105 protein-coding genes and 1 tRNA gene (2 of these 106 running past the window's edge) are annotated in these 115,343 nt (G+C 61.8%); 63 read left to right on the top strand and 43 right to left on the bottom strand.

Annotated features, from left to right (window positions below):
* A protein-coding gene (locus BM079_RS03855) for a tetratricopeptide repeat protein (protein WP_090131020.1) crosses the window boundary here: on the top strand, positions 1–74 show its 3' end. It extends 448 nt beyond the left edge of the window; the window shows 74 of its 522 coding nt (coding positions 449–522); the start codon falls outside the window, past its left edge; the stop codon is at positions 72–74.
* A gap of 87 nt (positions 75–161) precedes the next feature.
* Here the strand turns inward: BM079_RS03855 and BM079_RS03860 are convergent, their stop codons facing one another.
* From BM079_RS03860 to BM079_RS03870, 3 genes are read right to left on the bottom strand one after another with little or no spacing between them, the layout of a single operon-like run.
* Positions 162–1,130, bottom strand: a complete 969-nt coding sequence (locus tag BM079_RS03860) for an NAD(P)H-quinone oxidoreductase (protein WP_090131022.1) — start codon at positions 1,128–1,130, stop codon at positions 162–164.
* A gap of 30 nt (positions 1,131–1,160) precedes the next feature.
* A complete protein-coding gene (locus tag BM079_RS03865; RefSeq protein WP_245742811.1) occupies positions 1,161–1,724 on the bottom strand; it encodes an LOG family protein in 564 nt (187 codons plus the stop codon).
* A 47-nt stretch (positions 1,725–1,771) separates the two neighbouring features.
* Positions 1,772–2,296, bottom strand: a complete 525-nt coding sequence (locus BM079_RS03870) for a DUF501 domain-containing protein (RefSeq protein ID WP_090131953.1) — start codon at positions 2,294–2,296, stop codon at positions 1,772–1,774.
* Between the two features lie 187 nt (positions 2,297–2,483).
* Between BM079_RS03870 and BM079_RS03875 the strand changes: the two genes are divergently transcribed.
* The gene (locus BM079_RS03875) at positions 2,484–2,819 is read left to right on the top strand and encodes a hypothetical protein (RefSeq protein WP_090131024.1); all 336 of its coding nucleotides are present in this window, start codon (positions 2,484–2,486) and stop codon (positions 2,817–2,819) included.
* 16 nt (positions 2,820–2,835) lie between these two features.
* Here the strand turns inward: BM079_RS03875 and BM079_RS03880 are convergent, their stop codons facing one another.
* A complete protein-coding gene (locus BM079_RS03880) occupies positions 2,836–3,273 on the bottom strand; it encodes a hypothetical protein (RefSeq protein WP_090131026.1) in 438 nt (145 codons plus the stop codon).
* A gap of 120 nt (positions 3,274–3,393) precedes the next feature.
* Between BM079_RS03880 and BM079_RS03885 the strand changes: the two genes are divergently transcribed.
* The gene (locus BM079_RS03885; RefSeq protein WP_090131028.1) at positions 3,394–4,566 is read left to right on the top strand and encodes a MalY/PatB family protein; all 1,173 of its coding nucleotides are present in this window, start codon (positions 3,394–3,396) and stop codon (positions 4,564–4,566) included.
* Between the two features lie 70 nt (positions 4,567–4,636).
* On the opposite strand, the gene BM079_RS03890 is transcribed toward BM079_RS03885, so the two are convergent.
* Positions 4,637–5,572: a tetratricopeptide repeat protein gene (locus tag BM079_RS03890; RefSeq protein ID WP_090131030.1), complete on the bottom strand. Its 936-nt coding sequence runs from the start codon at positions 5,570–5,572 to the stop codon at positions 4,637–4,639.
* Between the two features lie 169 nt (positions 5,573–5,741).
* Here BM079_RS03890 and BM079_RS03895 point away from each other — a divergent pair, with 169 nt between their 5' ends.
* Positions 5,742–6,521 carry a DUF3750 domain-containing protein gene (locus tag BM079_RS03895; RefSeq protein ID WP_090131032.1) on the top strand — a complete coding sequence of 260 codons (780 nt, stop codon included), beginning with the start codon at positions 5,742–5,744 and terminating at the stop codon, positions 6,519–6,521.
* Between the two features lie 133 nt (positions 6,522–6,654).
* On the opposite strand, the gene BM079_RS03900 is transcribed toward BM079_RS03895, so the two are convergent.
* Positions 6,655–6,731: transfer RNA gene (locus BM079_RS03900), tRNA-Met, on the bottom strand.
* Positions 6,732–6,769: 38 nt separating this feature from the next.
* Positions 6,770–9,541 carry a DUF349 domain-containing protein gene (locus tag BM079_RS03905; protein ID WP_139215251.1) on the bottom strand — a complete coding sequence of 924 codons (2,772 nt, stop codon included), beginning with the start codon at positions 9,539–9,541 and terminating at the stop codon, positions 6,770–6,772.
* 226 nt (positions 9,542–9,767) lie between these two features.
* Here BM079_RS03905 and minC point away from each other — a divergent pair, with 226 nt between their 5' ends.
* From minC to sbcB, 4 genes are all read left to right on the top strand, one after another.
* On the top strand, positions 9,768–10,493 hold the full coding sequence (minC, locus tag BM079_RS03910) for a septum site-determining protein MinC (RefSeq protein WP_090131036.1): 726 nt from the start codon (positions 9,768–9,770) through the stop codon (positions 10,491–10,493).
* A gap of 43 nt (positions 10,494–10,536) precedes the next feature.
* The gene (minD, locus tag BM079_RS03915; RefSeq protein ID WP_090131038.1) at positions 10,537–11,355 is read left to right on the top strand and encodes a septum site-determining protein MinD; all 819 of its coding nucleotides are present in this window, start codon (positions 10,537–10,539) and stop codon (positions 11,353–11,355) included.
* Entirely contained in the window at positions 11,352–11,606 is a 255-nt protein-coding gene (minE, locus tag BM079_RS03920) for a cell division topological specificity factor MinE (protein ID WP_086900848.1), read from the top strand. The genes minD and minE overlap by 4 nt, the downstream gene beginning before the upstream one ends.
* Before the next feature lie 92 nt (positions 11,607–11,698).
* Positions 11,699–13,165: an exodeoxyribonuclease I gene (sbcB, locus tag BM079_RS03925; RefSeq protein WP_380059416.1), complete on the top strand. Its 1,467-nt coding sequence runs from the start codon at positions 11,699–11,701 to the stop codon at positions 13,163–13,165.
* Between the two features lie 15 nt (positions 13,166–13,180).
* On the opposite strand, the gene BM079_RS03930 is transcribed toward sbcB, so the two are convergent.
* Positions 13,181–15,940 carry an insulinase family protein gene (locus BM079_RS03930; RefSeq protein ID WP_090131042.1) on the bottom strand — a complete coding sequence of 920 codons (2,760 nt, stop codon included), beginning with the start codon at positions 15,938–15,940 and terminating at the stop codon, positions 13,181–13,183.
* A 76-nt stretch (positions 15,941–16,016) separates the two neighbouring features.
* Positions 16,017–16,715 carry an SOS response-associated peptidase gene (locus BM079_RS03935; protein WP_090131044.1) on the bottom strand — a complete coding sequence of 233 codons (699 nt, stop codon included), beginning with the start codon at positions 16,713–16,715 and terminating at the stop codon, positions 16,017–16,019.
* A gap of 201 nt (positions 16,716–16,916) precedes the next feature.
* Here BM079_RS03935 and BM079_RS03940 point away from each other — a divergent pair, with 201 nt between their 5' ends.
* Both BM079_RS03940 and BM079_RS03945 read left to right on the top strand, forming a co-directional pair.
* Positions 16,917–17,531 (top strand): TetR/AcrR family transcriptional regulator, encoded by a 615-nt coding sequence (locus BM079_RS03940; RefSeq protein WP_090131046.1) that lies wholly within the window; start codon positions 16,917–16,919, stop codon positions 17,529–17,531.
* Positions 17,528–19,480: an MFS transporter gene (locus BM079_RS03945; RefSeq protein WP_245742812.1), complete on the top strand. Its 1,953-nt coding sequence runs from the start codon at positions 17,528–17,530 to the stop codon at positions 19,478–19,480. Before BM079_RS03940 ends, BM079_RS03945 begins: the two co-directional genes overlap by 4 nt.
* A gap of 18 nt (positions 19,481–19,498) precedes the next feature.
* Here BM079_RS03945 and BM079_RS03950 read toward each other — a convergent pair whose 3' ends face one another.
* From BM079_RS03950 to BM079_RS03970, 5 genes are all read right to left on the bottom strand, one after another.
* Positions 19,499–20,815, bottom strand: a complete 1,317-nt coding sequence (locus BM079_RS03950; protein WP_090131048.1) for a sensor histidine kinase — start codon at positions 20,813–20,815, stop codon at positions 19,499–19,501.
* Positions 20,815–21,495 carry a response regulator transcription factor gene (locus BM079_RS03955; protein WP_090131050.1) on the bottom strand — a complete coding sequence of 227 codons (681 nt, stop codon included), beginning with the start codon at positions 21,493–21,495 and terminating at the stop codon, positions 20,815–20,817. Before BM079_RS03955 ends, BM079_RS03950 begins: the two co-directional genes overlap by 1 nt.
* The gene (locus BM079_RS16565; protein WP_139215252.1) at positions 21,476–21,841 is read right to left on the bottom strand and encodes a PepSY domain-containing protein; all 366 of its coding nucleotides are present in this window, start codon (positions 21,839–21,841) and stop codon (positions 21,476–21,478) included. The genes BM079_RS03955 and BM079_RS16565 overlap by 20 nt, the downstream gene beginning before the upstream one ends.
* A 143-nt stretch (positions 21,842–21,984) precedes the next feature.
* On the bottom strand, positions 21,985–23,280 hold the full coding sequence (locus tag BM079_RS03965) for an HlyC/CorC family transporter (protein WP_090131055.1): 1,296 nt from the start codon (positions 23,278–23,280) through the stop codon (positions 21,985–21,987).
* Positions 23,281–23,380: 100 nt separating this feature from the next.
* Positions 23,381–24,142, bottom strand: coding sequence for a cytochrome C assembly family protein (locus BM079_RS03970; RefSeq protein WP_245742813.1), 762 nt, complete (start codon positions 24,140–24,142; stop codon positions 23,381–23,383).
* A 321-nt stretch (positions 24,143–24,463) separates the two neighbouring features.
* Here BM079_RS03970 and ffh point away from each other — a divergent pair, with 321 nt between their 5' ends.
* From ffh to BM079_RS04025, 11 genes are all read left to right on the top strand, one after another.
* Positions 24,464–25,894, top strand: a complete 1,431-nt coding sequence (ffh, locus tag BM079_RS03975; protein WP_090131060.1) for a signal recognition particle protein — start codon at positions 24,464–24,466, stop codon at positions 25,892–25,894.
* Positions 25,895–26,111: 217 nt separating this feature from the next.
* On the top strand, positions 26,112–26,372 hold the full coding sequence (gene rpsP, locus BM079_RS03980; RefSeq protein WP_090131062.1) for a 30S ribosomal protein S16: 261 nt from the start codon (positions 26,112–26,114) through the stop codon (positions 26,370–26,372).
* Positions 26,373–26,389: 17 nt separating this feature from the next.
* Positions 26,390–26,905: a ribosome maturation factor RimM gene (rimM, locus tag BM079_RS03985; RefSeq protein ID WP_090131064.1), complete on the top strand. Its 516-nt coding sequence runs from the start codon at positions 26,390–26,392 to the stop codon at positions 26,903–26,905.
* 32 nt (positions 26,906–26,937) lie between these two features.
* Positions 26,938–27,732, top strand: a complete 795-nt coding sequence (gene trmD, locus BM079_RS03990; protein WP_090131066.1) for a tRNA (guanosine(37)-N1)-methyltransferase TrmD — start codon at positions 26,938–26,940, stop codon at positions 27,730–27,732.
* Positions 27,733–27,855: 123 nt separating this feature from the next.
* Positions 27,856–28,221, top strand: a complete 366-nt coding sequence (gene rplS / locus BM079_RS03995) for a 50S ribosomal protein L19 (protein WP_090131068.1) — start codon at positions 27,856–27,858, stop codon at positions 28,219–28,221.
* 176 nt (positions 28,222–28,397) lie between these two features.
* The gene (gene xerD / locus BM079_RS04000) at positions 28,398–29,285 is read left to right on the top strand and encodes a site-specific tyrosine recombinase XerD (RefSeq protein ID WP_090131070.1); all 888 of its coding nucleotides are present in this window, start codon (positions 28,398–28,400) and stop codon (positions 29,283–29,285) included.
* Positions 29,286–29,292: 7 nt separating this feature from the next.
* Entirely contained in the window at positions 29,293–30,054 is a 762-nt protein-coding gene (locus BM079_RS04005; protein ID WP_245742814.1) for a DsbC family protein, read from the top strand.
* A gap of 117 nt (positions 30,055–30,171) precedes the next feature.
* The gene (locus BM079_RS04010; RefSeq protein WP_090131076.1) at positions 30,172–31,488 is read left to right on the top strand and encodes a homoserine dehydrogenase; all 1,317 of its coding nucleotides are present in this window, start codon (positions 30,172–30,174) and stop codon (positions 31,486–31,488) included.
* 17 nt (positions 31,489–31,505) lie between these two features.
* The gene (thrC, locus tag BM079_RS04015; RefSeq protein ID WP_090131078.1) at positions 31,506–32,903 is read left to right on the top strand and encodes a threonine synthase; all 1,398 of its coding nucleotides are present in this window, start codon (positions 31,506–31,508) and stop codon (positions 32,901–32,903) included.
* Positions 32,904–33,144: 241 nt separating this feature from the next.
* Positions 33,145–34,947: a single-stranded-DNA-specific exonuclease RecJ gene (locus BM079_RS04020; protein WP_245742815.1), complete on the top strand. Its 1,803-nt coding sequence runs from the start codon at positions 33,145–33,147 to the stop codon at positions 34,945–34,947.
* Between the two features lie 118 nt (positions 34,948–35,065).
* Complete coding sequence (locus BM079_RS04025; protein WP_090131080.1) at positions 35,066–35,680, top strand: YitT family protein; 615 nt, start codon at positions 35,066–35,068, stop codon at positions 35,678–35,680.
* A 17-nt stretch (positions 35,681–35,697) separates the two neighbouring features.
* On the opposite strand, the gene BM079_RS04030 is transcribed toward BM079_RS04025, so the two are convergent.
* The 10 genes from BM079_RS04030 to BM079_RS04075 all read right to left on the bottom strand — a co-directional run bounded on the left by BM079_RS04030 (position 35,698) and on the right by BM079_RS04075 (position 50,064).
* Complete coding sequence (locus BM079_RS04030) at positions 35,698–36,129, bottom strand: VOC family protein (protein WP_090131081.1); 432 nt, start codon at positions 36,127–36,129, stop codon at positions 35,698–35,700.
* 140 nt (positions 36,130–36,269) lie between these two features.
* Complete coding sequence (locus BM079_RS04035; RefSeq protein ID WP_245742816.1) at positions 36,270–39,077, bottom strand: heavy metal translocating P-type ATPase; 2,808 nt, start codon at positions 39,075–39,077, stop codon at positions 36,270–36,272.
* Positions 39,067–39,525 (bottom strand): MerR family transcriptional regulator, encoded by a 459-nt coding sequence (locus tag BM079_RS04040; protein ID WP_090131083.1) that lies wholly within the window; start codon positions 39,523–39,525, stop codon positions 39,067–39,069. The genes BM079_RS04035 and BM079_RS04040 overlap by 11 nt, the downstream gene beginning before the upstream one ends.
* Before the next feature lie 234 nt (positions 39,526–39,759).
* The gene (locus BM079_RS04045) at positions 39,760–41,358 is read right to left on the bottom strand and encodes an ABC transporter ATP-binding protein (RefSeq protein WP_090131085.1); all 1,599 of its coding nucleotides are present in this window, start codon (positions 41,356–41,358) and stop codon (positions 39,760–39,762) included.
* Positions 41,359–41,368: 10 nt separating this feature from the next.
* Positions 41,369–42,334: an ABC transporter permease gene (locus BM079_RS04050; RefSeq protein WP_245742817.1), complete on the bottom strand. Its 966-nt coding sequence runs from the start codon at positions 42,332–42,334 to the stop codon at positions 41,369–41,371.
* A gap of 12 nt (positions 42,335–42,346) precedes the next feature.
* A complete protein-coding gene (gene oppB / locus BM079_RS04055; protein ID WP_090131087.1) occupies positions 42,347–43,273 on the bottom strand; it encodes an oligopeptide ABC transporter permease OppB in 927 nt (308 codons plus the stop codon).
* A gap of 42 nt (positions 43,274–43,315) precedes the next feature.
* Complete coding sequence (locus BM079_RS04060; protein ID WP_090131089.1) at positions 43,316–44,935, bottom strand: peptide ABC transporter substrate-binding protein; 1,620 nt, start codon at positions 44,933–44,935, stop codon at positions 43,316–43,318.
* A 61-nt stretch (positions 44,936–44,996) separates the two neighbouring features.
* Positions 44,997–46,589 (bottom strand): peptide ABC transporter substrate-binding protein, encoded by a 1,593-nt coding sequence (locus tag BM079_RS04065; RefSeq protein ID WP_090131091.1) that lies wholly within the window; start codon positions 46,587–46,589, stop codon positions 44,997–44,999.
* Between the two features lie 62 nt (positions 46,590–46,651).
* The gene (locus tag BM079_RS04070) at positions 46,652–48,235 is read right to left on the bottom strand and encodes a peptide ABC transporter substrate-binding protein (RefSeq protein WP_090131093.1); all 1,584 of its coding nucleotides are present in this window, start codon (positions 48,233–48,235) and stop codon (positions 46,652–46,654) included.
* Between the two features lie 245 nt (positions 48,236–48,480).
* On the bottom strand, positions 48,481–50,064 hold the full coding sequence (locus BM079_RS04075; protein WP_090131095.1) for a peptide ABC transporter substrate-binding protein: 1,584 nt from the start codon (positions 50,062–50,064) through the stop codon (positions 48,481–48,483).
* Positions 50,065–50,313: 249 nt separating this feature from the next.
* Between BM079_RS04075 and prfB the strand changes: the two genes are divergently transcribed.
* From prfB to BM079_RS04110, 7 genes are all read left to right on the top strand, one after another.
* Positions 50,314–51,412, top strand: a protein-coding gene (prfB, locus tag BM079_RS04080; protein WP_139215253.1) for a peptide chain release factor 2 whose coding sequence is annotated in 2 segments (ribosomal slippage) — positions 50,314–50,388 and positions 50,390–51,412 — 1,098 coding nt in all. Because the reading frame shifts where the segments join, the coding sequence is not laid out codon by codon here.
* Between the two features lie 149 nt (positions 51,413–51,561).
* Positions 51,562–53,079 carry a lysine--tRNA ligase gene (gene lysS, locus BM079_RS04085; RefSeq protein WP_090131097.1) on the top strand — a complete coding sequence of 506 codons (1,518 nt, stop codon included), beginning with the start codon at positions 51,562–51,564 and terminating at the stop codon, positions 53,077–53,079.
* Between the two features lie 124 nt (positions 53,080–53,203).
* Complete coding sequence (locus BM079_RS04090) at positions 53,204–53,587, top strand: hypothetical protein (RefSeq protein ID WP_090131099.1); 384 nt, start codon at positions 53,204–53,206, stop codon at positions 53,585–53,587.
* A 115-nt stretch (positions 53,588–53,702) separates the two neighbouring features.
* Complete coding sequence (locus tag BM079_RS04095) at positions 53,703–55,109, top strand: DHA2 family efflux MFS transporter permease subunit (protein WP_090131101.1); 1,407 nt, start codon at positions 53,703–53,705, stop codon at positions 55,107–55,109.
* 69 nt (positions 55,110–55,178) lie between these two features.
* Positions 55,179–55,520: a BolA family protein gene (locus BM079_RS04100; protein ID WP_090131103.1), complete on the top strand. Its 342-nt coding sequence runs from the start codon at positions 55,179–55,181 to the stop codon at positions 55,518–55,520.
* 90 nt (positions 55,521–55,610) lie between these two features.
* Positions 55,611–56,510, top strand: a complete 900-nt coding sequence (locus BM079_RS04105) for a hypothetical protein (RefSeq protein WP_139215254.1) — start codon at positions 55,611–55,613, stop codon at positions 56,508–56,510.
* Positions 56,500–56,952, top strand: a complete 453-nt coding sequence (locus tag BM079_RS04110) for a GNAT family N-acetyltransferase (protein WP_090131107.1) — start codon at positions 56,500–56,502, stop codon at positions 56,950–56,952. The genes BM079_RS04105 and BM079_RS04110 overlap by 11 nt, the downstream gene beginning before the upstream one ends.
* A 22-nt stretch (positions 56,953–56,974) precedes the next feature.
* Here the strand turns inward: BM079_RS04110 and BM079_RS04115 are convergent, their stop codons facing one another.
* Positions 56,975–57,220 carry a cell division protein ZapB gene (locus BM079_RS04115; RefSeq protein ID WP_090131109.1) on the bottom strand — a complete coding sequence of 82 codons (246 nt, stop codon included), beginning with the start codon at positions 57,218–57,220 and terminating at the stop codon, positions 56,975–56,977.
* Positions 57,221–57,341: 121 nt separating this feature from the next.
* The gene (gene rsmD, locus BM079_RS04120; RefSeq protein WP_090131111.1) at positions 57,342–57,953 is read right to left on the bottom strand and encodes a 16S rRNA (guanine(966)-N(2))-methyltransferase RsmD; all 612 of its coding nucleotides are present in this window, start codon (positions 57,951–57,953) and stop codon (positions 57,342–57,344) included.
* Between the two features lie 221 nt (positions 57,954–58,174).
* Between rsmD and ftsY the strand changes: the two genes are divergently transcribed.
* The 5 genes from ftsY (at position 58,175) to BM079_RS04145 (ending at position 64,167) form a co-directional block, all read left to right on the top strand.
* The gene (ftsY, locus tag BM079_RS04125; RefSeq protein WP_090131113.1) at positions 58,175–59,797 is read left to right on the top strand and encodes a signal recognition particle-docking protein FtsY; all 1,623 of its coding nucleotides are present in this window, start codon (positions 58,175–58,177) and stop codon (positions 59,795–59,797) included.
* A 12-nt stretch (positions 59,798–59,809) separates the two neighbouring features.
* Positions 59,810–60,478, top strand: coding sequence for a cell division ATP-binding protein FtsE (gene ftsE / locus BM079_RS04130; RefSeq protein WP_090131964.1), 669 nt, complete (start codon positions 59,810–59,812; stop codon positions 60,476–60,478).
* Entirely contained in the window at positions 60,475–61,470 is a 996-nt protein-coding gene (gene ftsX / locus BM079_RS04135) for a permease-like cell division protein FtsX (RefSeq protein ID WP_090131115.1), read from the top strand. Before ftsE ends, ftsX begins: the two co-directional genes overlap by 4 nt.
* A 111-nt stretch (positions 61,471–61,581) precedes the next feature.
* On the top strand, positions 61,582–62,454 hold the full coding sequence (gene rpoH, locus BM079_RS04140; RefSeq protein ID WP_090131117.1) for an RNA polymerase sigma factor RpoH: 873 nt from the start codon (positions 61,582–61,584) through the stop codon (positions 62,452–62,454).
* A gap of 186 nt (positions 62,455–62,640) precedes the next feature.
* Positions 62,641–64,167 (top strand): sensor domain-containing protein, encoded by a 1,527-nt coding sequence (locus BM079_RS04145; protein ID WP_090131119.1) that lies wholly within the window; start codon positions 62,641–62,643, stop codon positions 64,165–64,167.
* On the opposite strand, the gene slmA is transcribed toward BM079_RS04145, so the two are convergent.
* From slmA to BM079_RS04170, 5 genes are all read right to left on the bottom strand, one after another.
* Entirely contained in the window at positions 64,091–64,747 is a 657-nt protein-coding gene (slmA, locus tag BM079_RS04150) for a nucleoid occlusion factor SlmA (protein WP_090131966.1), read from the bottom strand. The two genes, BM079_RS04145 and slmA, sit on opposite strands and share 77 nt — an antisense overlap.
* An 84-nt stretch (positions 64,748–64,831) precedes the next feature.
* Positions 64,832–65,746: an acetylglutamate kinase gene (gene argB / locus BM079_RS04155; RefSeq protein WP_090131121.1), complete on the bottom strand. Its 915-nt coding sequence runs from the start codon at positions 65,744–65,746 to the stop codon at positions 64,832–64,834.
* 111 nt (positions 65,747–65,857) lie between these two features.
* Complete coding sequence (locus BM079_RS04160) at positions 65,858–67,240, bottom strand: phosphomannomutase/phosphoglucomutase (RefSeq protein ID WP_090131123.1); 1,383 nt, start codon at positions 67,238–67,240, stop codon at positions 65,858–65,860.
* A gap of 27 nt (positions 67,241–67,267) precedes the next feature.
* Positions 67,268–67,753 (bottom strand): dUTP diphosphatase, encoded by a 486-nt coding sequence (gene dut / locus BM079_RS04165; RefSeq protein ID WP_090131125.1) that lies wholly within the window; start codon positions 67,751–67,753, stop codon positions 67,268–67,270.
* Positions 67,750–69,108, bottom strand: coding sequence for a bifunctional phosphopantothenoylcysteine decarboxylase/phosphopantothenate synthase (locus BM079_RS04170; RefSeq protein WP_090131127.1), 1,359 nt, complete (start codon positions 69,106–69,108; stop codon positions 67,750–67,752). Before BM079_RS04170 ends, dut begins: the two co-directional genes overlap by 4 nt.
* A 116-nt stretch (positions 69,109–69,224) precedes the next feature.
* Here BM079_RS04170 and BM079_RS04175 point away from each other — a divergent pair, with 116 nt between their 5' ends.
* Positions 69,225–70,106, top strand: a complete 882-nt coding sequence (locus BM079_RS04175; protein WP_090131129.1) for a 5'-nucleotidase, lipoprotein e(P4) family — start codon at positions 69,225–69,227, stop codon at positions 70,104–70,106.
* Positions 70,107–70,150: 44 nt separating this feature from the next.
* Here the strand turns inward: BM079_RS04175 and BM079_RS04180 are convergent, their stop codons facing one another.
* Together BM079_RS04180 and BM079_RS04185 are read right to left on the bottom strand one after the other, a co-directional pair.
* Positions 70,151–71,239, bottom strand: a complete 1,089-nt coding sequence (locus BM079_RS04180) for an SMP-30/gluconolactonase/LRE family protein (protein WP_090131130.1) — start codon at positions 71,237–71,239, stop codon at positions 70,151–70,153.
* 148 nt (positions 71,240–71,387) lie between these two features.
* On the bottom strand, positions 71,388–72,404 hold the full coding sequence (locus tag BM079_RS04185; protein WP_217639639.1) for a zinc-dependent alcohol dehydrogenase family protein: 1,017 nt from the start codon (positions 72,402–72,404) through the stop codon (positions 71,388–71,390).
* Positions 72,405–72,539: 135 nt separating this feature from the next.
* Here BM079_RS04185 and radC point away from each other — a divergent pair, with 135 nt between their 5' ends.
* From radC to trpS, 7 genes are all read left to right on the top strand, one after another.
* Positions 72,540–73,214, top strand: coding sequence for a RadC family protein (gene radC / locus BM079_RS04190; protein ID WP_090131133.1), 675 nt, complete (start codon positions 72,540–72,542; stop codon positions 73,212–73,214).
* A gap of 203 nt (positions 73,215–73,417) precedes the next feature.
* A complete protein-coding gene (rpmB, locus tag BM079_RS04195) occupies positions 73,418–73,654 on the top strand; it encodes a 50S ribosomal protein L28 (RefSeq protein ID WP_086620665.1) in 237 nt (78 codons plus the stop codon).
* Between the two features lie 64 nt (positions 73,655–73,718).
* A complete protein-coding gene (rpmG, locus tag BM079_RS04200; RefSeq protein WP_019950674.1) occupies positions 73,719–73,874 on the top strand; it encodes a 50S ribosomal protein L33 in 156 nt (51 codons plus the stop codon).
* A gap of 127 nt (positions 73,875–74,001) precedes the next feature.
* The gene (gene mutM, locus BM079_RS04205) at positions 74,002–74,817 is read left to right on the top strand and encodes a bifunctional DNA-formamidopyrimidine glycosylase/DNA-(apurinic or apyrimidinic site) lyase (protein ID WP_090131135.1); all 816 of its coding nucleotides are present in this window, start codon (positions 74,002–74,004) and stop codon (positions 74,815–74,817) included.
* A gap of 93 nt (positions 74,818–74,910) precedes the next feature.
* Positions 74,911–76,101 (top strand): class I SAM-dependent rRNA methyltransferase, encoded by a 1,191-nt coding sequence (locus tag BM079_RS04210; protein WP_090131137.1) that lies wholly within the window; start codon positions 74,911–74,913, stop codon positions 76,099–76,101.
* 7 nt (positions 76,102–76,108) lie between these two features.
* On the top strand, positions 76,109–76,453 hold the full coding sequence (locus BM079_RS04215) for a putative signal transducing protein (RefSeq protein WP_090131139.1): 345 nt from the start codon (positions 76,109–76,111) through the stop codon (positions 76,451–76,453).
* 107 nt (positions 76,454–76,560) lie between these two features.
* Positions 76,561–77,574 (top strand): tryptophan--tRNA ligase, encoded by a 1,014-nt coding sequence (gene trpS, locus BM079_RS04220; RefSeq protein WP_090131141.1) that lies wholly within the window; start codon positions 76,561–76,563, stop codon positions 77,572–77,574.
* A 79-nt stretch (positions 77,575–77,653) separates the two neighbouring features.
* Here the strand turns inward: trpS and BM079_RS04225 are convergent, their stop codons facing one another.
* A complete protein-coding gene (locus BM079_RS04225; protein WP_090131143.1) occupies positions 77,654–79,678 on the bottom strand; it encodes a S9 family peptidase in 2,025 nt (674 codons plus the stop codon).
* A gap of 405 nt (positions 79,679–80,083) precedes the next feature.
* On the opposite strand from BM079_RS04225, the gene BM079_RS04230 reads away from it, so the two are divergent.
* The gene (locus BM079_RS04230) at positions 80,084–80,731 is read left to right on the top strand and encodes a hypothetical protein (protein WP_090131145.1); all 648 of its coding nucleotides are present in this window, start codon (positions 80,084–80,086) and stop codon (positions 80,729–80,731) included.
* 93 nt (positions 80,732–80,824) lie between these two features.
* Here BM079_RS04230 and acnA read toward each other — a convergent pair whose 3' ends face one another.
* Complete coding sequence (gene acnA / locus BM079_RS04235) at positions 80,825–83,563, bottom strand: aconitate hydratase AcnA (protein ID WP_090131147.1); 2,739 nt, start codon at positions 83,561–83,563, stop codon at positions 80,825–80,827.
* Positions 83,564–83,834: 271 nt separating this feature from the next.
* Between acnA and BM079_RS04240 the strand changes: the two genes are divergently transcribed.
* Positions 83,835–84,023, top strand: coding sequence for a CPXCG motif-containing cysteine-rich protein (locus BM079_RS04240; protein ID WP_322787931.1), 189 nt, complete (start codon positions 83,835–83,837; stop codon positions 84,021–84,023).
* A 167-nt stretch (positions 84,024–84,190) separates the two neighbouring features.
* Positions 84,191–85,168 (top strand): thioredoxin-disulfide reductase, encoded by a 978-nt coding sequence (gene trxB / locus BM079_RS04245; RefSeq protein ID WP_090131149.1) that lies wholly within the window; start codon positions 84,191–84,193, stop codon positions 85,166–85,168.
* A 103-nt stretch (positions 85,169–85,271) separates the two neighbouring features.
* Here trxB and BM079_RS04250 read toward each other — a convergent pair whose 3' ends face one another.
* Positions 85,272–85,511 (bottom strand): SlyX family protein, encoded by a 240-nt coding sequence (locus BM079_RS04250; RefSeq protein WP_175489594.1) that lies wholly within the window; start codon positions 85,509–85,511, stop codon positions 85,272–85,274.
* Between the two features lie 176 nt (positions 85,512–85,687).
* On the opposite strand from BM079_RS04250, the gene BM079_RS16925 reads away from it, so the two are divergent.
* Positions 85,688–86,143, top strand: coding sequence for a cold-shock protein (locus BM079_RS16925; RefSeq protein WP_090131970.1), 456 nt, complete (start codon positions 85,688–85,690; stop codon positions 86,141–86,143).
* An 86-nt stretch (positions 86,144–86,229) separates the two neighbouring features.
* Here the strand turns inward: BM079_RS16925 and BM079_RS04260 are convergent, their stop codons facing one another.
* The 6 genes from BM079_RS04260 to map form a co-directional block, all read right to left on the bottom strand.
* The gene (locus BM079_RS04260; protein ID WP_090131153.1) at positions 86,230–86,634 is read right to left on the bottom strand and encodes a hypothetical protein; all 405 of its coding nucleotides are present in this window, start codon (positions 86,632–86,634) and stop codon (positions 86,230–86,232) included.
* Positions 86,635–86,637: 3 nt separating this feature from the next.
* Positions 86,638–87,810 carry a succinyl-diaminopimelate desuccinylase gene (dapE, locus tag BM079_RS04265; RefSeq protein ID WP_090131155.1) on the bottom strand — a complete coding sequence of 391 codons (1,173 nt, stop codon included), beginning with the start codon at positions 87,808–87,810 and terminating at the stop codon, positions 86,638–86,640.
* An 87-nt stretch (positions 87,811–87,897) separates the two neighbouring features.
* Positions 87,898–88,923, bottom strand: a complete 1,026-nt coding sequence (gene dapD, locus BM079_RS04270) for a 2,3,4,5-tetrahydropyridine-2,6-dicarboxylate N-succinyltransferase (protein ID WP_090131158.1) — start codon at positions 88,921–88,923, stop codon at positions 87,898–87,900.
* 29 nt (positions 88,924–88,952) lie between these two features.
* Positions 88,953–89,297 carry an ArsC/Spx/MgsR family protein gene (locus BM079_RS04275; protein ID WP_090131160.1) on the bottom strand — a complete coding sequence of 115 codons (345 nt, stop codon included), beginning with the start codon at positions 89,295–89,297 and terminating at the stop codon, positions 88,953–88,955.
* Positions 89,298–89,390: 93 nt separating this feature from the next.
* Entirely contained in the window at positions 89,391–92,090 is a 2,700-nt protein-coding gene (locus tag BM079_RS04280; RefSeq protein ID WP_090131162.1) for a [protein-PII] uridylyltransferase, read from the bottom strand.
* A gap of 90 nt (positions 92,091–92,180) precedes the next feature.
* The gene (gene map, locus BM079_RS04285; protein WP_090131164.1) at positions 92,181–92,969 is read right to left on the bottom strand and encodes a type I methionyl aminopeptidase; all 789 of its coding nucleotides are present in this window, start codon (positions 92,967–92,969) and stop codon (positions 92,181–92,183) included.
* Between the two features lie 301 nt (positions 92,970–93,270).
* Between map and rpsB the strand changes: the two genes are divergently transcribed.
* The 18 genes from rpsB to tilS all read left to right on the top strand — a co-directional run bounded on the left by rpsB (position 93,271) and on the right by tilS (position 114,501).
* Positions 93,271–94,014 carry a 30S ribosomal protein S2 gene (rpsB, locus tag BM079_RS04290; RefSeq protein ID WP_090131166.1) on the top strand — a complete coding sequence of 248 codons (744 nt, stop codon included), beginning with the start codon at positions 93,271–93,273 and terminating at the stop codon, positions 94,012–94,014.
* Between the two features lie 203 nt (positions 94,015–94,217).
* Positions 94,218–95,087, top strand: coding sequence for a translation elongation factor Ts (tsf, locus tag BM079_RS04295; RefSeq protein ID WP_090131168.1), 870 nt, complete (start codon positions 94,218–94,220; stop codon positions 95,085–95,087).
* A gap of 160 nt (positions 95,088–95,247) precedes the next feature.
* Positions 95,248–95,988, top strand: coding sequence for a UMP kinase (gene pyrH, locus BM079_RS04300; protein WP_090131170.1), 741 nt, complete (start codon positions 95,248–95,250; stop codon positions 95,986–95,988).
* A 27-nt stretch (positions 95,989–96,015) separates the two neighbouring features.
* Positions 96,016–96,573 (top strand): ribosome recycling factor, encoded by a 558-nt coding sequence (frr, locus tag BM079_RS04305; protein ID WP_090131172.1) that lies wholly within the window; start codon positions 96,016–96,018, stop codon positions 96,571–96,573.
* A gap of 62 nt (positions 96,574–96,635) precedes the next feature.
* Positions 96,636–97,379 (top strand): polyprenyl diphosphate synthase, encoded by a 744-nt coding sequence (gene uppS / locus BM079_RS04310; protein WP_090131174.1) that lies wholly within the window; start codon positions 96,636–96,638, stop codon positions 97,377–97,379.
* On the top strand, positions 97,372–98,169 hold the full coding sequence (locus BM079_RS04315) for a phosphatidate cytidylyltransferase (protein WP_090131176.1): 798 nt from the start codon (positions 97,372–97,374) through the stop codon (positions 98,167–98,169). Before uppS ends, BM079_RS04315 begins: the two co-directional genes overlap by 8 nt.
* A 115-nt stretch (positions 98,170–98,284) precedes the next feature.
* Entirely contained in the window at positions 98,285–99,475 is a 1,191-nt protein-coding gene (ispC, locus tag BM079_RS04320) for a 1-deoxy-D-xylulose-5-phosphate reductoisomerase (protein WP_090131178.1), read from the top strand.
* Positions 99,476–99,477: 2 nt separating this feature from the next.
* Entirely contained in the window at positions 99,478–100,827 is a 1,350-nt protein-coding gene (rseP, locus tag BM079_RS04325) for a sigma E protease regulator RseP (protein ID WP_090131180.1), read from the top strand.
* A 305-nt stretch (positions 100,828–101,132) separates the two neighbouring features.
* Positions 101,133–103,466, top strand: coding sequence for an outer membrane protein assembly factor BamA (gene bamA, locus BM079_RS04330; protein ID WP_090131183.1), 2,334 nt, complete (start codon positions 101,133–101,135; stop codon positions 103,464–103,466).
* Between the two features lie 46 nt (positions 103,467–103,512).
* Positions 103,513–104,019, top strand: coding sequence for an OmpH family outer membrane protein (locus BM079_RS04335; RefSeq protein ID WP_090131185.1), 507 nt, complete (start codon positions 103,513–103,515; stop codon positions 104,017–104,019).
* Positions 104,020–104,041: 22 nt separating this feature from the next.
* Positions 104,042–105,082 carry a UDP-3-O-(3-hydroxymyristoyl)glucosamine N-acyltransferase gene (gene lpxD, locus BM079_RS04340; protein WP_090131188.1) on the top strand — a complete coding sequence of 347 codons (1,041 nt, stop codon included), beginning with the start codon at positions 104,042–104,044 and terminating at the stop codon, positions 105,080–105,082.
* Positions 105,083–105,217: 135 nt separating this feature from the next.
* A complete protein-coding gene (gene fabZ, locus BM079_RS04345) occupies positions 105,218–105,661 on the top strand; it encodes a 3-hydroxyacyl-ACP dehydratase FabZ (RefSeq protein ID WP_090131190.1) in 444 nt (147 codons plus the stop codon).
* Positions 105,658–106,428 carry an acyl-ACP--UDP-N-acetylglucosamine O-acyltransferase gene (lpxA, locus tag BM079_RS04350; protein WP_090131193.1) on the top strand — a complete coding sequence of 257 codons (771 nt, stop codon included), beginning with the start codon at positions 105,658–105,660 and terminating at the stop codon, positions 106,426–106,428. The genes fabZ and lpxA overlap by 4 nt, the downstream gene beginning before the upstream one ends.
* A gap of 31 nt (positions 106,429–106,459) precedes the next feature.
* Entirely contained in the window at positions 106,460–107,614 is a 1,155-nt protein-coding gene (gene lpxB / locus BM079_RS04355; protein WP_090131194.1) for a lipid-A-disaccharide synthase, read from the top strand.
* Positions 107,611–108,243 (top strand): ribonuclease HII, encoded by a 633-nt coding sequence (gene rnhB / locus BM079_RS04360; protein WP_090131196.1) that lies wholly within the window; start codon positions 107,611–107,613, stop codon positions 108,241–108,243. The genes lpxB and rnhB overlap by 4 nt, the downstream gene beginning before the upstream one ends.
* A 142-nt stretch (positions 108,244–108,385) precedes the next feature.
* Positions 108,386–111,895 carry a DNA polymerase III subunit alpha gene (dnaE, locus tag BM079_RS04365; protein ID WP_090131198.1) on the top strand — a complete coding sequence of 1,170 codons (3,510 nt, stop codon included), beginning with the start codon at positions 108,386–108,388 and terminating at the stop codon, positions 111,893–111,895.
* Positions 111,896–112,094: 199 nt separating this feature from the next.
* Positions 112,095–113,048 carry an acetyl-CoA carboxylase carboxyl transferase subunit alpha gene (gene accA, locus BM079_RS04370; protein WP_090131200.1) on the top strand — a complete coding sequence of 318 codons (954 nt, stop codon included), beginning with the start codon at positions 112,095–112,097 and terminating at the stop codon, positions 113,046–113,048.
* 130 nt (positions 113,049–113,178) lie between these two features.
* Entirely contained in the window at positions 113,179–114,501 is a 1,323-nt protein-coding gene (gene tilS / locus BM079_RS04375) for a tRNA lysidine(34) synthetase TilS (protein ID WP_090131202.1), read from the top strand.
* Here the strand turns inward: tilS and BM079_RS04380 are convergent.
* Positions 114,475–115,343 carry the 3' portion of a Ppx/GppA phosphatase family protein gene (locus BM079_RS04380; protein ID WP_090131204.1) on the bottom strand. It continues 646 nt past the right edge of the window, so only the last 869 of its 1,515 coding nucleotides appear in the window; its start codon lies beyond the right edge, outside the window — the gene reads right to left on this strand; its stop codon occupies positions 114,475–114,477. The two genes, tilS and BM079_RS04380, sit on opposite strands and share 27 nt — an antisense overlap.

A 115,343-nucleotide genomic window follows, 5' to 3' on the forward strand; every position in this document is an offset into this window, starting at 1 on the left:
AGACCGAGGGTGACACGGCGGCGGTTGCCCGCCAGATGACTTCGGTGCCTGCGCGTTCTCCTGCCCTGCAGTAACAGCGTCGCCAACCGTCCTGCGTCAGTTCGTGACATGAAAAGGCCCGAGTCCTGTGGATTCGGGCCTTTTGTGGTTCAAAGTCGTGATCAGGCGCCGGAAACGCCCATCAACACCTTGCCGGTACTGGTGTTCTCTTCCAGATAGCGCATGGCTTCGTCCGCCTCCTGAATCGAGAAGGTGCGATCGATCAGCGGCTTGATGCGACCGTTTTCCAGCAGCGGCCAGACATGGGCGTAAAGGGCATCCATGACGCTGCCCTTGCCGGCCGGCGAGCGCGAGCGCAGCGTCGAGCCGATCAGGCGCTGGCGCTTCATCAGCATGCGTGCGAGATCAACGCTGGTTTCCCGACCGCCCATGAAGCCGATCAGGATAATACGACCGTCCAGATTGAGCACCTGCTGGTTCCATTCGATATATTCGCCGGCGACCGGATCAAGCACGACATCGACCCCACCCCAGTTCTGTACGGCCTCGACAAAGCTGCCGTCGTGACGGTTCCAGCCGCCGTCGGCCCCCAGCGATTGACAGGCCTCGATCTTGTCCTGACTGCCCACGGTGACAAAACAGGGGTTGTTGAAGGCCCGGCAGAGCTGGATGGCAGCCGTTCCCACGCCGCTGGCGCCGGCATGCAGCAGTACCCGCTCGCCTTCACGCAGGTCTGCCTCCATGAACAGATTGAGCCAGGCGGTAGCGAACACTTCCGGCAGGGCAGCCGCATCGCGCAGGGTCATGCCCTGGGGAATACGCAGCGCTTGGGCTTCATTGACCAGAACCTGCTCGGCGTAGCCACCGCCTGCGAGCAGTGCACAGACCTGATCGCCGACGCGAAAGCGTTCCACTGCCGGGCCAATGCTTGCCACCACGCCGCTGACCTCGAGCCCGAGAATCTCCGAGGCACCCTTCGGCGGTGGGTAGCCCCCGTCACGCTGCAGGACGTCAGCGCGGTTCATGCCCGCCCAGGCCACATCGATGAGAATTTCGCTGCCGCCGGGAGAGGGCAGGTCGTTGTGCTCGCACCAATGGAGATGCGAATCCTTGACGGCAATGGCATACATGCGGTGCTACTCCAGTCCAATAAGGCAAAATCAGTCGAAGAGGGCGTCCAGAAGCTCGTCCGGCGTGTCGGCGCTGATCAGCGTGGCGCGCGTATCGGCGTTGAGAAAGCCCGCCTCGACCGTGTTGTCCAGAAACTGTAGCAGGGGATCAAAGAAGCCGGCGTGATTGAGCAGCCCGATGGGTTTGCGGTGCAGCCCCAGATAGCGCCACGTCCAGGTTTCAAAAAACTCCTCGAAGGTCCCGATGCCCCCCGGCAGGGTGACAAAGCCGTCGCTGCGGGCGGCCATCTGTGCCTTTCGGGTATGCATGTCCGGCACCCTGAGCAGCTCGGTCAGTCCCGTGTGGGCCACTTCGCGCTCGACCAGGTGGTCGGGAATGATGCCAACGACCTCACCGCCGGCCGCCAGCGCGGCGCTGGCACAGGCGCCCATCAGACCGGTATGGCCGCCACCGTAGACCAGACGCCAGCCGCGTCGCGCAATGCCTTCGCCGACCGCCTCGGCGAGCTGCTGCCAGTGGGGGGCATGGCCGCTGCGAGAGCCCATGTAAACGCAGACGCTGCGGCTGTCCGTGGACCGGATATGAGTGTTCATGACGATACCTGCTGCTGTTGAATCAGACGAAAAAGGCCTTTCGGCGCTCAGCCAATGCTTTCGGCGACCTGCGGATAGTGCTCATCCACCCAGGCGCCGATCGCGTTGTGATCGCTGATGTGATGGGCATATTGCGTATGCAGGCAGCGGACCTGCTGCCAGTTGCTGATACCACCCACGCCGCGCTCGGTCAGGGCTTTTGTGAAGCCCAGGCGCTCGATCTCGTCGCGCTCCTGCGGCGTCATCAGCGCCCAGCGTCGTTGCACGTAGGCCTCATGGCTCTGACGGTAGGCTTCGCGCAGCGCCTCGTTGTCCTTGAGATGCGCTTCAAGGCGCTTGATCACACCCTCGGCTTCAAGGTGGGAAAGCGCGACGGTCAGCTCGCGGCTGCAGAGCCAGTAAAGCGTCGGGAAGGGCTTGCCCTCCACCAGTGGGGCAACGCGCAGTGCCAGCGGCGTGCCGTGGCGGTCCTCGGCACTGACGGCCTGAAGCCCTCGCGGCGTGCGCCCCAGCTGCTGTGTGATGATATCGAGCTGGGCGTCGCTGGGGGCGTGGTCGGTACGAATGATCATGGTCGGATAAGCAGTTCGACGTGGGCCCGGGGCGCACGATCGTGAAAGGGAAAAGCAGATGCCGCTGGTATAAAAACGGACATGCATCATAGACATGGCCCCTGGCAGCGGCAAGGCACAGATCACCATCTTATACTGAGCGTCAGCCCGTCGCGATCGAGCTTCTGTTACCTGCTGCGGAGACGCCATGTCACAAGGCGATGCCACTACCGGGGAGTGCTGTGCGCTGTGCGCGCGTCAGGGCGTGGCCCTGACCCGTCACCATCTGATTCCGCGCGCCCTGCACGGGCGCAAGCGGTTTCGCAAGCGCTTCAGCCGTGAAGAGATGAAAGGCGACATCCTGATGATCTGTCGCCCCTGTCACAACCATATTCATCGCGTGCTCAGCGAACGCGAGATGGCCGAAAGCTATCACACGCGTGACGCGCTGCTGGCCCAGCCGGATATCGCCGAGTTCGCCCGCTGGCTCTCGAATCGACCGCCCGGCTTCAAGCCCAAGTCGCCGATCAAGCGCCAGCGTTGAGGTGCAGGGCCGCCGGTCAGAGCAGGCGCTGGGCGGTGTGGTCCTGCCAGGCCCTGGCAAGGCGCGTCCTGAGCGCCGGTGCCAGCCACTGCGGCAGCGCGTCCTGCGCCTTTTCAAGGCTCTCCCAGTGGCGCAGGCGTATCCAGGTCCACGCCCATCCATCACACTGTGATGGCGTCTGCGGCATCGGATGGGCCGGCATCTGGGACAGCAGGAAAAGGGCGCTGCGGGCGGCCCAGGCCGGCGGCTGATCGGTTCTTGACCCGGGGCTGGCCCAGCGGTGGAGGGTGTCACCATCCGGGTCGCCCTCCGGGTCGCCCAGCCGGGCAACCCGGGCGGTGTCGGCCAGGATGATCCCCAGTTTGTCCGGCGTGGTGTCGCCAATCTCGAGCCAGCGCTCGATCAGGGAAGGCAGGCCGGCCATGGCGCTGGTATAAAAGTCGCTATCGGTCATGACATGTCTGTCTGGAAAAGTCGGCTCAAAAGGGATCACGATGCCGCCGCTATCACGACATCATGTGTTCAATCACGCTTCGGTCAGAGACTGACCGGATCTGCACTTCAGGGAGTCTGCATGTCGCACGACAGTGCCGCCTTTGATTTTACGACACCGCTGGACCGGCGCGTGTACCCTACCACCAAATGGCATCTGTATGACGAGGATGTGCTGCCGCTGTGGGTGGCGGACATGGATTTTGCCGTGGCCCCGGCCATTCAGACGGCGCTGGCCGAGCGGGTGGCGCATCCGGTCTTTGGCTATACGCACGCCAGCCGTGACCTGAAGCAGGCGCTGTGCCAGTGGAGTCTGGCGCGCTATGGCTGGGAGATCGAGCCCGACTGGCAGCACTGGTTGCCCGGCGTTGTGCCGGCGCTGCACGTGGCAAGCCTTGCCCTGACCCAGCCCGGTGATGGCGTGCTGACCGTCACGCCCATCTATCCGCCCTTTTTGAAGGTGGCGGACAATACCGGACGCACGCCGCAGACGGCACCGATGCGCGCGCCAACCGAAGAGGATCCGCTATGGCGGCTGGATTTTGACGCCATGGAAGCCGCCGTCACGCCGCACACCCGGCTGCTGCTCTGGTGCCACCCGCACAATCCGACCGGGCGCGTCTTCGACCATGAAGAGCTTGCGCGACTGTCCGATTTCGTTGAACGTCACGACCTGCTGGTCTGCTCCGACGAACTGCACTGCGATCTGATTCTGGATGGCAGCGCCCACCGGCCGCTGGCGCATGCCGAGCCGCGTCTGGCGTCGCGCACCATCACGCTCTGGGCCGCCTCCAAGACCTTCAACGTGGCCGGGCTGACCAGTGCCTGCGCCGTGATCAGCGATGACGATCTGCGGGCCCGCTTCAAGCGTGGCTGTCTCGGGTTGATGCCCTCTGACAACATCATGGGCGAGACGGCGGCTCATGCCGCTTTTGCCCACGGTGAGCCGTGGCGTCAGGGGCTGCTGGCGCAGCTGCGTGACAATCTGGCGCTGATCGAATCGTTTGTGGCGCGCTGGCCGGGCGTACACCTGAGTGCGCCTCAGGCGACCTTTCTGGCGTGGCTGGACCTGCGCGAGGCAGGCCTTGGCGAGACCCCTCAAAAAACGGTGCTCAAGCAGGCCGGAGTGGCGCTCAACAACGGCGCCGACTTTGGCTGGCCCGGCTTTGCCCGGCTCAATTTCGGCACCGAGCGCGCCCTGCTGGAGCAGGCCCTGATGCGGATGGACGCGCTGCTGGCGCCGTCCGGGGTGTAAAAAAACAGGCGTGAAAACAAAAGCGCCCGGCCCTGAGTGGGGCCGGGCGCTCGGAGCCACCGCTCGGGGATCAGTACAGCAGGGTAAACATGCGACGACGGTAGGCGACCGTCAGCGGATGATCGCCGCCGAGGGCGTCAAACACGCGCAGCAACGTCTTGCGCGCGGCGTCTTCTCCGTAGCTGCGATCACGTTTCATGAGCTCAAGCAGGCCCTCGAGACCGCGTTCATAGTCGCCGTCGGCCACGGCGCGCAGCGAACGCTGAAACTGCGCGTCGCTGTCATCGCGATCCGCCATGGCCTCGATCTCTTCCATAGAGAGGGCTTCGCGGGCGAAATCGATGCGAGCACGAACGCCACGTGCCTTGACGCCATCGCGGTGCTCCGGCGGCAGGGCATCAAGAATGGCGAGCGCATCGTCGAAATGACCTTCGCGGGTCATGACACCGGCCATGTCGATGCGATAGCCGTGATCATCGGGATAATCACTGATCAGCTGTGTGAGCAGGCTGCGAGCGGTGGCCGTGTCGCCGGTCTCCAGCGCGGCCTGAACCTGCTCTTCAAGGCTCTGGCTGCCGCCTTCGGGCGCGGCGATGTGCTTGCCGAGCCAGTCGCGCATCTGACGCTCCGGCAGGGCTTCATGCAGCTGGTCATAGAGCTGCCCCTGCATGATCAGCTTGACATCAGGCCCTGAGCGGATGCCCAGCTGAGCGGCGATCTGAGGTTGCTCCTCGATATTGAGCCTGGCCAGTACAAAGGCACCCTGATACTCGTGAGCCAGCTTTTCCAGAACCGGTATCAGCGTCCGACAGGTCTCGCTCGAGGGGCCCCAGCTCTGCAGGAGCACGGGAATGTGCATTGACCCTTCCAGGACGACCTGCTGGAAGTTGGACATGTCGACATCAACGATGAACTGCGAAGCATCGGCATTGTTGCCGGCGCTCTGGCCGGACGGCGACGATGGCGCGCCCATGGGTTCACCGGTTTTGGGGTCAACGATCTGCATGATGGCAAGCTCTCGCTAAAGGGGTTCACGATTTCTTTCGAAGATGAGGTTGTTTATGGCGCTGGAACCCGCCGAATTCAAGCCGCCTTGCCCAACAGGGCGTGCAGGACATGAGTGATGGCAGCGACAGAGTAGTGATCAGCGCCGAAATCCGGTCCGGGAGCACGCAATGATCCTGATCAAATGGCTGAGTGGCATGATGGCGCTGGTGGCACTGCTGCTGGCCGGGCCAGCGGCCGTCTGGTGGCTGGGTGATATCGATACGCGTACCGGCTGGGCCGGTGCCGGGCGGGAATCGGTCGGTCTGGCGCCGCGGGCTGACGAGTTCAACGAGGCCGTGGTGCAGCTTTATGGCGCCCGGGCCTTCAACTGGCGTGGCGCCTTTGCCATGCACACCTGGATTGCCGTCAAGCCGGCCGGTGGGCGTACCTATACCACCCATGAGGTTCAGGGCTGGCGACGGCCCACCGTGCGCACGCGACAGGGGATGCCGGATCGTGAATGGTTCGGCCAGCGCCCGCAGCTGCTGGCAGATCTGCGCGGGCCCCAGGCCGCGCAGGCCATCGTGCATATCGAACAGGCTGTAAGGGATTACCCCCGACCGGATCACTATCGCGTCTTTCCAGGGCCCAACAGCAACACGTTCATTGCCTGGCTGATTCGTCAGGTGCCCGAGCTCAACGTCGAGATGCCTGCGCTGGCGCTCGGCAAGGATTATCTGATCGATGACGCGCATTTGCCGAGTCGGTTTATGGCGCCTGCCCCCAGCGGCACGGGGTATCAGGTCTCTCTGTATGGCCTGTTGGGTGTCATGGCCGCACGCGATGAGGGGCTCGAGTTCAATCTGCTGGGGCTGGTGTTCGGTGTCGACCCGCTGGATCTGGCCATCAAGCTGCCGGGCATCGGGCGGCTGGCACCGGCACCGCTGTATCGATCGCAGTATGAATGAGCAGGGCAGTCTTTCTGATCGACTGAAACGGCCGGTTCAGAGGCCGGCCCGGCAGGCGGTACAGGTCGGAGTCTGACAGTGTTCAGACGCAAAAAAGCCGACCCGTAGGTCGGCTTTGCAAGCTGTCTGTCGATGGTAGCGGGGGCCGGATTTGAACCGACGACCTTCGGGTTATGAGCCCGACGAGCTACCAGGCTGCTCCACCCCGCATCGACGTGCTGTGCATCTTACGCGTTTTTTTGCCCATGTCAATCGTCGCTGTCAATTTCCTGCAACATGGCCATGAGTGCGTTCAGCCGAGGCGAGACTGCCTGCCAGTCCTCTTCGTTGATCGGCCCGCTGGCCAGCAGCCGGTACTGCAGCTGCTCGAGCTCTTCCATGGGGTCGGAGGTGCTGCCCATGGCGTCGTTGAGTCGGGCCACCTGAACGTCCAGACGCCGCGAGGAGTCCTCGCTGTCCAGCGGGGCATCCACCAGCACGGACAGGTGCACGCGCAGGTGTTCCAGCCACTCCCGGGCCTTGGCTCGCTCACCCGTTGCACGGCGCTCATTGCGCAGCCGATGAGCTGCCAGCGCCTCGGGGGAGAGTGCCAGCGGTGTGTCAACGCTGTCGGCTGGTGCGTCTGCAATTGCCCGGCTGTCGGCGGCCACGTGGGCCTCAAGCAGCGGTTGCCACTGCTGCCAGCGATCAGCCAGTGCGCCAAGCGCCAGCCGATCGAGCCGTTCCCGACGATCACGCAGGATGCCTTCCCAGCGCTTGAGCATGCCGCCGGTGCGCGGGCCGTTGGGCAGCGGCATCAGGGCATCGGCTTCGCGTTCGGCCTCGTCAAGGGTGGCCCGGTCCGCGGCGCTGTCAGGCTGCCACTGATCCATCCGGTCAATCAGCGCCTGCATCTGATCCATACGACTGTCGCGCTGCTGTCGCTGCTGCTGGCGCCGGCTGTTGCGACGCTCGAAGATGGTGTCGCAGTGCTGGCGGAAGGCGCGCCAAAGGGTCTGCTCCTCGCCCCGGGGGGCTCGGCCGAGCTCGCGCCATCGGGTCTGGAGTGCCTTGGCCTTCTCGGCACGACGCTCGTCGTCGATATCGGCTTCTTCCAGCTCACGGATCTCGTCCACCAGCGCCTGCTTGGCCTGGGCCACGGCGCGTGCCTGCTGATCGATCAGGGTCTGCAGGGCGCGCAGGGAGCGGGTAAAGCGCTGGCGCAGCTCGGCCTCGCGATCGCGCGGTACGGGCGACCATTGACGCCACGCCTCACGGGCACGATCACGGATGGTGCGCAGGCTGTCGGGGTCGGAAGTGGCGGCGGTGTGGTCAATCAGCGTCTCGAGCTGCTCGCAGAGCCGTTCGCGCTCGGCGAGATTGGTTTCACGCTGCTGGTCGCGGCGCTGATAGTAATCGGTAAGCTGCTCGCGGACCCGATCGGAGGCCTGGCGAAAACGAGTGGAACGTTCACGGGAAGCGGCGGCGTCGCCCAGCGCCTTCCAGTCCCGTACCAGTCGTCGATGCTGCTGGTCGCGCGCCGGCTCATCCAGTTCCGACGCGGCCAGACCTTCCATGCCTTCAATCAGCTGGTCGCGCTTGGGGGCGGCGGCAAAGTTGCGCCAGTCGCGCAGTTCATGTGTGCGCTGGCCCAGCTGACTGAGCCGTGCCTGCAGGCTGTCGCGCCGGGCCGGCGGCAGGCGGTGGCGGCGCTGCATCAGGCTGTCCAGCAGGCGGGTAGACTCCTGGAGTTCGCCGCGGTCAAGCTGGTTCTCGAGCTGATCGAGAGACTGCTGGAACTGGTCCGGGTCGATCGAGGTGCTCGATGCGGGCTCGCTGCCGGTCGGGGCAGCAGGCTCGGGCAGATGAGTCAGCAGGGTCGGGCAGGGCAGCCCCTTCGGCCAGGCGATGGTGCGTCTTGTCTGCTCGATGCTCTGATGATCCCGGGCCTCGATGGCACTGCGCAGCGTCTCCTGGTGCGCTTCAAAGCGTTCCCATGCCGAGATCAGTTCGCTGGCCTGCTGGGTCAGTGCTTCGAAACGGCGCTGGTCTTCCTGCTCCGGGGCGATGCGGTCGGTCAGGTCACGCCACTGTTCGGCCTGAAGTTTAAAGTGCGCCTGCAGCTGGGCCACGTCCTGACCGTCCAGCGTGGTGCGATGCTCAAGATCCTTCAGCGCCTGAGTCAGCGAGCTGATGATTCGCTGGCTGTCGCGACGCGCCATGTCCATGGCCTGTTCGCGTGCCTGAGCTTCGCGCTGGGCGTTGTCATGCTCGGCCACGCGCGCACTGGTGAGCTGTTCCACCCGGTAGAACTTCTGGTTTTGCGACGCGTCGGCATCGTCCGCCAGCGACTGCCATTCGCGCACCAGATGACGATAGCGCGCCGGCAGCATGGGTTCCCACTGCTGGTCTGACAGACGGGTCATGGCGGCAATCAGATCGTCACGACGCTGCTGTCGGGCGTCCTGCTCGCGGCGCTGGTCACGGCGCTGATTGAGCCTGTCGCGGGCACTGCGCATGATCTGCTTGTCGCGGCGCGCTTCACGCGCCAGGCGCTCGAGCCCTTCATCACTGTCGATGCGACCGGCTGCCGCCTGACGGACGCCGGCAATCGAGTTCTGGCAGGCCTGCTCGATCAGGATGTTTTCATCCTCGATACGCACCAGCGCGGCCAGTCTGAGCTGCTGGTTATCGGCATGGGTGGCCATGTGTTCGAGCAGGGTCGGGTCGGTGAGCGCGTCCATGACCTGCTGGCGCTGCTCCAGGGTCAGCAGCGTGCGCTCCCGACCGCTGAGGGTATCGCGCAGCGTGCGATAAAGCGGCGTGTCGGCCTCGAGAGTCGTCAGCAGCGTCTGGTAGTGCTCGGGGGTAGCCAGACGCTCGAGGGCGGCATGACGCACTTCCGCATTGTTATCCTGAAGCAGGGTTTCGAGCTTGTCGCGATCGCGCTCGGCGCTCAGGCTGGCAATGGCTTCCTGACGAATACGGGCATCGGCGTGACGCCAGCGCGGCGCAAACAGGCGTTGTAGAAATCCGGGCATGAGATCGATGTCGTTCCAGGCAACTGGCGGTGGCTGAATACCGGGCAATACGGGCGTTTTGACGTCAGGGCGATAATAACAGGCCCGGGAGCGCGTGCAGAACTTCCCTGCAGGGGCGTCGGTAACTGGCGACACCTGACAGACGCCGGCACACACCGTATGATCATGGCCCGGCAACACTATCATCGCTCAGGGCGTTCATTCATTATCCGACAGGAAACCGGGCATGAGTCTCAAGGTGGATCAGACGGCCACTGCCTTTACGTTCAAGGGCGGTATGCTGCCCATGACGGTCATGGAGCTCAACAGCCCTGACCCCGAACGTATCAGTGCGCAACTGGCAGGCAAGCTTAGCCAGTCGCCGGCTTTTTTTCAGCATACGCCAGTGGTATTGAGTGTTGAAAAACTCGATGATACCGCATTGGCGCTGGAGCGTCTTTGTGCCGTGTGCCGTTCGCACAAGCTGCTGCCGGTGGCAGTCAGAGGTGGCAGCGAGGGGATCAAGCAGTCGGCATGGGCGCTGGGACTGGGCTGGTTTCCACCTCAGGAGTCTCGGGAATCGCGCACGCTTGAGTCGGTCACGCCGCCGCCTGACCGTGTCCCCGCTGCGAGCAGTGCCCCCAGCGGTGGGCGCATCTTCCGCGGGACGGTCCGTTCGGGCCAGCAGATCAGCGCCGCCGAGGGCGATCTGGTGGTGGTGGGCGCGGTCAATGCCGGGGCCGAAGTGCTGGCAGCCGGCAGTGTCCACATTTATGGCCCGCTGCGCGGGCGGGCACTGGCCGGTATCCACGGCGATCGCGACTGTGGCATCTTCTGTCACGAGCTTCATGCCGAGCTCTTGTCGGTTGCCGGCAACTACAAGCGCCTTGAGGATATCGATCCGTCACTGCTCAATACGACGGTTCAGGTCAGACTGAGAGACAATCAGTTATCCATAGAAGCACTCGTCTGACCGCGAAGCCCCCTTACAACGCAACAGTTACAGGAAGCGCATTTTGGCCAGGATCATCGTCGTTACATCAGGAAAGGGCGGGGTCGGCAAGACCACCAGCGCGGCAGCCATCGCTACCGGTCTGGCCTTGAAAGGCAACAAGACCGTCGTTATCGATTTTGATGTGGGCCTTAGAAATCTCGATCTGATCATGGGCTGCGAGCGTCGTGTGGTCTACGACCTGGTCAATGTCATTCAGGGCGAGGCGGGTCTCAATCAGGCCATGATCCGTGACAAGCGCACCGACAATCTGTATATCCTGCCGGCCTCGCAGACCCGCGACAAGGATGCCCTGACGCTCGAGGGCGTCGAGCAGGTGCTCGACAAGCTCTCGGAAGATTTCGACTATATCGTCTGCGATTCGCCCGCCGGCATCGAGCGCGGTGCCCAGCTGGCGATGTATTTTGCCGATGAGGCAATCGTGGTGACCAATCCGGAAGTCTCCTCGGTGCGCGACTCCGACCGCATCCTGGGCCTTCTGGCGTCCAAGACCCGTCGTGCCGAGCAGGGACAGGACCCGGTTGTCGAGCGTCTTCTGATCACGCGCTACGACCCCAACCGGGTCGACAGCGGCGATATGCTCAACCTGGAAGACATTCAGGAAATCCTGGCGATCAAGCTGATCGGTCTGATTCCGGAATCCGAGGCCGTACTGCGTTCCTCCAACTCCGGGGTGCCGGTAACGCATGACCAGGACAGCGATGCCGGTCAGGCCTATAGTGATACGGTGGCCAGGCTTTTGGGTGATGAAAAGCCGCTACGCTTTCATCAGCTACAAAAGAAAAGTTTTCTGAGTCGGATCTTCGGCGGGGGGCGTCGGTGAAACTACTTGAATTTCTAAAGCGCGAGCGCAAGAAATCGGCATCGGTCGCCAAGGAGCGGCTACAGATCATCGTGGCCCACCAGCGCGGTCAGCGCGGTCAGCCCGATTACATGCCCATGCTGGAGCGTGAGCTCCTTGAGGTGATCCGTCGCTATGTCGAGGTCGAGCAGGATGCCATCAACATCAGTCTGGACAGCGAGGATGACTGTTCGGTACTGGAGCTCAACGTGACCCTGCCCAACCGCGGCTGATACCGCGAACCCACGCGCCCTTTCACTGGCCACGGCTGCTGAAGGGGCGTGGCCATGATCCCCGCCTGCCCCATGACCCTTGTCTGGAACCCCTGCCAGGAGCCACTGTTTTGTCGGTCAGCTTTCTTTTTCATGACTACGAGACCTTCGGCGCCGATCCGCGCCGGGACCGCCCCTCGCAGTTTGCCGCCATCCGAACCGATGCGCAGTTCAACGAAATCGGCGAGCCCGAGGTCATCTACTGTCGTCAGAGTGATGACTATCTGCCACAGCCCGTGGCGTGCCTGCTGACCGGCATCACGCCTCAGCAGGCCTCGCGTCGAGGTCTGCCCGAAACCGAGTTCGCCGGGCGTATTCTGGAGATGATGCAGCAGGGAGAAACCTGCACGCTGGGATATAATTCGCTGCGCTTTGACGATGAAGTCACGCGCCATCTGTTCTATCGCAACTTCATCGACCCCTACGCGCGCGAGTGGCAAAACGGTAATTCGCGCTGGGATCTGATCGATGCCGTGCGGGCTTTCTACGCGCTGCGTCCGGAAGGGATCGAATGGCCCACCCGCGAGGACGGTAGCCCCAGCTTCAAGCTCGAGAAGCTCAGCGTGGCCAACGGCATCGAACATGGTGACGCCCACGATGCGCTGGCCGACGTGCGCGCCACCATTGAGCTGGCAAAGCTTTTGCGCGCACGCAACGAAAAGCTCTTTGACTACCTGCTGGGGCTTCGCGACAAGCGTCGGGTCGCCTCGCTGCTGGACGTCAATACGCGAAAGCCCATGCTCCACATCTCGCGGCGCTATCCGGCCAGCCGCGGCTGCAGCGCCCTGATTGCGCCGCTGGCCATGCACCCGACCAACCCCAACGGGGTGATCGTGGTGGATCTGGCCATGGATCCGACGCCGCTGTTCGAACTGACCCCGGAGGCCATCGCCGAGCGTGTCTTTGCCAGCGCCGATGAGCTTTCGGAAGGCACGTCCCGCATTCCGCTCAAGGTGATTCATCTCAACCGCAGCCCGGTGCTGATGCCGATCAAGGCCGTGGATGATGCCGTAGCCGAGCGTCTGGGCATTGACCGGGAGGCCGCCGAGCGCCACTGGCAGCAGCTGGCCGGAAGCGCCGATATCTCGACGCGCGTGGCGCAGGCGTTCAGTGGCGCGCCGCCGGCACCGCCGGCCGACCCCGATCTGATGCTCTACTCGGGCGGCTTTTTCTCCAACAGCGACAAGCGCGAGATGACGCGTATCCGCGAGACGCCGGTGGAGACACTCGAGGCGCTGCAGCCAGCCTTTCAGGATACCCGTCTCGAAGAGATGTTCTTTCGCTACAAGGCGCGCAACTATCCCGAAGTGCTGACCTCCGAGGAGCGTACGCGCTGGGAGAGTGATCGCTGGGAGCGCATGAACGACCCGAAGGTGGCCGCCATGACGCTTGCCGGTTTTGCCCGCGAGATCGAACGCCTCAACGGTGAGCTTGCCCACATGAGCGATCGCGAGCGTCAGTGCATCGAGGAGCTGGTCATGCATGTTGAGGCCATGATGCCGCCGCAGGCCTTTGAGTAGGCCTGCAGCCCTGAATCATGGCTGTCGGGGTGGCGCGGTCAGCAGGGCCTGCCAGGGCGTCTCGGCAATGTTGGCCGCCACGCCGTCATCGGCGCCGACCATCAGGACCGGACGCGATCGCAGCTGCTGCCAGGCGGTCCGGATATCCTCGCCACGCTGATGCCTGACGGCTTCTGCCAGCCGCTCGCGGTGATCAAAGCGCGTCCAGCCGTGCGCCAGTTCCTGCCAGAGTCGCGCGCTCAGCTGCCCCAGGCGCTGCTCGCGCTCCACAAGCCGCTCGGCCACCGCCTGCTGACAGGCGTTGATGTCCTGATCCTTCATGGCGGCAACGATGTCATCAAATCCTGTCAGAAACGCCTCGATACGGGCTCTGAGCGTGTCGCTGTCGTGATCCGGTGATTGAACCAGCAGCCCCAGACCGGGGACTTCGAGCAGGGGCTGATAGCGCGCCGAGACGACATAGCCCAGCTGCTGCTCGGTTCGGAGCCGATTGAAAAAGGGCGCGCTGATGATCTGCCCCAGAATGGCCAGGCGGGCCTGTTCGGCCACGCTGCCTCCCTCGCCCTGAAGATAGTAAAGGATGCCTGAATCCCGGCGCCGGCTGTTCGGCCGCAGCAGCGGTGGTGTCGTCTGCGGTGACAAAACCGCCGGCTGGACAATCGCCTCTCCTGTGATGTCGGGGGAGAGACGCGCCTGAACGCGTGCGCCCATCTGGCGGGCCTGCTCGGCATCGATGTCACCGGTGGCCAGCGCCTGTACGTGCAGTTCATTGAGCCACTGGCGGCGAAAGTCGCGCAGGCGCTCATGGGTAATGGATTCCAGTGCGGTCAGGCGCGCCTCGCTGCTCCAGGCCGGGGTGATGACGTTTTGCACCAGTGCCCGGTTGAGCTGTTCGTGAAGGGCCGAGGCGGGCTCATCCTGCCAGCGGCGCCTGAGGCTGCGGCTGGCACGCTGAAGGTGGTGATCACTCATGTCGCCGTCCACGAGCTGATCAAGTACCCGATCCATGACCAGCGCCTGACGGTCGCGCCAGCCGGAGAAGGAGAGCGTCATGCCGCGTGCGTGGGCATGGGCGCTCATGCCCTGCCCGGCCAGTCGGGCCGGATAGAGCGTATCGGACAGGCTGTCCTCCAGCCAGCGCGCCAGCAGCTCGGTCATGACCGAGTGCGCAGCGCTTTCACCGGCGTGCGGGTTCTGCAGGCTGATGCGCCACTCCACGCGCGGCGCGCCGAATTCGCCCGTGGCGTGCAGCCAGAGATCCATCTCCGGAGTGTCGATCAGGCAGCGGGTGGCGGTGGCTGACGCATCAAGGAGCTCCAGATCGCCGGCGATGAAGTCGTTGACGTCGGGCAGGGCAAGCCCGTCGATGACACCATCGGCGCCGCACTGGCAGACGGTGTCGTACTGCCAGAGCGTCTCGAACCAGGGCGAGCGCTGTTCGCCCGAGACTTCCGGGCCGCTGTAAAGACGCAGCAGCGACGAGGATGTCAGACACTTCAGGTATTCGTGAATACGAGGCCCGTCAAAGCCTTCCATCAAAAAGCCGGCCCGGCAGACGTCCTGAATCGGATAGCGGGCCATCGCCAGCGACAGGGCGGTGGCCTGTCGGGCGGGGGACTGACGCTGCTGAAAGCGAAACTGCTGTTCGACAAGCCGGGCCTGTTCGTCATAGCGCCACGACGCCATGCCCTGATCACGAATCAGATCGATCCATGCCATGAGCGAAGCCTGAATCTCGTCAAGATGCTCGCTGCCCTGCGGCGTCAACTCGATATTGACCATCAACAGCGCGCGCCGGCCGTCACCGCGGGCGCTGCCGGCGGACAGCCCGTCAGCCCAGCCGCGCTGGCGCAGACAGGCCAGCAGACTGCCCGGGGCCTCATGACCGATCAGGTTGGACAGAAACGAGACCGGCTTGAGCCGGTAATCCTGATCGGGATCAGGGATGGGAAAGAGAAAGCGCACCTGATGCTGGTGCTGCAGCGATTGAACGGCCATGGCTGCGGGCAGCTGTGTCTCGAGGGCCACCGGCTGATCAATGGTGCGTGGCGTCAGGCCGCGATCGGGGACTTCGGCAAAGTGCTCCCGGGCCAGGGCGTCAAGTGCGTCCAGCGACTGAGGGCCGATCAGTACCAGCGACAGGGTGTTGGCGTCATAGTGCGACTCGTGAAAGGCCACCAGCGCGTCACGCAGGGTCTGGCCGGGAAGGTCTCTGAGGGTGTCGAGGTTGCCGATGCTGAACCGGTTATAAGGGTGATCGGGGTTCAGGGCCTGACTCAGGGCATCCTCGAGGCGTCGGGCGTCATCCTGCAATCGGGACTGGTACTCGGCATGAACGGCGTGACGTTCGCGCTCGATGCAGGTCTCATCCAGCGTCGGGGCGATAAAAAAGCGGGCAAAACGCGCCAGCGCCGGAGCAAAAGCCTCAGGGGCGATGTCAAAGAAATAGTTGGTATCGCGCGGTGCGGTAAAGGCGTTGTGCTGGCCGCCGTGCTCGCCCAGAAATTGATGGTAGTCGTCGGGATCGGGGTAGCGGTCGGTGCCCAGAAACAGCATGTGTTCGAGGAAGTGGGCCAGACCTGGAAAGGCCTCCGGATTGAAGGCGCTTCCGGCGGCCACGTTCATGGCGGCGCCGGCACGCTCGGCCGCTGCGTCGTGTACCAGCAGCACCTGCAGGCCGTTGTCGAGCGTCAAAGCCCGGTATTCGGCGCTATCGCCCGGACCGGGAATGACACGTTGAGCCTGCTCATTGCCTGATGAAGCGTTTGTCGTCATGGTTACGGATTCGCGGTTGCTGGCGGATCGGGGCAGATGGTGGCCCCGTGCGCTTTGAATATATTGCGGCTATTGATCAGTGCCCGGTGGCCTGAATGGCGCCGCGCGTGGCGGTCATCATGTGGCCGGTGGGGCGGGCGCAGTGCCAGTGCTGATTGGCAGGGTCATTGACCAGCCGCTCGACCGGGAAGGCGCCCAGAAGCGCCGGGGGCGCCGGAGTGAGCAGCGCTCTGGCCTGTGAAAGCGGCGTATCAGATGACAGCCAGCGGGTGGCTTGATCAGCATCGATCACTGCGGGGAAGCGATCGGTCAGCGGCGTCAATGGGGCGTCGACATCCACGGTGATCAGGGCCATGGAGTCAAAGGCCGTTTTGAGATCGGTCATGTAGCGACACCAGAGTCCGGCCAGCATGAAGGGGGCGCGATCGATTCGGGTCACCAGAAAGGGCTGCTTCTGCCGTGGCAGCTGTTTCCAGATGTACACCCCTGAGACCGGAATCAGGCAGCGGCGGGCGGCAAAGGCTTCGCGAAACATGCGTCTTTCATCCAGCGACTCTGCTCTTGCGCAGTGCGGCGCATGGTCAAGAACCTTGAGCCATGAGGGCGTCATGCCCCAGAAGGCACGTCCCAGATGAACCCTGCCCTGTTCCAGACGCAGCATCGACAGCCAGTGCCGCGGAGAAAGATTGGGGCTGGCCACGATGGGGCTGTCGATTAAGACGTCGTCCAGAAGCCGGGCGGTATCCAGTGTTTCAATGTACAAGCGCCCTGCCATGACAGTCTCCATGGAAGATGGATGGTGTGAAAATATGCGACTTCGTCAAGGAAATCCTTGAAAGCTCATGTATCCGTATACAAGGGATGTGCACAGATCTTGTGTTTTGCGTATCCGCGATATCCCTTGCTTTTAAAGACAGGCTGGATATGCTGTACGAAAACAGTGTTCGATCACAAAACATAACAGGCAGGGATTTTCATGGCGCGCCCAAGACAGCATTCACCGGAAGAGCTGCATGCCAGCGTCATGGCGGCATGCGACAGCTGGCTCAAGGAACATCCCATACACGCCCTGTCTCTGCGTTCCATTGCTCGTGATGTCGGCTGTGCGCCCAGCACGCTGCTCAAGCTCTATGGCAGCTTCAACAATCTGCTTCAGTACGTCAACCTTGAAACGCTGGACAGCCTCAGGGGGCATATCGACACCTTTCAGACCGGTACGCCCGACGAGCGTCTGAGCGCTCTGGCGAAAGCCTACTGGAAGTTCGGCCACACCTATCCCTATCGCTGGCAGCTGCTGTTTGATCATCCGCTGGCCGAGGAGGGCGAGCTTGATACCCGGCAGGGACGCATGATCGAGGCGCTGTTTCTGCGCGTCGAGGCCACGCTCAAGGAAATTCAGCCGCAGATGACTGATCTGGAAGCCAGCCGACTGGCGCGCACCCTGTGGGGCAGCGTGCATGGTCTGGTCCAGCTGGGGCTCAACGAGCGCCTGGGCTATGGCCAGGGGCAGGCCCTTGAGGTCACCGAGTTGCTGGATCAGCTTTTGCATACCATTCTGGCGGGGCTGCGTGCCAGGGGGGCCGGCCATTGAGAAATGTCCTGAAGCTGATGCGCAGCCGCTCCTTTGCGCCCTTTTTCTGGACCCAGGCGCTGGGCGCCTTCAACGATAACGTTTTCAAAAACGTTCTGCTGCTGCTGGTGACCTTCGTGGCCGTGCCTCAGCTGGGCTGGGATGCGGGACTGATCAACAACCTGGCGGCGGCGCTGTTCATCCTGCCCTATCTCCTGTTTTCTGCCTGGGGCGGGCAGCTTGCCGACTATCGGGACAAGCGTCAGCTCATCATTGCGCTCAAATGGCTGGAACTGGCCACCATGAGCTGCGCGGCGCTGGCTATCTGGCTAAACGCCTACGCCCTGCTGCTGGGGCTCTTGTTCATGATGGGGACCCAGTCGGCGCTGTTCGGTCCGGTCAAATACGCCATTCTGCCTCAGCACGTGCAGCGTACCGAACTGGTTCAGGCCAATGCCTGGGTGGAGATGGGCACCTTTCTGGCGATCCTGCTCGGAACGCTCGGCGCCGGCATTCTCATGGCGCTGGGGGGCAGCCAGGCTCACCTGCTGATCGGCGCCACGCTGATCATCGTCTCGCTGGGTGGGCTGGGCGCGTCACTGCTGGTGCCTTCTGCGCCTGCCAGTCTTCAGGGGAAGCTGAAATGGCAGCCCCTTCGTGGTTCCTGGCAGGTGCTCTCAAGCGCCTGGCGCTCGCCTCGAATCTTTCGTGCCCTGATCGGCATCAGCGTATTCTGGTTTCTGGGGGCCTGCTATCTGACCCAGCTGCCGCTGTGGACGCGCAACGTGGTGCACGGCCAGGCGGGGGCAGTGACGATGCTGCTGGCAGCCTTTGCCGTTGGCGTGGGGCTGGGGTCGCTGATCTGTGCTCGTCTATCGGCCGGTCGGCTGGAGGTGGGGCTGGTGCCCATTGGCGCCTTCGTGCTGGCACTGGCAGGGTTTGATTTTGCCACCCATCCGGCGCTGGGGGCGGGGATCAACACCATGACCGAGCTTGTGGCCATGCCGCGCTTCTGGTGGATGCTGCTGGATCTGATCCTGATCGGCGCCGGTGGCGGTCTCTATATCATTCCGCTGTATACGCTGGTGCAGATTTTAAGCAGCGACGGAGACCGGGCGCGCATGATCGCTGCCAACAACATTCTCAACGCGCTGTTCATGGTGCTGTCAGCAGTTTTCGGGGCCGTGCTGATCGGTGTCATGGAGATTACCCTGCACACGTTTTTTGCCTCACTGTCGGTGATTTCGCTGATCACGGCGCTGGTCTGTGCGGTGCTGCAGGCCCGTCCGATGATGCGCATCAGTATCTTCGTGCTGGTGCATATGTGGTATCGACTACGGATTCGCGGTATCGAAAACATTCCCGATGAGGGGGCCGCGATCGTGGTCTGTAACCACGTCAGCTTTATGGATGCCCTGGTCATGGGGGGGGCGAGCCCGCGGCCGCTGCGGTTTTTGATGGACAAGCCGATCTACGAGTCGCCCTGGCTCAACTGGTTTTTCCGCATGGCCGGTGCCATCCCGGTCGCTTCCGAGCGCCGTGATCCCAAGGGGATGCGCCGGGCGCTGGATATGGTCAGCAAGGCACTGCAGAACGGGGAGGTGGTCATGCTGTTCCCCGAGGGGCGGCTGACCCGGGATGGCCGGATGAACGAGTTTCGTCGCGGCATCGATCTGATCCTCAAGCGGGATCCGGTGCCGGTCGTCCCGGCCGCGCTCTCCGGGCTCTGGGGGTCGTGGTCATCACGCTATAACGGTGTACCCTTCAAGGGCATACCCGGACGCTTTCGGGCAAAGGTGTGTCTGAGCTTTGGCGCGCCGGTCGATTCGGAAACCGTCACCCGTGACTCGCTGCAGGCAAGTGTTGCGGCGCTCAAGACCAGCATCGACCCTCATGCCAGTAACAAGCCTGTCAAAACGCCGGTCGCCCTGACCGACACCCGGGACGCGGAACAGGAAGCAGCGCGTTAGACGCGTTCGGAGAAGCCGTTAGTTCGATACTGGGGTGGGCAGTTCCACGGTCACGGCCAGCCCGCCCAGGTCGCTTTCACCGAGATGAATCTCGCCACCGTGGTGGTGGACAATCTGCTCCACGATGCCCAGCCCGAGACCGTGGCCGCTGACCTGCTCGTCAAGGCGCGTGCCACGCCCCATGACCCGTGCCCGCTGATCGGGGGGAATGCCGGGGCCATCATCCTCGATGAGCATCACGAATCGGCCCCTGTCGCAGGACATGGTCAGTCGGGCGATGCCGTGGGCCCATTTGCCGGCGTTGTCCAGCAGGTTACCCAGAATTTCCAGTAGCTCGTCACGGTCCCAGGGCAGAGGTGTCAGCAGCGTATTGTTGTTGATGAAGGTGACGTTGGTGTGGATTTCGCGCAGCGTGTCCAGCAGCGGCTGAATGTCGCTGTCGGGCTGAAAGCGGGCCGCTGCGGAGACCTCGCCGGTATCCAGCCTGGCGCGCTGAAGCTCTTTTTCTACCAGGCGATGAATGTCGTCGAGTCTGGCATGAAGGGACTGGCGCAGATCGGGGAACTGCTCGAGCTCACGACGTGCCAGCTGCGTCTCCATTACGGACAGGGGCGTCTTGAGGGCATGGCCCAGATTGGCAATGCCGTCGCGCGAGCGGTTGAGTACGCGCTCGATACGCTCCAGCTGGTGGTTGAGCTCATCAACGAAGGGCGCTATCTCGTCCGGTACCCGGGTTTCCAGCGCCATGCGCTTGCCTTCATGCAGCTGGGCCAGCTCGCGCTGCAGCTTCTCCAGCGGCATGAGTCCAAGGCGAATGACGCGGCGCTGGATGAAGACCAGCAGGATGGCCATGACGCCGCCCAGCCCCCAGATGCAAAGACGCAGCCAGTCCAGCCGTCGGGTTACGGTGCTGTAGTCCAGCGCCGTGGTAATGGTGAAGTGATGCTGACCGCGATGATACTGCCCGGTCCAGGCCAGCAGTGACTGGTTTTCGGGACCCTCACGGATCTGGGCGGTATCCCCCTGCACCGGCTTGAGCCGGTGATCCCACAGCGAGCGCGAGCGCAGGTGAATGGTGTCATCGATATCAATGACAAAATACTGGCCCGAATAGACCTGGTTGAAGGAGGCCCGAAGGCGCAGTGGATCGATTCGGACCTGATTGTCCCGATCCACCGGCAGGGTGGCCAGACTCTCGGCGTCCTCGCGCAGGCGTTCGGTCAGATAGTCCCTGAGAACGTAGTCAAACAGTACCACGCTGCCATGGGCGAGCAGCAGCATGACGACCAGTACCGAGGCCAGCAGGCCCAGATCGAGGCGACGCGTCAGTGACATCAGGCGGCGGCGCTGTCACCGCCGAAACGATAGCCCTGACCGCGCTGGGTGATAATCACGCCACGACCCAGTTTCTGACGAAGGTGATTGATATGCACCTCGACCACGTTGGGATTGCGGTCGTGTTCGCTGTCATAAAGATGATCGAGCAGGCGGTCCTTGGCGATGACATGGTCGGGATGCAGCATCAGATAGCGCAGGATCGCAAATTCAGCGCGTGTCAGGTTGACCGGCGTGTCATCGGAGGTGCGCCAGGCGCTCTGGCCGTTTTCGTCCAGTACGACACCGGCGACCGAAATGGTCGGCGAAGGTCGCTGGCCGTGACGGCGGCGTACCAGCGCCTGAAGGCGCAGGATCAGTTCATCGGGATGGAAGGGTTTGGGCAGATAGTCATCGGCTCCGGCACGCAGGCCGGTGATGCGCTCACTCCAGCTGGAGCGGGCCGTCAGAATCAGAATGGGGGTGTCCAGTCCGTCGGCGCGCCACTGTTCCAGCAGCGTCAGTCCCGGGCGTCCGGGCAGACCCAGATCAAGGATAATGATGTCAAAGGGCTCGCTGGTGGCCATGACGGCCGCGTCACGGCCGTCCGTGCACCAGTCAACGGCGTAGCCGTGCTGGGTAAACAAGGCCGTCAGTTCGTCCGCAAGCGGGACGTTGTCTTCAATCAGTAGCAGCCGCATGGTTACCCCTCTCTTCTTCTATATCCAGGTGCCTGCCGGTAACGGCATCGAACCGAAGCGCCCTTATCTGTCCATCATGATCGAGCATGTCGATTTCGTAAACATAACGTTGGTTGACACAGTCGAGCTTGGCCTCGAGCAGCTTGCCGCTGCGATGTTTTCGGGCTTCTTCCAGAATGGCCGGAAAGGGCTCGATATGTCCGTTTTCGGTCATCTGCAGCACCTCGTCCTGGGATACGTCGCGGCCTTCTTTGGGGCAGGCGCTGACAATCCCCATCAAAAATGGCAGCAGCATCAGGCAGCAGAAAAGGGACAGACGCAGCCGAAGGCTATCCATGAACATCATGTTGACCTGTTGCACGCAGGGCGGGCGGAAAAGTGGGCGATATCATCATGCGTCCTCGAGACGAGCATCATGGATATCGCGCAACTTAACAAAACAGGCTTAATTCAATCTCAAAAGGCGCACTGTATCAGGCCTGTATCGGCTTAATGACGCGCCTCGGAAGTCCGTGTGACGCGTCGCTGGGTCTGCCAGCATCGTGTCGAAGTGATCAGGTTTTCCTTTATTTCAAGAATCTCGAGACGGATGGGGCCGATCTCCAGGCTGGCGGGAGCATCGGGGAAGGATTCCAGATACTCCAGAATCAGGCCGTTGAGCGTCTTCGGGCCGCTGGTGGGCAGCTGCCAGCCCAGCACCTTGTTGATTTCACGGATATTGGCGGTGCCGTCAATAATGTAGCTGCCGTCTTCCTGCTGATGAATTTCCTGATGCGTATCGGCGATGTCGGTGGTGAACTCGCCCACGATCTCTTCGAGAATATCCTCGAGCGTGACCAGTCCCTGTACGTCGCCGTACTCGTCGACCACGATACCGATACGTCGCTTTTGCTGCTGAAAATTGAGCAGTTGCGTATGCAGCGGCGTGGATTCAGGCACGAAGTAGGGTTCGCGCGCTTCCTGTACGATGGAGGCCTTGCTGACGCTGGGCTGGGACATGACGCGTGCGGCGTTACGCAGATGCAAAATGCCGATGATGTTGTTGATGTCGCCCTTGTAGACCGGCACCCGCGTGTGCTGACTGGTACGAATTTCCGACAGCAGCGTTTCCAGATCATCCTCGAGATCAAGGCCCACGACCTCGTGGCGGGGCACCATGATGTCGTTGACCGTGACGTTTTCCAGATCAAGGATCGACAGCAGCATGGTCTGGTGGCGACGCGGGATCATGGTGCCGGCTTCATGCACGACCGTACGCAGTTCGTCGCGGGTCAGATGCGCGGCGCCGCCGTCCATTTCACGAATGCCGGCCAGGCGCAGCAGGCTGTTGGAAATACCGTTGACCAGCCAGACCAGCGGATACAGAACGCGCAGCAGCGGGTCGAGAATCAGTGAGGCGGGAAAGGCAATCTTGTCCGGGCGCAGGGCAGCCATGGTCTTGGGGGTGACCTCTGCAAAGATCAGCACCACCAGTGTCAGAATGGCCGTCGAGATGGCCGGCCCTGACACTTCGCCGAAAAAGTGAATGGCAATGATGGTACCGATCGAGGCGGCCAGATTGTTGACGAAGTTGTTGCCGATCAGAATGACGCCGATCAGCCGGTCCGGACGCGAGAGCATGCGCAGCACTCGTTTGGCGGACTTGTGCCCCGTATTGGCCTGATGCTTCAACCGGTAGCGGTTGATGGACATCATGCCGGTTTCCGAGCTCGAGAAAAAAGCAGACAGGATAATGAGCAGCACGAGCAGGGCAAACATCAGCCCCAGGGGAGTGTCTTCGCTCAAGGTCGGAGGGTCCTCGGAATCAGTTATCGGTCGTTTTTAGGAACTTGTGCCATGGGTGTCAAGGCGGCATTGGCCGAACGCCACCGCCCTGATGCACTGCTCAGCCATGCAGCAGCTGCACGATCAGCCTGGTGCCAAAGTAGGCCAGCAGCAATACGATCACGGCCCCCAGTGTCCAGCGAATGGCCCAGAGCCCGCGCCAGCCACGCTGGTATCGACCCCAGAGAAGAATGGAAAACAGTACCCATGCCAGCAGGGACAGTACGGTCTTGTGCGCCAGATGCTGGGCAAAGAGATCGTTGATGAACAAAAAGCCGCTGATGATCGAGGCGGTCAGAAAAACCATGCCACAGATGATCAGCTCAAACATCAGCCGCTCCATGGTGGTCAGCGGCGGCAGGACCTGAATAATGCCGCGCAGATGGTTGTGCTTGAGCGCGTGGGTCTGGACGGCCAGCAACACGGCCTGCCCGGCGGCAATGATCAAAAAGGCATAGGCCAGCACCGAGGTGGCAATGTGTGTGAGCATGCCGGGGGTAAAACCATATTCGATGCTGGACTGCGGAAAGCCGACGGCGCCCACCACGCTCAGGGCGGCCAGCGGATAAAGCCCCACTGATGCCGGCATCAGCGGTTTTTTGATGCTGGCCAGCAACAGCAGGGCGGCAATCAGGAAAAAGACCAGCGACACCGTTTCGGAAATGCCCAGGTGCAGGCCTTCGTGAGCGCTCAGCGTGGTGTAGACCACAACGCCGTGGCCGATCACGGCCAGCGCGCTGGCCGCACTGACCAGCCCCTGTCGCGGCGGCAGGCGTCGCGTCAGCGAAAGCATCTGACGACAGGCGGCTGTGCAGTAAAACACGACTGCCACAAGGGCAGAGAAAAGCGTGAGCATCGTTATATGACAATCCGTATGGAAATCGCGAATCAGGCGTGCGAGTCGTGATGCATGGTACCCGTGATACATGGTGCAGGGTGGCACTACTATACCGGGAGCCATGCCTGATCGAAACCGGGCACCACAGGCGCATGGCGGGTGTTTCCCGTCTTCATTTGACATGAATCCGCCCGACGCTGATGCATGCCGGCGCTTTGAACCGTTATAATGCGCGCAACATTTTCCGGTCTCGGCATGGGCGCCCCTCACGTTTCTGCCGCCGCCGCTGCACCATCGGAGAAGCTCATGTTTGATAGTCTGACAGATCGTCTCTCCCATACGCTCAGATCCGTGACCGGGCAGGCACGGCTGACCGAGGAGAACATCAAGGATACCCTGCGCGAGGTTCGTCGCGCGCTGCTGGAAGCCGACGTATCGCTGTCGGTCGTCAAGGATTTCGTCGAGCGCGTGCGTGCGCGCGCCGTCGGACAGGAGGTGTCCAAAAGCCTGTCGCCCGGTCAGCAGTTCGTCAAGATCGTCCAGCAGGAGCTGGAAACCACCATGGGCGAGGGCAACGTGCCCCTCGAGCTCAGGCAGACACCATCCGTCATTTTGATGGCCGGTCTGCAGGGCGCGGGCAAGACCACCTCGGTTGCCAAGCTGGCCCGTTTCCTGCGCGAGCGTGAGAAGAAAAAGGTGCTGGTGGTCTCCGCCGACGTCTATCGTCCGGCGGCGATCGATCAGCTCGAGACGCTGGCACAGGAGGTCGGCGTCGAGTTCTTCCCCTCGAGCAGCGATCAGCAGCCGACCGCGATTGCCGAGGCGGCCATTCGTCACGCCCGTATCCAGTTCTTTGATGTCGTACTGGTCGATACGGCCGGCCGTCTGCACATCGACGAGACCATGATGGGCGAGATTCGCGATCTGCATCGCGCCATTTCACCCCAGGAAACGCTGTTTGTCGTCGATGCCATGACGGGGCAGGACGCTGCCAACACAGCGCACGCCTTCCATGAGGCGCTGCCGCTCACCGGTGTGATCCTGACCAAGGCCGACGGTGACTCCCGCGGCGGTGCCGCGCTGTCGGTACGTCATATCACCGGCAAGCCGATCAAGTTCATGGGTATGGGAGAGAAAACCGATGCCCTCGAGCCCTTCTATCCTGATCGCGTGGCCTCGCGCATTCTGGGCATGGGCGATGTGCTCAGTCTGATCGAGGAGGCCGAGCGCAAGGTTGACCGCAGCAAGGCGGATCAGCTCTCCAAAAAGATCAAGAAGGGCGAAAGCTTCGATCTCGAGGACTTCCGCGACCAGCTTCAGCAGCTCAAGAACATGGGCGGCATGGGCAGCCTGATGGAGAAACTTCCGGGCATGGGCCAGATGGCCGAGATGGCTCAGGGTCAGGCCAGCGAGAAGGAGTTCGGCAAGCTCGAGTCGATGATCAACTCCATGACGCCGAAGGAGCGCCGCAAGCCCGATCTGATCAACGGTTCGCGCAAGCGTCGCATCTGTGCCGGCTCCGGAACGACCGTGCCGGATCTCAATCGTCTGCTCAAGCAGCACAAGCAGATGCAGAAGATGATGAAAAAGATGGGCAAGAAGGGCGGCATGCAGAAAATGATGCGCAGCATGAGTTCCATGATGGGCGGCGGTGGTGCGGGTGGCCCCGGCGGCGGCATGGGAGGCATGGGCGGTCCCGGCGGTATGGGAGGCTCGGGCGGTTTCCCGCGTCGCTGAGTCATGTTCGATTCTGCTTGCAGGGTAGATGCATTCATGCAGTTCCCAAGCCTTGAAATTTCCCGTAGAATACCGCGTCTTCGAGAAGCGGCGCGCCTGCGCATGGTGTTTTCCGGAACGATTTTTCGGGAAATACCGGTGATCAGGGCGATGTACGCAACATGTTATGGCCTTGTCGTGCTGCCGGTACGACGCTACTCCAACTGAAGGACTTTAAATGGTTACCATTCGTCTGGCACGTGGTGGCGCCAAGAAGCGTCCCTTTTATCACCTGCATGTGACCGATTCGCGCGTCAAGCGTGACGGCAGCTATCTGGAACAGGTGGGCTTTTTCAACCCGATCGCCCGTGGTCAGCAGGAACGTCTGCGCATCGACCTCGAGCGCATTGAGCACTGGCAGGCTCAGGGTGCTCAGCTCTCTGATCGCGTTGCCGAGCTGGTGCGTTTCGCGCGCAAGCAGCAAACCGCTTCCGCCTGATCGGTACTGGAATCGGTATGACGCAGTCGCCTGAGCAGTATGTCGTCATGGGCAAGCTGACCAGCCCCTATGGCGTAAAAGGGTGGCTTCGCGTGTATTCGTGGACCAGCCCGATGGAGGGCATCCTCGACTACGAGACATGGCTGGTCGAGCAAGACGGGCAGCGCACGCCCATGACCCTGCGCAACGGTCAGCGTCACGGCAAGGGCCTGATTGTCCGGCTTGATGGCGTGGATTCACGCGAGGCCGCAGAGCGTGTCGCCGGTGCTACCGTGCTTTTGAAAGCGGCGGAACTGCCAAGTCTTTCACAAGACGAGTACTACTGGTATCAGCTCGAGGGGCTTGCCGTTCAGACGAACAACGGTGTTGCACTGGGACGCGTCGAGTATCTCTTCGAGACCGGTGCCAATGACGTTCTGGTGGTTCGCGGTGAAGACCGTGAGCGCCTGATTCCGTTTCTGCCGGATGACGTGATTCAGAAGGTGGATCTGCAGGGCGGTGTCATGACCGTCGACTGGGATCCCGATTTTTGAGCGTGTCGTCCCCGTCTGACGAGTAATGGGTTGTGTGGATCGGAGTGGTATCGCTGTTTCCGGAGATGTTCGATGCGATTACCCGCTACGGGGTGACCGGTCGCGCCGTTGAGCGTGGTCTGATGCGCATCGACTGCTGGAATCCGCGTGACTACGCGCTGGATCGCTACCGCAGCGTGGATGATCGTCCCTACGGGGGCGGCCCCGGCATGCTGATGAAGGTCGACACCCTGCGTAGTGCCATTGCCGAGGCCCGGCGCCATGGCGAACAGCAGTCCGGGCAGGACGACGATGCGCCGGTACGCGTGATCTATCTTTCCCCCCAGGGGCGAAAGCTGGATCAGGAAGGCGTCAGACAGCTGGCTTCCAACAGCAGACTGGTACTGGTCGCCGGACGCTACGAGGGCATCGATGAGCGCGTCATCGATCTGGATATCGATGAAGAGTGGTCCATCGGTGACTACGTGCTCAGCGGCGGTGAACTGCCGGCAATGGTGCTGTGTGATGCCGTGGCGCGGCTGGTGCCCGGCGTGCTGGGTCACCAGGCGTCGGCCGAAGAGGACTCCTTCAGTGATGGCCTGCTGGATTGTCCGCACTACACGCGTCCGGAAGAGGTCGATGGACGACGTGTGCCGCAGGTATTGCTGGGCGGCCATCACGGCGAGATTCGCCGCTGGCGTCTCAAGCAGTCACTGGGGCGGACATGGCAGCGTCGTCCGGAGCTTCTGCAGGAGATGATACTCGATGCCGAGCAGCAAAAGCTGCTGGATGAGTTCATCAATGAACACGCATCGGTAGAGGCCGATGCGGCGGTGCGGGACCCTTGAGAGGGCCATGCCCTGCAAGGGGGTGCCGCGTCACCCACGAATCGACCCCGCGCATGTCGCCGGGATCAAGGACGCCGGTGTTGCAGACATTGCTGCCGGGTCCGGTCACATTGGAGAAATGTCATGAGCAGCAAGAACCTGATTATCCAGGCGCTTGAAAACGAGCAGCTGGACAGGGAAGTACCGAATTTCGGCCCCGGCGACACTGTCGTGGTACAGGTCAAGGTCGTGGAAGGCAGCCGTGAGCGTCTGCAGGCGTTCGAAGGCGTTGTCATCGGCAAGCGCAACCGTGGTCTGAACTCTGCGTTCACCGTGCGCAAGGTTTCCCACGGTGTTGGCGTCGAGCGTACCTTCCAGACCTACAGCCGTCAGGTTGACAGCATCGAAGTGCGTCGTCGCGGTGATGTTCGTCAGGCCAAGCTCTACTACCTGCGCGAGCGCAGCGGCAAGTCTGCACGCATCAAGGAAAAGCTTACCAAGAAGTCCTGAGCCTTTCCGGCACTGCCCGGCGTCATCGGGCAGTTTCCACAAGACCCCGCACCATGCATCATGGGCGGGGTCTTTGTCTGTCCGGGCAAGGGCGTTTTATCTGTTCGGGAAAGGGGGCGGCACCTGTGCCGAACGCCCGGGTCGTATGGAGCGTCGAGTTTTCATGAGAGACCGTCATGTCCAGCCAGTTGATTGAAGCCTTTCTTGATGCGCTCTGGCTCGAGCGCGGTGCCAGCATGCACACGCTTGATGCCTATCGATCCGATCTGATGCACTGGCAGCGCTACCTGTCCCGTCATGACATGGCGCTTCTGGCGCCGGACAGCCGGACCTATCACGGCCTCATCGAGGAGCGGCGCCGTGACGGTTATCAGGCGCGCTCCGATGCCCGGCTGACCTCCAGTCTGCGTCGCTTTTATCGCTGGGCGCTGGTGACCGGTCAGATCGACAGTGACCCGCTGGCCGATATCGTGGCGCCCCGGGCCCGACCGGAACTGCCCGGTACGCTTGAAGAAGAAGAGGTCGAGCGCCTGCTGGGCGCGCCGGATATCACGACGGCACTGGGGCTGCGCGACCGGGCCATGCTGGAAGTGCTCTACAGCTGCGGGCTGCGCGTTTCCGAACTGGTGGGGCTGCGGGTGGACAGCGTCAACCTGCGTCAGGGCGTTGTCCGGGTGCTGGGCAAGGGCGATGCCGAGCGGCTGGTACCCATGGGGGAGCCGGCTGTTGAATGGCTCGAGCGCTATCTGCACGAAGGGCGCGGCGAGCTGATGAGCGACATTACTCGAGCACCGCTCTTTCCGGGCCGCAGCGACGGTTTCATGATGCGACAGACCTTCTGGTATCGCATCAAGCATCACGCCACGCGAGCCGGTATCGACGCGCCGCTGTCGCCGCATACCCTGCGCCACGCCTTTGCCACCCATCTGCTCAACCACGGTGCCAATCTGCGTGTGCTGCAGGAACTTCTCGGCCATCGTGACCTCTCTACCACACAGATCTACACCCGAGTGGCCCAGGCACGTCTTGAAGCCATTCATGCCAAACATCATCCACGGGGCTGACTTACCCATGTCCATGTCGCATGCTTTTCCCTTTCGTTCGCTGTTGACCGGTGCCCTGCTGGCCGGTGCCGTGCTGTCTCAGGGGGTACAGGCCGATGATGCCGATATCCCGAAAAACCTTGGTGATCGTCTGGTCGTCAACGGTCAGAAAATGCCGGTGCGTTCAGTGGAGGACTCGCCCATCCCGGGCCTTTACGAAGTGCAGCTGGACAATGGTCAGACCCTCTACAGTGACAAGGACGGGCAGTATCTGCTGGTCGGCGATCTCTATCGCAACAGTGATGGACAGATGGTCAATCTGACCGAGCAGAAACAGCAGCAGCATCGCGTCGAGCTGCTCAAGCAGATTCCTGACAAGGATACGGTCGTGTTCCGTCCTGCCGGTGAGGTCAAGGCTGTGATCAACGTCTTTACCGATACCACCTGCCCCTACTGTCGCAAGTTTCATGAAGAAGTGCCCGAACTCAACAAGCGCGGGATCGAGGTGCGTTATCTGGCCTTCCCGCGGGCCGGCATGGAAGGCAAGGGCGCACGTGAGCTCAGTCAGGTCTGGTGCAGTGACAATCGCAGTGAAGCCATGACCGCCGCCAAGCAGGGCAAAAAGCTCAAGAGCAGGGCCGACTGTGACACGCCCATCGCCTCGCAGTTTGCGCTCGGCAAACAGATGGCCATCCAGGGCACGCCGGCACTGATCCTGCCGGACGGCCGCATGATCCCGGGCTATGTGCCGGTGGATCGGCTGGTGGGCATGCTGGGCCTGGAGAATTGATAAAAGGGCATTCATGGAAGTCCCGCAGAGCGTTACACTGCTTCTCCCCCGGCGCTTTGACTGCGCCGGGTATAACAGTCATGCAGCGTTGAGATCAGTAGACCAGGGGGCAAGACGGTGGAACCGGTAAAGGTAGGCATCTGTGGACTCGGGACCGTGGGCAGCGGCACGTTCAATGTACTCGTGCGTAACGCCCAGGACATTGAACGTCGTGCCGGCCGCGCCATTATGGTGACGCAGATCGGCGCACGGCGCGATGTTCCGCAGGTCGACCTGACCGGCATCAATGTCACCCGGGATGTCTTCGAGGTCGCGCGTAACCCCGATATCGATGTCGTGGTCGAGCTGATCGGCGGCTATGATGTGGCCCGCGAGCTGGTGCTGGAGGCCATTCGCCATGGCAAGCACGTGGTCACCGCCAACAAGGCCCTGATCGCCGTGCACGGCAACGAAATCTTCCGCGCGGCCGCCGAGCAGGGCGTCATTGTTGCCTTCGAAGCGGCCGTCGCCGGCGGTATTCCGGTCATCAAGTCGCTGCGCGAGGGTCTGGGCGCCAACCGTATCCAGTGGGTGGCCGGCATCATCAACGGTACCGGCAACTATATCCTGACCCACATGCGCGACGAGGGCCGCGCGTTCGAGGACGTGCTGGCCGAAGCTCAGGCACTCGGGTATGCCGAAGCCGATCCGACCTTTGATGTTGAAGGCATCGACGCCGCCCACAAGCTGACCATCCTGGCCTCGATCGCCTATGGCGTGCCGCTGCAGTTTGAGCGCGCCTATACCGAGGGCATCTCTCGCATCACCTTTGATGATGTCAAACAGGCCGATGCCCTCGGCTACATCATCAAGCATCTGGGCATTTCCAGGCGCACCGAGGATGGCGTCGAGCTGCGCGTCCATCCGGCGCTCATCCCGAAAGAGCGCCTGCTGGCCAACGTGCACGGGGTCAAGAATGCCATCGAGGTGATGGGCGACGCTGTGGGGCCGACGCTCTATTACGGCGCCGGCGCCGGCGCCGAGCCGACGGCCTCGGCGGTCGTGGCCGATCTACTGGACGTGGCACGCGACATGGCCACCCATCATGACTATCGCACGCCGTACCTGGCCTTCAGCGGCATCGTGGAAGGTGACGAGAGTCTGCCGATCCTGCCGATGGAGAACATCGTCACCGCCTACTATCTGCGCCTGCAGGCAGTGGACCGCCCCGGCGTTCTGGCGCGGGTGGCGACCATTCTGGCCGAGCAGGGCGTGAGCATCGAAGCCCTGATCCAGAAGGAAGCCACCGAAGGCGAGCTGGTGCCGATCATCATCACCACCCATCGCACCCGTGAAGCCGGTATGAACGAAGCAATTCGACAGCTCGAGGCACTGGCGGACATCGCCGGGCCGGTAACCCGCATCCGTATCGAACATCTCGACGAAACCGTCTGATCAGAGGCGCACAGACCATGCGTTATATCAGTACGCGCGGCAACGCGCCCGCGCTGAACTTTGAAGAAGCGGTCCTGACCGGGCTGGCGCCCGATGGCGGCCTGTACGTGCCGGAAACGCTGCCGCAGTTCTCCCGTGACGAGATCGCGGCGATGGCCGGCCAGCCCTATACCGAGATCGCCTTTCGGGTCATGAAGCCCTTTGTCGGCGGCGAGATTGACGATGACACCCTGCGCGGGATCATCAATGACTGCTATGCCACCTTCAAGCATGACGCCGTAGTGCCGCTCAAGCAGCTCTCTCATGATCACTGGTTGATGGAGCTCTTTCACGGGCCGACGCTGGCCTTCAAGGATGTCGCGCTGCAGCTGCTGGGCCGCCTGCTGGATCACTTTCTCAAAAAGCGTGGCGAGAAGGCGGTCATCATGGGCGCCACTTCCGGCGATACCGGCTCGGCCGCCATCGAGGGCTGTCGCCACTGTGACAACCTCGATATCTTCATCCTGCATCCGTATCAGCGGGTTTCCGAGGTGCAGCGTCGCCAGATGACCACGGTGCTTGCTGATAACGTCCACAACATCGCCATCGAAGGCAACTTTGATGACGCCCAGGCCATCGTCAAGGCCAGTTTCGCCGATCAGGGCTTCCTGAACGGGACCCGACTGATCGCGGTCAACTCGATCAACTGGGCGCGCATCATGGCGCAGATCGTCTATTACTTCGCCTCGGGCGTAGCGCTGGGCGCCCCGCATCGCGAGGTCAGCTTCACGGTGCCGTCGGCCAACTTCGGCAATCTGTTTGCCGGTTATACAGCCAGCCGCATGGGGCTGCCGGTGAAACAGTTCGTGATCGCCACCAACGCCAACGACATTCTGCACCGGACGCTGGCCGACAACGATTTCTCCAAACGCGAGCTGGCGGCGACCCTGGCGCCCTCGATGGATATCGTGGTGTCATCCAACTTCGAACGGCTGCTCTTTGACGCCTATGATCGCGACGGCGAGCAGGTGCGGGCGCTGCTGGAGCGCTTTCAGCAGGAGCCGGCCGTGCTGGCCGAGGCACCACTGGCCCGGCTGCGCGAGACATTCGGCAGCCACCGCGTGGATGATGACACCATCCTCGAGGTGATCCGCGAGGCTTTCGAGCGCACCGGCGAGCTGCTGGATCCACATACCGCCACCGGTTATCGCGCTGCCGAGGTGGCGCGCAGTGATGCCACCACGCCCATGATCACGCTGGCCACCGCGCATCCGGCCAAGTTCGAGGACGCCGTGGTGCGGGCCGGCTTTGAAGGCGCAGCGCTGCCGGAGTCCATGAGCGATCTGATGGATCGTGAGGAGCGCTACGATGTGCTGCCGGCCAATGCGCAGGAGGTTCAGCGTTTTGTCGCCGAACATCGTGTGGCCAGCAGTTGAGCGACAGGGCACAGGACATGGGCGATATTCCGCTGGGCTGCATGATATGTACCTGGTCTGAAATGCCCATCGAGTGCCCGGCCCTTTTGCATCTGGAACGCTGGTCTCAGCGTCTGACCGAGCGCTAGGCCTTCCAGAGACGGGTCATGATGCCCCTGACCTGATCCTTTTGATCGCCCCATCCACAAGGCTGCGCTGACATGACCGATGTCGGTGCAGCCTTTCAGCATCCGGAGTCCTCTTGGATAACGCGCGTAACGTCCTGCCCCCGCTGCTGGATAAACGAATCCTACAGCGCCCCTGTCATGAAGGCCTCTATCAGGAAGCCATTGACACCGGCATGACCGAGCTGCAGGCGCGGATTCTGGCCGGGCGCCTCAAGGACCCGCGGGCACCGGTCTCGGCACTGGTGGCGCCGGCGCTGCGTTATATCGAACATCCCGAGAAGCTCTGTGATGCGACCCGCGGCGCCGAGCGTATTGCCCGGGCGGTGATCGACGGTGAGCACATCGGTATCATCACCGACTATGACGTCGATGGTATTACCTCCCACGTCGTGATCCTGCGAACGCTTGCCGAGCTCTTTGGTGTGCCGCGCGAGCGACTTCACAGCCTCATCGGTCATCGCATCAATGACGGCTACGGTATCAGCAGCGCGCTGGTGGACAGGACGCTGGCGCTCACGCCGCGCCCGTCGCTGATCATCAGCGCCGACTGCGGCTCCAGCGACGAGCCGCGATTGGCACGCCTCAAAGACGCCGGTATCGACGTGGTGGTGACCGACCATCACGCCCTGCCCATCGAAGGGCCGCCGGCCTCGGCCTTCGCGGTGGTCAACCCGTCGCGCGCCGACTGTGATTACCCTGATGCCACCATCGCCGGCTGCATGGTGTGCTGGCTTTTGATGTCCCTGACCCGCTCGCATCTGATCGGGGCCGGCCAATTGGCTCCGGATACCCCCAAGCTGTCGCCGTGGCTTGCCTATGTGGCGCTGGGGACGGTAGCCGACTGCGTGTCGCTGGGCGACAGCGCCATCAATCGCGCGGTGGTCACGCTTGGCCTCAAGCTGATCAATCGCATGGAGGCCCCGTGCTGGCGAATGATGGCCGAGCGACTGGGGCCGGACAGCACGCCGTTTGATGCCGAGACGCTGGCTTTTCAGATGGGCCCGCGCATCAACGCCCGCTCGCGGCTGGACGATCCGTACGCGGCGCTGCACTTCATGCTGGCCGAGGATGACGCCAGTGCCCGTCGCTATCTCAACGTGCTGGATGACGACAACCAGTCGCGCAAGGCGATCGAGTCCGATATGGCCGAGCAGGCGCGCGCCATGGCCCATCAGCAGCTGGAGCAGGGGGCTCGCGTGCTGGTGGTGCACCTGCCCGAGGGCCATCCTGGCGTGCAGGGCATCGTCGCCTCGCGGCTGGTGCAGGCCTTCGGGCGGCCGGCCGTGGTACTGACCCAGGCGCCCGACCCCGAGATGCTGACCGGCTCCGGTCGCTCGGTGGAAGGGCTGCATCTGCGTGATGCCCTTCAGCGTGCCAGTGAGCTGGCTCCCGGCGCACTGCCGCGTTTTGGCGGCCACAGCGGGGCGGCAGGCGTTGGCGTGCCGCACGCCGAGCTCGGGGCGTTTCGTCAGGCACTGGCCACGGCCATCGACGAGCAACTGGGGGATCGTGAACTCTATCCGCTGATTCTCAGCGACGGCACGCTCGAGCCTGACCAGCTGGCGTTGCCGATTCTCGATGAACTCGAGGCGCTGGCGCCCTTTGGTCGCGAGTTCGAAGCGCCGATCTTCGAGGGGCGTTTCGTGGTGGACCAGGCGCGACTGGTAGGCAGCGAGGGCAACCATCTGATGATGACACTGGACGCCGGCGCGCAGATGGTGCGTGCGATCTGGTTTCGCGCCGTCACGCCGGGCGAGAGCATGCCGGTCGCGGCGGGGGAGGCGGTTCGCTGTGCCTATCGTCTGTCGCGCAATCGCTATCGGGGGCGGGAAAGCCTGCAACTGATGATCGAGCACGCCAAGCAGATTACAGGGTAGGCGGTGCCCGTGCACTCGACGCCCGGCCAGCGGCTGTCGATAATACCTTCAGGCGCCACAAGCGCTGAATGCCCTGCGCGACCCACCCGGTCGCCCGACAACAAGAAGGATATGATCGATGGATGCTTCAGTGAGCCGACATCGCCTGCACGAAGACATCATGGCCATCATGCTGGGCTCGGCCTGCGCCGCGCTGGGCGTCGGGCTTTATGAACACGCCCAGATCCTGATCGGCAGTACCGCCGGTATCGCGCTTTTGATCACCTACGTGACCGGCTGGAGCTTTGGCCCGGTCTTTTTCGTGGTGAACCTGCCATTTTACTGGCTCGCCTGGCAGCGGGTCGGCCATCAGTTTGCGCTCAAGACCTTCGCCGCCATCGCGCTGCTCTCCTGGATCAGCTGGAATCTACCCGGCTGGGTCGAGATCGGTGAGGTGGAACCGCTGTTCTCGGCCCTGATGGGCGGTGCACTGATCGGCCTTGGCGTGCTGGCGCTCTTTCGCCATCGCGGCAGTCTGGGCGGTTTCAACATTCTGGCCCTGTATCTGCAGGACCGCCGCGGCTGGAGCGCCGGCAAGGTGCAGCTTACGCTGGACGCGCTGGTCATGCTCATGGCGTTTTTCGTGCTGCCCCCGGCCAACGTGGCCTATTCCATTCTGGGGGCTGCAGTGCTGGGCGTTATTCTGACCCTCAACCATCGGCCCGGCCGCTATACCGGCACCAGCAGCAACTAGCGTTGGCGTGGCGGAATTCAGTAATTGGGCCACAGACCGGGTGTGACCAGCTCCAGCAGGTGACCGTCCGGGTCGCGAAAGTAAAGGCTTTCACCACCCGGCGGCCAGTGTGTGCGCCCTTCGATGGCCACGTCATGATGTGCCAGGTGCGCCTCCCAGTCCTCCAGTGCCTCGGCATCGATGGCCAGCGCAATGTGCTGACGCCCGTCGCCATCATGGGGCGGGATGGTGCCCATGCCCTTCGGCAGGTGCACGGTGTCCTGCGTCTCTCCCTGTAGAAAGATCAGCAGCATCGACTGTCCGGTCGGATAAGCCGTAAAGCGTTCATCAAAGAGATGGGGCGTCAGGCCCAGTACCGTTTCGAAAAAGGCCCGTGCTCTCGCCATATCGGCGGTATAGAGCGCGGTTTCGATCACCCCATGCAGGGCGGGGGCAGACGGCTCGGACATAAATAAACACTCCCTGAACATGTCACTGAAAGGGCAGTGTGGGCGAGCCCGCCCACGCTGTCATGTGTCCTTGCGCCCACCCCAGAACCACCAGGCAATCACAGTGATCAGTGCGAGTCCCAGGGCATTGATCAGAAGACTCATGAGTTGACCTCCTCGGCTGTGGTCGAACTGTCACTGTCCGAGCGTGTGATCTGTTCCGGCGTGAAGTGGCGCAGCCGGTTGGCATTGGTGACGACCGTCACCGAGGAGGCCGCCATGGCCAGGGCCGCTACCATGGGCGACAGCAGGGTGCCGGTCAGCGGGTAGAGCACGCCTGCGGCAATCGGGATGCCCAGCGTGTTATAGGCAAAGGCGCCCCACAGGTTCTGCTTGATGTTCCTGATCGTGGCGCGACTCAGATCAATGGCATCGCTGATGCCGTGCAGCGAATCGCGCATCAGGGCGGCGCCTGCCGATTCAATCGCGACATCGCTGCCGGCCCCCATGGCAAAGCCCACATCGGCGGCGGCTAGTGCCGGCGCGTCGTTGATGCCATCGCCGGCCATGCCGACCACGTTACCCTCGCGGCGCAGCCGCTCGATGTGGGTCTGCTTGTCCTCGGGCAGAAGATTGGCGTGCACTTCATCGATGCCTGCCTCTCTGGCAACCGCCTGCGCGGTGGGCTCGGCGTCGCCGGTCAGCATCACCACGCGCAGCCGACGATCGTGCAGACGCTCGATGGCCTTGCGTGCATCGTCGCGCAGCGGGTCCTGTATGGCCAGCAGGGCGACCAGTCGGCCATCGATGGCAAAGTGCAGCACGCTGCGGGCCTGAGATTCCCAGGTGCTGATGGTCTCCTGGGCCTCACCCAGGGCCACACCGTGCTCTTTCATCAGGGCCGCATTGCCCAGCGCCAGCGGCTCGCCGCTCAAACCGGTAGCGGTGACGCCTCGCCCGGAAAGGGCCTCGAAGTTTTTGACCTCGACAGCGTCTGAGGATTGCTCGTCGCACCAGGCCAGCACGGCGCTGGCCAGAGGATGCTCGGAGCCACGCTCAAGGCCGTTCAGCAGGGCCAGCGCCCTGCCATGGTCATCTGCCAGCCAGAGACTGTCAGTGACGCGCGGTTTGCCTTCGGTCAGCGTCCCGGTCTTGTCGACCACCAGCGCGGTCAGCTCGCCGATGCGCTGCAGCGACTCGCCGTGACGAATCAGAATCCCGGCGCTGGCGGCGCGACCCACGCCGATCATGGTCGAAATCGGGGTCGCCAGCCCCAGCGCGCACGGGCAGGCGATGATCAGCACCGACGTGGCCGTGATCAGCATATGGGTGAGTCGCGGCTCGGTGCCGATGTTGAACCATATGAGCGCCGTGATGACTGCGGCGATCATGACGGCCGGCACAAAGATGCTGGCCACCCGGTCGGCCAGCCGACTGATGGGCGGGCGGGAGCCCTGCGCCTGACGCACCTGCTCGATAATGCGTGACAGGCTGGTGTCACCGCCCACCCGGGTCGCGCGCAGGGTCAGGGTGCCCCTGGTGTTGAGCGTGCCGGCCGACACCTGATCACCGGCTTCACGCGCAACGGCCTGAGGCTCACCGGTCAGCATGGATTCATCGATATGGCTGCGGCCCTCGACCACCTCGCCATCCACCGGCACCCGCTCGCCGGGTCGCAGGCGGACAAGATCGCCCCGGGCCACGTCATCAATGGAGACATCGACGTCCTGATCCTCGCGAATGACCCGTGCCGTGCTGGCGCGCAGCGAGACCAGCTGCGACAGTGCCTTCGAGGTGCGCCCGCGTGAGCGGGTCTCGATGGCCTGTCCCAGGCTGATCAGGCCGATGATCATGAGTGGTGCTTCGAAATAGAGCGAACGTGCCGCTTCGGGGACAATGCTCGGGAACAGCGCGACGAACATCGAGTAGAGCCAGGCGGTCGCGGTCCCGATGGCCACCAGTAGATCCATGTTGGCCATGCGATGGCGCACCGCCTTGATGGCAGCATCGTAAAAGCCACGCCCGGCGACCATCATGATCGCCAGAATTCCCAATCCAATGACGATCCAGAACCAGCGTTCCCCGCCTTCCAGCTGCGGATGATGAAAGAACATTGACAGCATCAGGGCGACTCCCGGCACCAGCGCCAGCCAGGTGTCCCGAATCTTGTGACGATAGCTCTGCTGCTCCAGCTCGCCGCGGCGTGCCTCGCCCTGCTCGATGCTTTCGATGACTTCGGCACCGTAGCCGGCCTGTTCGACCGCCTTGATCAGATCTCTGGTAGCCGCGCTGCCGCTTACACGGGCGCTACGGGTTGCAAAGTTGACCTGAGCCTCATTCACGCCGTCGACGTGACCCAGCGCGTTCTGGATGGTACGCACGCAGCCGGCACAGGTAATGCCGGACAGCTGCAGTTCGATGGCCTCGTTTGAGGCTGCCGGTGAATCTGCCGGTCTGTCGGCCTCGGCCAGGGCAGCATTATCGGACCCGGACCCGGACCCGGACCCGGACCCGGACCCGGACTCGGACCCGGCATCAGGGCCAGGCGCTGTCACCGGTATCTCTCCGACAGGGGCTGCTCGATAGCCCGCGGATTCCACGGCACGGATGACGTCATCACGCGATTGATGGGTAGTGATCGACAGGCGCTCGGTATCGAGCTCGATCTGCGCGTCGGGGTCAAGGGTTTCCAGCTCGGCGCGGGTACGTTTGACGCAGCCGCCGCAGTGCAGACCTTCAAGGTCCAGCTGATAATGCTGAGGCGTATTTTTTTCCGGGGCAGCCTGAAAGCCGGCGCCTTCTACCGTCCTGATGACCTCTTCAAGGGCGTGATCGGTACGCATGGCAAGGTGGTCCACATCAATCTCGATATGGGCCTTCGGGTCGAGCGCCTCCAGCGCGGCGCGGGTGCGTTTGACGCAGCCGCCGCAGTGCAGGCCGCCCAGGGTGAGTCGGTGATCATGAGACATGAGAACTCCCTGCGTCGCGTGTGGGCGTGGGCGCCCCGGTGGGCGCATCGTTCCAGTGTTCGATCAGCTGACACAGCGTGTGGCCATCGGGGGCGCCATCCGGCATGGAGGACCAGGCGTTGAGCGCCTTTTCCATGCGATTCGCCAGCTGCTCCAGCTCCTGAATCTGCGCTCTGACTTCCGGCAGGCGCGTGCGCAGAAGATCGCGCACCATGGGACAGGGGGAATCACCGTGATCGGTATGAGCAAAGATCTCCCCGACCTCCTTGAGGCTGAAGCCCAGGGTTCTGGCGCGGTTGATAAAACGCAGCCGCCTGAGTGCCTCATCGTCAAAAAGCTGATAGCCGTTGTTGGGGTTGCGTTCGGCGTGGATCAGCCCCTGATGGACATAGTGACGGATGGTTTCGTGGGTCACGTTGCCCCGTTCGGCCAGTTCACCAATTCTCATGTCATTACCTGCCGGTTATCTGTCATGCGCTCAGCATAAAACCCTGGGGTAGCCACAGGGTCAAGGTGACGAGTTTTCCCGGGTTTCCATAAAAAACCCCCGCCGGGCAGAGCGAGGGTTCTGGGTCATGCCACAGCCTGTCTGGACATCGTGGCGCATCAGAAAGGCGGCATTGTCGTGGCCAATACTGCTGTCATCGGCCGCTTTCAAGCCACCCTGGATGCACGCCGTCCATCAGGCGGCCGTGTCGAGAAAGGCGGCCTGCAGGAGTGCTTTCGTATACGTCTCGCGTGGCGACTGGAAAATACTTTCTGCCGAGCCCTGTTCGATGACCTGACCTTCCTTCATGACCAGCACCGTGTCGGAGAGTGCGCGCACCACGGCGAGATCGTGGCTGATGAACACATAGGTCAGGTTGTATTTCTGCTGCAACTGGCGCAACAGCTCGATCACCGTCATTTGCACCGAGCGGTCCAGCGCCGAGGTCGGTTCATCCAGCAGCAGGAAATCGGGTTTGAGCACCAGTGCCCGGGCGATGGCGATGCGCTGTCGCTGGCCGCCGGAGAATTCATGCGGGTAGCGCTTGCGCATGGTCGGGTCGAGCGCCACTTCCTCGAGCGATTCAATGACCCGCGCTTCGCGCTCGCGCCGGTCGAGTTCGGGAAAGTGCACCCTGAGCCCCTCGCTGATGATTTCTCCCACGGTCAGACGCGGTGACAGCGAGCCGAAGGGGTCCTGAAAAACGACCTGCATGCGCGAGCGCAGTGGTCGCATCCGGGACTTGTCAAACTCCGTGATGTCGGTGTCTTCAAAGCGCAGACGGCCATCGCTCTTGAGCAGGCGCAACAGGGCCCGTCCCAGCGTTGACTTGCCGGACCCCGACTCACCGACAATCCCCACGGTCTGACCGCGCCGGACGGTCAGATCGATCCCGCGCACCGCCTCGAAATGGTCATTTTTGCCGAACAAGCGCTTTTTAGTAGTAAAGCGCACCCGAACGTCCTGACCGCTGAGCAGCACCGGCGCATCTTCTGGCACGGCCGCCTTGCTGCCACGTGGCTCGGCATCAAGCAGCATGCGGGTGTAGTCGTGCTGTGGCGCATTGAAGACCTTCGCGGTCTCACCCGATTCGACCAGCTCGCCGTAGCGCATCACGCAGACTCGCTCGGCAAAGCGGCGCACCAGGCTCAGATCGTGGGTGATGAACAGGATCGCCATGCCGTAGCGCTGTTGCAGATCACGCAGTAGATCGAGAATCTGCGCCTGAACAGTGACATCGAGTGCCGTGGTGGGCTCGTCGGCAATCAGCAGTCGCGGCTCGCAGGCCAGCGCCATGGCGATCATCACGCGCTGGCGCTGGCCGCCGGAGAGCTCGTGCGGATAGCTTGAAAGGCGCCGCTCAGGCTCGGGGATGCCGACCTGGTGCAGCAGTTCCAGCACCCGTATTCGTGCCTCGCTACCGGAAAGCCCCCGATGGCGATGCAGGACTTCAGCAATCTGGCGCCCGATGCGGTGCAGCGGATTGAGCGAGGTCATTGGCTCCTGAAAGATCATCGAGAACTCATTGCCGCGCAGCCGGCGCATCCGTGAGGCGCTGACCTGTGTCAGATCCTCGCCGTCCAGACGAATGGCGCCGGAGATGCTGGCCATCTCCGGCAAAAGGCGCATCAGCGCGGTGGAGGTGACCGACTTGCCGGAGCCGGATTCACCCACCAGCGCCACGGTCTCGCCCTGGTTGATATGGAAGCTCACGCCCTTGACGGCAGAGACGGTGCCGGTGGGCAGTTCAAAGTCCACCTTCAGATTGTCGATCTCGAGCAGGGGTGTCGACATGGTGAACTCCTTAGCGGGTACGCGGGTCGAGGGCATCGCGCAGCCCGTCGCCCAGGAAGTTGAGACAGAACAGCGTCACGGCCAGAAAGGCTGCGGGTACGATCAGCATCCAGGGGGCGCCCTGCATGTTGGAGGTCCCTTCACTGATCAGAACGCCCCAGCTGGTGAGCGGTTCCTGCACGCCCAGACCGAGGAAGGAGAGAAAGCTCTCCAGCAGAATCACCTTGGGCACCGTCAGCGTCACATAGATGATGACCGGGCCGATCGAGTTGGGGATCAGATGGCGGGTCACGATTTTTGAATCCCGCACGCCCAGCGCATGAGCGGCCTCGATGAACTCGCGGCGCTTGAGCGACAGCGTCTGGCCGCGCACGATACGCGCCATGTCGAGCCACTCCACCGCCCCGATCGCGGCGTAGATCAAAAAGATGTTACGGCCAAAGACCACCATCAACAGGATGACCAGAAACATGAAGGGCAGTGAGTACATGATGTCGACAAAGCGCATCATCAGGTTGTCGACGCGCCCGCCCATGTAGCCGGAAATCGCGCCATACAGTACACCAATGACCAGGCTCACCAGCGTGGCCACCAGCGCTACGGACAGCGATACGCGACCGCCGTAGAGCGTACGGGTCAGCAGGTCACGGCCGTTGGCATCGGTACCCAGCCAGTGCTGGCCTTCCAGCGTCGGCGCGACGCCAAAAGCGTTCCAGTCCACTTCGGCCAGATCCCAGGGCAGAAACCAGGGACCGGCGATACAGATGATCGTCATCAGCACCAGCAGGATGAGGCTTGCCATGGCGGCACGATTGTGGCGCAGGCGACGCCAGGCTTCGCGAGCCAGGCTTTCGCCGGGCTGGGCCACCGGGGCCTGGGGCGGGTTGGGGGCGCCGCCGCCCTGAGGGTGGTCAGCATTGTCCGCCGTCGTGCCGGGCGCGCCGTGGGCGTCATGAGCACCGTTGGAAGAAGTCATGATGCGCTCCGATCAGTCGTCATAGCGAATTTGCGGGTCGAACAGCGAATAGAGCAGATCGACAATCAGGTTCATCAACACGATCAGCACGCCGTAGAACACCACCGTGCCCATCACGAGCGTGTAGTCGCGATTAAGCGCGCCCTGAACGAAGTAGCGTCCGATGCCCGGCAGTCCGAAAATCTGTTCAATGACCACCGAGCCGGTGATGATGCCGGCGATGGCCGGCCCCAGGTAGGAAAGGACCGGCAGCATGGCCGGGCGCAGGGCGTGACGCCAGATGACCTGACGCTCGTTGAGCCCCTTGGCGCGAGCGGTGCGAATGAAATGGCTGCCCAGCACCTCGATCATCGAGGCACGCATCATGCGGGCGATATAGGCAATCTGCTGAATGGCCAGGGCCACCACTGGCAGCACCAGATTGGGCAGGGCGCCACCGTTCCAGCCACCTACCGGCAGCCAGCCCAGAATGACGCCGAAAAAGAGCGCCATCAGCGGGGCGATCACGAAGTTGGGCACAGCAATGCCGCCCAGCGCCGTCCCCATCAACAGATAATCCACGGTCGAGTTGCGCTTGAGCGCGGCCATGACCCCCATGGGGATGCCCAGCAGCAGCGCCAGTGCAATCGCCAGCCCCCCAAGCTCCAGACTGACCGGGAAGCCCTGGGCGATCAGGTCGGTGACCGAGAAGTCCTTGTATTTGAACGATGGCCCGAAATCGCCCTGAAAGAGATTGCCCATGTAGCGCAGGTACTGCATGGGCAGCGGTTCATCCAGGTGATAGGCCGCCATCAGGTTGGCTTCGATCTCCGGCGGCAGCTGGCGCTCCCCGTCAAAGGGCCCACCCGGGGCAACCCGCATCAGGAAAAACGAGGCCGTGATCACGATCAAAAGCGTGGGAATGGCCATGGCCAGACGCTTGGCGATATAGCTCAGCACGGCGTGCTACCTCGGCGCAGGGTGAAGGTCGAAAACACGGGATTACTCCTCGATGCTGATATAGCGCAGGGGGTGCACGTCCATCGGCGAGGACTCCCAGCCATGGACGCGCTCTGACACCAGCGCGGTGTTGACGTAATCGTAAAGCGGCAGCAGGGCGTAGTCATCGAGCAGGCGCTGCTGGGCCCGGGTCAGAAGCTCGACGCGCGCGCTCGGGTCGATGGCCTCACTGCTCTGTTCGACCAGTCGATCATAGGTGTCATCGTGATAGCCGCTGCTGCGAGCGGCGCTGCTGCCGGTGGTATAGCTGCCCAGAAAGTCATACGGGTCGTTGAGGGTAGCGGACATGCCGTAGCGGGCCAGCTGGAAATCGCCTTCACGGATGGCAGCGTAATGGCTGATCGCTTCGGTGTTGATCAGTGACACCTCGACCCCCAGCGGTTGCCACATGGCGGCCAGTGCCACCGCGATCTTCTTGTGATCTTCCAGCGTGTTGTAGCGCAGCGTCAGTCCGAGCGGGTGATTCGGACCGAACCCCGCAGCTTTCATCAGTTCACGGGCGCGCGCCATGCGCTCATTCATCGACATCTGCGCCATGGGCAGCTCACCTTGTGTGCCGCCGCTGGTCACCCGGGGTACCAGCCAGTAGGACGGTGTCTGGCCCATGCCCAGCAGCTGCTCGGTGATGACCTCACGCCGCGTGGCCAGGTTCAGGGCTTCGCGGATCCGGATGTCGCTGAGCGGGCTGTCGGGACGAACGTTGAACATGTAGAAATATTCCGCCACCAGCGGGCTGACCCGTAGCGCGTTGCCCAGTTCCTGACGCAGCTTCTCAAAGCGCCCGCCCGGAACGCTGGTATAGCTGATGTCCAGCGCGCCGGTGCGAAAGCGGTTGAGTGCGGCGGCCGACTCTTCCAGCGGATAGAGGATGACCTCATCAAGGGCGACCTCGCCGGCGTCGTAATAGTGCTCGTTTTTATCCAGCGTGATGTGATCCTGCGGTGACCACTCGCTCAGCGTGAAGGGACCGCTGACCACTGTATGGCCCGGCATCACCCAGCGCTCGCCGTCTGCTTCCAACACGTGCTCGGGCAGCGGGGCGGCTTCCGGCATGGCCATGGCCTGCAGGAACCAGGCGGTAGGGCGCTCAAGTCTGATTTCCAGATGGTGGTCATCCACGGCGTGCACGCCCAGCGTTGCCGGGTTGGCCTTGCCGGCGTTGACTGCCCGGGCATTCTGGATCGGGTAGTAGAGATTGGCGTTGTGGGCCGCGATCTCCGGGCTCAACAGCCGGCGCAGACTGAACACGGCATCACTGGCGGTCACGGGCTGGCCGTCGGACCATCTCGCATCATCCCGAAGCGTAAAGGTCCAGGTCAGACCGTCATCGCTGAGCTGCCAGTGGCTGGCCAGCCCCGGTACCTGCTCGCCTTCGGGGTCCTGACTGACCAGCGTCTCGAAGAGCTCACGTACGATGCGCGCCTCCCAGACCCCGCTGGTCTTTTGCGGGTCGAGCGTACCGGGTTCGGCGCTATTATCGATGCGCAGCGTGGCCGCCATGCCAGGCACTGCAAGGCTCAGCAAAAGGGTGGCCAGCGCAATGCGTTTTAAAAGGCGATGGCGTCGGCACGCAGGAAGCCGGGAAAGCGTCGTGTCGGTCATTGTTGTTGTCCGGGGCCATGATCGTGCCGTGCAGAGATGATGACCCGCACGGCGTCAGGCGTCAGGGATTGATACTGATCCAGCGGGACAGATGGCGATTGATGGCGTTGTCTTCCCAGCCGGTCATGTCCGGATTGACCAGGTTGCGCGCGGCGTCGGCGTAGATGGGTGCCATGGCGTAGTCGCCCAGCGCCTGGCGTTCGGCCTGTTCAAGCAACTGTTGGCGCTGATCCGGATCGTCCTGTGACGCGGCCTGCTTCATCAGCTGGTCGAACCCGGCGCTGTGATAGCCGCCGTAGTTCTTGGTATTGCCGGAGGCGAGAATGCCCAAAAAGTTGCTGGCATCATCGAAATCCGCCACCCAGCTGGCGCGAGCAATATCGAAGTCGCCGCGGGCGATCTCGGCGTAGTGCACGTTGGCTTCGGCGTTGACCATCTCGATGTTGATGCCCAGCGGCTTCCACATGGCGGCGGCCGCCACGGCAATACGCCGATGATCATCGCGGGAATTGAAGCGCAGGCGCAGGTTGAGCGGATGCTCCGGGCCGTACCCGGCCTCTTTCAAAAGCGCTCGGGCCCTGTCGAGTCGTGCTTCCATGGGCGCATCAACGCCCGGCATGGTCTGCACGTCATAGTGCGCAGTACCGGCAGGCACCAGCGAGCTGGTCGGGTTGGCCGCGCCCTGCAGCACTTTCTGAGTGATGATGTCGCGCCGCAGCGCCAGATTGAGCGCTTCGCGAACGCGCACGTCGCTGGTGGGATGATCGTCGCGATTGTTGAGCGCGTAGTAGTAGGTCGAAAGCTGGTTGTGCAGATGAACGGCGTTGCCGAGATTTTCCTTCAGCCACTGATAGCGGCTGGCGTCGAAGTCACGCATCACGTCCAGGTTACCACTGCGAAAGCGCGAAAGGCCGGTGTTAAGGTTCTCGACCAGATGGTAGTTGACGCCGTCGAGGTCAACGCTTTCGGCATCGTGAAACTGCGGGTTCCTGACGGCCTCGATGTGGTCATGCGACACCCAGCGGCTGGGCTTGAAGGCGCCGTTGGTGACAATGTGCGACAGCTGCGTCCAGTCGTTGCCGTGTTCCCTGATGACATGGGCCGGCACCGGCGCAGCGATGATGTGTGCCATCAACGTCGGGAGGTAGGGCGTTGGCTGCTCAAGGCGCACTTCGAATCGATGATCGTTCACGGCCCGGGCGCCCAGTGAGGCCATCACGGCATCGCCGCGATTGATGGCGGCAGCGTTTTTGATCGGATAAAGCAGGTTGGCATAGACCGAGGCAATCTCCGGATCGAGCGCGCGCTGAAAGGCGAGCACAAAGTCCTCGGCAGTGACCGGTTCGCCGTCAGACCAGCGGGCGTCATCGCGCAGGTTGAAAGTCCAGGTCAGACCGTCATCGGAGACCGACCAGTCGGTGGCCACGCCCGGCTGATATTCACCATCAGGGGACAGCGTCACCAGCCCCTCGAACAGATCGCCCAGCACGTCGTTGTCGTAGACAGCGCCGGTCACGCGGGCGGCATCCAGCGAGGCCGGCTCGCCATAGATGCCGATATCCAGCGTGGCGGCCTGGGCCGGCAGGGGACAGGCCAGCAGCGGACAGGTCAGCAACAAAGCGGCGCCAAGGCTTTTAAAAAGACACCTGGTCATGATGGAGGATTCCCGGTTGTGTCAAAAACGGGCGGCATCACGGAGATACCGCCACCGAAGAGTTATTTTTTGAAGCTGACCCAGCGAGAAGGATGGTCATCCTGCACGTTGTCTTCCCAGCCCTGAAGCTCTGGATTGACCAGATTGCGGGTAACGTAGGTCAGAAGCGGTATCAGCGCATAGTCACCGAGCGCGACCTGTTCGGCCTGCTGCATCAGACCGGCGCGCTTGTCCTCATCCAGCGTGATGTTGGCCTGATCGAGCAGCCTGTCGTACTCGGGATTGGACCAGGCGCCGTAGTTATTGCCTACTCCGGTATGCAAAAGCGTCAGGAAGTTTTCGGCATCATCATAATCGGCGACCCAGCCGGCACGTGCGACATCAAAGTCGCCGTTTTGTATGGCTTGGTAGTGCACCGTGGCCTCGGAGTTGATCATCTGCACATTGACGCCCAGCGGTTTCCACATGGCTGCCAGCGCAACGGCGATCTTTTTGTGCTCATCGCTTGAGTTATAACGCAGGCGCAGATTGAGCGGCTTGTCCGGCCCGTAGCCGGCTGCCTGCATCAGATTTTTGGCCTTGGCCATGCGGGCATTCATGTCATCACCGTCGAGCGTCATGTGCTGCGTCTCGTAGTGATTGGTGCCCGGTGGCACCAGCGCAGTGGCCGGCAGGAAGGTGTTGTCCATGATCTGCTTTGACATGACGTCGCGACGCACCGCCAGATTGAGCGCTTCACGCACGCGGATATCGGCGGTTGGATGGCCGTCACGATGGTTCAGCACATAGTAATAGGAGCCCAGAAACGGACTCATGTGCGTGGCGTCCGGCAGGTTTTCCTTGAGCCACTGATAGCGGTCCGAGGTGTACTCGCGCATCACATCGAGCTCACCGGCACGGAAGCGCGAGATGCCGGCATTACGATCCTCGGTAGGATAGTAATTGACGGTGTCGATGGCCACGTTGGCGGCATCGTGAAACTCGGGATTTTTCTCGGCCGAAATGTGATCGTGCGAAACCCAGCGGGTCGGTTTGTAAGCGCCGTTGGTCTGGATATGATCCATCTGCGTCCACTGCTGGCCATACTGATCAAATACATGTTTTGGCACCGGGTAAGCCGTGTAATGAGTCAGGATGCCGAGAAAATAGGGCGCTGGTTCCTTGAGCGTGACGCGAAAGGTCTTGCCATCATCCAGTGATTCCACACCAAGCTGATCCGCCGGTATCTTGCCGGTATTGACCGCTTCGGCATTCTTGACCGGATAAAGCATGTAGGCGTACTTGGAGGCGCTGGCAGGGTCGAGCATGTGCTGCCAGCCAAACACGAAATCCTTGGCCGTGACCGGCTTCCCATCGGACCATTTCGCATCATCACGCAGATGGAAGGTATAGGTCATGCCGTCATCGCTGATGTCCCATGACGTCGCGACGCCCGGAATACGATGACCTTCAGGGTCCTTGGTAATCAGGCCTTCAAAAAAGTCCATTAATACATCGGCTTCCCATACCCCACCACTGACCTGGGAGGTATCCAGCGAAGCAGGCTCACCAATGATGCCAATATTGAGCGTCTGGGCGTAAAGCTGGGGGGTGAACAGGGCAGATGACAGCGCGAGCGCGCTGAGCAGGGAGCGGATCGAGAGCATGGAGGTTCCTGGATATTGGCATTGTTATTGGCGTGATCGCCCGTTGTGAGGCGATCAAAAACTGAAACATCGCTTATGGCGAATATCGTGAAGTTACTCCGCGTCAGGGGGTGTGTCCAGAGTTGACCAGTCGTTCAGAAGCATGAACGAAGGCTGATGCAGTCAGGAGCTTTGAAAGCGGGCGGAGCCAGAGGCGAGGCAGGCTCACCTCCGGCATTTCGATCCTGTCAAACGATCGTGGCTGCCTATCTTGCCTCTTCGATGGATATCCAGCGTGAGGCGTGCATGTCGAGCGCGTTATTGTCCCAGCCGGACAGTGAAGGCTTGACCAGGTTGCGGGCGGCATAGGTGTAGATCGGCGCCAGCGGGTAGTCGGCCAGCGCCATCTTCTCGGCGCGCTGCATCATGTCACGGCGCTTGTCAGGGTCCAGCTCCCGGTCGGATTGCGTGATCAACTGACTATATTCGGGGTTTTGATAGTCCCCGTAGTTGTTGGTCGCCGCCGAGAGCAGCTGCAGGAAGTTCTGCGCGTCGTCATAGCTTGAAATCCACGCCGCACGCGCCACCTGGAAATCACCCTGCATCAGATCAGAATAATGCACGTTGGCTTCGCTGTTGCGCATCGTGACGTTGACGCCCAGCGGCTTCCACATGGCGGCGACGGCGACGGCAATGCGCTGATGCTCGTCACCGGAGTTGTAGCGCAGTGTCAGATCGAGCGGCTTGTCGGGGCCGTAACCGGCGTCCTTCATGAGTTCACGGGCACGGCGCATGCGCGTGTCCATGTCATCATCCAGGCCGGGCTGGGTGGCCGGGGTGTAATTGCTGACGCCGGGTGGCACTAATGAAGTGGCAGGCGTCACGGCGCCATCAAGAAGTTTCTCGCTGATCACATCGCGCCGGATGGCCAGTGACAGCGCCTCGCGCACGCGCTTGTCGGCCACCGGCGAGCCGTCGCGCAGGTTGAACACGTAGTAGTAGCTGCCCAGCGACGGCGTGATCTTTACGGCATCGGGAATCTGCTGCTCGAGCCACTGATAACGCGCTGCAGGAAAGTCTCGCAGGATATCGAGCTCGCCGGCCTGAAAGCGCGAGATGCCGGCGTTCTTGTCCTCGATGGGGTAGTAGTTCACTCCATCGAGCGTGACCTCGTCAGCATCGTGGAATTCATCATTTTTGACCGTATCGAGCTCGGTACTGGAGATCCAGCGCACCGGCTTGAAGGCACCGTTGACCACGATGTTCTCCGGCCGGCTCCATTTGTCGCCCTTGTCTGCCACGACATGCTCGGGGATCGGGTAGCCAAACGGCAGTACCAGCGTCTTGAGAAAGTAGGCGGCCGGCTCGGTCAGATGAATGACCAGTGTCCTGCCGTCATCGCGGCTTTCCACGCCCAGGGTGTCGAGTTCAGCTTCGCCGGCGTTGATCTTTTGCGCGTTGACGATCGGGTAGAGGCGATGGGCGTAGTTGGAGGCCGTTGCGGGCTTGACCTGATAGCGCAGGGCAAAGACGAAGTCGTCGGCCGTGACCGGCTCACCGTCCGACCAGCGAGCGTCTTCGCGCAGATGAAAGGTATAGGTCCTGCCATCCTCGCTGGTCTCCCAGTCGCTGGCCACACCGGGGATGATCTGCCCCCGGGCATCGATGGCCACCAGCCCCTCGAAGATATCGCGCAGCACGTCCTCTTCCCAGACGCCGCCGGTAACGCGCGCCGGGTCCAGTGAGGCCGGGTCGCCGCTGATGCCGACATTGAGCGTGGCGGCAAGGGTCAGCGGCGCACTCAGTGTCAGTCCGGCGCCGATCAGTGAAAGCAGTATGTTGCGTTGCATGGCAATCCCCGGCAGGTGTTGTTGTTGATACGCTGTCATCACAATGGTTGAAAGATCACAGCATGACACGATCGTGTCAAAGCAGCGCTTATTACCATTTCTGCCTTTTTTATCACGTCGGCGGGAAAGGGCGCGGGCAGCGGGTGACGGGCAGGGGCGGCTTTGGCTACAATAATGCCCCTTGTTTTTCAACTCTTCATGCGGTGTTGCGGCCCCTTGTGGCGCAGTACCCCGGCCGAGCGAGATACCATGCAGGAACTCACGCCCATTCATCACCTGCTCAAGGACCTGTCCGAACGGACAGACGTCCTGAGGGGGTATCTTTGACTATGCCGAGCGAAAGGATCGTCTCGAGGAAGTAACGCGCGAGCTGGAAAATCCCGAGGTCTGGAACGACCCGGAGCACGCGCAGAAGCTGGGCCGCGAGCGCGCTCAGCTGGAGGAGATCGTCACCACGCTGGATACGCTTCGCGACGGCATCCGCGACAATGGCGAACTTTATGAGCTGGCGCAGATGGAAGACGACGAGGACACCGTGGCGGAAATTCGCCGCGACCTCGACCGCTTCGAGACGCAACTGGCCAGGCTCGAGTTTCGTCGCATGTTTGCCGGCGAGATGGATGGCAGTAATGCTTACATGGACATTCAGGCCGGTTCCGGCGGAACCGAGGCGCAGGACTGGGCCAATATCCTGCTGCGCATGTATCTGCGCTGGGCCGAGCATCACGGCTTCAAGGCGGAGATTACCGAAATCTCGGCCGGCGACGTGGCCGGTATCAAATCCGCCACCCTTCATGTGCAGGGCGATCACGCCTTTGGCTGGTTGCGCACCGAAACCGGCGTGCACCGTCTGGTCAGAAAGAGCCCGTTCGACTCCGGCGGCCGGCGTCACACGTCGTTTGCCTCGGTCTTTCTCTCGCCCGAGATCGATGACAGCTTCGAGGTCGAGATCAACCCGGCTGATCTGCGCGTGGACACCTACCGCTCCTCCGGTGCCGGCGGTCAGCACGTCAACACCACCGATTCGGCCGTGCGCATTACGCACGAACCCAGCGGCGTTGTGGTGTCGTGTCAGACCCAGCGCAGCCAGCACGCCAACCGCGACTTTGCCATGAAGCAGCTCCGGGCCAAGCTCTGGGAGCTGGAGATGCAAAAGCGCAACGCCGAGAAGCAAAAGGCCGAAGACGCCAAATCCGACATCGGCTGGGGCAGCCAGATTCGCTCCTATGTGCTCGACGATCAGCGCATCAAGGATCTGCGTACCGGCGTACAGACCAGCAACTGTGAGCGGGTGCTCGACGGCGACCTGGATCAGTTTATCGAGGCCAGCCTCAAGCAGGGGCTCTGATCGGAAGGCGCGTCTGCAGGAAAGTAGAGACGGCTTCCGACCGGCAGGCTCGCTGGCGGCACGGCGTGGTTCATGTCCAGGTGGCTCCAGACATGAACTGCCGGCCGTCATGCGCCTGTCATTGACGGTTATTTTCAATAGGCAAGGTAATGGCGAATCAGGATCAGCAGGCAGGCAGCGAACACGAAGAGAACCATCTGGTCGCCGAGCGGCGGGCAAAGCTTGCCGCTCGTCGCGAGAAGGCCGGTGCAGAGGGCGGCAGCGCCTTTCCCAACGATCTGCGCCGCGACAGTCTCGCCGCGGATCTTCAGGCAGAGCTTGGCGAGCATGACAAGGCGGCGCTCGAAGCGCTGGGGCGTCAGGCAGCAGTTGCCGGGCGCATCATGCGAAAGCGCGGCCCCTTTATCGTCATTCAGGACGCCTCCGGGCAGATCCAGCTCTACGTGGATAAAAAGGGGCTGCCCGCGGAAGTGCTCGAGGACATCAAGGGCTGGGACATCGGCGATATCGTCTTCGGCCAGGGCCCGGTGCACAAGTCCGGCAAGGGCGATCTCTACGTAATGATGGAGACCGCGCGCCTTCTGACCAAGAGCCTGCGCCCGCTGCCGGACAAGTTCCATGGCCTGACCGATCAGGAAGCACGCTATCGTCAGCGCTATGTGGATCTGATCATGAATCCGGAGGTGCGCGACACCTTCCGAATTCGTGCGGCCGTCATCAGCGCCATTCGCCAGTTCTTCACCGAACGCGACTTCATGGAAGTCGAAACGCCGATGCTGCAGCCGATTCCGGGTGGGGCCACGGCGCGACCGTTTGTGACGCACCACAATGCGCTGGATATTGACATGTATCTGCGTATTGCCCCGGAGCTTTATCTCAAGCGTCTGGTGGTGGGCGGCTTCGAGCGGGTGTTCGAGATCAACCGCAACTTCCGCAACGAAGGGCTGTCGACCCGGCATAACCCCGAGTTCACCATGCTCGAGTTCTACTGGGCCTATGCCGACTATCATGATCTGATCGATCTGACCGAGTCACTGGTGCGCTTTACCGCCGAGAAGGCCACAGGTTCGACGCTGATCCGCTATCAGGGCACCGAGCATGACCTGTCCCGTCCCTTTGATCGGCTGACCCTGCGCGAATCGATTCTGAAATACGGCCAGAACATCGAGTCCGGCGAGCTGGATGATCTCGAACGCGCTACGGCACTGGCCGGGCGTTTGGGCATCGAGGTCAGATCAGGCTGGGGACTTGGCAAGCTGCAGACCGAAATCTTCGAGGAAGTGGCCGAACATCGCCTTGAGCGACCGACGTTCATTACCGAGTATCCGGCCGAGGTCAGCCCGCTGGCGCGGCGTAACGACGATAATCCGTTTGTCACCGACCGCTTCGAATTCTTTGTGGGGGGCCGTGAGATCGCCAACGGCTTCTCCGAGCTCAACGATGCCGAGGATCAGGCCGAGCGCTTTGCCGCCCAGGTGGCAGAAAAGGACGCCGGTGATCTCGAGGCGATGTACTATGACGCCGACTACGTGCGCGCGCTCGAATACGGCATGCCGCCGACGGCCGGCGAGGGCATCGGCATCGACCGGCTGGTCATGCTGCTGGCGGATGCGCCGTCCATTCGTGACGTGCTGCTGTTCCCGGCCATGCGCCCGGAAACGGAATAGTTGCCGCGAGGCGCGGTGGTGCCCGTTGCCGTATGCCACATGATGCATGGTAATGGCGACACCGGGCGACCATACTGTGTGGCCTGAACAGGATTTTCACCTGCCTCGAATCGGGAGAGTCGCAATGAAACTGGTGAATCGCTCTGCACTCAGCGTGCGTCCCAGGCAGCCGTTTGTAGACTGGATCAATTCGCTGGAAGCGACCGAGGGCGAGGATGATCTCACGCTCGAGGATGCCGAGCGCGAAAGCACCATCTACCTCATTCCTGAAATGGATACGGAGGATGCGCTGCGGGCCTGCCTGCATGAACGCTTTGCCGATATCCTTGAAAACGAGCTGTCCGCCTGGGAGGAAAACTCCCGCCACTGGCCGGACATCAACGAAGTCACCTTTGAATTTTTCCTGCGCGTCGAGCACAGCTATCTGTGCGTGGACATGGATGAAGAGGCCTCCCTCGAGCAGAGCGATTTTGAAGACGATCTGCTGCTCGATACCGATGAACTCTGATTGTCCGTCGTCGGAATGCCCGGCGCCTGCTGCTCACGATGACAGCGGCCGGGACCGTCGATACCACGTCCTGCATCTGTGCCTGTGCGCTGTCCTGCACGACCGGTAACTCTTTTTGAAAGCACTACTGTCCTGGCGCGATGGGGATGATGGCCTGCCGCCGCGCCAGCGTATTCTGGCCATGATGGTGCTGATGTCGGGATCGCTGATGGCGGTGCTCAATATCAACAGCGTCAACATTGCCCTGCCGACCATCGCCCGGGAGCTGGACGTTTCCTCTGCCGCTTCCGTCTGGATCATCAACGTCTATCAGCTGGTGGGCGCTGCCTCCATGCTGACCTTTGCCGCCCTTGGCTATCGCATCGGCCGTTATCGGCTCTATATCGGCGGCATGATCGTTTTCGTGCTGACCTCGATCGCCTGTGCGCTGGCACCGTCGCTGGGCTGGCTGATCGGCTTTCGTGCCGTGCAGGGGCTGGGTTCGGCGGCGATGATGAGCATCGGCCCTTCCATGTATCGGGTCATCTTTCCCACTCGACTGCTGGGACAGGCGATGGGGTTGACCGCGCTGACCGTATCACTGGCGGTAGCCGGCGGTCCGGCGCTGGGCGGGCTGATACTGTCCGTGGCCAGCTGGCCGTGGCTTTTCTGGATCAATCTGCCGTTTGGCATTGCCGCCATTTGTCTGGCCATTCGGGCACTGCCGCAGGAGCAGGGCAGTCACTACCGGTTTGACGTGCTCGGTGCAGTGTTGTCCGCGGTGGGTCTGGGGGCCTTTGTCGTCATGCTCGACAGCATTGCCGAAGCGTCCCGCCCGGGCAGCGTTCCGGCACTGCTGATTGTGAGTCTGGTGGCGCTGGCGGGGTTCATATGGCGTCAGCGCCATTTCCAGAATCCGCTGCTGCCGCTGATCATCTTTCGCGAAGCGCGCTTCACCATGGCGGTGATGACCTCGTTTTTTTCCTTTCTGGCCCAGAGCATGGCGTTCATCAGTCTGCCGTTTCTGTTTCAGAGCGTGCAGGGCTACACGCCGCTGGAGTCCGCCATTTTGTTCACGCCCTGGCCGCTGGGCGTGATGATCGGGGCGCCGCTGGGTGGCCGGCTGGCAGATCGTTTCAGCCCGCCGGTCATCTCATCCATGGGACTTTTGCTCTTTATTGCCGGACTTTTTGCGCTGGCGCTTCTGGGGGATCAGCCTTCGACGGTGGATATCCTGTGGCGCAGCGCCCTGTGCGGCATGGGCTTCGGGCTTTATCAGGCGCCCAACAACCGCGAGATGATGGGGTCACTGCCCAAGGCGCGCAGCGGCAGCGCCTCCGGCGTACTGGCCAGCGTGCGTACCTTCGGGCAGTCGGTGGGGGCTGCCTTGGTTGCACTGGTGCTTTCTGGAATAATGAGTCATACGACAGACGGCGCCCTGACGGTCAGCCTGGCCCTCTGGATGGGCATGGCCTCCGCCATTGCGGCGCTGGTGCTGTCGGCTTCCCGGATACGCCTGCTCGGCCGGCCCCGTTCAGGGTAAGCCGGCGTATCAGGCAGGGACTGTTCTGCATGACTTCTGACAATAATCGATGTGCCGGAGGTGACAACCATGACCATTTCTTCGGTGGATTCGCTTGAAGGCGCCGATATCGCGGCACTGATCGAGCAGAAACTGGCTGTTTTTGAGCCACAGTGGCTGAGCATCGAAAACGAAAGCCACAAGCATAATGTGCCCCCCGATTCCCAGACGCACTTCAAGGTGACGCTCATCTCCAGGCAGTTTGAAGGCATGATGCCGGTCAAGCGCCATCAGCAGGTGTATGCCGCCCTGTCCGACGAGCTGGCGGGCCCCGTGCACGCACTCGCTTTGCACCTGTATACGCCCGAACAGTGGGAGACGCGCGGCAACGAGCGTCCCGATTCGCCGAACTGCCGTGGCGGTGGTGCCTAGTGTCGGCGATGTCATGAGTCATCGATACCGGTGTCTGGCCTTCCCTGCGGGAAGGCCTTTTACGCTCTACCCCTTCAACGGATGCAGCCCATGGTGACCGAGCGCGCGCGCCGACAGTATCTCGAGGCGATGGGCATACCGCTCTGGGTGGCGCGCCATCCGCTGCCCAACGCGCTGGATTCAAATCTGCCACCGGTGGAAGAGGCCGAGGAGCGCCCTGATGAGACGATCAATCATCATCAGCGTCTTCACGCCCTGATCGATGACGTCGAGCGTGACGACGCTCCATCAGGATTCGAGGCGTCAACGACGCCGCCTGCCGAGGTGGCCGACCCGGCACCGACGGACCCCACGACAGCGGCCCGCTCGATCAGGGCCATGCTTGAAGGCGAAAGCCTCCGGGAAACCGAGCGCTCGAGTGAGACACCGGCAGCGCCCGTTGAAAAGGCCAGGGAGACTACCGAAGCTTCCAGAGCGCCTGATGCTGCTGCCGGACGAGCGCCGCATGAGCCGCTGCGCTTCTCGCTGCAGGTGGGCGCGCTCGACGGACGCTGGCTGCTGATGCTGGCCCGTGACGAGGCGCCGAATGAGCAGGAGCAGAATCTCATCAACGCCATCCTGCAGGCCGGCGGTGTGCAGCCCTCCGCGTCCCTGTCGTGTCAGCGCTTTGGCTGGCCGATGATGGAAGGGCTGCCGGTGGATGATGCCCTTGATGAAGCGCGTCAGGGCTTCAAGGCCTTTCTGGCCGGTCGTCGCGCCCGGGGCTGGCACCCCGAGCGGCTACTGCTGTTTGGCCGACACTCGGTGCTCGAAGAGGTGCTGGATATCCACAGCGGCCGGAGTCGAGTGCTCGACCTGCCGTTCTGGCAGGGGCCGGCGCTTGAGTCGCTGGGCGAGGCGCAGGCGCGTCGGGCACTGTGGGCGACGATGGGTGAGTGGCCCACGTGGTGGCAGGGCCAGGCAGAGGCATCGGGTGACGATGATCATTGAGAACGTCAGTGACAGCGAGGCGCTGGCAGCGCTGGACGCTTGTGCCCGAGGCGAGCAGGCCTGGTCCGCAGCGCGTTTTGAAACCCTGGGGCATGATGAGCGCTACCGTCTGATCGGCCTGCTGGCGTTGCCGACACGACAGCTGATGGCTTTTGCCGTGATCGCGTTCGGCCCCTTTGATCTCGAGCTTGAAATGATTGCGGTCGATCCGCAGCACCGTCGATCGGGACTGGCCGGCCGTCTGATCGAGGCCATGATCGATGAAGGGAGCGGGCGGGGGATGGAGCGGGTGCTGCTTGAAGTGCGGGCGAGCAACGAGGCGGCACGGGCCCTGTACGCACGTCATGGTTTTGCAGAGGATGGCTGCCGGGCGGGCTACTATCCGATCTCACCCGGCAGGCGAGAGGATGCGATACTGATGTCGCGTCCTCTCGCCTGCTGACACCGGGCGCCGGTCGATCGACTTACCAGGAGGGGCTGGTCGTCTGCGCTTCAGGGGCGGAAGCGTTGCCGGCGTCAGATGCTGTGCTGGCGTCGAGCTCACGGAAGCGCTCCAGCAGGCCGCCCAGACGGCTTTCCCACTGCTGGCGCTCGTTTTTCAGACGCTCGTTTTCCTGACGCAGCTCGTCAAGTTCCATGCGCTGCATTTCGATGGTGTCAACGGCGCTGTTGACGCGCTGTTCAAGCTGCTCGAGAAGTTCGTTGCTCATGCTGTACTCCTGATACGGATAATAAGGCGAAAGCCCGCCCTGCAGGGCCCGGGTCGGGTGCCGGCGCGCGCGCAGGCCAGACTACGCGCGACGGCGCGTGGCGGCAAGAGGGCCCGGGCGATTACGCGCTTTCACGCCGGTAAAGTCGCACATGGCTGTCGCCCGCCTGGGTGTCGCGGGTCAGGTGCCATCCGACGGGCAGGCGTGGCATCAGGCCGGTCTCGGTTTCAACATGAATCAGGGCGCCTTCTGCCAGCCAGCCTTCTTCCTCCAGCCGCTGACAGCAGTCACTGATCAGATCCTGCCTGAATGGCGGGTCCACGAAGACCAGGTTGAACGGCTGTACAGGGCGTGTGTCCAGAAAGGCGTCGGCCCTTTGAGGGTGGACCGGCATCGTGACGTCCAGCGAGGTGAGGTTCTGCGTGATCTGACGCGCGACCATGCGGTCGGCCTCGACAAAGTGCACTTCGCCGGCACCGCGCGACAGGGCTTCAAGGCCCAGCGCGCCGGTGCCGGCAAAAAGATCGAGCACGCGAGTGCGACTGTCGATCTCCAGTGCCAGCCAGTTGAACAGCGTCTCGCGCACGCGATCCGGCGTTGGCCGAAGGCCCGGATGATCGGGTACCGGCAGCAGGCGCCGGCGAAAGCGCCCGCCAATCAGCCGTAAACGGCCGCTACCGTGGTGAGTCTTTCCCTGGTCCTGTCCCTGAGTGCCGTGACGCCGTCGACTCATGTGCTCCTGAAGCCTCGCTGGTTGAAAACAGGCTGCCTGAATCGATTCTCTTCGTGGGTGAAGATCCATCTGCAGTCTCTGTCGGGTGTGCCATCCTTGGAGGACCTGCACGGATGACCTGTATGGATTGTACCGGCGGGCAGCGCTTGAGTGGTAGGATGCGGTATCAAATGGCGGGCTGACCGCCTTTCCCCGATGGATCAATCGCGACGATAGTGCCCATGTTTGGTTTTTTTAAGCGCAAGAAGCAGCGCCGCGATCAGCAGGATCGCGAAGAGCAGCAGTCCGAACAGCAGGCGTCTCAGCAGACGTCTGACGAGACCGATGGAGCGCCGGAACCGCCTGCCGAGGCGCGTGAAGCGCGAGACGTCCCACCGGCTCGCGAGCCTGAAAGTCCGGCCGGCCCGGTCGATGAAACACTGCCAGACACCGATACCGCCTCACCGGAGGTATCCGAACCAGCGCTCGAGGAGAAGCTCCGGGAAGATCGCGACAGCGAGCCGGTGATCGAGCCCGAGCTGCCTGTCGAGCCTGAACGCGTCGAGCCCGAACCGGCTGTCCATCCCGAGTCGATCATTGCGCCCGACCCTGAACCGGTCATCGATGCCGAGCCCGAGCCAGTCATCGACCCCGAACCCGTTCAGGGGCGCCCGGTCGATGCACCGGCGTCGCCGGATGAAACGCTTTCGCAGGAGGCACCGGAGCCCGCGCCAGAGGCGCCGCCCCTGCAGGAAGCGCCGACCGAAAAGGTGCCCGAGGTGCCGCCCGAGGAGACTGCGCCCGGCGTGGCATCCGAAGTCACGACGCCGGCGCGCAATCGCGGGCGTGACAAGCCGAGTCGGTCGCGTCAGGACATGACCGTTGAAGTGGGGCCGGAAACCGCCGATGAGCACAGCGATACTGCCGGTGCCAAAAAGGGCTGGTTTTCCCGCATGCGTCAGGGGCTGGGCAAGACCCGTTCCAATCTGACAGACGGGCTGGCGACGCTGCTGCTGGGTCACAAGGAGATCGACGATGATCTGCTCGAGGAGCTGGAAACCCAGCTTCTGATGGCAGATGTCGGCGTCGCGGCGACCAGCGAGATCATGGAAAACCTCGAGGGGCAGATTTCGCGCCGCGAGCTTAAAAATGTCGATGCGCTGTATAAATCGCTGCAGCAGGAGCTGTCGCGCATGCTTGAGCCGGTGGCCAAACCCCTGCGTCTGCCGCCGAAGGGCGAGGGTCCGTTCGTGATCCTGATGGTGGGCGTCAACGGCGTGGGCAAGACCACCACGATCGGCAAGCTGACCCAGCGCTTTCAGCGTCAGGGGCGTAGCGTCATGCTGGCGGCGGGGGATACCTTCCGCGCCGCCGCCGTCGAGCAGCTGCAGGTCTGGGGCGAGCGCAACGATGTGCCGGTCATCGCCCAGCACACCGGCGCCGACAGCGCCTCGGTCATCTATGACGCGGTATCGGCGGCGAAGGCGCGCGGTATTGACGTGCTGATTGCTGACACGGCCGGTCGACTGCACAACAAGAATCATCTCATGGATGAGCTCAGCAAGGTGCAGCGCGTCATGGCGCGTCTGGATGCGAAGGCGCCGCACGAGGTCATGCTGGTGCTCGACGCCGGTACGGGTCAGAACGCGATTTCCCAGGCAGAAACCTTCAATCAGGCGGTCCCCGTGACCGGCATTACCCTGACCAAGCTGGACGGTACGGCCAAGGGCGGCATCATCTTCGCCATTGCCAAGCAGCTGGGAACGCCGATTCGCTATATCGGCGTCGGGGAAACCCTGGATGACCTGCGGCCCTTCGAGGCCGAGGACTTTGTCGGGGCGCTCTTTGATCGGGATGGCGGCTGACCGCTCATGGCCATGATCGAGTTTGCGCATGTCGGCAAGCGCTACGGTGGACGTTTCGAGGCGCTGGCCGATCTCAATTTCTCTGTGGAGCGCGGTGAGATGGTCTTTCTCACCGGGCACTCCGGTGCCGGCAAGAGTTCGGTGCTGCGTCTGCTCATGGCCCTGGAGCGGCCCTCACGGGGGCGGATTTCCGTGGCCGGCCATGACATCACCAACCTCCACGTGTCACAGATTCCCTTCTATCGACGCCAGATCGGGGTGGTCTATCAGAATCACCAGCTGCTTTATGACCGCAGTGTGTTCGATAACGTGGCGCTACCGCTGATCATCCAGGGCGCTGCGCCGCAGGATGCCCGGCGTCGTGTGCATGCAGCACTCGACAAGATCGGTCTTCTGCATCGTGAGAAGGCACTGCCCATCGAGCTGTCCGGCGGTGAGCAGCAGCGGATAGGTATCGCGCGGGCGGTGGTGACCAAGCCGGCCATGCTGCTGGCCGATGAGCCAACGGGCAACCTGGATCCACAGCTTTCGGCCGACATCATGCGTCTTTTCGAGGACTTCAATCGCATTGGCACCACAGTACTGCTGGCCAGTCACGATCTGGCCCTGATCGCCCGGCTCAGGCACCGGGTGCTCAAGCTGCGCGATGGCCGGCTGATCGGTGATGAGGGGGCAGCATGAGCCAGACACCACGGCGCAGTACCGAGGCTGCCGAAAAATCCCGTCGCGGTGCGCGCTCGCATCGAATCACCTTTGAAAGCCGGTCACGTGCCTGGCGACGGCATCATGAACAGATGGCCGTGGACAGCCTGCACCGGCTGCGTCAGCGGCCGCTGTCGAGTCTCATGACCATGCTGGCCATCGCGATCGCCATGGTACTGCCGGCCAGTCTGTGGCTGGCGCTGAGCAGCGCACAGCTTCTGGACAATAATCTCGATGACAGTGCGCGCATGACGCTGTATCTCGACCCGGCACTGTCGGAGTCGCAGGCCATGGACATCACCGATCGGGTGCGCGGCGACAGCGATATCGCTTCTACGGAGCTGATTACTGCGGCCGCCGGGCTTGAAAGCTTTCAGCAGCGTCTGGGCATGAGCGATGCGCTGGCCATGATGGATGACAACCCGCTGCCAGCGACCATTCTGGTTCAGCCGCGCTCTCGCGACCCCGACGCGGCACAGACACTGACCGAGCGGCTCGGGAAAATCGAGGGCGTGACCGATGCCCGACTGGACATGGCCTGGCTTGAGCGCCTGCGCGAGCTCAGCGAGCTGGGGCGGCGTGTGGTGCTGGCCTTTGGCGTGCTGTTCGCGCTTGGCGTGCTGCTGGTCGTGGGGAACACCATTCGGCTGGCGGTCGAAAGCCGTCGTCAGGAGATCGAGGTGGTGACCCTGATCGGAGCCACTCACGCCTTCGTGCGACGTCCCTTTCTTTATGTGGGCGTCTGGTACGGTCTGGGCGGTGGCATACTGGCGCTGTTACTGCTGACGGTGGGGCGTCGCTGGCTGTCGGCGCCCATCGATATGCTGGCTTCCGGGTTTGGCAGCCATTTTTCGCTGCCGGGCATCGGCCTGGGTGGATCGGTTTTGCTTTTGATCTGTAGTACGCTGCTGGGGCTTGTCGGGGCATGGCTGGCCGTCAGTCGTCATCTGGCCGACATCAGTCCGCGCTGAAATGATTCGCAGGTGGCCCGAAAAAGTCGTTACAAGGGCACCAAAGCACCATTACCATGGTCTATAATGACTGACAGTTATCAAGTAGAGACCAGGGGAGACCGTTTAAACATGAGTACCAGTCTTCAACCTATTGGTCATCTTTCGCCGGGCAATGACCTCAACGGCTATATTCAGGCCGTTAATCGTATTCCCGTACTGACGCTGGACGAGGAAAAGGATCTTGCCACGCGTCTGCATACCGACAATGACATTGAATCTGCCCGTCGCCTTGTCATGTCGCACCTGAGATTCGTGGTTCATATCGCCCGCAGCTATTCGGGTTACGGTCTGGCACAGGCGGATCTGATTCAGGAAGGCAACGTGGGCCTGATGAAGGCCGTCAAGCGTTTCGATCCTGCTCAGGGCGTGCGTCTGGTGTCCTTCGCCGTACACTGGATCAAGGCCGAGATTCACGAGTTTGTGCTGCGCAACTGGCGCATCGTCAAGGTGGCGACCACCAAGGCCCAGCGCAAGCTGTTCTTCAATCTGCGCAGCGCCAAAAAGCGCCTGTCGTGGTTGAACAACGACGAAGTGAATGCCATCGCGCAGGATCTGGACGTCAAGCCGGAGGCCGTGCGCGAGATGGAAGGACGCCTGTCGGCCTTTGATGCCGGATTTGATCCGGCACCCGGCAGCGAGGATGACGAGCAGAGCTATCAGTCGCCTTCACAGTATCTGGAAGATGGCCGTTCTGACCCGGCGCTGTCGCTGGAAGAGTCAGACTGGCAGGATCGCTCCTCGCAGCAGCTGCGCGAAGCATTGGCGCGTCTTGATGATCGCTCGCGGGACATTCTTCAGCGCCGCTGGCTGGCCGAGCAGAAATCAACGCTGCACGAACTTGCCGACACCTACGGCGTGTCTGCCGAGCGTATACGTCAGCTCGAAAAGAACGCCATGAAAAAACTCAAACAGGCGATTGGTGAATCCGTCGAAGCTGCCTGAGACAGGGTGTTGCCGTTTTCATACTAAAGACGGTTTTTGATGCAAAAATTGACCCCCGGGCTCCCAGAGTCCGGGGGTTTTGCTATAGGGTTATGCGCCATGAAAAAAAATGATGTTTAATAACATGGATCATTTAAATTCATTTTTGTCGATATATTACGCTGTCGCTGCCCTGAGCGCTGATCGATGTCTAGCCCTGCCTCTTTTTCAACATTACCGGAGACCGCGACGTCTCCTGCCACGCGGTGGTGGTATACGACGTATCGCTGGCTGATCGCGCTCTCTCTGGTCATCACTTGCCTGCTGTGGCAACAGGATGTCATGGAGGCCGGTTGGCTGGCCCTGGGGCTCCTTCTCTGGCTCTGGAGTCTGCATCAGGCGATGGCGTTGATGTTGAAAGGCCGTCAGCCTTCCGAAGGGCAATGGACAGCACTTCTGGATGTTGATCAGCGAATCAGCGGATTTCCCGGTGTCGTCTACTGTTACTGCCCCATACAGCATCAGTACTGCTATCGGGCCAACATGCCGGCCACGATCAGGGGGCTGTCGCATCAGGCCTGCCAGCTGACCTGCAGAGCCTTTGACGCCATGGTCCATCCCGATGATCGGGCCGACCTGCAGCGCGCTCGCCGTCTTGCCCTGCAGCAGGGCTATTATGAACACACCTACCGTCTGATTCATGGTACCGGCATACAACGAGTGCTGGATCGCGGGGTCGTCCTGCGTCGCGGCGGAAAGCCCGAATGTCACGGTCTTCTGATGGATATCAGTGGGTTTGATGAGATCAGGACGCCACCGCAGGGAGATTTCGTGGCGCAGGAACAGGGCACGAATTTTCTATCGGACAACAGCGGTCAGCATGACGCTACTCCCTCTGGCAGACTGTCGCGGTCTGCCCCGTTCGTGATTTCCGAGGCGCTGTCCCGGGCGCTGATCGAACGGCAGCTCAGGGTGATCTATCAGCCTCAGGTCCAGGGCCATGATGAATGTCTCGCCGGCTTCGAGGCGCTATTGAGATGGCATCATCCGGTTCAGGGAGAGATTGCGCCGTCGGCCTTCATTCCGGTGGCCGAATCGACAGGGCTTATATCGTCGCTGGGTCAGTGGGTGATCGAAGAGGTCTGCCGGCAGATCAGACGCTGGCGCTCACAGGGCTATCAGGTGCCACTGGTGGCCATCAACGTATCCGTGCTGCAGCTCAATCAGTCCCTGTTGACCCAGGTCGCTCGCGTGCTGGCGGACTACCACCTGGAAGGGGCCTGCCTGGAATTCGAGATTACCGAAAGTCGACTGATGCAGAATTTCGACGAATGCGTGCATGTCCTGTCGGGGCTGCGTCAGCAGGGTATCAGGATTTCGCTGGATGATTTCGGCACCGGCTATTCATCGCTGGACAAGCTGGCGCTGCTGCCGCTGGACCGGCTCAAGCTGGACAAGTGCTTTGTCGAGGCGCTGACCGGCGCCAGTCATGGCTATCACATGATCGAGGCCGTCGTGCGAATGGCGCATGCATTGCATCTGGCGGTCGTGGCAGAAGGGGTGGAAACGCCTCGGCAGCAGCAGCTGCTCGGCGAGCTGAGCTGCGACATCCTGCAGGGCTATCTGTTTGGCGCCGGTGGCGATGCCAATACGGTCATCAGCTATCTAAGCCGTGATCCGGATGACGCTCCGGTGCATGATCCGAATGCTCGGAGGCCTGCGTCGCCACCGTGAGGTGGCCTTGCAGCAGCGGCCACTGATCTTCCCAGTGCGTCTGAGGCGAACGGCGAAAGCCGCTTCTGACGTACTGATTGATGCGTCCTTCGACGGTGGCCATGAGCAGGTTGGCCAGCGCTGAAACACCGATGGTGGGGCGATAGCCCTGCTCGATTTCACCGGTGCGCAGCACCTGCTTGAGCTGGGTCTCAAGGCGGTCAAACAGCTGGGCCATGCGTGTCTGCAGTCGCTCGTGCTCACCGCTCAGGGCCTCGCCGGTCATGAGTCGACACAGACCTGGGTTTTTATCGGCAAAGATCAAAAGCAGCGTCAGAATGCGCTGACAGCGCTCGCTGACCGTGCCCGGTTCGTTGACGATCAGCGTGACGCGCTCGAAAAGCGTCTGCTCGATGTAGTCGATCAGCGCTTCGTACATGCGCGTCTTGCTGGGGAAATGGCGATACAGCGCTGCCTCTGACACGCCGACCTCGCGCGCCAGCGCCGCCGTGGTGATGCGCTGCCCCCGCCCCTGTTCCAGCATCAGCGCCAGCGCCTGAAGAATCTGGTCGCGCCGCGAAAGCTTTTGTTCCCTGGTCATGGCCATCGGTTCTTGTCTGCCTGCCGGGGTGCCGGCATGGCTTCCGGCACCCGTGAATGAAGATCGTTCGCCCGGTACGCCGGGTCAGGACGCCGGCGTGCTCGTCTGATCGGTGATCAGCGTGCCCACGCCCGAACGGGTAAAGATCTCCAGCAGGATGGCGTGTTCCACGCGACCGTCCACGATCACCGAGCTGTTGACGCCATTCTTGACGGCCTCCAGTGCACAGCGAATCTTGGGCAGCATGCCCCCGTAGATGACACCATCCTCGATGAGCTGGTCAACCTGCTCGGTGGTGAGCCCCGTCATGACCTCACCCTGTTCGTTCATGAGACCGGCCACGTTGGTCAGCAGCATGAGCTTTTCAGCACCGAGTGCCTCGGCCACGCGCCCGGCCACCAGATCGGCGTTGATGTTGTAGGAGTGGCCCTCGGCGTCCACGCCGATGGGCGCGATCACCGGGATATAGTCGGCCTCCGACAGCATCTCGATCAGATCGGTTGAAACATGCTCGACTTCTCCGACGTGGCCGATGTCGATGATCTCGGATGCCGTCATATCAGCGCTCTTGCGCTGTACGGTCAGCTGGCGGGCGCGAATCTGGGCATTGTCCTTGCCGGTCAGACCGATCGCCTTGCCGCCGGCGCCGTTGATCAGATTGACGATGCTCTTGTTGACCAGCCCGCCGAGCACCATCTCGACCACGTCCATGGTCTCGGCGTCGGTCACCCGCATGCCGTCCACAAAGCGGGATTCGATGTTGAGGCGCTCGAGTAGCTGACCGATCTGCGGGCCGCCACCGTGGACCACGATCGGGTTGAGCCCCACTTCCTTGAGCAGCACCACGTCACGGGCGAAGGAGTGGATCAGGTTGTCCTCGGTCATGGCGTTGCCGCCGTACTTGATGACCACGGTCTTGCCCGAAAAGCGCTGGATGTAGGGCAGCGCCTCGGACAGGATTTCGACGACCTGGCGCGGGTTGTACTGGCTCTCGTGCATGTTGCGAAACGCTCCTGTCAGGGGTGACGCAGGCCGGTGCAGGGCCTGCCGGTCACGGATGCGGTCGTCAGGCACTCCGCTCCGGCGGAGTGCGTTTTCATTCAACGTGTCCTAAAAGGTCGGAGTGACGTCCGGCGCCACGGCGAGCAGCGCCTGGCGAAAGCGGTCCTGAATCCGCTCCAGTGCCGCCCGGGTCTTGCCCTCGAAGCGAAATACCAGCATGGGCGTGGTGTTGGAGGCGCGACACAGCCCCCAGCCGTCCGGGTAGTCCACGCGGATGCCGTCGAGCGTGGTGCGGGTGGCCTGCTCGCCGAAATCGGTATTCTTGATAAAGCGTTCGACGATATCGAACTTGTTGTCATCGGTCACGGGCACGTTGATTTCGGCAGTACTCTCATCCTGCGGGAAGCGGCTGAAATAGCGGTCGGCATCCTCGGGCTGGCGCGACAGGATCTCCAGAATGCGCGCGGCGGCGTACAGGCCGTCATCAAAGCCGTACCAGCGCTCCTGAAAGAAGATGTGCCCGCTCATTTCACCGGCCAGCGCCGCGCCGGTCTCTTTCATGCGCTTTTTGATCAGCGAGTGACCGGTGTACCACATCTCGGGCGTGCCGCCGGCGTCTTCGATGATCGAAATCAGGTTGCCGGTGCTCTTGATGTCGAAAATGATGCGCGCTCCAGGCTGGCGCTCGAGCAGGTCACAGGCCAGAGCCATCAGGAAGCGGTCGGGATAGATGATCTCGCCTTCTGGTGTGACCACGCCCACGCGGTCGCCGTCGCCGTCGAAGGCCAGCCCGATATCGGCCCCGGTCTCACGGACCCTGGTGATCAGGTCTTCGAGATTTTCGAACTTGCCCGGGTCCGGATGGTGATTGGGAAAGCGCCCGTCGATCTCGTCAAACAGCGGGGTTACCTCGGCGCCCAGACGTCGGATCAGTTCCGGGCCCAGCTCGCCGGTGACGCCGTTACCGCAGTCGATCACGGCGTGCAGCGGCCGCTCGAGGCTGACATCGTCAAGAATCCGGGTCAGATAGGTCTCACGAAGATCATGCGCTCGGCAGCTGCCGTCACCGGTGGCCAGATCATCCTGCTCGATGCGTCGATAAAGACCGGTAATGTCATCACGCGACAGGGCGTGGCCGCCCAGCACGATCTTGAAGCCGTTGTAGTTCGAGGGGTTGTGGCTGCCGGTGACGGCCACGCAGGAGGTGATGCCTTCCAGCACGTGGGTAGCAAAGTAGACCACCGGGGTGGGGACCATGCCGATATCCACCACATCACAGCCGGATGCGCAGAGCCCTTCGATCAGGGCCGCGGACAGCATCGGACCGGAGAGCCGGCCGTCACGGCCCACGGCCACGCCCCGCTCGCCGCGGGCAAGTGCCTCGCTGCCGATGGCCCGGCCGATCAGGCGCGCGGTATCGGGGGTGAGCTGTTCGTCGACCACGCCGCGAATGTCATAGGCCCGAAAGATGGCGGCACTTACCTGTGTCATGAGGCGATTCCTTCCTGTCAGAGCGCGTCAGTGTCGTCCCGAATGGCCAAAGCCACCGGCACCACGAACCGCGGCGCTATCGTCACCGGGGGTAAAGTCATCCACGACGTCAAGCTCGGCCTGAATGACTGGCACCAGCACGTACTGGGCAATGCGTTCGAACGGCTCGAGCGTGACGTGTTCCTGACCGCGGTTCCAGACCGAGATCATCAGCTCGCCCTGATAGTCGGCATCGATCAGGCCGACCAGATTGCCCAGCACGATGCCGCGCTTGTGGCCCAGACCGGAGCGCGGCAGGATCATGCCGGCCCACGCTGGATTGGCAATGTGAACGGCCAGTCCCGTGCGGATCAGCTCGCAGTCGCCAGGGGCGAGCTCAAGTGGGGCGTCCAGCAGGGCGCGCAGGTCCATGCCGGCGCTGCCGCTGGTGGCGTAATGGGGCAGCGGATATTCGCGTACGCGTTCATCAAGGATTCTGACCTGCAGGCGTGGCCGGTCGGAAGGGGCAGTCATGGGGCAGCAGGGCTCCGCGTTGGTTGATGTGCCCGGTAAAGGGGCAGCATGTAATCAAGAAGGGCTTGCGCCAGCGCTCGCTTGGCGCGCGGCGACAGGGTGTGTGATGTCACCGCCGCCTCCGATCCGCTGGCGGCGAGATGATACAGCACGGCGGCGTTGTCATCGGCACCAAATCCGAGCCCGGGGGTGGCCACGTCATTGGCCACGATCAGATCCAGACGCTTGCGTACGAGCTTGTCGTGGGCATGACGGGCCAGTTCCCGGGTCTCGGCGGCAAAGCCCACCGTGAAAGGCGGCTGCTCGCGATGGGTGACGGCGGCGATGATGTCGGGGTTTTCGATCAGATTCAGCGTCAGCGCGGTGCTGCCGGGCACCTTCTTGAGCTTGTGCTCGGCCACTTCCTCCAGACGGTAGTCCGCCACCGCCGCACAGCCAATGAAGATGTCGCAGTCGGCAAGCGTTGCGTTGACCGCCTCCAGCATCTCCATGGCGCTGATCACGTTGACACGGTGGATGCCTGCCGGCGTGGCAAGCGTCACCGGGCCACTGATCAGAGTGACCCGCGCCCCCTGATCGCGGGCCGCCTCGGCCAGCGCAAAGCCCATCTTTCCCGAGCTGTGGTTGGAAAGATAGCGCACCGGGTCGATCGCCTCGCGAGTGGGGCCGGCCGTGATCACCACGTGGCATCCGGCGAGAGGGCCGGCCGCGGTGGGGGCGTGCGCCATGAAGGCATCAGGCGTCGGAGCGTGATCGTCGTGCTCGGGGCTGGCATCCAGCGGCAGTGCGCCATTGTGTTCAGCGTTTCCTGACAGTTCGGTGTCGAGCGCGGCGACAATCTCTTCCGGTTCCATCATGCGGCCGCCGCCGACATCGCCGCAGGCCTGCTCGCCAGCGTCGGGACCGAGCTGCTGCCAGCCCAGCTCCCGGAGCGTGGCGGCGTTGCGCTGACTGGCGGGGTGCGACCACATGGCCTGATTCATGGCCGGTGCCAGCCAGCAGCGCGCGCGCGCGGCCAGACACAGGGTGGTGAGAAGATCATCGGCCATGCCGGCGGCCAGGCGCGCCATCACATCGGCGGAGGCAGGCGCAATCAGCACGATATCAGCCCATTTGGCCAGCTCGATGTGGCCCATGCCGGCTTCGGCCTGCGGGTCCAGAAGCGAGGTGCGCACCTCTTCGCCGGTCAGAGCCTGCAGGGTCAGCGGCGTGATAAAGGCCTGAGCGCCCTCGGTCATGACCACACGGACGTCGGCACCGGCCTTTTTCAGCAGTCGTGCCAGTACCGCGCTCTTGTAGGCCGCAATGCCGGCGCTGATGCCTAAAACGATGCGTTGACCAGCCAGTCGTGACATGCGGAGCTCCATGAGCATAACGAAAATCAGAGGGATGCTACCTTACCACTGCGTGCCTGGCGTGCGTAGCACCCGCCCGGCAACAACCACAACGAGGCGCTTGAGCAAGGATTTCCATGTCTGCCAACACACGTCATACGTTTTTTTCCGACTATCCGCGCCGTCTGGTGCCAGCGCTTTCGGCGCTCGCCGTCGGAATCGCCCTGAGCGGCTGCGCCAGTCAGGATCAGCCACAATCGCCATCCTTGAATAATACGGCGATCAATGAACAGCTGGTCATGGCCACGGTCTGGATGCAGAGTGCCGCCGAATATCGGGCGCTCTCCTATCAGGCGTTCAATGTGGCGCGTCTGCGTCTGGATCAGGCCCTTGAGTCACATTCGCCCGGCGACCGACCATTGGCCGTCATTGTCGACTGTGACGAAGCCGTCATCGATAACACACCCTTCGAGGCCTGGCTGATCGGGCGCGATGAACAATATTCCAGCGCCAACTGGAACGCCTGGGTAGAGGATGCACAGGCGCGCGCGCTGCCCGGGGCGCAGGCGTTTCTGGAGTACGCCCGCTCGCGCGGGGTTGAGGTGTTTTACGTGACCAATCGCGACGAAAGCGGGCTGGCGGCCACCATGAAAAACCTGCAGCAGCTCGATTTCCCGTGGGTGGATGAGCAGCACATGATGCTGCGCACCGACACCAGCGACAAGCAGTCGCGCCGGGACACCGTCATGGCCACGCATGAGATCGCGCTGCTGGTGGGAGATAATCTGTCCGATTTCGACAGCCGCTACGACGCCGACGATGTTGCCACGCGTAATGCGCAGGTCATTCAGGACCGCGCGCATTTCGGCGAGCGCTACATCGTGCTGCCCAATCCGACCTATGGCGGCTGGGAAAAGGCGCTCTATGACGGTGACTACTCGCTGTCACCACAGGAGAAGGATCAGCGCCGTCGGGCCGCCCTTCGTATCTGGTCGGGGCCGCTCGAGCAGACGCCCTGATCCCGGAAGCGGGGCAGGCTGGCTACCCCGCTTTCCCGGTCGGTTCAGGTCAGATACTGCGCACCGCGTACGCTGACAAAGATCGAGTAGATGCCGTGGCTGGCGGCCATGAAGAGGCGATTGCCTTGAGGGCCGCCAAAGCACAGGTTGGCGCAGCGCTCCGGCAGGTGAATGTGACCGATGGCCTTGCCCTGGGGATCAAAGATTCGCACGCCATCCAGGGCTTCCGGGTCCGCCTCGGGCGAGCCCGAACTGCCCCAGCCGCACCACAGATTGCCATGTTCATCGCACTTGATGCCGTCCAGTCCGCCAAATCCCTTTGCCTCGATATGGCGAGTGCGCTCGCCCAGCGTGCCATCATCATTGACCTGATAGGACCAGACGAGACGATCCGGCCTGGCACGGCCCTCCACGACGTAGAGCCGCTGTTCATCCGGTGAGAAGCACAGCCCGTTGGGGCCGGCGATGTTGTCGATAACGCGGGTGACGTTGAGAGTGTCCCCGTCGATGCGATAAACGCCGTGGGGCAGCTCGGTCTCGATTTTATGGCCTTCGTAATAGCCGCCGGCCTGAAACGGTGGGTCGGTAAACCAGATCGAACCATCGCGCTTGACCACGATGTCATTGGGCGAATTGAAGCGCTTGCCCTCGAAATTGTCGGCCAGCACCGTGATTCGCCCGTCGGGCTCGGTGCGGGTGATGCGTCGGCCGATATCGTGCGTTGTAGAGCCTTCACACACGATCAGGCGACCCTGACGATCGCGCGTCATGCCGTTGGAGAAGTTCGAGTTTTCCCGATAGACGCCCAGCGTCTGACTGATTTCGTCCCAGCGCACGATGCGGTTGTTGGGGATGTCGCTGACCAGCAGGTAGCGCCCGTCGCCCGACCAGACCGGCCCTTCTGCCCAGCGCAGGCCGTCGGCCAGCTGCTCGACGCTGGCATTGAAAAGGCGCAGATCCAGAAAACGATCATCAAGCACTTCCACGGCGGGGTCCGGATAGCGCTGATTGAGCGGCTGTGCGCCGGCCGGCCGCATCAGCGAGACACCGGCGACGGCGATCGCGCCACAGGCCAGCGATTGCTTGAGAAACGTGCGACGCAGGCCGCTACCGCAATGATGTGGTGTGTCCATCGGCATCTCCTGTCATTGATAGCGCTAACATGGGGGTTGCCTACGCTATGGGATGCCGATGGGTTTGGGTATTCACCAATGTGCCAGGGGAAAGGGCAGGTAGCGGGAATGCCGGGCGTTCGCCCGGCAAGACAAAAGGCAGGTCCGCTCAACCGATGGTAATGACCACCTTGCCCAGATGCTGCTGGCTTTCGAGGTGTTCAAAGGCGGCGCGGGTATCCTCGAAGGCGAAAGTACGATCGATGATCGGCCTGATCTGATGTTGTGTGATGGCACGGTTCATCTGTTCGAACATTTCGCGCGAGCCTACATAGACCCCACGCAGCAGTATGCTTTTACGCATGATGTTAACCGGATCGATTTGACCACCCGTCAGTACGCCAATCAGGTTGACCTGTCCTCCGAGACGGGCCGAGTCGATCGAGCGGGGCAGGGTGCCGGCACCGCCGACCTCTACCACGTGATCCACGCCGCGTCCGTTTGTCAGTCGGATAACTTCTTCCTGCCATTCGGGTATATGGCGGTAGTTGATGGTGTCGCCAGCACCAAGTTCACGTACACGAGCCAGCTTGTCTTCGCTGGAGGAGGTCTGGATGACGCGGGCGCCGGCGGCGCGCGCAAACTGCAGTCCGAACATGGAAACGCCGCCGGTGCCCAGCAGCAGTACGCTGTCGCCGGTCTTGAGCGGCGATTTGCCGGCATAAAGGGCATTCCAGGCGGTGACGGCGGCGCAGGGCAGGGTCGCGCCTTCCTCATACGAGAGATGCTCGGGCAGCTTGACCAGCCCCTGCTGATCAAACAGGACATATTCACTGAGTACGCCATCGATGGCGCCGCCCATCGCCGAGCCGGGGTGACTGTCATTGACCTCACCGCCCAGCCAGTTCTGCATGAAGATGCCGGCCACACGATCGCCCACCCCGACTCGAGTCACATTCTCGCCGACTTCGACCACTTCACCGGCACCGTCGGAGAGTGGAATACGATCGGGCGCAACGCCACCGGCGCCATAGTTGCCTGTGGCCACCATCAGATCGCGGTAATTGAGTGACGCAGCGCGCATCCTTACCAGTACCTGTCCACGCGCCGGACGAGGCGTGTCGCGTTCGGCAAGGGTCAGATCGCTGATGGCATCGGTCTTTGGCAGGGTATAAAGCCGCATCATGAGTCTCCTCAAAATTAGTCGGATAACAGGCCAAGCGTAGCGGGCACAGGGACATGGCAAAAGTCGAGCGCGATTTCAGTTTTCGGGCGTGTCGTCGTTAACCCTTTATCAGGATGTTCTGTTAAAGGAGGGGTTGTGAGTATCAGTCACTGGCCGGAGGGTGAGCGGCCGCGAGAGAAACTGATCAATCTGGGGGCGCAGGCGCTATCGGATGCCGAGCTGCTGGCGATTTTTCTTCGCGTGGGCGTCAAGGGGCGCTCGGCGGTGGATCTGGCGCGGGATCTGCTGAGCGAGTTTGACGGGCTGCGGCCACTGCTGGAGGCCGATCGCGATACCTTTTGCAGTGCCCATGGGCTGGGCGATGCCAAATACGTACAGCTGCAGGCCGCGCTCGAGCTGTCGCGCCGGCATCTCGAAACGTTATTGATGCGTGGGGATGCGCTCAATTCTCCCATCATGGTGCGTCGCTTTTTGAGTGCTCATCTGCGTGATCTCGGCCATGAAGTGTTTGCCGCGCTCTTTCTGGACAGCCAGCATCGGGTGCTGCGCTTTGAAAAGCTCTTTACCGGCACGCTGGACGCTGCGGCCGTCTATCCGCGGGAGGTGGCCCGGCGGGCGCTGGCGCTCAATGCCGGGGCCGTCATCTTTGCCCACAACCATCCCTCCGGGGTGGCCGAGCCCAGCGACGCGGATCGTCGCATCACTACGCGTCTGATCGAGGCGCTGGGACTATTCGACATTCGGGTGCTGGATCATTTTGTAGTGGGTGACGGCGAAGTGATTTCCTTTGCCGAAAGGGGATGGCTGTAGGACCGACACCGGCGCAATGGCAATAATATCAGGAGGGTGCTTGCCGATCAGGGGTCGCTCTGGTATAAAGTACGCCCTTTGACTTTCTGCGGGTTATGAACAGGGGGCAGGGAGGCGTATCGCCTGCCACTTCTCACCGGTTTGCCCGAATACTTAATAGACACTCATGTGGGGCCCATTCGGGCTCACGGCTGGAGGCTTCCATGTCACAAGTCTGTCAGGTTACCGGCAAGCGTCCGGTGACTGGTAACAACGTTTCCCACTCTCAGCGCAAGACGCGTCGTCGTTTTGTACCCAACCTGCATACGCATCGTTTCTGGGTCGAATCCGAAAAGCGCTTTGTTCGTCTGCGTCTGTCCTCCAAGGGCATGCGCATCATCGACAAGAAAGGCATCGAAGTGGTCCTCAAGGACCTGCGTGCCAACGGCCTGAGCGTCTGAGACGACGATCGTTTCGTGATCACACCTCAAGCGCTTTCGGCGCTTGAATGCGGAGAGCAATAACATGCGTGACAAGATCAAGCTGGTTTCAAGCGCGGGTACCGGTCATTTCTATACGACCGACAAGAACAAGCGCAATACTCCTGACAAGCTGGAATTCAAGAAGTACGACCCGGTCGTACGCAAGCATGTCATCTATCGTGAAGCCAAGATCAAGTAATTGATCGCGCTTTACGTACCATCTTTCGGGGTGGTCTGAAAGGACCCGGTCATGGCCGGGTCCTTTTGCGTCTGCCCGACGCCTCCCTGCTTCACCACGGTTTTCAGACCCCAAACGCCGGATTCCCATGCCCGAGCTGCCTGAAGTCGAAACGACCCGCCGCGGCATTGTGCCGTGGGTGACGGGTTTCGAGATCAATGAAGTCATCGTTCGTCATCATCGCCTACGCATTCCGGTACCGGAAGGTCTGGCCGGGCTTTTGGCCGGTGAGCGCGTCGGCGAGATCGACCGGCGCGCCAAGTATCTGCTGCTACCGGTGGCCGGCGGCCATCTGCTCTGGCATCTGGGCATGTCCGGCAGCCTGCGTCTGGTCGAGGTCGGCACCGAGCCGCGTAAACATGATCACATTGATCTGGTCATGAGCTCCGGCCTGGTGCTGCGCTACCATGATCCGCGCCGCTTCGGGCTGGTGGATTTCATCAAGGGCGACCCGCTCAGCGACCGTCGTCTGGTGGCGCTCGGGCCCGAGCCGCTGGGAGAAACGTTCGACGGTGATCATCTTTATCAGCGCTCGCGTGGCAAGCGAGTGGCGGTCAAGAATTTCATCATGGACAGCGCCGTCGTCGTGGGGGTGGGTAATATCTATGCGGCCGAAGCGCTTTTCATGGCCGGCCTCGACCCGCGCGTCGAGGCGGGAAAGATTTCACTTGAGCGCTACCAGTCTCTGGCGACGGCCATCAGGGAGGTGCTGTCGGCGTCGATCGAGCAGGGCGGCACCACGTTGCGTGACTTCGTCAGTGGTCGCGGCGACCCGGGCTATTTTGTCCAGCGACTCAACGTCTACGGTCGCGGTGGCGAGCCGTGTCGCGTCTGCGGCCATGAGCTACGCTCGATGACTATCGGCCAGCGCGCCAGCGTGTTCTGCCCACACTGCCAGCACTAGCGAGGCGTGGAGACGCTGCCGCGGCAGTGCCCAACTGATAGAATGGCGGGCAATACGCGGGTGCCCTTTTTATTACCAATTCCGGAAGCTGTCGTGACCCAACGTCTTCGTCTCAAGAAAAACGCCGATCGTCGTCTCAAGGCGGGCCATCTGTGGCTCTACTCCAATGAGATTGACATCGCCGAAACGCCGCTCAAGGGCTTCGAGCCGGGCGCTCAGGCCATCGTCGAGGCGGCCAACGGTCGCGCCATGGGTGTGGCCTACGTCAATCCCAACTCCCTGATCTGTGCGCGTGTGGTCTCGCGCGATACCGACGTGATGCTGGGCCGTTCCCTGCTGGTGCATCGCTTCAAGCAGGCACTTTCCCTGCGTGAGCGCCTCTACTCGCGCCCGTTCTATCGACTGGTGCATGGCGAGGGCGATCTGCTGCCCGGCCTGGTGGTGGACCGCTTTGACGACGTGGTCGTGGTACAGCTCAATACGCTGGGCATGGAGAAGGTGCGCGACGAGATCATTGATGCGCTCAACAAGGTGCTCTCGCCGCGAGTGATTGTGCTGCGCGGCGACACCGCCGGGCGTCGCCTCGAGCAGCTCGAGGAAGAAGTGGAGATTGTCCAGGGCGAGCTTGATGGCTCCGTGGCGCTGGAGGAAAACGGCGTACGCTTTGAGGCCGACGTCGTGGGGGGGCAGAAGACCGGCTGGTTCTTTGATCACCGCGATAACCGTGCCTGGCTCAACGCCCAGGTGGCCGGCAAGCGGGTACTGGACGTGTTCAGCTACGTGGGCGGCTGGGGCATCCAGGCGGCCGCCAGCGGTGCTTCGGAAGTTGTCTGTGTCGATGCCTCCAGCCCGGCGCTTGAGCGGGTGATGAGCAACGCTGCCCTCAATGGCGTTGAAGATCGGGTCTCGACGCTTCAGGGCGATGCCTTTGAAGTACTGGCTCAGCTCAAGGCGCAGGGCGAGGTGTTTGATGCGATCGTGCTCGATCCGCCGGCATTCATTCGCAAGCGCAAGGACATCAATACCGGCGAGCGGGCCTATGGCCGACTCAACCGCGAGGCGATCCGCCTATTGGGCCGCGATGGACTGCTGGTGTCGGCATCATGCTCGATGCATCTGGCCAGCGACCGGCTCATTGACGTTGTGCGCGGCGCGGCACGTCATCAGGACCGTCATGCCCAGCTGATCCATCAGGGGCATCAGGCCGGCGATCATCCCATCCATCCGTCCATCCCGGAAACGGCCTATCTCAAGGCGATGGGCGTGCGTATTTTCCGCGACTGAGGTCACCATGCCGCGTCCGGTTCGTATCTTTCAGCACCCCAACAGCCTGCTGGTAGGTCACGTGCGCAACCTGCTCGAAGGCGCGGGGGTTGAATGTGAACTGCGCAACTGGACGCTGGCCGGCGGGATGGGGGACCTGGCCCCCATCGACTGCGAACCGGAGCTGTGGGTGGCCACGAGGGACGAGGCGCGTGCCCGGGCGGTCATCGAGCAGTGGCGCCAGAGCGCTGAGGTATCGTCGTCGCCCGGGGCGCGACTGTCACGAGGCTGGCGCTGCCAGCGCTGTGGCGAATGGCATGAAGCGCATTTCGATACCTGCTGGCAGTGCGGGCACGAACGTCCCGATCCCTAGCGCCGGCGGGTGAGGCTGTCGCCCGGCAGGCCCTGCCGCGTTACACTGTAGTCACCCTGACGCGATGACTTCGCGCCGTTTTCCATTACCGAGCAGACGTTGCGTTCATGACCAGCACACGAGTACTGACCGGCATTACCACGACCGGTACCCCCCATCTGGGCAATTATGTCGGTGCCATTCGCCCCGCCATTGCCGCCAGTCAGGACGACAGCGTTCAGTCCTACTACTTTCTGGCCGATCTGCATGCGCTGATCAAGGCCAGCGATCCCAAACGGGTGCAGCAGTCACGCCTTGAGATTGCCGCCACCTGGCTGGCGCTGGGGCTGGATACGGACAACGCGACCTTTTATCGTCAGTCCGATATTCATGAGACGACCGAGCTGGCCTGGATGCTCTCCTGTGTCTGTGCCAAGGGGTTGATGAATCGCGCGCACGCCTACAAAGCGGCCGTGACGGACAACGAGGAGAACGGCAGCCCGGACCCCGATCGCGGCATTACCATGGGGCTTTTCAGCTATCCGGTACTGATGGCGGCCGATATCCTGCTGTTCAATGCCAATCGAGTGCCGGTCGGGCGCGATCAGGTTCAGCACATTGAGATGGCGCGTGACATGGCCGGGCGTTTCAATCATGTCTACAAGGGCAACTATTTCACGCTGCCCGAGGCGGTGGTCGACGAGCGCGTCCAGACGCTCAACGGGCTGGACGGGCGCAAGATGTCCAAAAGCTATGACAACACCATTCCGCTGTTCTGCTCCGAGAAAAAGCTTCTGAAGCTGATTCGCAGGATCAAGACCAACTCGCTGGAACCGGGTGAGCCCAAGGACCCGGATACCTGCACGCTCTTTCAGATCTACTCGGCCTTTGCCAGCGAAGACGAAGAGCAGGCCATGCGTGACCGCTACGTCGAGGGCATCGGCTGGGGCGATGCCAAAAACGCGGTGTTTGAGCACCTCAACGCTCAGCTCGAGGGGCCGCGCGGTGAGTATGAGCGACTCATGCAGGATCCGGGGCACATCGAGTCGGTGCTGCAAAAGGGCGCCGAGCGCGCTCGCGGTGAAGCCAGTGCGTTGCTGGAGCGCCTGCGCCCGGCCGTGGGGCTGGGTCGATTCGTCTGATCAGCGCCTGATCGTGCCGGACATTAAAAGGGCCGCCTTCATGAGAGGGCGACCCTTTTGCTTGTCGAGCGTTGCTCGATCAGGACGTGGCGTTGAGCGCCGCCTCGAGTCCGGGCGTGTACTCGGCGCCGTGCGGTACGGTGGCCGTCGAAGGCGTCAGCGCGTCCCCGATCGGCTCGAATCGCCCGCCCAGTGACTCGGCCAGAAACGCCTCGGTGATGGCGTTGAAGGCGATGTTGTTGGCCGGACGGGCAAAGCCGTGACCCTCGTCGGGGAAGAGCACGTAGGTGACGGGAATCGATTTTTCGCGCATGGCGTCAACGATCTGGTCACTCTCGGCCTGCTTGACGCGCGGGTCGTTGGCGCCCTGCCCGATCAATAGCGGTCGCTGGATGCGATCGGCATGCGTCAGCGGTGAGCGCGCCTTCAGCCACTCGCGACCCTCCTCGGTATTGGGGTCGGCCATGCGGCGATACATCTGCTGGCGTCCGGCTTCCCAGTAGGGCGGGATGCTCTCAAGCAGAGTGGTCAGGTTCGACGGCCCGACAATATCGACGCCGCAGGCGAACACCTCTGGGGTCATGGTCAGCCCGGCAAGCGTGGCATAGCCCCCATAGGAACCGCCCATGATGGCAACTTTTTTCGGGTCGGCAACGCCCTGGTCGATGGCCCAGTTGACGGCATCGATCAGATCATCGTGCATGGTGGTGCCCCACTCGCCGTCACCGGCAGCGGTGAAGGACTTGCCAAAACCGGTCGAGCCGCGATAGTTGACCGACAGCACGGCGTAGCCGCGGTTGGCCAGCCATTGGTGATAGCTGTTGCTGCCGTAGCTGTCGCGCGCCCAGGGGCCGCCGTGCACCAGCAGCACCATGGGCAGCGGCTGGGAGGGCGCCGTGAACCCCTCGGCCTCGCTGCCGTGGGGCAGGGTCAGGTAGGACACCAGTGTCAGACCATCACGCGTTTTGATTTCAAGCGGTGTCATGCCGGAAAGCGGTGCGCCTTCAAGCTCCGGGCGGCTGACAAACAGTGAGGTCAACGTGTGCGCGTCGCGGTCAAAAAGCCAGGTTTCGGCCGGGGCGGTGACCGGGTCATTGACCACAATCCAGCGGCGGTCATCATCGGTGCGCGAGGTGACGTTGACATCGCCCTTGAGCCTTTCATCAAGAAAGGTCAGTGCCTCACCGATGGCCGGGTCAATGGCGGTCCATTCGGTGCGCAGATAATCCACCGCCCAGGCCTGAATGTCGTGGTTGTCACGATCGGCCATCACGCCGGTAATGTCGGCCCTGGGTGACTCGGCGATCACGCGTAGTTCACCGCTGTCCCAGTCCTGCGCCGTCAGAGCCGCCGTATCGCGTCCGCGGCTGTCGATCCAGTACATGGTGCGCCCGTCGCGGGTAAAGCCTGCCGGCCCGGTGTTGGCGCTGTCTTCAAAGCTGATGGAGGCAAACGGCTCGCGCTCGACGCTCAGGTCATTGACGCGGAAAAAGTCTTCGCCGCCGTCGGCGCGAGGCTGCTCGGCCAGGCGAATCTCCAGATTCTCGTCGAGCAGAAAGCCGCCGTGGCCGTCGTTTTGCAGCACCAGCGACAGCTCGCCGCTTTCAAGGTTGAGCTGATAGACGTCGTGCCAGCGCGGGTCGCGGTCGTTGATGCCGACCATGATGCGATCCTTGATATGGCGGCTCACCCCCAGTATCTGGACGCGCACGCCTTCCTGCGGAGTGAGGGTGCGCTGCTCGCCGCTTTTGACGTTGACGCCGTAAAGGCGAAAGTTCTCGTCACCGCCCTGGTCGTTGACGTACAGAAGCTGCTGGCTGTCCGGCGACCAGAAGTAGCTGCGAATCGGGCGGGTATCTTCCTGCGTCAGAGCGTGTGCCTTTTCAGGCTGATCGGCCGGGGCCACCCAAAGATTCAACACGTCATTATGAGGTGCAATCCAGGAGAGCCACTGCCCGTCGGGGCTCAGGCGACCCTGAACGCGGCTGGGATTGCCAAACAGACGCTGTCGCTCGATAAGCGCCTCATCATTTGCCGGGCCGGCGCCTGCCGAAGGGGTCTGACTGGCCGCCACGGTCGTCAGCGCTACATTGATCCAGCGCATCATGAACTCCTTTTACCATTAGCCGGTTATCGTAGCGCTCTACGATGTCCTCTTGCGTTCGACAGCATAACGCACGCGTGTATCCCGGGCCTGATGAATCCGTTGTCCGGCTTCCATCAGTCTCCGGTCGTTCAGGGGCGCGGTAGCGCTTTTGGGGCGCTGTACGGGTGCGGTCTGGCACTTTTAATGACGTGACATCGGTATCGTTTCGGCAGATTTGCACGGCTGGGTATGGATGATATTCACCTTCATCGGCAGTTGCATGGTGAAAAAGCATCAGAGTTTGCCAGTGACGCATCAACGATGCGCTTGCATGGGTGTGTTTGATATGAAGCGTTTTACATTCCCTTGTGCATGTAAATCGCTATAATGTTTTGTTAACACGCTCACGATTCTGGAACGATCATGCACGGTTTTACCGATTCATCTCCTGGCGAACGACGCAGGACGCTCAACAGCATCTATCGCTACATTGGCTATCTTTTCTTTATTGCCCTGATCTGCCAGTGCATGTACTGGGATGCACTGCCCAGAGCACTTGAAGATCAGTTCACGGAAGCCTCCTTCGCTGAAATCTCCCAGACCTTCATGCTGCTGGCCAGCCTGATTCTTCTATGGAAAATCCGCGCAATGGGGATTTACCGTCACGGCACCGTGTTGATGTTCGCCTTCTTGCTGGCTTCACTGATTCGTGAGCAGGATTTCATGCTGGACCGAATCTTCGATGACCTCTGGCAGTGGCTGGTGACGCTGGTACTGCTGCCGGCCATTGTGTTTCTGGTGCGCCGCCGAATGCGGGTGCTGGACGAATGCTGTCAGTATATGCAGCAGATGTCCTTCGGCCTCTTTCTGGGCGGTTTTGTAACCGTCTACGTCTTTTCCCGTCTGATGGGACGCGGCATCTTCTGGGAAGCCGTTTTAAAGGCGCAGTACATCTATGAGATCAAATCCACGGTGGAAGAGGGTGTCGAGACGCTGGGCTATGCGCTGATGCTGCTGGCCATTGTCGAGCTGTGGTTCTGGGCCCGACGGCAGGTCGCTCACGCTGGCTGATCGATTGTCGCCTGAGAGAGATTGCTGTGCAGGAAATATAAAAAAGGCCCCATCCATCGATGGGGCCTTTTATGTGGCAGAGGCTGAGTCCGATTATTTCGGCAGCATGCTGCGCAGCACGTAGTGGAGGATACCGCCGTGACGGTAGTACTCCAGCTCGTTGGCGGTATCGATGCGGCAAAGGGCATCGAGTTCCTTCGTGTTGCCGTCGGCAAAGGTGATGGAAACCTTGACGCTGGCAGCCGGCGCCAGATCCGCCAGACCCGAGATGCTGATGGTCTCTTCACCGGTCATGCCCAGCGAATTGCGATCCTCGCCTTCCGGGAACTGCAGCGGCAGAACGCCCATGCCAATCAGGTTGGAACGGTGAATACGTTCGTAGGATTCGGCGATGACGGCGCGAACGCCCAGCAGACGCGTACCCTTGGCTGCCCAGTCACGCGAGGAGCCGGTGCCGTATTCCTTGCCGGCAATCACGACCAGCGGCGTGCCTTCTTCGGCGTATTTCATGGCGGCATCATAGATGGCCATCTCTTCGCCGGAAGGCACGTGACGGGTAAAGCCACCCTCGACGCCGTCGAGCATCTCGTTGCGGATGCGCACGTTGGCAAAGGTACCACGCATCATTACTTCATGGTTGCCGCGACGCGAGCCGTAGGAGTTGAAGTCCTTGACCTCGACACCGTGTTCCTGCAGGTAGCGACCTGCCGGACTGTCCGGCTTGATGGAGCCGGCCGGGGAGATGTGGTCGGTGGTGACCGAGTCACCCAGCTTGGCCAGTACGCCGGCATTTTCGACGTCCTGAATCGGCTCCGGCTCGCGACCCATGCCTTCAAAGAAGGGCGGGTGCTGGATATAGGTAGAGTCCTTCGACCACTCGTAGACTTCACCCGGGGTGATGTCGATGGACTGCCAGGCAGCATCACCGTCAAAGACCTCGGCGTACTCCTTGCGATACATGTCGCTGCGCACGCGCTCGACGGCCTCGGCGATCTCCTTCTGGGACGGCCAGATATCCTTGAGATAGACCGGATTGCCGCTGCTGTCGTTGCCCAGAGGCTCCTTCGACAGGTCCAGACGCACGTTGCCGGCCAGCGCATAGGCTACAACCAGGGGCGGTGACGCCAGCCAGTTGGTCTTGACCAGCGGATGGATACGGCCTTCGAAGTTACGGTTGCCCGACAGGACCGAGGCGACCGTCAGGTTGTCGTCCTGAATGGCCTGATCGATCTGCTCGGGCAGCGGCCCGGAGTTGCCGATACAGGTGGTGCAGCCGTAGCCGACCAGGTTGAAGCCCAGCTCGTTGAGCGGCTCCTGAAAACCGGCCGTGGCCAGGTAGTCGGTAACAACCTTGGAGCCCGGTGCCAGCGAGGTCTTGACCCACGGCTTGCTGGTCAGGCCCTTTTCGACGGCCTTCTTGGCGACCAGACCTGCGGCCATCAACACGCTCGGATTGGAGGTGTTGGTGCAGGAGGTGATGGCAGCGATGACCACGGCACCATTCTGCAGGCGGAACTTGTGACCGCGGTGCTCGATGTTGGGTTCTTCGCTGAAGCTGTTGTCGACAAAGGGGGCCGTGTTGCCGCCTTCGCTCTGCCAGCGACCCTCTTCCTTCGACGGCGCGTCCTTTGACTGATCGGAGAGCAGCTTTTCGAAGGTAGTGCTCATGTCGGTCAGGGCCACGCGGTCCTGAGGGCGCTTGGGCCCGGCCAGGCTCGCCTCGACCTTGTCCATGTCGAGCGACAGGGTGTCTGTAAAGATCGGCTCATGGCCCTGCTCACGCCACAGACCCTGCTCGCGGGCATAGGCCTCGACCAGTTCGATCTGCTCCTGGCTGCGGCCGGTGAGCTTCATGTAGTTCAGGGTTTCTTCGTCCAGCGGGAAGAAACCACAGGTAGCGCCATATTCCGGTGCCATGTTGGCGATGGTGGCGCGGTCGGCCAGCGGCAGGTCCTTCAGGCCGTCGCCATAGAATTCGACGAACTTGCCGACCACACCCTTCTTGCGCAGCATCTGGGTGACGGTCAGCACCAGGTCGGTGGCCGTGATGCCTTCACGCAGCTTGCCTTCCAGCTTGAAACCGATGACTTCGGGAATCAGCATGGAGACCGGCTGGCCCAGCATGGCCGCTTCGGCCTCGATGCCGCCAACGCCCCAGCCCAGCACGCCCAGCCCGTTGATCATGGTGGTGTGCGAGTCGGTGCCGACCAGCGTATCGGGGAAGGCGAAGGTTCTGCCGTCTTCTTCCTTCGTCCAGACCGACTTGCCCAGGTACTCGAGGTTGACCTGGTGGCAGATACCGGTGCCCGGGGGGACGACGCTGAAGTTGTCAAACGCCTGCTGGCCCCAGCGCAGGAACTCGTAGCGCTCGAGGTTACGCTGCATCTCGATCTTGACGTTGTCTTCAAACGCTTCCGGATTACCGTAGTCGTCGACCATGACCGAGTGGTCGATGACCAGATCCACCGGCGACAGCGGGTTGATGCGAGAGGGCTTTTCACCGAGTTTGGCAACGGCATCACGCATGGCGGCAAGATCCACCACGCCGGGAACGCCGGTGAAGTCCTGCATCAGAACGCGCGCGGGGCGATAGCCGATCTCGCGCGTGGAGCGGCCTTCCTTTTGCCAGTCGACCAGCGCCTGAATGTCGTCTTGGGTGGCGGTCACGCCATCCTGAAAGCGCAGCTGGTTTTCAAGCAGCACCTTGAGGGTGAAAGGCAGGCGGGTGAAATCGCCGTACTGCTCTGCTGCCTTCCTGAGACTATAGTAATGGTAGGTGGTATCACCTACCTGCAGCTCGCTGAGCGTGCCGTTGCTGTTGTCAGGGCTCATGAAGCCTCCTCCTCATCGTATTGCGGACCCGTGCCATGCGGCCTTGTCATTCTCGTCAGGAAAGGCGATCCCGCACGGTCGGTACGCGGCATCAGGAAACATGGCATCGCGCCATCGAATTCCTGATGAGTATAGTAGGCATACCGACATCGTGATCCCATATCGGCTTGTCTACATTGTCGACAAAATTCGTGGTGCTAGCATAACAGTTTCCCGCTCGTTTCGTTCAAGTATTTCAAGGCTAAAGCACTTTATGTACGACCAAAGGCTAATGTCGTGGCAGGATCATTGCCCCTACTGCGACGCCATGAACGATATCGACATCGATACCAGCCAGGGCACCCATACCACCTGGGTGGACTGCCAGTGGTGCTGTGCGCCGATCGTGGTGACGGTGACGATATCTCCCTTTGATGACACCCTTGAGTCGGTCACTCTCGGTCGTGATGACGACGCATGAACCGGTATCAGACAATGGGTGTCATTGTCACCACCGATTGGCGGCAGGCTGCACGTCGGCCCACAATGAGCGCCATCCCGTCATGTTCGCCCGGGCACTGATGCAGGCCATGGTCAGTGTTACACTGGGTGCCATCCTATTTCTGTCGATTTTTACCGAGGTATGTCATGAGTGACGTCAGCCATCATCCGCTGATTATTCTGGGCTCCGGCCCTGCCGGCTACTCCGCGGCGGTCTATGCAGCGCGTGCCAATCTGTCCCCGATGCTGTTGACGGGCATGGAAATGGGCGGCCAACTGACCACTACCACGGATGTCGACAATTGGCCGGGCGATGACAGCGGTGTGCAGGGGCCCGAACTCATGGAGCGCATGCGTCGTCACGCCGAGCGGTTCGAGACCGATATCCGCATCGATCACGTCAATGAGGTGACCCTGACCGAGCGTCCCTTCCGCTTGAAGGGCGACAACGGCAGTTACACGTGCGACTCCCTGATTGTGGCGACTGGTGCCAGCGCGCTGTATCTCGGCCTTGAGTCCGAGGAGCGTTTCAAGGGGCAGGGCGTTTCTGCCTGCGCGACCTGTGATGGTTTCTTCTATCGCAACAAGGAGGTCGTCGTGGTCGGCGGTGGCAACACGGCCGTCGAGGAGGCGCTCTATCTCTCCAACATTGCCTCGAAAGTGACGCTGGTCCATCGTCGTGACAGCCTGCGTGCCGAGAAGATCCTGCAGCAGAAGCTGTTCGACAAGGTCGAAAACGGCAACATGGCGATCGAGTGGAATACCACAGTCGAGGAAGTGCTGGGAGATGACTCCGGCGTCACGGGCGTGCGGCTCAAGTCCATGACGGATGGCAGCACCCGTGAACTGCAGGCGCCGGGGCTGTTCGTGGCCATCGGTCACCGCCCCAATACTGACCTGTTCAAGGGGCAGCTGGACATGAAGGATGGCTATATCACGGTGAAGTCGGGCCTTGAGGGTAACGCCACCGCTGCCAGCATTCCGGGCGTGTTTGCTGCCGGCGACGTAGCCGACCAGGTGTATCGTCAGGCCATCACTTCGGCCGGCAGCGGCTGCATGGCGGCGCTGGATGCCGAGCGCTACCTGGACGGTCTCGACCCGAGCGTACCGCACTCGGCCTGGTAAGGAGGTGCGGCGATCATCGCCGCTGCAGGAGGCATCAGGGGAAGGCTTTGGCCTTCCCCTTTTTCATGTCCGTTTATCAGTCGTTCCGGTTATTCAGGATGTTTCAATAGTGCGGCGGACGCTCCTGGTCGCCGCTGTCGGCCTGCATGGATTCAAGGCTTTCGCGCTGCTCACCGAGGCGCTGGGCCATGAGATTACACAGGCGTTCCAGCCGCTCGATGGTGGCATTCTGGGTGATCAGGGTGTCGTCCAGCCGCTCCAGCCAGTCTTCCTGCCACGCCAGGCGGCTCTCCAGATCATTGACGCGCTCTATCACCTGCTTAAGCGTAGTGTCAATGTGCATGTTAGAATCATCCTGTTGCGGAGGCGTTGTCATATCGTTGATCTCCGTACGTTAAACATCCGGCCCATGGCCGGTGGCTGGGTCTGCATCCTGTAAGCAGAGGGCATCACGGGAACATGCGGGATGCAGACCGTCTGATTGAACAATCCGATAAACGTTTGAAGCCGAGTATCGTCATGAGTGCAAAAACCATCTGGCGCTGTACCGTTATCAGCCTGTTGCTGGCGCTTTTAACGCCGGTTCTCGCAGGTTGTCTTGTCTACCTTGCAAGCCCTGTCGTTATCGAAAACATGGCCGTCGACCCCGGTCTTGTCGTCATCTGGGCGCTGTCTGCCGTGGCGGCCTTTGCAGCGCTTGAGGTCGCAACGATTGCCATGCATGTGCTGACCCCCACGCTGTCCAACGTGGTGGAAGTCGAAAAGGATGATCGCGAAATCGGCGTGGTCAAGTGGTTCAATGTCAACAAGGGCTATGGGTTTATTACCCGCGATGGTGGCGAGGACGTCTTCGTTCATTTCCGTGCCATTCGAGGCAAGGGGCACCGCACGCTCGCCGAAGGCCAGAGAGTGCGTTACCACTCCATACAGAACGAGCGCGGTCTGCAGGCCGAGGATGTGACCGTCATTACCTGAGACGGCGTTGTATTCTGTACGCCACGAACCGCCTCACGAAAACGCCCCGCAGCGCGGGGCGTTTTTTATCTCGGAAATGTGGCGTGTCATTTCTTCGTCTTCTGTTCACCGGCATCAGGCCAGTGCACCACGCCTTCGCTGCCATCGGCGAGTACCTGGAAAAAACGGTCCGGGTCATCGCCGGGCTGCCATCCGCCCAGCGAGCAGCGCACTTCGCATTCAAGTGCCTGGCTTGCCGCCCGGGCGCAATCGACATCCCGTGGCCAGGGGGTGGCATCGCTGTCAAACCACAGGCTTGCCAGGCGGTCGGCCGCGTTTTCGACCAGCAGAACCGGCAGGCGCTGTCCCTTGTAGATGGGGACGGCGCGCCACTGGTGTTTGCCGGCGCGCTCGAGCGTCACGGGGGTGTCCAGCGCCCCGGCAAGCCACTGCGAGATACGCTCGGCATCGTTGCAGGCGAGGTAAACCTCGATGTCTGGATAGTGCTCCATGGGTTATCGCAGCAGCCGGTCAAAAGTGGATTCAAGGGCCTGACTCATCCGATCGAGGTCGGTGGCGAGGATACGCTCATCGCGTTGATGGATGGTGGCATTGCGCGGACCGAATTCGATGGTCTGCGGCCCCAGTGTGGCAATAAAACGGGCATCGGAGGTGCCGCCGCCGGTAGAGAGCCGGGGAGGGTGGCCGGTGATGTCACGAAGAGCGGCGCTGACGGCGTCGGTCAACCCGCCCGGTACGGTCATGAAGGGGTCACCGGAGAGCTGCCAGTCAATATGCCAGTCAAGCTGGTGCGCATCGAGCAGGGCCTCGATGCGCGCCTTGAGCGCCGGCGCTGTGACCTCGGTGGAAAAACGCAGGTTGAAGGTTACCTCCAGTTCCCCCGGGATGACGTTGTTGGCGCCGGTGCCGCCATGGATATTGGAAATCTGAAAGCTGGTCGGCGGGAAAAACTCGTTGCCGCTGTCCCAGTGCTCCATCACCAGGGCGTCGAGTGCCGCCAGCGCCTGATGGATCGGGTTGCGTGCCAGCTGCGGATAGGCCACATGTCCCTGCACGCCGTGAATGCGCAGCACGCCGTTGAGGGAACCGCGCCGGCCGTTTTTGATGACATCACCAAAATGCGACTCGGAGGAGGGCTCGCCGACGATGCAGTAGTCGATGGCCTCGTTTCGGGCGCGCAGAATTTCGACGACGGCGCGGGTACCGTCCCGGGCCGGGCCCTCTTCGTCGCTGGTCAGCAAAAAGGCGATGCGTCCCGAATGATCGGGATGCGCGGTCACGAACCGTTCGACGGCGGTGACCATGGCCGCCAGCGACCCCTTCATGTCGGCCGCGCCGCGTCCGCACAGGTAGCCGTCATCATCAATGCACGGCGAGAAGGGCGGCACCTGCCAGAGATGCTCCGGGCCGGTCGGCACGACATCGGTGTGGCCCGCCAGTACCAGCGTGGGGCCGCCCTGACCGCGCACGGCCCAGAGATTGCGCACTTCGCCCTGATCCATCCACTCCAGATGAAAGCCCAACTGCGTCAGGCGCTCGCCGATCAGCGTCTGACAGCCGGCATCCTCCGGGGTGACGGAGGGCCTTGAAATCAGATCGAGCGCCAGCGATAGCGTCTCGCCCGGTGCCTGTCTGTCAGCAACGGTAGTGTCAGAAACCTTGTGCATGGCTCTCGTTCGGTCAACGGGCACTCATGAGAGCGCCCGGATGCATGGACAGCACTGACGGCCCCTGGTTTGTGGGCGTGCAGGGCATCAGTTATGGGCGTGCAGAGCGTCGTTGAGTGCGATGGCGCTCTTGTTGGTGCGGCATTCCAGACGGCCCGTCTGGGAGTGACGCAAAAACAGCAGGTCGTTCTGACCGGCCAGCTGGCGCGCCGCCACAGTGTCCACCAGTTCGCCGTGATCGTCGAGCACCGCGACCTTGGCACCGGCAGTGATGTAGAGGCCGGCTTCAACGGTGCAGCGATCGCCCAGTGGAATACCGATGCCGGCATTGGCACCGATCAGACAGTTTTCGCCGGTGCCGATGACAATGTTGCCACCGCCGGAGAGGGTGCCCATGGTCGAGGCGCCGCCGCCCAGGTCAGAGCCGCTGCCCAGCATGACGCCTGCTGCAATGCGGCCTTCCACCATGCCCGGGCCCTCGGTGCCGGCGTTGAAGTTGCAAAAGCCTTCATGCATGACAGTGGTGCCTTCGCCCAGATAGGCGCCCAGACGAACGCGTGACGTATCGGCGATACGCACGCCCTTTGGCACCACGTAGTCGGTCATTTTGGGGAACTTGTCGACACAGTCGATGGACAGCGCACGGCCTTCAAGGCGGGCCTTCAGGCGACGATCATCGAGTTCTTCGATATCGATGGCGCCTTCATTGCTCCAGGCAATGTTTTTCAAAAGACCGAACATGCCATCGAGTTTGAGACCATGGGGCCTGACCAGACGATGCGACAGCAGGTGCAGCTTGAGATAGACCTCGGGCACGCTTTCCGGCGCACGGTCTTCTTCAAGAAATACGGCCACCAGCGGACGGCGGCTGTCGGCCATGGCGCGAGCGATATCGGCTTGCGTCTCATTGCCGGCATGACTCAGGGCTTCGGCCAGGCTCTCGCAGTGCTCGGGCAGAAAACTCACCGACACATTGCCTTCCGGGGCGCCGAGCGTGCTGCGAACGGTGTCGACAAGCGTCTGGTCCGGGGTATGAAGCGGGGCGGGGTAGTAGACTTCGAGCCAGTCGCCCTGACGGTTCTGGGTACCGATACCCAGTGCAAAACTCAGCATGAAAAACTCCTTGAATCAACGGGGGTGGGTCAGGCCGTCCAATCGTCGGCGGCTCTGCCCACCAGCACCTGAGTGCCGGTATCAAGCACCGGGCGCTGGATCAGGCTCGGGTGTGTTCTAAGCAGCTCAACGGCACGGGTCTGGTCCAGTTCGGCGCGGTCGCGCTCATCCAGCCCGCGCCAGGTAGTGCTGCGCCGGTTGAGCAGCATGGACCAGTCTGCGTGCGTCAGAAGATGCGCAAGGGTCGCTTCCAGTTCGCCCTGATCGGCCAGGCGGCGCAGATCGAGCATCTCGACGCTGTGACCCTCGGCCTCGAGCCGGCGGCGGGTGCGCCGGCAGCGATCACAGTTGGAAAGGCCATAAAGCTTCAGCATGGAAAATCTCCTGTGACGCGTCGGGCAGCGATTATAGGCGCCCTGTATGGCAGGGCTCAAATCGGGAAAAACGCTGCTATCGATCGCCAGTGTCTATCCGGTGGTGGCGATCCCGGCCTCGGCGTCAAGGATGTGACGCAGTCGATTGCTCAGCGCCTCCTGAAGCTCGGGGTCCGTCAGCGGCGCGCCGTTGGTGTCGGTAATGAAGAAAACGTCTTCGACCCGTTCGCCGAGCGTCGCGATCTTGGCGCCTGACAGGGCGATATCAAAGCTCATGAAAATCTGACCCACGTGTGCCAGCAGTCCCGGACGGTCGGCGGCAATCAGCTCCAGTACGGTGCGCTGGTTGGTCTCGTCCTGCTCGATGAGCACCCGGGTCGGCACCCGAAAGTGTTTGAGCTGGCGCGAGGTGTGGCGCTTGACGATACGCGGATAGTCGTCGGGGTCGTCGAGCTCCTCGATCAGGTGGGCCTGAATTTCCCTGAGTCGAGCGGGATCGCGAATGGCCTGGCCGTCACCGTCGAGCAGAATGAAGGTGTTGAGCGTCCAGTCGTTGCTTGAGGTGGCGATACGGGCGTCGTGGATGGACAGCCCCAGCTGGTCGATGGCCGCCGCCGTAGCGGCAAACAGATTGTTGACCGAGCGGGTATGGATAAAGACCTTGGTACCGCCGTCGGTCATGTCCTCGGTCGGCGCGCTGATCAGAATCAGCGGCATGACCTCGACGCCGGCCTGCAGAATGCCCTGGGTGTGCCAGACGATCTCGCTGGCGCTGTACTGCAGGAAGTAGTCATCGCCCAGCGTTTCCCACAGCGCATCCACGGCCCGGCACTCACCGCCCATGCACTGCGTCAGGGCGCGGGCTTCACGACGGGTTTCCTCGATCCAGTCCTGGCGGTCGAGCGGGTTTTCCAGTCCGCGTCGCAGCACGCGGCGTGTCTCTCCGTGCAGCTGGCGTAAAAGGGCTGCTCGCCAGCTGTTCCAGAGCGTGGGGTTGGTGGCATTGATGTCGGCCACCGTCAGCAGATAGAGATAGTCGAGGTGTACTTCGTCGTGAACGATGGCGGCGAACTCGCGAATGACCTCCGGGTCGCTGATGTCGCGCTTCTGGGCGGTGGTGGACATCAATAGATGATGCTCGATCAACCAGCTCACCAGATGCATGTCGCGCCTTGGCACACCGTGACGGCTGCAAAAACCCTGAACGTCCCGCGCGCCGAGCTGTGAGTGATCGCCGCCGCGACCCTTGGCAATATCGTGATAGAGGCCGGCGATCCACAGTAGTTCGAGCTTGGGCACGCGTGCCATCAGCGAGGCGCACAGCGGGTACTCCTCGCGCCCTTCGGGCGTTCGAAAGCGCTGAATGACATCCAGCACGCGCAGGGTGTGGGCATCCACCGTATAGATATGGAACAGGTCGTGCTGCATCAGGCCGATGATATGGCCAAAGCGGGGCAGGTACTTGCCCAGAATGCCGTAGCGCGCCATGCGCCCCAGCTCGCGTGACACCATGCCGCCGCCGCGCAGAAGCTCCAGGAACAGGCCGCGGTTGCGCAGGTCGGCCCGAAAGCCGTTGTCGATCAGGTGGCGATGGTCGCGGATGGCGCGAATGGTCGCGGCGCGCACGCCTTCGATATCGGGATGCTGGGCCAGCAGTACGAACATTTCGATCAGCGCCGAGGGGCGGCGCTTGAAGACATTGGGCGAGCGGGTGCGCAGATAGCGTCCGTGCAGTTCAAAGCGATTGTTGAGCGCCACGATCCCGGACGTCTGACCCTGCTGGAGGATGTTCTCCTCGAAATTCTGAATCAGCATATCGTTGAGTTCGACCAGCGCCGTGACCACGCGGTAATAGCGGCGCATGAACTCTTCAACGCCCAGCCGCTCGGGGGTGTCGTGATAGCCGAACAGGGCGGCAATGGTGCGCTGATGATCAAACAGCAGCCGGTCCTCGGCGCGAGCGTTGATCATGTGCAGCGCGTAGCGCACCTGCCACAGAAAGGCGCGGCTCTGGCTGGCGATGCGAATGTCGGCGTCCGTCATGAAGCCGCGCTGCATGAGCACTTCGATGATGTTGGTTCCAAAGTGGCGCTTGGCGATCCAGGTGACGGTCTGGATGTCTCGAAGACCGCCGGGCGAGCTCTTGAGGTTGGGCTCGAGATGGTGCTCGGAGTTGTTGAAGCGCTGATGGCGTGCACGCTGCTCGGCCAGCTTGGCCTGAAAGAAGGCTTCGCTGTTCCAGATGCCTGGCTGGTCGAGACGCTGTCGCATGCGTTCCAGCAGCGCCTCGTCGCCAGCGACGCAGCGCGTTTCCATAAGGTTGGTGATGACGGTGACATCGTCACGTGATTCGCGCTCGCAGTCGGCCAGTGAGCGCACGCTATGACCGATTTCGAGCCCGATGTCCCAGAGCAGGGTGATGAAGTCGGTCAGTGAGGCCTGCCTGGGCGTGTCGTCATCGTCTGCCAGCAGGATCATCAGATCGATATCCGAGCATGGATGCAGCTCGCCGCGACCATAGCCGCCCACGGCAATCAGGGCGACGCCCTCATCAGGCCAGTCGAAGCGTGACCACAAAAGGGCCAGCAGCTGATCGACGCACCAGGCCCTGCCATGCACCAGATCGCGAATGTCGGCACCGTTTTTGAAGCGTTCGTCCAGACAGCGCCGAATATCGGCCAGCACCTCCCGAATGACGCTGATGGGCGAGGTGCTCCGGTCAAGGCGCGTTTTCAGAGTCTCGATGTCGATCAGGGTAGTGTCCGGAGTGAAGCGATAGTGGTGCAGCAGCATGGGCCATGACTCCGGTGGCAGATGTGAGGCGGCGCCTGTCGTGGCTTCCTGCCCGAGAGGGCAGGTCGGGAAGACACGACAGTCGGTGGATCAGTCTGTCAGAAAGCTCAGATCCTCGTCATGACGTACGGTCGTGGCTTCGACGCCATCGGCGGTGACAATCAGGGTGTGCTCCCACTGGGCAGAAAGACTCTTGTCACGGGTCACGGCGGTCCAGCCGTCCTTGAGTACCCGGGTCTGCCAGTCGCCGGCGTTGATCATTGGTTCGACGGTCAGGCACATGCCTTCCTTGAGCTCGGCATCGTTGTGCTCATTGTAGCCGTCGTAATGAAGCACCTGGGGATCTTGATGAAAGTTGCGCCCGATGCCGTGGCCGCAGAAGTCGCGAACCACGCTGTAGCCGTTGTCGTTGGCATGTCTTTCGATCACGCGGCCGATGTCGGAGAGCCATACGCCCGGGCGCATGATCTTCATGGCCTCATAAAGGCACTCCTGGCTCACTCGGGAGAGCCGCTCGCCCTTGATGTTGTCTCCCACAATGAACATGCGGCTGGTATCGCCGTAGTAGCCATCCTTGATGATGGTGACGTCAATATTGAAGATGTCGCCCTTCTTGAGCTTCTTGCTGAAGTCGGGAATGCCGTGACAGACCACATGGTTGAGCGAGATGCAGGTGGCGTGCTGGTAGCCGTGATAGCCGATGGTGGCAGAGATCGAGTCGATATCGTTTTCGATGTAGTGCTGGCACAGACGATCGATCTCGCCGGTGGTGATGCCCGGGCGGATGTGGGACTCGATCATCTCCAGTACGCTGGCGGCCAGGCGACCTGCAATGCGCAGCTTGTCGATGTCTTCGGCATTATGGATGGGGATGTTCATGGCGACTCGTTATAAGCGAAATGGGAAGCCGTGGCAGGCGAGGGATTCATGTCCCGCTCCATGGTTGGACAATGATCGGCAAAGGTTCGGCTTCATCTTGACAGCGTTATATGGTATAAAGCCGCGCGTTTTCCTGCAATCCGTGGCCCGGTATGACACACTTGTATCGTGCAGGGATGATGCAGCAGAACGCTTGAACCATCACAGAGACCACACATGTACCGACACATGGTCCCGGGTGCCGTGAAAACGGTCGGACCCATGGGGTGCGTGGAGGCTTAACCCGATACTCAGGAGAGTCATCATGTCAGTCAATATGCGTGACCTGCTCAAGGCAGGTGCTCACTTTGGTCACCAGACCCGTTACTGGAACCCGAAGATGGGCAAATACATCTTCGGCGCTCGTAACAAGATTCACATCATCAACCTCGAACATACGCTGCCGGCGCTGAACGAAGCCGTCTCCGTGGTCGAGCGCATGGCCGCCAACAACAACAAGATCATGTTTGTTGGTACCAAACGCGCCGCTGCCAAGATTGTTGCCGAAGAAGCGACCCGCGTGGGCCAGCCCTTCGTCAACCATCGCTGGCTGGGCGGCATGCTGACGAACTACAAGACCATTCGTCAGTCGATCAAGCGTCTGCGCGAGCTTGAAGCCATGCATGAAGACGGCACCTTCGACAAGCTGACCAAGAAGGAAGTCCTGATGGCCACGCGCGAGCAGGAAAAGCTCGAGCGCTCCATCGGTGGTATCAAGGATATGGGCGGCCTGCCGGATGTCATGTTCGTGATTGACGTTGATCATGAGCGTATCGCGATCAACGAAGCCAACAAGTTGGGTATTCCGGTCATCGGCGTGGTGGATTCCAATTCCGATCCGGACGGCGTTGACTACATTATCCCGGGTAACGACGACTCCATTCGTGCCATCCAGATCTACGTTCAGGCGATTGCCAATGCCTGTGCCAAGGCGAAGGAAGGGCGTCCGGATGAGTTCGTCGAAGTCGACGAGACTGCCGAAACGGCGGCGACGGCTTCCGAATAATGTCACCAGCGCCGGCAGGTGAGTTCACTGCCGGTGTCTGCGAATGACAGTATGAAAGGGGGCTCAAGGGCCCCTTTTTTTGAGGCAGAAACAGCGACGCTGTCCAACTCTGTCTCGAGAGTGTCATTCAACAGTGCTACCGATTTTTCTTCTCGTTCCGGTATGGCCGGAACCGAATACATGATTCAACAGAGGTTCACGACATGGCAGCTATCAGCGCATCTCTGGTCAAGGAACTACGCGAGCGCACCGGGCTTGGCATGATGGAGTGCAAGAAGGCGCTCTCCGAGGCCGATGGTGACATCGACACCGCCATTGAAAACCTGCGCAAGAATGCAGGTCTCAAGTCCGCCAAGAAGGCCGGCCGCGTGGCCGCCGAAGGCGCCGTGCTGACCCGTGTTGCCGAAGACGGCACCACCGCCGTCATGCTGGAAGTCAACTCCGAGACCGACTTTGTCTCTCGTGATGACAACTTCAAGAACTTTGCCAGTGAAGTCGTCAACAAGGTGCTCGACACCCGTAATGAAGACATCGCCGTGGTAATGGAAGGCGAGCTGGAAGACGCGCGGGCGCAGCTGGTACAAAAGATCGGCGAGAACATCACCGTTCGTCGTGCCGCCGTCATCGATGCGCCCGAAGGCGGCAGCGTTGGTGCCTACGTCCACGGTGACCGCATCGGTGCGGTTGTGGTGCTGACCGGCGGCAACCAGGACGTTGCACGCGACATCGCCATGCACGTCGCTGCGATCAACCCGTCCGTCTCGCATCCCGAGAAGATGCCTCAGTCCGAGCTCGACAGCGAGAAGGCTATCATTCTGGCGCAGCCCGACATGGCCGGCAAGCCTGCTGAAATCGCTGAAAAGATGGTACAGGGTCGTCTGAAGAAGTATCTTGCCGAGAACAGCCTGATCAATCAGCCGTTCGTCAAGGATCAGAATGTGACCGTGGCCGAATACGCCAAGCAGGCGGGCGCTGAAGTTGTTAGCTTTGTGCGCTTCGAAGTTGGCGAAGGTATCGAGAAGGAAGAAGTCGACTTCGCCAAGGAAGTCATGGAGCAGGCGCGCCGCAGCTGATCGGGCGTGTCGTCTCTCGTCTGTGGTCAGGGTTGGCCGCAGGCGGTCTGAAGGCGTGCGTTCGCGCACGCCTTCGCGTATCTGCCGGATCATGACCAGGCTGTCGTGATCGGTGATACACCTCACGTTTTCTCCACTCGGGCCATCAGGAGGATGTCACATGCCCCCCAATACTGAACGTAGCGCCAAGTACAAGCGTATTCTGCTCAAGCTCTCGGGTGAGGCGCTGACGGGCGAACAGGACTTCGGTATTGATCCAAAGGTACTGGATCGCATGGCGCTGGAAATCGGCCAACTGGTGGGCATTGGTGTCCAGGTGGGTATCGTGGTCGGCGGCGGCAACCTGTTTCGCGGAGCAGCGCTCCACGAAGCCGGCATGGACCGCGTCACCGGCGACCACATGGGCATGCTGGCCACGGTCATGAACGCCCTGGCCATGCGTGATGCGCTGGAGCGCGCCAATATCCGCTCGCGCGTCATGTCCGCCATCCCCATGAGTGGCGTGGTCGAGCACTATGATCGTCGTACGGCCATCCGCTACCTGACCTCCGGTGATGTCGTGATCTTCTCGGCAGGTACCGGCAACCCCTTCTTTACGACCGATAGTGCTGCCTGCCTGCGCGGTATCGAGATCGATGCCAACGTGGTCGTCAAGGCCACCAAGGTGGACGGTGTCTACGACAAGGACCCCGTCAAGCATCCCGATGCCGCCAAGTACGAGCGACTCAGCTACGATGATGTACTCGACCAGAAGCTCGGCGTCATGGATTTGACCGCCATTTGTCTGGTACGTGACCATGACATGCCGGTTCGCGTCTTTGACATGACGCGCCACGGTGCACTGCTGAACCTTGTCATGGGCGGTCGTGAAGGCACTATCGTCGACAACGGCCCGGCGTAACAAAAGGCTGAGCAGAGGATTTACAAAGTGATCAACGAGATCCAGAAGGACGCTGAAAGCCGCATGCAGAAAAGCGTGGAATCGCTGCATTCGACTTTTGGCAAGATTCGCACCGGGCGTGCCCATCCCAGCATTCTCGAATCCATTCGCGTTGAATATTATGGCTCCGAGATGCCGCTTTCCCAGGTGGCCAATATCAACGTCGAGGATGCTCGAACGCTGGCCGTGGTGCCGTGGGAAAAGTCTATGGTACCCAAGGTGGAAAAGGCCATCATGATGGCGGATCTGGGGCTGAACCCGTCCTCGGCCGGTACCGTGATTCGCGTGCCGATGCCGCCTCTGACCGAAGAGACGCGCAAGGGCTATATCAAGCAGGCGCGCGCCGAGGCCGAGCATGGTCGCGTTGCTGTGCGCAACATTCGTCGTGATGCCAACGGCGAGATCAAGTCCCTTCTCAAGAAGAAGGAAATTTCGGAAGATGAAGAGCGTCAGGCCGAAGACGGCATTCAGAAGCTGACCGACCGTTTCATTGCCGAGATCGATAAATCGCTTGAGCAGAAGGAAAGCGATCTGATGCAGGTCTGATGTCCGGGCCCGAAACCATCCGACTCAGGGCGCGGCAGCTGCCGCGTCTGCAGTGAGAAGTCATGACGCCTGACAAGTTTTCAAACATGCCCCGGCATGTGGCTATTATCATGGACGGCAACAACCGCTGGGCCAAGGCCCACGGACTGTCCGGAGTACGCGGTCACCATGCCGGGGTCGAATCGGTCAGGGCAGTGATCAAGCGTGCGGCCGAACATCATCTGGAAGCCATTACGCTGTTTGCCTTCTCCAGCGAGAACTGGAAGCGTCCCGCGCAGGAGGTCAGCGCCCTGATGGAGCTTTTCATCATGGCGCTCAAGCGCGAGGTCTCCCGGCTGCACAAGAACGGCATTCGTCTGTGCGTCGTTGGTGACCGTTCAAGGCTTTCGTCGTCGCTCAATCGTGCCATCGACAAGGCCGAGCGGCTGACGCGCTACAATCAGGGCCTGAAGCTGATCGTGGCGGTCAACTACGGTGGGCGCTGGGATATCGCCGGCGCCGCTCAAAGACTGGCGCGTCAGGTGGAATCCGGTCAGCTGACCGCTGATGATATCGACGAAAGCCTGTTTGACCGCGAGATGGCATCGACAGGCATTCCCGAAGTGGATCTGTGCATTCGCACCAGCGGTGAGCAGCGCATCAGCAATTTCATCCTCTGGCAGATGGCTTACGCGGAGTTCTACTTTTCGCCACTGTACTGGCCTGATTTTGACGCCGATGCCTTCGACGAGGCGCTGGGTGTCTATTCGGGTCGCAAGCGACGTTTCGGCATGACCGACGAACAGATCGAGGTTCAGGGTGCTTAAGCAACGGGTGTTGACTGCGCTGGCCATCGGGCCCACGTCGCTGGTGCTGCTTTTTGTACTGGGCGGCGGCTGGTTTGCCACTTTTGTGGGGCTGCTGGTCGCGGGCTCTGCATGGGAGTGGTCCAATCTTTCCGGTGGCGAGAATCTCAAGGACCGTGCCCTGTTCACGATCACGGTGATCGCCCTGATGGCGCTGGGCTGGTCATCCGGCATCGCCCTAGAGACTTGGCCGCTGTGGATTGCCCTGGCAGGCTGGTTGCTCTGTCTGTACTGGGTGGTGAGCTACCCGGAGCAGGTTGATCAGTGGGAGAGCCGTGGCGTGCGCTATGCCATGGGGCTCTGGGTGTTGCTGCCCTGCTGGGTGGGACTGTTGCTGCTGCGCGAGTCGCCAGTCTGGCTTCTTTACGTCCTGTTTCTGGTCTGGGGTGCGGACATCGCGGCCTATTTTGCCGGACGTGCCTATGGCAATCGCAAGCTGGCGCCTCGTGTCAGCCCGGGCAAGTCCTGGGCGGGGGTCTACGGCGCGCTGGGCGGCACCGCCTTTCTGGCGCTGCTCATGGCGCTCTGGCAGGGCATGGGCATCGGTCAGACGCTGGTACTGATCATTATCAGTGGTGTTGTGACCGCCGCCTCGGTGCTGGGTGATCTCAACGAGAGCATGCTCAAGCGCTATCGCGGTATCAAGGACTCCGGCAATCTGCTGCCGGGTCACGGCGGGCTGCTGGACAGGATCGACAGCCTGACGGCCGCCATTCCCATTTTCGCCCTGCTGGCGCCCTGGATCGGCTGAACGCCATCTTGACGAGCCTTGTGGCCCGCGGCCCGATTGCCGATGATGACAATCGGGTTGTTCGGGTCACAACCCTGACGCCGCCTATCCGTTTCAAGCTTTCAGGATCTCTTTCATGCAGACTGTCACCCTGCTGGGGGCCACCGGCTCGGTGGGTACCAGTACCCTTGATGTCATCGAGCGCCATCCTGACCGCTATCATCTACACGCACTGACGGCGCATACCAGCGTCGAAAAAATGCTGGCGCTGTGCCTGAAACATCGGCCAGAGCATGCCGTCATGGGGACGGAAGAAACCGCCCGTCAGCTGAGCGCTGCCCTTGAGAAGCAGAGTGTGGCGACCTGCGTCAGCTGGGGCGAACAGGCGCTTTGTGACGTGGCTGCAGCGGCAGAAATGGTCGTGGCCGGCATTGTCGGGGCGGCCGGATTGATGCCGACACTGTCGGCGGTTCGTGCCGGGCGGCGGATTCTTCTGGCCAACAAGGAAGCGCTGGTCATGAGCGGTGCGCTGTTCATGCGGGAAGTGGCGCGTTCCGGTGCCGTTCTGCTGCCGCTGGATTCCGAACACAATGCCATCTTTCAGTGTCTGCCGCGCGAGCATCGCGGCGGTCTCGAGCGTCACGGGATTACCCGTCTGCTGCTGACGGCATCGGGTGGCCCCTTTCGCGATCATGATCGGGCGACGCTGTCACAGGTCACGCCGGAGCAGGCGTGTGCTCACCCCAACTGGTCCATGGGGCGCAAGATCTCGGTGGACAGCGCCACGCTGATGAACAAGGGGCTTGAGCTGATCGAAGCGTGCTGGCTGTTTGATGCTACTCCCGATCAGATCGAGGTGGTTGTCCATCCACAGAGCGTGATCCACTCCATGGCCGCCTACAGTGACGGCTCGGTGCTGGCGCAACTGGGCAACCCTGACATGCGCACGCCCATTGCGCATGCTCTGGCGTGGCCGGAGCGCATCGATGCCGGCGTTGCGCCGCTGGATCTGTTTACGGTGGCCCGTCTCGATTTTCAGGCACCCGACCTTGAAAGCTTCCCCTGCCTGAGACTGGCCCGGGAAGCCATGACGGCAGGAGGTACGGCGCCGGCCGTGCTCAATGCGGCCAACGAGGTGGCGGTGGATGCCTTTTTGGCCGGCACGCTCGGTTTTACCGATATCCCGACGGTGGTTGAAACCGTCATGTCCCGCATCAAGACGCAGGGTGCCGACGAGCTGGACATGATTTTATCGCATGATCGCCTCGCCCGGCGCGAGGCGCAGGATGTGATCGAGGCGCTTGCCGCGACAGCGGCTGGAGAGTAGTCATGGGTATCCTGCAAAACATTGTGGCGGTGATCATTGTTCTGGGGCTTTTGATCACCATTCATGAGTTCGGTCATTTCTGGGTGGCGCGGCGATGCGGGATTCGCGTGCTGCGCTTCTCGGTTGGTTTCGGCAAGCCGTTAATCTCCCGCGTTGATCGCCATGGCACCGAATTTACCCTGGCCGCCATTCCGCTGGGTGGCTATGTCAGGATGCTTGATGAGCGTGAGGGGCCGGTTGACTCTGCCGATCAGCATCTGGCCTTCAATCGTCAGCATGTTCTAAAGCGTATTGCCGTGGTAGTGGCAGGACCACTGGCCAATTTTATCCTCGCGGTGGTGGCCTACTGGGTCATGTTCATGATCGGTACCACGGCCATCGTACCCATGGTGGGCGAGGTCAGCCCCGATTCACCTGCCGCCCGCGGTGGCCTGCAGAACGGCCAGGAGATCGTGTCCGTTCAGGGACGTTCAACGCCTGACTGGAATGGCGTCAATCTGGCGCTGGTGGCTGAAATCGGTGCCAGCGGGCATCTCGAAATTTCAACGCGCGATGATCTGGGGCGGCTTGAAACGCATCAGGTGCCGGTCGATCGCTTCATGGTGCGTCAGGACCCGCCCGAGCCGCTGAGTACGCTTGGCTTTACGCCCTGGCGTCCTGATGTGGCGCCGGTGATCGGGCAGGTGCTTGAAGACAGTCCGGCGGCACAGGGCGGTCTTCAGGCGGGTGACCGTATCGAGGCGGTCAATGGCGAGCCGGTGTCACAGTGGGAAGCGCTGGTATCACGAGTGCAGGCGTCTGCTGGTACGCCGCTTGAAATGCGGGTGGCGCGCGAGGGGCGTGATATCACATTGACAATCACGCCCGAGGCGCGTGAGCAGAATGGCACCACAACCGGTTTCATGGGCGCCGGAGCCGGTAGCGTCAGCTGGCCTGAAGCGTATCAGCGCACCCTGTCGTGGGGACCGGTGGGCGCCATGGGGCAGGCCTTTTCACGTACCGGCGAGATGACCTCCCTGACCGTGGACGCCATCGGCAAGATGATTACGGGGCTGATTTCCCCTTCAAATCTTTCCGGACCCATCACGATTGCACGCGTAGCGGGGGATTCGGCCCGCTCCGGGGTTGAGGCCTTTATCAGTTTTCTGGCCTATCTCTCCATCAGTCTCGGGGTGTTGAACCTGCTGCCGGTGCCGGTGCTGGATGGCGGTCATCTGGTGTATTACATCATCGAACTGGTGCGCGGTCGTCCGGTCTCCGAGCGTGTTCAGGCATTTGGCATGCGTATCGGTGTGGCACTGATCGCATCGCTGATGCTGATGGCCTTTTATTTTGACATCATGCGCCTTTGAAGAAGTCGACGACACTGAACATGGCTGGTGCCGGGTTAAATCGGTGTTATTACAAATTCTGTACCGAGCCCGAGGCGTCCGCGCTTGTCAGGGTGGTGGGGTTGTGTATAAGGTGCCTGTTCCCGTCAGGGCAGCAGGTGGCTGCGACTGGCGTACTGGAATGTCATACTTGCCTTCCCGCTCGGAGCATCGATGTCGATAAACGAAACGGTTTCCCTTTTGTTGGACCCTGTGGGCATTGGCATGAACCCTGAGCAAAAGCGGGCCCCGAGTGGGCGGAATTCTGTAACAAGCGAAATGACGGCATGAAGATTAGAGCTACAGGTTGGGCGGTGTTGTTAATGGGCGCCTCCCAGGCGGCGTTTGCCGTGTCCTTCGAGGTTTCCGATATTCGCGTGGAAGGGTTGCAGCGTGTTTCTGCCGGCACCGTATTCAATGCGCTGCCCATTTCCGCCCACGACACGGCCAACGACGAATCGATCTCCAATGCCGGCAGGGCACTGTTTCGCACCGGCCTTTTTGACGACGTACAGCTGGGTCGGGATGGTGATGTTCTGGTCATCGATGTGGATGAGCGACCTTCCATCGCCAGCATCAATATCAAGGGCAACTCCAAGATTCCCGAGGATCAGCTCAGGAAGGGGCTGAGCGATGCCGGCCTTTCCGAGGGGCAGGTACTTCAGCGCTCCACGCTCGAAGAGATGCAGCGCGAGCTGGAGCGTGTCTATCAGGGACAGGGCCGCTACAGTGCCAGTATTTCGACCTCTGTTCATCAGCGTGACCAGAATCGCGTTGAGGTCGATATCAACATCAATGAAGGCAATGTGGCGCGCATCAAGCAGATCAATATCGTGGGTAACCATGATTTTGACGATGACACCCTTCGTCAGCAGTTCGAGCTCGAGGATCGCCCCGGCTGGTTCTTCGGCTGGTTCTCCTCCGATCAGTACTCCCGCGAGCAGCTTCAGGGTGATCTGGATCGCCTGAAGTCCTGGTATCTGGATCGTGGCTACGTCAATTTCTCCATCGACTCCACTCAGGTCTCGATCAGCCCCGACAAGTCTTCCATCTATGTCACGGTCAATGTGGATGAAGGCAAGCGCTATCGCTTTGGCGATATCAACTTCGCCGGCAATATCGAAATGTCCGATGAGCAGGCGCGCAGCCTGGTTCAGGCCAAAAGCGGTGAAACCTTCTCCCAGTCGGAGCTGACGGCCTCGTCCGAGGCGCTTCGCAAGGCCCTTGGCGCGCAGGGCTTTGCCTTTGCACGCATCGAGGCCGTGCCTAACGTTCATGACAACGATGATCAGGTGGATGTGACCTTCAACGTCGAGCCGGGGCGCCGTGCCTACGTTCGCCGCGTCAATTTCCGTGGCAATACCACAACGGCCGATGAAGTGCTGCGTCGCGAAATGACTCAGCTTGAAGGGGCGCCGGCGTCTACAGATGCCATCAGCGACTCTCAGGCGCGTCTTGAACGGCTGGGCTTTTTCCGTCAGGTCGAGGTCAATACGCAGCCGGTGGCCGATACGCCCGATCAGCTGGACGTGACCTATAACGTCGAAGAGCAGCCTTCGGGCAGCATTTCGGCCAGTCTCGGATTTGCCCAGTCCGAAGGCATCATCTACGGCGCTTCGCTTTCCCAGCGCAACTTTCTGGGGACGGGGAACCGCGTTGACATCGGGGCACAGACCAGCAAGTACTATCAGAATCTGCGGTTCAGCTATACCGATCCCTACTGGACGCTGGACGGCATCTCGCGCGGTTACAACCTCTATTATCGGGCCACCGATTACGAGGACTCCGATATTTCTACCTACTCCACCGACGCCTTCGGCGGCGGGGTGAATTTCGGCTACCCGATCAGCGACCTGTCGCGCCTGAACTTCGGCATCAATCTTGAAAGTCTGCACGTTGATGATTACGACGACTCTCCCTCCGAGATCGTTCAGTTCATCGACGATGAAGGCAAGGACTTCAATACCTACAGCCTGACGGCCGGCTGGTCACGCAACAACCTGAACCGTGGCGTTCTGCCTACGGCGGGCAGCTATCAGAATGCTTCCATCGAGACGGCCGGTGGCGATGCCCAGTTCTACAAGCTGCGCTATCAGGGGCAGAAGCTTTTCCCGATCAAGACCGAAGAGTGGGCGCTCAAGTTCCGTACGGAGCTGGGCTATGCCGACAGCTTTGGCGGCACCGACAACATGCCGTTTTACGAGAACTTCTACTCGGGTGGTCTGGGCTCCGTACGCGGGTATCGCAGCAACACGCTGGGTCAGAAAACCACCGAGCGCAACGACGGTGACGACGACACGCTGGGGGGTAACATCCTCATGGAAGGCTCTGCCGAGCTGATCTTCCCGACGCCGTTTATCGATGATCACCGCCAGGTCCAGACCTCGCTTTTCGTGGATGCCGGTAATACCTTCCTGAGCGACTGTTATCCGGTAGAATCAGGCCGCACTTCCGAGTGCAGCTCGGGAGTCGATCTGGGAGATCTGCGCTACAGCGTCGGCCTGGGACTGTCCTGGCTGACACCGGTAGGACCGTTGACCTTCTCGGTGGCTCGTCCCATCAGCAAAAAGGATGATGACGATACACAGTTCTTCCAGTTCTCGCTGGGTCAGACCTTCTGATCATTGGCCGTTGCGTTACAATGATATGAAATTCAGGAGTTGAGTGATGCGTAAGTGGATGCTGGCTCTGGCGATGACCGGAGCGCTTGGAACAACTGCGGGAGCTGCGCAGGCCAATGAAGTGGCGGTACTGGACTGGCAGCAGGCACTGCTGGATACCACTTCGGCCCAGCAGTCGATGAACCAGCTCAAGAATCAGCTGGGTAATCAACCGCAGCAGATCAAGGCGCTGGGCGAGGAAGTTCAAAAGCTCCAGCAGCGTCTGCAAAGCGATGGTGACGTCATGTCAGACAGCGAACGGCAAAACGTCATGCAGCAACTGCGTCAGAAGGGCGGTCAGTTCCAGCAGCAGCGGGGTCAGCTTGAGCAAAAGCGGGCCCAGCAGGAACAGGCTTTCCTGAAGCAGGCGCGTCCGAAGCTCGATCGTGCCATCGAGCAGGTTGTCAAGCGTCACAACGTGGATGTGCTGGTGGATCGCAACAGCGTGATCTACGCCGGTGACGCGCTGGATCTGACCCAGGAAGTGACCCAAACCTTCAATTCGCTCAACTGAAGGCGCGCGTCGCTCCATCACGATGACAAGATATTCAAGCCAAAGCTACACACTTGCCGATCTTGCCCGGCGTCTGGGCGCCACCCTGCACGGGGAGGGCGCCATCAGCGTTGACGGGCTGTCGACGCTGCAGGACGCCGGTGCCACGGACATCGCCTTTCTGGCCAATCATGCCTATCTGAAGGATCTGGCCAGCACGCGTGCCGCCGCGGTCATGCTGCATCCGGATCTGGTGTCACAGTGTCCCGTGCCGGCACTGGCCATCGATAATCCCTATCTGGGCTATGCGCACCTTTCCCGCTGTTTTGCGCCCATTCTGCCGAGTCAGAGTGGCGGCATTCATCCCACGGCTGTCATCGATGACAGTGCTCGACTGGGCAGTGACGTTACGGTGGCCGCCCATGCGGTCATCGGTGCCGGCGTCACGCTGGCCGATCGGGTAACGGTGGGTGCCAACAGCGTGATCGGCGATTACTGCACGATCGGTGAGAACAGCCTGGTCCATCCGGGTGTGACGATCTATCACGGCATCGTGATCGGTTCACGCGTTATCATTCATGGTGGTGCCGTCATCGGCGGTGATGGTTTTGGCTTTGCCCACGATGGCAGTCGCTGGCACAAGATCGAACAGCTTGGCGGTGTGATCATCGGCGATGACGTGGAAGTGGGCAGCTGCACCAGTATTGATCGCGGCGCGCTCGACGACACGATTATCGGTGATGACGTCAAAATCGACTCTCAGGTCCAGATTGCCCACAACGTCCACATTGGCGATCACAGCGCCCTGGCCGGCTGTGTCGGTATTGCCGGTTCCACTCATGTGGGTCGTCACTGTCAGCTCGGCGGCGGTGTGGGGCTTGCCGGCCACCTGACACTCTGCGATGGCGTGAATGTCACCGGCATGAGTCTTGTCACCAACTCCATCGAGGAGCCCGGGATCTACTCCTCCGGGACCGGTTCGATGCCCAATGCGCTATGGCGTAAAAACGCCGTGCGATTCAAACAGCTTGATCAACTGGCCAGAAGAATCACCCGTCTGGAACGCCACAGCGAGGGTGAATAGGCGCCCCGGGTTGCTGGTGCAACTGGTTTTCCACTGTTGCTGCGGCAGCAAACATCATGATGGCTGGCCACGTGCCCGCCAGTTACATGCCTGCCGGTTCGGCAGGCATTTCGTTATGTCAGAGGTTGTGAGCCCATGGTCATGGATATCAACGAGATCCAGGAATACCTTCCCCATCGCTACCCGTTTCTGCTCGTGGACCGCGTCACTGCGCTGGAGCTGGGTGAGTGCATTACGGCGTACAAGAACGTCAGCTACAACGAGCCCTTCTTTCAGGGGCATTTTCCGGGTCATCCCATCATGCCGGGCGTTCTGATCATCGAGGCGCTGGCACAGGCGGCAGGTATTCTCGGCTTCAAGACCGTCGACAAGCGTCCGGCCGATGGCTACATCTACTACTATGTCGGCAGCGATAACGTTCGCCTCAAGCGACCGGTTTTCCCGGGCGATCAGCTGACGCTGGAAGCGCGTATGCTCAAGGCGCGCCGCGGCATCTGGAAATTTTCCTGCCGTGCGCATGTTGAAGGCGAGGTCGTCTGTGAAGCCGACATCATCTGTGCCGAGAGGAAAGTCTCTTGATCCATCCATCTGCCATCATCGATCCTGCCGCGAGTCTGGCGGATGATGTCGAGGTCGGCCCATTCAGCGTGATCGGTGCCGATGTCGAGATCGGAGCCGGAAGTGTTATCGGGCCGCATGTGGTGGTCAGAGGGCCCACCAAGATGGGGCGCAACAACCGCGTCTATCAGTTCGCGACCATCGGTGAAGACTGCCAGGACAAGAAGTACAAGGGTGAGCGGACTTATCTCGAGATCGGTGACAACAACATCTTTCGCGAAGGCGTCACCATTCATCGCGGTACCGTTCAGGATCAGGGGATTACCCGTATCGGCAGCGGCGGTCTGTTCATGGCTTATGCCCATGTCGCACATGACTGCGTTCTCGGGGATAACGTGATTCTGGCCAATCAGGCCACGCTTGGCGGCCATGTTCACATCGGTAACAACGTGATTCTCGGTGGTCTGTCGGCCGTGCATCAGTTCTGTCATGTGGGCACCTACGCCATGTGTGGCGGTGGCTCCATCATCACCAAGGACATTGCAGCGTTTGTGATGGTGACCGGCAATCCGGCGACCACGCACGGGCTCAATGCCGAGGGCATCAAGCGTCGTGGCTTTGAAAGCGATGTCGTCAGCGAACTACGTCGTGCTTACAAGCTGGTGTTTCGTAGCCAGCAGACGCTGGCTCAGGCGCTTGAAACCCTGGAACAGCAGGACAACCGCAGTGCCTGGCTCGACGTCTTTATCGATTCATTGAAAACGTCATCGCGCGGCCTGACGCGCTGATGGCGACAGCTGCTCCTCGGAGAGGATCACGATGCGCGTTTTTCTGGTAGCCGGTGAGCTCTCGGGCGATATCCTGGGGGCGACACTGATGCGAGAGCTCAAGCGTCGTCATGGTGATATCAGTTTCCGGGGCATCGGCGGTCCCCGGATGATCGAGGAGGGGCTCGATAGTCTCTATCCGCTGGAAACACTCTCCATCATGGGGCTGGTCGAGGTGTTGAAACACCTGCCCCGGCTGGTCGGCGTGCGTCGTCATCTGCGTCGTGAGGCACTGGACTGGCGGGCCGACATCATGATCGGCATCGATGCCCCGGATTTTAATCTGGGGCTGGAAGCACAACTACGAGCCCGGGGCATGACCACCGCGCATTATGTCAGTCCTTCGGTCTGGGCCTGGCGTCAGGGGCGGGTCAAAAAGATCCGTCGCGCCGTCGACATGATGCTGACCTTTCTGCCCTTCGAGGCCGAATTCTACGAGCGTCACGACGTTCCGGTGCAGTTTGTGGGGCATCCGCTGGCCGAAGAGCTACCACTTGACGATGACCGCCACCAGGCGCGACAGGCGCTGGGCCTTGATGAGCATGCCCGCGTGCTGGCCGTTCTGCCCGGTTCGCGCGGCAGTGAAATCGGCTTCATGACGCCCGTGTTTCTGAAAGCGATACGGCTTTTGAGACAGCGCCTGCCCGAGCTCGAGGTGGTCATTCCCGCCGCCACGCCTGCACGTCGCGATGAGCTGCTGGCACATGGCGTGGTAGAGCAGGGCGTCAGAGTGGTGGACGGGCGCGCCTGGGAGGTCATGACAGCTTCCGATGCGGTGCTGCTGACCTCTGGCACCTCGGCGCTGGAGGCCATGCTCTGTCACCGCCCGATGGTCGTGGCCTATCGTATGGCGCCCGTGACCTGGCAGATTGCCCGGCGCATGGTGAAAACACACTGGATTTCGCTGCCCAATCTGATCGCTCAGGAGCGCCTGGTGCCCGAGCTGATTCAGGATGATGTCACCGATGAAGCCATTGCCGCGGCGCTGACCCCCATGCTGGACAACGATGCTCACGCCCGTGCGTTGACCGAGCGATTTATCGACATGCACCGAACGCTTCAGCGCGGTGCCAGCGCCCGCGCTGCCGGGGCCATCATGGAACTGATGGCCCGGCCCAACCGAGACAGCAGCGCTACAGACTCATGAACTTTATTCCCGAAATTACCACTCAGGGCCCGGAGCATCCGCCGCTGGTCATTCATTATGACGGCTGGCGACTGGCTGGCGTTGATGAGGTCGGCCGCGGTCCTCTGATCGGCTCTGTCGTCGCCTGTGCCGTCATGCTTGACCCTGGCCGCCCCATCAAGGGGCTGATGGATTCAAAAAAGCTCACCCCTGCACGACGTGAGGCTCTGGCCGCCCGAATTCGCGAGCAGGCGCTGGCCGTTTCACTGGGCGAGGCAACGCCCGGCGAGATTGATACGCTCAATATTCATCACGCCACGCATCTGGCCATGCGCCGTGCCATCGACGGTCTATCGGTGACGCCGGAATATCTGCTGGTCGATGGCAACCGGATGCCGGGGCACTCGATTCCCGGTCAGGCCATCGTCAAGGGCGATGGCCGGGTATCGGCCATCGCTGCGGCTTCGATCGTGGCCAAGGTCGCCCGCGATGCCCAGATGCAGGCCCTTGATGCGCGACATCCCGGATATGGCCTGGCCGCCCACAAGGGGTATCCGACAAAAGCGCATCTGGAAGCGCTCGAGCGCCTCGGGCCGCTTCCCGAACATCGCCGTTCCTTTCGCCCCGTCAGGGCGCTCTTGCAGGGCTGACCGCGCTGTCAAACGCCTGTTTCCTCTCTTTGGCCTACTGGCCTGGCAGCGGTGTTCATCGGTACCATGGCCTGACCTGTCCGGTGTTCCCCGATGCCATTCGTTGACTGATGTCATTCGTTGATCATAGCGAGCTGCTTCCATGACCACGCCCTTTGTACATTTGCGACTGCACAGTGAATATTCGCTGACCGACGGGCTGATTCGGCTCAAGGCGCTGACGCAGAAGGCGGCCGAGATCGGCCAGCCGGCGCTGGCCATCACCGATGAAACCAACCTGTTCGGTTTGGTCAAGGCCTACAAGCAGGCGCAGGGCGCCGGGCTCAAGCCGATCGTGGGGACCGATGTCTGGCTGTATAACGCTCAGGACGCGGCGCATCCCTATCGACTGACCCTGCTGGCCATGAATCAGACCGGCTATCGCAACCTGACCGAGCTGATCTCGCGCGCCTGGCAGCACGGCCAGCAGCAGGGACGCGCCTATTTGCACAAGGAGTGGGTGCTCGAGCAGAGCGACGGGCTGATCGCACTCTCCGGGGCGCGGGAAGGCGAGATCGGCCGCTATCTGCTCCACGGCCACGCCGAGACTGCCCGCGAGCTTTTGAGCGAGTGGCAGCGTTTCTTCCCGGACCGCTTCTATCTGGAGCTTCAGCGTACCGCGCGTGAAAACGACGAGGAGTGCCTGCACCTCTCGGTTCAGCTCGCCATGGAGACCGGCACACCGGTAGTGGCGACCAACGACGTGCGCTTTCTGTCGCGCGAAGAGTACTGGGCGCACGAGACCCGGGTGTCCATCGCCGAAGGCAAGGCGCTGGACGATCCGCGTCGCGAAACGCGCTACACTGAAGAGCAGTATTTCAAGACGCCCGAGGAGATGGCAGAGCTTTTCGCCGACATTCCCGAAGCGCTGGAAAACAGCGTCCAGATCGCGGCGCGCTGTAGTGTCGAGATGCGACTGGGTGAGATCTTTCTGCCCGAGTATCCGGTGCCGGAAGGTCAGACAATGGAAGCGTTCTTCTGCGAGCTTTCCCATGACGGTCTGAGCCGGCGTCTGGATCTGCTCTTTGGCGGCGAGCGACCCATCTATCCGGGGCGCTCGCGTGAGGAGCATGAACCCGAATATCGCAAGCGACTGGATTTCGAGCTCAACATCATCAATCAGATGGGCTTTCCCGGCTACTTCCTGATCGTGATGGACTTCATCCGCTGGGCCAAGCAGAACGACGTGCCGGTCGGCCCGGGACGTGGCTCCGGTGCCGGTTCGCTGGTCGCCTACGCGCTCGAGATTACCGACCTTGATCCGCTCGAATACGACCTGCTGTTCGAGCGTTTTCTCAATCCCGAACGTGTCTCGATGCCCGACTTTGACGTCGATTTCTGCATGGAAAAGCGCGATCGGGTCATCGACTACGTGGCCGACCGTTACGGCCGCGACGCTGTATCGCAGATCGTCACCTTCGGCACCATGGCCGCCAAGGCCGTGGTGCGTGACGTCGCCCGCGCTCAGGGCAAGCCCTACTCGCTGGGCGACAAGCTCTCAAAGCTCATCCCTTTTGAAGTAGGCATGACGCTTGGCAAGGCGCACGATCAGGAAAGCGCACTGCGCGAATTTCTGGGCGTCGATGAGGATGCCCAGGAGATCTGGGAGATGGCGCTCAAGCTCGAAGGCATTACCCGCGGTACCGGCAAGCATGCCGGCGGCGTGGTCATCGCCCCGACCAGTCTGACCGATTTCTCGCCGCTGCTGTGCGACGAGGACGGCAGCGGTTTGATGGTGCAGTACGACAAGAACGATATCGAAGAAGCCGGGCTGGTCAAGTTCGACTTCCTGGGGCTTCGTACGCTGACCATCATCGACTGGGCGCTCGAGATGGTCGACGAAGTACGGGGCCGTGAAGGCAAGGGCGCGCTCGACATCGCCACTATTCCGCTGGACGACCGGCCGACCTTCGACATGCTCAAGAAGGCTGAGACCACGGCGGTGTTTCAGCTGGAATCCCGTGGCATGAAGGAGCTGATCAAGCGTCTCCAGCCCGATTCGCTTGAAGACATGATCGCCCTGGTAGCGCTGTTTCGCCCGGGTCCGCTGCAGTCCGGCATGGTGGATGACTTCATCAACCGCAAGCACGGTCGGGCCGAGCTTGCCTATCCGCATCCCGATTATCAGCACGAGTGGCTCAAGAGCGTGCTGGAGCCCACCTACGGCATTATCCTCTATCAGGAGCAGGTAATGCAGATTGCCCAGGTGCTGGCCGGCTACAGTCTCGGTCAGGCAGACATGCTGCGCCGCGCCATGGGCAAGAAAAAGCCTGAAGAGATGGCCAAGCAGCGTGCAGGCTTTCTGGAGGGGTGTGCGCAAAACGGTATCGACGCCGACCTGGCCGGTAACCTGTTTGATCTGGTGGAAAAATTCGCCGGCTACGGCTTTAACAAGTCGCACTCGGCCGCCTACGGTCTGGTCTCCTATCAGACGGCCTGGCTCAAGGCGCACTATCCGGCGCCCTTCATGGCGGCGGTGCTCTCTACCGAGATGGACAACCTCGACAAGGTGGTGCCGCTGATCGAGGAGTGTCGCCGCATGGGGCTGAGCGTCACGCCGCCGGACGTCAACATCGGCAGCTACCGCTTCAGCGTCAACGAGCAGGGTGAGGTGGTCTACGGGCTCGGTGCAATTCGCGGCGTGGGCGAAGGCCCGATCGGTGCCATCGTCGAGGCGCGTGATGAGGGTGGTCCGTTTCAGGACCTGTTCGACTTCTGTCGTCGTATCGATGGCAAGCGCATGAACAAGCGCACGCTGGAGGCACTGATCCGCTCCGGCGCGCTGGATCATCTGGGGCCGTCGCGGGCGGTGCTGTTCTCGGCGCTGGAAGACGCGCTGCGGGCGGCGTCACAGAGTCAGAACAACGCCAGCATCGGCATGATGGACATGTTCGGCGAGGCCTTTATCGGCGAAGAAGCCGGCGGCAGCGATGTCTACAGCGATCATCGCGGCGCGCGCAACTGGAGCGACCGGGACCGCCTGGCCGGTGAAAAGGACACGCTGGGGCTCTATCTGACCGGCCACCCGATCGACGAGTACGAGGCCGAGCTCAAGCGCTTCGTTTCCACCCGGATCGTCGATCTCAAGCCCTCGCGGGAACCCCAGCGTGTGGCCGGATTGATCGTGGCCATGCGTACCATGAAATCCAAACGCGGTGATACCATTGCCTTTGTCACTCTGGATGATCGCACCAGCCGTATCGAGGCGTCGCTGTTCGGCGAGCTTTACGATCAGGTTCGCCAGCATCTGGCCGCTGACCGGGTCGTGATTCTGGAAGGCGAGGTGAGTCTGGATGACTATTCCGGCGGCCTGCGTCTGCGCGCGAAGGAAGTCACGCCGATGGTCGAGGCACGCGAGCGCTTTGGCGAGGCGCTCGAGATCAGCATCGATGCCGAGCGCATCAACGGCCGCTTCAGCCGTACGCTCATGGATCGGCTGACACCCCATCTGAGTCAGGAAGGGCTGCCGATCCGTCTCAACTATCGCAACAGCCACGCCGGCGGCTGTCTCGAATTCGATCCGCAGTGGCGGGTGTCGCCCTGCGATGAGCTGATCACGGGGCTTCAGGAGGGCGTCGAGGGCCATCCCGAGGTCAGGCTCTGCTACCGTTAAGGGAAGTGATCGATGAGCAGACGACATCGCCGGTCAATGGATGTCGTCTCAAGGTTGCACCCAACGCCCACAATGGGATAATGGCCCACCGATTCACCGACGCCGTGCGCTGCCTGTCTGTGCTGCGACGGTCCAGGCCGATACTGTCGTGCACGCCCTGCGCTGCTCGCGTTGATGAAAGAGCTTTGTGACGACCCCTATGAATCCGAATTATCTCGACTTTGAACAGCCGATTGCCGAACTGCAGGCCAAGATCGAAGAACTGCGTCTGGTGGGCAACGACAGCAAGATCAATATCAGCGACGAGATCGCCAAGCTTGAGGACAAGAGCCGCAAGCTGACCGAACAGATCTTTCGCGATCTGACCTCGTGGCAGGTGTCCCAGCTGTCCCGTCATCCTCAGCGGCCCTATACGCTGGACTATCTTGACGAAATCTTTACCGAATTCGATGAGCTTCACGGTGATCGAAGCTTTGCCGATGATGCCGCTCTGGTCGGCGGTGTGGCGCGGCTGGATGATCGCCCGGTCATGGTCATCGGCCATCAGAAGGGCCGCACGGTCAAGGACAAGGTGCGCCGCAATTTCGGCATGCCGCGTCCGGAAGGCTATCGCAAGGCCTGCCGGTTGATGGAGATGGCCGAGCGTTTTCATATGCCGATTCTGACCTTTATCGATACGCCCGGCGCTTATCCGGGCATCGATGCCGAGGAGCGGGGCCAGAGCGAAGCCATTGCCCGCAACCTGGCGGTCATGTCGCGTCTGAAAACCCCCATCATCTCGACGGTGATCGGTGAGGGTGGCTCCGGTGGCGCGCTGGCGATCGGCGTATGCGACTCGCTCGCCATGCTGCAGTTCTCCACCTATTCGGTGATCTCGCCGGAAGGGTGCGCCTCGATTCTGTGGAAGAGCGCTGATCGCGCCTCGGACGCCGCCCAGGCCATGGGCATCACGGCGACCCGTCTCAAGGAACTTGGGTTCGTGGATGAGCTGATCGAGGAGCCGCTGGGCGGCGCGCATCGCCATGTCTCCGACATGGGCCGTCGTCTCAAGACCTCGCTTTTGCAACAGCTGGATGTCCTGCAGGCCATGGACACCCAGTCGCTGCTGGAGCGCCGCTACGAGCGACTGATGAGCTACGGCGCGCTCGATTAAGTGCTGCTGTCATGACGCTCTGTGAAACGGGAAGGCTTTGCCTTCCCGTTTTTGATGATAGCAACGCTCAGGGGCATCCGTGGCGGACGCACCCTGTCGGCAGCGTTGAAACCTCGTGGAGACTTCCCCCATGAGTTCATCACTTGAAGTACGTATCGAGCACGCACTGGCGGTGCTATACCAGCGCTCGGCCCCCACGACGCTCTGGGTGGCGCTCTCCGGCGGGCGTGACAGCAGCTGTCTATTACTGCTCGCCGCCCGCGCCGTGCAATCCTGCCCCGGCATTGTTTTGCGTGCCGTCCATGTTCATCACGGGCTGCAGTCGGCCGCCGATGACTTTGTTGACACAGCGCGCCGGCTTTGCGATCAGTTGGCGGTATCGCTGCACATCGAGCGAGTCACGCCCGGGACCCGCGATGGGCTTGAAGCCGAGGCGCGCCGCGCCCGCTACGACGTTTTCAAGGCACTGCTTACCCCCGGCGATATCCTGTGGATGGCCCATCACCGCGAGGACCAGGCCGAAACGCTGCTGTATCGCATGATGCGTGGCAGCGGCGTGCGCGGTCTTGCCGGCATGCCCCCGCGTCGGGCTCTGGGCGTTGGCTGGCTGGAAAGGCCGCTGCTTGATACCTCGCGCTGTGAGATCGATGCCTTTCTGGCCGCAGAGCGCATCCCTTGGTGTGACGACCCGACCAATGCCGATGATCTTCAGGATCGTAACTATCTGCGCCATCGGGTGATGGCGCCTCTGAGCGCTCGCTGGCCGGCGGCGGCCGAGCAGATGGCGCGCAGCGCGGACTATCTGCGCGAGGCGGATGAGCTTTTGCAGGCGCTGGCAGAGAAGGATCTGGCCGCGCTGGGCGACGTGCCCGAGCGCCTGCCGCGCGCCGCGCTGTGTACACTGAGTCGGTCCCGACAGCGACTCGTCATCAATGCCGCGCTGACGCGCCTGGGGTTGGCTCTGCCGCCACGCGGGCGGCTGGAGACGCTGCTGGATCAGCTGGCCGGTGCCGGTACTGATCGTCAGGTACAGATCGACTGGCCCGGCGGGCAGGCGCGCCTCTGGCGGGAGACGCTTTACCTGCTGATCGATAGTAAAGGAGTTGCGCCGCAGCACGCATGGTCGCTTACGTGGAATGGCAGAGCGCCGATCGACACGCCACTGGGTGCTATCCGGCATCAACTGACGCCCTTGACGGGCGGCGAGGCGGCGCTGACGCTATCGCCCAGAGTCGGCGGCGAGAAACTTGTGCGCTACGGGCAGCGACGCCTGCTCAAGAAGCTGTTGCAGGCGCAGGCCATTCCGCCCTGGGTGCGCGAAAACATCATTGTCGCCTGGCACGATGGTGCGCCCGTGGCCGTTCTGGGACCGCTGGCGCTGGCAGCCGATGGCTGGATGCTGGAAGAGAAAGGGTGCCCCGGTGCGTCAGGGCGTGTTGATCGCCAGCGATAGCGCTGCCTGCTCCTGCCACTGATGTTCCAGTACCAGATCCTGGTGCAGCAGTTCGGGTACCGCATGAGGAAAGATCAGCGTCAGTCGTTGATCATCGGCATGCAGCTCGGGTTGCCAGTCGCTTGATCCATCGCGCGCGCGGCACAGCACCACGGCCAGCCGCAGGAGACGCGCCAGCTGTATGAGATCATTTGCCGGCAGGGCGGTGCGGCGTTCGGGCGGCGGTTCGGGAAACTGACGCCGATGGGCCTGCACCAGCCAGGCCAGTGCCAACTGATCGGGCAGCGAAAACCCCGGCATGTCGCTGTTGGCCAGCAGATAGCTGCCGTGCTGATGGTAGCGGTTGTGGGCCACGCCCAGTCCGATTTCATGCACCATGGCGGCCTGTTCCAGCAACTGCCGGGCCTCGTCACCCAGCGCCCAGGTATCGGCCACCTGGTCGAACAGCGTCAGGGCCGTGGCCGCTACGTATCCAGCGTGTGGCTCATCGACCTGATACTGACGCTGCATGCCGGCAAGCGTGGTGTGGCGGACATCGGCGCCGGTATCGCGTGACAGTAGATCCAGCAGCACGCCGTCGCGCAGTGCACCACTGGTATGCTGCATTCGCTCCAGCCCCAGCGCCTGAAAAATGGCGTTCAAAATGGCGATGCCGGCCGGAAAGACCCGCGCACGATTGCTCTTGAGTCCCGGCAGGCTGACATGATCAAGGTGGCCGAGATCGATCAGTTTCCGGCGCAGCGCCACAAGCCCGTCACGCGTGATCTCGCCCTTTTTGAGATGTGGATGCAATGCTCTGAGCGTTGAGGCGGCCGCCTTGATGGTGCCGGAGGTACCGATGG

Origin of the sequence: Kushneria avicenniae (genome assembly GCF_900112585.1) — a bacterium.
Taxonomy (GTDB): Bacteria; Pseudomonadota; Gammaproteobacteria; order Pseudomonadales; family Halomonadaceae; genus Kushneria; species Kushneria avicenniae.

Coding starts and splice junctions, on each gene's coding strand:
- BM079_RS03860 (WP_090131022.1), bottom strand. CDS start 1,130: ATGTATGCCATTGCCGTCAAGGATTCGCATCTCCATTGGTGCGAGCAC.
- BM079_RS03865 (WP_245742811.1), bottom strand. CDS start 1,724: ATGAACACTCATATCCGGTCCACGGACAGCCGCAGCGTCTGCGTTTAC.
- BM079_RS03870 (WP_090131953.1), bottom strand. CDS start 2,296: ATGATCATTCGTACCGACCACGCCCCCAGCGACGCCCAGCTCGATATC.
- BM079_RS03875 (WP_090131024.1), top strand. CDS start 2,484: ATGTCACAAGGCGATGCCACTACCGGGGAGTGCTGTGCGCTGTGCGCG.
- BM079_RS03880 (WP_090131026.1), bottom strand. CDS start 3,273: ATGACCGATAGCGACTTTTATACCAGCGCCATGGCCGGCCTGCCTTCC.
- BM079_RS03885 (WP_090131028.1), top strand. CDS start 3,394: ATGTCGCACGACAGTGCCGCCTTTGATTTTACGACACCGCTGGACCGG.
- BM079_RS03890 (WP_090131030.1), bottom strand. CDS start 5,572: ATGCAGATCGTTGACCCCAAAACCGGTGAACCCATGGGCGCGCCATCG.
- BM079_RS03895 (WP_090131032.1), top strand. CDS start 5,742: ATGATCCTGATCAAATGGCTGAGTGGCATGATGGCGCTGGTGGCACTG.
- BM079_RS03905 (WP_139215251.1), bottom strand. CDS start 9,541: ATGCCCGGATTTCTACAACGCCTGTTTGCGCCGCGCTGGCGTCACGCC.
- minC (WP_090131036.1), top strand. CDS start 9,768: ATGAGTCTCAAGGTGGATCAGACGGCCACTGCCTTTACGTTCAAGGGC.
- BM079_RS03930 (WP_090131042.1), bottom strand. CDS start 15,940: ATGACGACAAACGCTTCATCAGGCAATGAGCAGGCTCAACGTGTCATT.
- BM079_RS03935 (WP_090131044.1), bottom strand. CDS start 16,715: ATGGCAGGGCGCTTGTACATTGAAACACTGGATACCGCCCGGCTTCTG.
- BM079_RS03940 (WP_090131046.1), top strand. CDS start 16,917: ATGGCGCGCCCAAGACAGCATTCACCGGAAGAGCTGCATGCCAGCGTC.
- BM079_RS03950 (WP_090131048.1), bottom strand. CDS start 20,815: ATGTCACTGACGCGTCGCCTCGATCTGGGCCTGCTGGCCTCGGTACTG.
- BM079_RS03955 (WP_090131050.1), bottom strand. CDS start 21,495: ATGCGGCTGCTACTGATTGAAGACAACGTCCCGCTTGCGGACGAACTG.
- BM079_RS16565 (WP_139215252.1), bottom strand. CDS start 21,841: ATGATGTTCATGGATAGCCTTCGGCTGCGTCTGTCCCTTTTCTGCTGC.
- ffh (WP_090131060.1), top strand. CDS start 24,464: ATGTTTGATAGTCTGACAGATCGTCTCTCCCATACGCTCAGATCCGTG.
- rpsP (WP_090131062.1), top strand. CDS start 26,112: ATGGTTACCATTCGTCTGGCACGTGGTGGCGCCAAGAAGCGTCCCTTT.
- rimM (WP_090131064.1), top strand. CDS start 26,390: ATGACGCAGTCGCCTGAGCAGTATGTCGTCATGGGCAAGCTGACCAGC.
- rplS (WP_090131068.1), top strand. CDS start 27,856: ATGAGCAGCAAGAACCTGATTATCCAGGCGCTTGAAAACGAGCAGCTG.
- xerD (WP_090131070.1), top strand. CDS start 28,398: ATGTCCAGCCAGTTGATTGAAGCCTTTCTTGATGCGCTCTGGCTCGAG.
- BM079_RS04005 (WP_245742814.1), top strand. CDS start 29,293: ATGTCCATGTCGCATGCTTTTCCCTTTCGTTCGCTGTTGACCGGTGCC.
- thrC (WP_090131078.1), top strand. CDS start 31,506: ATGCGTTATATCAGTACGCGCGGCAACGCGCCCGCGCTGAACTTTGAA.
- BM079_RS04025 (WP_090131080.1), top strand. CDS start 35,066: ATGGATGCTTCAGTGAGCCGACATCGCCTGCACGAAGACATCATGGCC.
- BM079_RS04030 (WP_090131081.1), bottom strand. CDS start 36,129: ATGTCCGAGCCGTCTGCCCCCGCCCTGCATGGGGTGATCGAAACCGCG.
- BM079_RS04035 (WP_245742816.1), bottom strand. CDS start 39,077: ATGTCTCATGATCACCGACTCACCCTGGGCGGCCTGCACTGCGGCGGC.
- BM079_RS04040 (WP_090131083.1), bottom strand. CDS start 39,525: ATGAGAATTGGTGAACTGGCCGAACGGGGCAACGTGACCCACGAAACC.
- BM079_RS04045 (WP_090131085.1), bottom strand. CDS start 41,358: ATGTCGACACCCCTGCTCGAGATCGACAATCTGAAGGTGGACTTTGAA.
- BM079_RS04050 (WP_245742817.1), bottom strand. CDS start 42,334: ATGACTTCTTCCAACGGTGCTCATGACGCCCACGGCGCGCCCGGCACG.
- BM079_RS04060 (WP_090131089.1), bottom strand. CDS start 44,935: ATGACCGACACGACGCTTTCCCGGCTTCCTGCGTGCCGACGCCATCGC.
- BM079_RS04065 (WP_090131091.1), bottom strand. CDS start 46,589: ATGACCAGGTGTCTTTTTAAAAGCCTTGGCGCCGCTTTGTTGCTGACC.
- BM079_RS04070 (WP_090131093.1), bottom strand. CDS start 48,235: ATGCTCTCGATCCGCTCCCTGCTCAGCGCGCTCGCGCTGTCATCTGCC.
- BM079_RS04075 (WP_090131095.1), bottom strand. CDS start 50,064: ATGCAACGCAACATACTGCTTTCACTGATCGGCGCCGGACTGACACTG.
- lysS (WP_090131097.1), top strand. CDS start 51,562: ATGGCGAATCAGGATCAGCAGGCAGGCAGCGAACACGAAGAGAACCAT.
- BM079_RS04090 (WP_090131099.1), top strand. CDS start 53,204: ATGAAACTGGTGAATCGCTCTGCACTCAGCGTGCGTCCCAGGCAGCCG.
- BM079_RS04100 (WP_090131103.1), top strand. CDS start 55,179: ATGACCATTTCTTCGGTGGATTCGCTTGAAGGCGCCGATATCGCGGCA.
- BM079_RS04105 (WP_139215254.1), top strand. CDS start 55,611: ATGGTGACCGAGCGCGCGCGCCGACAGTATCTCGAGGCGATGGGCATA.
- BM079_RS04110 (WP_090131107.1), top strand. CDS start 56,500: ATGATCATTGAGAACGTCAGTGACAGCGAGGCGCTGGCAGCGCTGGAC.
- BM079_RS04115 (WP_090131109.1), bottom strand. CDS start 57,220: ATGAGCAACGAACTTCTCGAGCAGCTTGAACAGCGCGTCAACAGCGCC.
- rsmD (WP_090131111.1), bottom strand. CDS start 57,953: ATGAGTCGACGGCGTCACGGCACTCAGGGACAGGACCAGGGAAAGACT.
- ftsY (WP_090131113.1), top strand. CDS start 58,175: ATGTTTGGTTTTTTTAAGCGCAAGAAGCAGCGCCGCGATCAGCAGGAT.
- ftsE (WP_090131964.1), top strand. CDS start 59,810: ATGATCGAGTTTGCGCATGTCGGCAAGCGCTACGGTGGACGTTTCGAG.
- ftsX (WP_090131115.1), top strand. CDS start 60,475: ATGAGCCAGACACCACGGCGCAGTACCGAGGCTGCCGAAAAATCCCGT.
- rpoH (WP_090131117.1), top strand. CDS start 61,582: ATGAGTACCAGTCTTCAACCTATTGGTCATCTTTCGCCGGGCAATGAC.
- BM079_RS04145 (WP_090131119.1), top strand. CDS start 62,641: ATGTCTAGCCCTGCCTCTTTTTCAACATTACCGGAGACCGCGACGTCT.
- slmA (WP_090131966.1), bottom strand. CDS start 64,747: ATGACCAGGGAACAAAAGCTTTCGCGGCGCGACCAGATTCTTCAGGCG.
- argB (WP_090131121.1), bottom strand. CDS start 65,746: ATGCACGAGAGCCAGTACAACCCGCGCCAGGTCGTCGAAATCCTGTCC.
- BM079_RS04160 (WP_090131123.1), bottom strand. CDS start 67,240: ATGACACAGGTAAGTGCCGCCATCTTTCGGGCCTATGACATTCGCGGC.
- dut (WP_090131125.1), bottom strand. CDS start 67,753: ATGACTGCCCCTTCCGACCGGCCACGCCTGCAGGTCAGAATCCTTGAT.
- BM079_RS04170 (WP_090131127.1), bottom strand. CDS start 69,108: ATGTCACGACTGGCTGGTCAACGCATCGTTTTAGGCATCAGCGCCGGC.
- BM079_RS04175 (WP_090131129.1), top strand. CDS start 69,225: ATGTCTGCCAACACACGTCATACGTTTTTTTCCGACTATCCGCGCCGT.
- BM079_RS04180 (WP_090131130.1), bottom strand. CDS start 71,239: ATGGACACACCACATCATTGCGGTAGCGGCCTGCGTCGCACGTTTCTC.
- BM079_RS04185 (WP_217639639.1), bottom strand. CDS start 72,404: ATGATGCGGCTTTATACCCTGCCAAAGACCGATGCCATCAGCGATCTG.
- rpmB (WP_086620665.1), top strand. CDS start 73,418: ATGTCACAAGTCTGTCAGGTTACCGGCAAGCGTCCGGTGACTGGTAAC.
- rpmG (WP_019950674.1), top strand. CDS start 73,719: ATGCGTGACAAGATCAAGCTGGTTTCAAGCGCGGGTACCGGTCATTTC.
- mutM (WP_090131135.1), top strand. CDS start 74,002: ATGCCCGAGCTGCCTGAAGTCGAAACGACCCGCCGCGGCATTGTGCCG.
- BM079_RS04215 (WP_090131139.1), top strand. CDS start 76,109: ATGCCGCGTCCGGTTCGTATCTTTCAGCACCCCAACAGCCTGCTGGTA.
- trpS (WP_090131141.1), top strand. CDS start 76,561: ATGACCAGCACACGAGTACTGACCGGCATTACCACGACCGGTACCCCC.
- BM079_RS04225 (WP_090131143.1), bottom strand. CDS start 79,678: ATGCGCTGGATCAATGTAGCGCTGACGACCGTGGCGGCCAGTCAGACC.
- BM079_RS04230 (WP_090131145.1), top strand. CDS start 80,084: ATGCACGGTTTTACCGATTCATCTCCTGGCGAACGACGCAGGACGCTC.
- acnA (WP_090131147.1), bottom strand. CDS start 83,563: ATGAGCCCTGACAACAGCAACGGCACGCTCAGCGAGCTGCAGGTAGGT.
- BM079_RS04240 (WP_322787931.1), top strand. CDS start 83,835: ATGTCGTGGCAGGATCATTGCCCCTACTGCGACGCCATGAACGATATC.
- trxB (WP_090131149.1), top strand. CDS start 84,191: ATGAGTGACGTCAGCCATCATCCGCTGATTATTCTGGGCTCCGGCCCT.
- BM079_RS04250 (WP_175489594.1), bottom strand. CDS start 85,511: ATGCACATTGACACTACGCTTAAGCAGGTGATAGAGCGCGTCAATGAT.
- BM079_RS16925 (WP_090131970.1), top strand. CDS start 85,688: ATGAGTGCAAAAACCATCTGGCGCTGTACCGTTATCAGCCTGTTGCTG.
- BM079_RS04260 (WP_090131153.1), bottom strand. CDS start 86,634: ATGGAGCACTATCCAGACATCGAGGTTTACCTCGCCTGCAACGATGCC.
- dapE (WP_090131155.1), bottom strand. CDS start 87,810: ATGCACAAGGTTTCTGACACTACCGTTGCTGACAGACAGGCACCGGGC.
- dapD (WP_090131158.1), bottom strand. CDS start 88,923: ATGCTGAGTTTTGCACTGGGTATCGGTACCCAGAACCGTCAGGGCGAC.
- BM079_RS04275 (WP_090131160.1), bottom strand. CDS start 89,297: ATGCTGAAGCTTTATGGCCTTTCCAACTGTGATCGCTGCCGGCGCACC.
- BM079_RS04280 (WP_090131162.1), bottom strand. CDS start 92,090: ATGCTGCTGCACCACTATCGCTTCACTCCGGACACTACCCTGATCGAC.
- map (WP_090131164.1), bottom strand. CDS start 92,969: ATGAACATCCCCATCCATAATGCCGAAGACATCGACAAGCTGCGCATT.
- tsf (WP_090131168.1), top strand. CDS start 94,218: ATGGCAGCTATCAGCGCATCTCTGGTCAAGGAACTACGCGAGCGCACC.
- pyrH (WP_090131170.1), top strand. CDS start 95,248: ATGCCCCCCAATACTGAACGTAGCGCCAAGTACAAGCGTATTCTGCTC.
- uppS (WP_090131174.1), top strand. CDS start 96,636: ATGACGCCTGACAAGTTTTCAAACATGCCCCGGCATGTGGCTATTATC.
- ispC (WP_090131178.1), top strand. CDS start 98,285: ATGCAGACTGTCACCCTGCTGGGGGCCACCGGCTCGGTGGGTACCAGT.
- rseP (WP_090131180.1), top strand. CDS start 99,478: ATGGGTATCCTGCAAAACATTGTGGCGGTGATCATTGTTCTGGGGCTT.
- bamA (WP_090131183.1), top strand. CDS start 101,133: ATGAAGATTAGAGCTACAGGTTGGGCGGTGTTGTTAATGGGCGCCTCC.
- BM079_RS04335 (WP_090131185.1), top strand. CDS start 103,513: ATGCGTAAGTGGATGCTGGCTCTGGCGATGACCGGAGCGCTTGGAACA.
- lpxD (WP_090131188.1), top strand. CDS start 104,042: ATGACAAGATATTCAAGCCAAAGCTACACACTTGCCGATCTTGCCCGG.
- fabZ (WP_090131190.1), top strand. CDS start 105,218: ATGGTCATGGATATCAACGAGATCCAGGAATACCTTCCCCATCGCTAC.
- lpxB (WP_090131194.1), top strand. CDS start 106,460: ATGCGCGTTTTTCTGGTAGCCGGTGAGCTCTCGGGCGATATCCTGGGG.
- rnhB (WP_090131196.1), top strand. CDS start 107,611: ATGAACTTTATTCCCGAAATTACCACTCAGGGCCCGGAGCATCCGCCG.
- dnaE (WP_090131198.1), top strand. CDS start 108,386: ATGACCACGCCCTTTGTACATTTGCGACTGCACAGTGAATATTCGCTG.
- accA (WP_090131200.1), top strand. CDS start 112,095: ATGAATCCGAATTATCTCGACTTTGAACAGCCGATTGCCGAACTGCAG.
- tilS (WP_090131202.1), top strand. CDS start 113,179: ATGAGTTCATCACTTGAAGTACGTATCGAGCACGCACTGGCGGTGCTA.